This window comes from Paenibacillus polymyxa (assembly GCF_015710975.1).
Lineage (GTDB): Bacteria > Bacillota > Bacilli > Paenibacillales > Paenibacillaceae > Paenibacillus > Paenibacillus polymyxa.
Map to the genome: position 1 here is coordinate 4,824,630 of NZ_CP049783.1, position 115,343 is coordinate 4,939,972.

The following is a 115,343-nucleotide window of genomic DNA, read 5'->3' on the forward strand; positions in this document are numbered from 1 at the left end:
CTCCAGTTAAATCCCCAATTATTGTAATATATGGATTATAACTTACAGGAGAAGGAGATGAAGTTGAGCATGTTACATGGTATGTTAGCGGATTACCCACGGGAGAAAACGATTCATCAGTTGTTTGAGGAGCAGGTTGAGCGCACACCGGACCATGTGGCGATTGTACTTGGGGACAAGCACTTGACGTATGCTGATCTGAACAAACAGGCCAATCAGCTTGCACATGCTTTGCGGGTCAAAGGTGTAGATAAGGACGAGCCCGTCGGGATCATGGTCGAATGCTCATTGACTATATCGATACCGAACTTTATGTCGATAACTCAAAATCGTTTTTGAGCAGTCTACAGGAGCTTGAAACCGATGATCTTTGGTACAAGTAAAGTGAAGTGAAGTAAGGTGAAGTAAAAAAACTGTCGACAGGGTCGACAGTTTTAGTTTAAAGACCTTCTGATGATTCAATTGGATTCATCAGAAGGTTATTTTGCTATGTACTAGAAATCAATAATAGCTGCTGGAATTTAATGAGCTTATGATCGCAGGCAATAGAGCAACAGCCATAATGATATAGATAACAATTACAATAGCGGCCCATAGCAGGCCTGCCTTAGCGTAGTTCGCTTTGCTCGGATTTGTCGAGCCGCTAAAAGCCCACACAAACAGCATAACAATTCCAACTACTGGTATTGCCATCAGGAGTAAGCTGATCATCCACTCCTTGAATGAAACAGGTGGCGGGTAAACAGGGGCTGGTCTGGACGGTGCTCCTTGTTGATTGTATTGCGGATTAAACGGGTTAGACGGGTTAGACAATTGGATCTTCTCCTTACGTGTTTAGTATGTTGTGTTTCCTATATTGTCCAAAACATCATACATGATATGACAATAAGCAACAAGTAAAATTCAGTAAACAGTCTAATAGTACTATCACATGACCAAAAATAGGTCTATACACCCTATTGACGAAGCGCTAATTATATATTAATGTATTGATATTAACATTTTGTTTTTATCAAATGATTTAAATTAAAATTTACATAGAGCATTCGTTGCTTTTGAAGGAAAAGCGATGATGTCCCAAATATGAGCAGGTAGGTGACACAAGTGACAGATAGATCGAAATACAACGACAGTGGCTTGACGGAGGAGCAATTTTTGGCCCTTTATGATGCGAATCAATATGAGCGTCCATCCGTAACGGTAGATATGCTGCTATTTACTGTAATGGATCAGCTCCAGCAGAATTACCGTAAGCTACCGGAGAAAACACTTCAGCTCCTCTTGATCCAAAGAGGAGAGCATCCTTTTATAGGGCAATGGGCGTTGCCCGGCGGTTTTGTAGGCATGAATGAAAGCCTGGAAGAGGCTGCACGCCGTGAGCTTAAAACTGAAACCAATGTGGATCAGATTTATATGGAGCAGCTGTACACTTGGGGAGATGTAGCACGTGATCCGCGTATGCGGGTAATCAGCTGTGCTTACATGGCGTTAGTAGACCATGAATCCTTGGAGGTGCAGGCAGGGGATGATGCCGCAGATGCTCAATGGTTCGAACTGGATTACAGTGTGGCTCAGGAGACGCGGACGAATCAACCGGAAGGTTACACATGGGAGCAAAACATTGACATTACATTGAAGCATGCGGACATCCTTTTAACAGCCAAAGTGAAAGTAACTGAAATTCTTAAGGGGAAAACCATAGAAATCAAGCGAGAAGTGCTGGAGTCACAGGGAATTGCTTTTGATCATGCCAAAATTATTGCGTACGGTATTGAGCGTCTACGCAGCAAAATTGAATACACAGATATTGCGTTTCACCTGATGCCAGCTCTGTTTACACTGAGTGAACTCCAACAGGTGTATGAAATTATTTTAGGTAAAGAGCTGTTAGCCGCGGCTTTTCGTCGTAAAATAGCAGATCTCGTGGAAGAAACCAATGAATACAGGAAGGCGGCCGGACATCGTCCGTCCAAGCTATACCGATTTAAGCCACGGTCACGTTTTATATAGCATAAAAGGAAGAAGAAATGAGGATTAGTCATGGAGAAGTTTACATTTTTTTATCGCAGTCATTCACCATTTTCGCAATGGTACCCTTGTGAATTTGTCGTGGATGGATTGGAGTTTAACTGTGCTGAGCAATATATGATGCTAAAAAAAGCGCAGCTTTTCGGAGATGAAGAGGCAGCTCTGAAAATTATGCAAGCCCCTACCCCAAGGGAGCAAAAAGCCCGTGGTCGCAGTGTGCGCGGATTTGACCAATCCTTATGGGAAGCAAATTGCCAGCAATTCGTGTATGACGGAAATTATGCCAAGTTCACCCAAAATACGAATTTGCTCAAGCACCTGCTTAAAACGAAGGGAACTACTCTGGTTGAGGCTAGTCCCACGGATACCATTTGGGGTGTAGGTTTAGCTGAAAATGATGCTCGTATACGGCACCGGAAGCTATGGCGGGGTACGAACTGGCTGGGGGAAATATTGACGAATTTACGTGAAGATCTATTGCAAAAGGAGGATTGGTCACCATGAAAAACACAATGAATTCCCGAAGTAAGCGGGATGCCAGGTCACATATGGCGCATGAAACATTATCCATTTTAGAGAATGGGCATTATACAAATACCAAACAGGTACAAGTAAATATAGCAAAAGAGGTAGGGAATGCGGTCACAGGCTCGAAGCTATATAGACCTTCTCAACTGGTAGCGATAAAGCAAGATGCAGAGCAAAGAGTAAAAAGTATATTAGGAGCTTCTTCCGATGTAGTCGAACAGGCGATCATTAAAAAGATGGAAGTAACGGGAGAAAGTACGTTGCAGGCCGCACATAGACTCCAGGTCGAGGAGAAGCGGGAACACGTAGCTTGTTTGAATTTTGCATCAGCCAAAAACCCAGGGGGCGGATTCCTCGGAGGCAGCCAGGCTCAAGAGGAAAGCTTAGCTCGTTCGTCAGCGCTGTATCCTTGCATTTCACAAATGGAGGAAATGTACCAACATAATCGGAAGCTGCGAAGCTGTTTTTATTCAGATTATATGATTTATTCTCCTCAAGTCCCTGTATTTCGGGATGATCAGGGAACATTGCTGGAAGAGCCGTATCTAGTCGATTTCCTGACCGCACCTGCTGTGAATGCTGGAGTCGTGCGTGAACGGGAGCCAGAGCAAGTGTATCGGATTGGAGAGGTCATGTTGGAGCGCATCCGTTACATTTTGGGAATGGCCATGCAAAACGGGGTAGAACATCTTGTGCTTGGTGCTTATGGTTGCGGGGTATTCCGTAACAAGCCGGAAGGGGTTGCCGACTGGTTTAAGCAAGTGCTTGTAGCTGAAGGATATGGACTGCTGTTTGAGCGGATTGTCTTTGCAGTATTGGACCACAAAGCAGAGCAGCGTACTTTAAACAGTTTTAAAAATGCTCTATCCTGATGTTAGAGACAGATTAAACATTAATACTGATGAAATAGGAGAGTGCTGAATGAACCCATCTTCCAACATTACCTGGCATGTATCAGAAGTGGATAAGCAAGCTCGACAGCTTCTGAACGGACATAAGAGTCCGGTGCTTTGGTTTACGGGGCTGTCTGGCTCGGGAAAGTCAACGGTATCCTCCACACTCGAAAAAGCGTTATATGCAAGAGGTATACGTACATTTATTTTGGATGGGGATAATGTTCGGCATGGTTTGAATCGCAATTTGGGTTTCCTGCCCGCTGACCGCAAAGAAAATATTCGTCGTATAGCGGAAGTATCCAAGCTAATGGCACATGCGGGGGTTCTACCGATTTGCGCCACTATTTCACCATATCGTGAGGATCGTGAAATGGTAAAGGATATTTTACAACAGGAAGGCTGCTACGAGATTTATATACAATGCAGTCTAGAGGAATGTGAGCGTCGTGATCCAAAAGGAATGTACAAAAAAGCAAGAGCTGGAGAAATTCATCATTTTACGGGGATTGATGCTCCCTATGAAGTACCGCTGCAACCTGATTTAATCGTCTCCACGGAAGGCCGGGAGGTAAATCAGTCGGTACAGGATATTCTGGATTTTCTCGATAGAAAGCAGCTCTTCTTATGATTTTATGATGAATTCCATATGAATATTGTCTGAAAATCTCCATAGCAAAACCTAAAGAAGTGATCAATGCGATCATTTCAGAATATAGAAATTGAAGTCACTTTATTGTAAATAAATACAGCACTATATTACGGCAAGCCTTAAGGGGCTTGCTTTTTTATTTGTGATTTTAAACTAATTCTAAATCCTAAATTATAATTATTATAAAAAAGTATTGATTTTTGTTTGTGTACAATTTATAGTGAAAGGCACAAGGTCAACCAATTCAATCAAGAGGTGATTTCAATTATGAGTAACCAACCAACGAACCTGACTACAAGCTGGGGCGCTCCTGTTGGAGATAATCAGAATTCGATTACAGCAGGCTCACGGGGGCCTGTACTAATTCAGGATGTGCATCTGCTGGAAAAATTGGCGCATTTTAACCGGGAGCGTGTGCCGGAACGGGTTGTTCATGCCAAAGGTGCGGGGGCACACGGATATTTTGAAGTCACTAATGATTTGTCTTCATATACAAAAGCAAGCTTTTTGTCCGAAGTGGGTAAGCGTACACCGATGTTTATCCGTTTTTCTACTGTGGCAGGTGAGCTAGGCTCGTCCGATACTGTACGCGATCCACGTGGATTTGCGGTAAAGTTTTATACAGAAGAAGGAAACTATGATCTCGTGGGCAATAATACACCTGTCTTTTTTATTCGGGATGCCATTAAATTTCCTGACTTTATTCATACGCAAAAACGTCACCCCCAAACGCATTTGAAAAACCCGAATGCGGTCTGGGATTTCTGGTCCTTGTCTCCTGAATCGCTGCATCAGGTAAGTATTCTCATGTCTGATCGCGGTATTCCCGCTACACTTAGACATATGCATGGTTTTGGCAGCCACACGTTCAAGTGGGTGAACGCCGAGGGACAGGCCGTATGGGTGAAATATCATTTTAAAACAGAACAAGGCATACAAAATCTCGATGTGGATTTAGCTGCGAAAATTGCCGGTGAAAACCCGGATTATCATATACAAGATTTGTTTAATGCGATTAAAAAGGGCGATTTCCCAGCATGGAAACTTTATGTGCAGATTATGCCCATAGAAGATGCGGATACGTACCGTTTTGATCCATTCGATGTGACCAAAGTATGGTCTCAAAAGGATTACCCGCTGATCGAGGTAGGGCGCATGGTGCTGAATCGCAATCCTGAGAACTACTTTGCTGAGGTAGAGCAGGCGACATTCTCGCCAGGTTCATTTGTTCCTGGTATTGAGGCTTCCCCGGATAAGATGCTGCAAGGACGCCTGTTTGCCTATGGTGACGCACATCGCTACCGTGTAGGTGCAAACCATAATGCGTTGCCAATCAACCGGCCACATGCGGAAGTACACAACTATCAACGCGATGGTGCATTGCGCAGTGACGGTAATGGCGGGGGATCTGTCTATTACGAGCCGAATAGTCTCGGCGGACCGAAAGAATCATCTGCTCACAAAATTGCTCCTTTTGAAGTGTCTGGCGAGGCACAAAGTGTAGCCTATGATCATCACGATCACTACACACAACCAGGGGACCTGTACCGCTTGCTGAGTGAAGAGGAGCGCTCACGTCTGGTCCGAAACATTGTAAATGCCATGAAGCCTGTAGAAAGTGATGAAATCAAACTGCGTCAGATCGGTCATTTCTATAAAGCTGATCCTGAATACGGGCGTCGTGTAGCGGATGGTCTGGGCTTGACCGTACCACAAGGCGAGTAGAAGGATTGGCAAGCGCCTAACCTGAAAGCCGTATGAATAAATAATAAAAGGATGTCCCCACACCACATATATGGTGGAGGGGACATCCTTTGTTTTTGAGAGCGATGTAAAGCAGGGGCTACTAAATCCTCTTCAACCGAGGTAAGTAGACCACCAGAAACAGTGACCGTCCCAGGGCAAAGATGATAAAGGATAACCAAAGTCCATGATTCCCATAATGAGGAACGCACCAGAAGAGAGCAATCAAAAAGCAGACCAGTGAAATCAGCATCGAATTACGGATCGGATACGTTACCGTCATCCCTGTAAACACACCGTAGAATACCAGTCCCAGCCCGGCTGCTAGGGGAAAGACCACCAGCCACCCATTGTAAGGAGCTGTCAGGCTAATCACTGTAGCATTCCCCGTAAATAGCGAGATCAGCGGATCTTTCAGTGCAAGATACAATCCTCCCGTCACTACACTGGTAACCAGTGTCCAAAACCAGGACAAATGAATAACTCTCTGCAGCATTTTACGATCCCCGGCACCACGAGCCTGACCCGTCATGATGCTACTGGCGTTGGCGAACCCGTCAAAAAAGTAAGCCATAATGTAATGGATCTGCAACAAAATAGCATTTGCCGCCAACTGATCGGTTCCAAAGCTCGCACTGCGCGCCGTAAACAGATTAAACATCGTCAACAGGCAGGCAGTACGAATCATGAGATCAAGGTTCGTCGCCATGACACTTTTTAACTCTGAGGCACCGAACCATTCTCGCCAATTCCTCTGTCCGCTGCGCTTCCATTCTCTCCAAATCGGTGAACGGAACACCAGTACAAGACCCAATACACATGCAAGAGCTTCTGCAATCAGAGTAGCGCTTGCAACCCCAGCGACATTCCAATGCATGATCTGTGTAAATACAATAGCTAATAGCATATTAATCACATTCATGGATATTTGTAAAAATAGTGTAGCTTTCACGCGGGACAATCCCATCAGCCATCCGAGCAGCACATAGTTCACTAATGTAAGGGGTGCTCCCCAAATACGGATGTTAAAATAAATTGCTGCTTGCTCTGCCACATCCTGAGCTGGATGGATGAGCTGGAGAGAAGCTAGCAAAATGGGCTTTTGCAATACAATAAATACTGCACTAATGAGTAGAGCTATGGCAAGTGGGCGCATGAGAGCAGCTATGCCTTGATCGTTATTTTGTGCCCCTGCGGCTTGTGCTGTGAAAGCTGACGTACTGACTCGCAGAAAGCCAAACAGCCAATATAAAGTATTGAAAATAAGAGTACCGACTGCCACGCCGCCTAAATAGGCAGAGTGGCTTAAATGACCGATTACTGCTGTATCCACCGCACCGAGTAGCGGGGTTGTAATCGTCGAAATAATTAAAGGGATTGCTAAAGCAAGATAGGCTCGGTGGGAAGGCAGCATGTTGAAAAAACCTCCAGTAACGATTGTGTATAGGGATGCCGATCCGAATGAAATAATGATTCCTTGGAAAAATGCTCAAGCACACGGCCATCTTTCATAACCATAATTCGATCACTCATAAAGTGCGCAGCCGCCAGATCATGCGAGATAAACAGATAAGCCAGTCGCAACTCATCCTGCAAATCCTTAAGCAGATTCAAAACCGTGGCTTGTGTGGTCACATCCAAACTTGCAGTCGGTTCGTCCAATACGATAAAATCCGGTTCTGTGCTAATGGCACGTGCAATGGTTACACGCTGCTTTTCCCCACCACTGAGCTGATGTGGGAACTTATCCAGATAGCTGGCCGGAAGCTTTACCATACCTAACAGTTGTTCTGCTATATTCCGACGTCCGGAGGGCATACCCGCCATAAAGGAAGGAACATAGCACTTGAGCTGATCCAATGGCTCCAGCAGTGATTGCAGAATGGTTAGTCTGGGGTTCAAAGCTGCGGATGGATGTTGAAATACCGCCCCCAGTCTGCTGCGAATCCGTTTTAATTCACTTCGCTTTAATCCTCGAATGGACTGTCCATCCAGTCTAAGCTCACCTTGATCAAACGGGTCTAATGTTAAAATACAGCGAGCGAGTGTGCTTTTCCCACTGCCGCTTTCTCCGACAACACCCAGACATTCTCCGGGCAAGATCGATAGAGCAACATCGTGCAGCACAGTTTTGCCCCCAGTGTAAGCCTTCGTCAAACCGGAGACGGTAACAACAGGATTAGAGCTGTCTTGCCACTGAGCGCAGGCGGCTTGATTATTCATGTATTGTGCTCCTTTCCGGTGCAAGCTGTTCATCAGTGCTATTGCATGGCAAACGCGAAGGAGCGCCTGGAGACAGCGGCGGAATAGCCGCCAGCAAGCGACGCGTATAGGGATGGACTGGATGGTCTAGCACCGCTTGCGTTTGGCCAGCTTCAACCAAAACACCTGTACGCATTACTGCAATTCGATCCGCATACTTCCGTACATGCCGTAGATCGTGAGTAATCCACAAGACGGAAATTCCCGTTTCCATCCGGATTTGATCAATGAGCTGGAGTACTCGGTGTGCAGTGAGCGTATCCAGCGCAGTTGTGGGCTCGTCGGCAATAAGCAACTTTGGTTTTAGAAGCAGTGCAGCTGCAATAGCCGCTCGCTGCAATTGACCGCCGCTGAGCTCGAATGGATAGCTGCGGTACACACGTTCGGCGGGAAGCTGTACGTGCTCCAGCACCTCGATACAGCGCTGCTTACGCGCTTTACGGTCTTGCTTGCCGTGAGCACACATCAGCTCGTCGAGTTGGCTGCCCACACGTAAAAAAGGTGTAAAAGCCCCGTGATAATCTTGAAAAATGTAAGATATTTCACTGCCAAGCAAGGAACGTCTTTGTTTAACAGGTAGGGCAAGCAAATTCTCGTCATTCCACATGATGATTCCTTCAGCGCTAACAGAAGCGGGGAGGAGACCGCCAATAGCGAACGCAGTCATGCTTTTACCGCTGCCGCTTTCGCCTGCCAGAGCACACCATTCTCCCGGATGAATGGCAAGTTCCAGTTGTTCTACAATCGTTTTTGCTTTTGTCCGAATCGTTAAGCCTTCAATAGTCAGCATGTATAGTTCACTCCTCTGACCGGGTTCTAACATCATATCGGTCGCGTAGCTTGTCTCCAAACACGTTCGCCAGTAGCACGGTGAGTACGACAGCTATGCCGGGACCCAGCATTAAATGGGGTGCCATTTGAAAATATGCACGCCCTTCATTCAACATCGTTCCCCATTCGGGAATGGGCGGCTGAGGACCTAAGCCCAAAAAAGATAGAGAGGCTATCATTAAGATGATTTTGCCGATATCCAGCGTAGCCAGTACCAGTACATTCCCAATGGCATGGGGCAGAATATGCCGCATGACAATTCGCAGGGAGGAGGTACCCGCAAGTATCGATAGCGAAATGTAATCCTTTTGCTTTTCAGCCAGAACGGTACTGCGCACCAGGCGGGCATAACCAACCCATTTTACTGCAGAGACCGCGAATATGAGATTCCCTAAGCCTGGTCCGAGCAGGCCGCTTAGTACAATGGCAAAAATATAATCAGGCAAAGTCATGAAGGCATCGACCACACGTTGGAATACACGATCCATCCAGCCTCCAATAAATCCTGACAGCAGACCGAAGGGAACCCCGACAACCAGCGAAACGATCAAAATCAACAAACTGGTTCCGACTGTCGTCCGTAGTCCTGCTATGACTCTCGACAGCACATCTCTACCCAAATGATCGGTTCCCAGCCAGTGCATTGCGCTGATCGGTTGAAGTCGACTTCCCATTTGGATATGATACGGATCTTGCGGAGCTAAGAAGGGTATGACTGTAATGGCTGTAAGAATAAACAGGATGGAGAGTGATCCGATCCATGCTTTGGACAATCGTGCCCTGGTGAACTGCCTGTTTTCCGCATGTACGGATTTTATCATGATAAACGTTTCTCCTTCAAAGCAATTTCAGGATTGACCCAACGGTAGGACAGCTCTACCAAGATATTGAGACATATAATGAATACGGCCATAAAGATTGTATAGCCCTGTATAATGGGGTAGTCTCTCGCGGCAATTGCATCCACAATCCATTTGCCAAGCCCCGGATAGGCGAATAGCACTTCGATCACCACCGTACCTCCTAATAGGCTGCCAATGCTCTCGCTGAATACCGTAATAAGTGGAACTAAGCTGTGACGGAACATGTGTCTGAAAAAAATGCGAACCGGACTGATTCCACGGGCTTGAGCTGCTTTGATAAAATCCTGCCCCGAGCTTTCAATCAGACTTGCGCGAATCATTCGTACATAAACAGCCGCCATTGCCAATCCGAGGGTAAGGGAAGGGAGGACTAAGTGGAAAATAGTTCCGTCTCCCATAGACGGCAAAATACGCAATTTAACCGCAAACCATTCGATAAACAAAAGACCTAACCAAAAGCTGGGAATCGAGGAGCCAATTAAGGCAAACACACGACTGGCACTGTCAATCCAGTGGTTACGGTACAGCGCAGACAATGTGCCCAACGGGAGAGCTATCAGCAGCATAATGAACAAGGAGCCTCCAGTCAGGAGGAGTGTATAAGGCAGCTTTTCTATAAACTCTGTCAAGACTGGACGATGGGTTAAATAAGATTGTCCAAAATCCAACTGGAGCAACTGAACCAGCCACTTACCATATTGCACAGGCAATGGCTGATCCAGCCCCAATTGGCTACGCATATCTGCAATTTGCTGATTGGATACAGCTACATCATCTACTCGAAGAATACTCCGAACGGGATCGCCCGGAACAAGCTTAAGCAGACAGAAGCTCACAAAGGAAAGAATAAGAAAAAACAACATAAACGTCAGAAACTTTTTGGCAATGGATTGAAACATGCTAGTTCACATCCAAGTCCTGGGTCAGCAGATAGTATTCACTTTGGCTGGTTACCCAGTTATGTACGTAATTACGATAGGCCACTACGTTGTTTGGATGAACTAGAAAGGATTGCAGATTTTCTTGGTCAATCAGCGTGACAGCCTTCAGCGCCAGCTTGTTGCGCTGCTCCTCATTCACAGTTGTGTTCAGTTGTGTAATCATACGCTCGAGTTCTGGTATATGCACACGACCGTAATTCAATGCTCCCTCCGGCATATAGGCCGCATTCAGGAAGTAGCTTGCATCGCCGCGCGGGGCTGTAATGTTACTGTAAGTCGCCAAATCCCAATCCTGATGAGCGGCCAGATATTCATCAATATTATCAACCTGACGGATATCAATCGTAATGCCAAGCTCCTTAGCGTTAGCCTGAATTAGCTGTGAAATGAGTGGAAGCTCTGCTCTCGACTGGTAGGTTAACAATGTAAAATGAAGGGGGGAGCCATCAGGATTCGTAATTTTGCCGTTCTGCACTGTATATCCAGCCTCTTTGAAGCCTTCTCGCGCCGCATTCAAATCAAACTTTTTCGTAATATATTCCGGTGAAAAAGGAAAATCCGGCAAGAACGGACCTTGCGCAGGGGTTCCCTGACCAGACATGATACCGCTCGCAATCTCATCTCGGTTGATCAGATGATCAAATGCTTTGCGCACAGCTGTTTTTTTTAGATCATGATTGTTCATATTGTAAATAAGTTGGTGCGTCCGTAGGCTGGGAAGAGAGTCAATCTTAACGGTAGAATCAGCTTTCAAGAGCTCCAGACTTTCAATAGGCGGACGATACACAATATCGGCTGTTTTAGCTTGAAAAGCAAGCTGACGTGCATTGGCGTCTTCGTTAAACATGAACTTGGCATGTTTCAACTTTACTTCACCGTTCCAATAGTGCTCGTTGCGCTCCAGATTCAGTTCACTTCCGGCACGGAAACTGGCAACCTGGAACGGCCCCGTTCCCGATGGGAAGTCACCTGTGGCTGTGGTGTCCATAATTGCGGTATTCGGATGAACCAGCTCAGATACAAATTCCGGGAAGGGCTTGTCCGTCGTAATGCTCAAGGTCTTCCCTTCTGCATGAATATCACGGATATGTAGTGCATTTTTGACCGATGGATTGAGCTTTAGCGCTCTTTCCAGAGAGGCTTTGACAGCTGCGGCATCTACGGCTTTACCGCTATGGAATTTCACGCCTGGTCGGATGCTAAAGGTCCAGTGTCGCCCGTCCTTACTATCCCATTTCTCTGCAAGCCAAGCTTCCAGCTTGAGATCCTTATTCACTTTGATCAGTGTTTCATTTACTCCAGCACGAACGGCTGTGTAATTAATATCTGTATGAGGATCAATAGAAGGGCTTTGCACGTTGAACAATAAGGTGACACTCTTATCTTGTGGTGCCGTAGAGGATGTGGATGTAGTGGATGGAGATGAAGCACAGGCTGTCATCATCACCGCCATTACCGCAGGGATACATAGTTTGAAATATGAACGTTTAAACAACAGGGAGTCCTCCTTAATAGTAATCGTAATTTTTACGCTTTACTCCGTGAGTCATATCGTAACCAAATGAGGAGGATTTGTAAATATGTAATTATATGAATACCTATCTAGATTCGTAAAAAAAGGCTGCTTAACCATAAATGAGATGGTTAGCAGCCTTTAAATTTATTCAGGTATTATATTTGGAATAAAAATAATGGTTAATTAGTGCATGGGTGCTTTAGCAGTGCCATGTTCAACATGAACTCTGCGAATGAAAAACGCAAGGATCAGACCGATCACGCTGATGACCATTGCAAAGAAAAATGAATTCTGAGATCCGATTACCATGGCATTAGCCATTTCATTTACGGATTGAGGCATGCTGGATTGGCTCAAATAGCTGTCCATGCCTTTGGAGAGAATACTTACCGCTACGGCAGTACCGATTGCACCAGCGACTTGCTGGAGCGTACTCATAATAGCCGTTCCGTCTGGGTATAGATCCATAGGGAGCTGGTTTAGACCGTTAGTTTGGGCTGGCATCATAATCATAGAAATGCCGATCATCAAGCAGCTATGCAGCACAATAATGAGTACGAGCGTGGATGTCGTTGTAATGCCTGACAGGAAAAACAACACAGCAGCCACGATTACAAGTCCTGGAATCACAAGCCATTTGGGACCGAATTTATCGAATAAGGAGCCCATAATAGGCGACAAGAGACCGTTGATAATCCCACCGGGCAGAAGCACCAAACCTGCTGTTAAAGCGGACAAGGCCAGCCCTTTTTGCAAGAACAGTGGAAGAATCAGCATCGTAGAAAGGATCGTCATCATACATAAGAACACCATGATAACGCCGATCACAAACATTGGAAATTTAAATACACGCAAATTCAGCATAGGTGCCTTCATTTTCAACTGTCGTACAGAGAACAAAATCAACGATACCACACCGACAATCACAGGAAGCAAAACAACCAAGCTGGTCCAGCCTTCGCCACCTTCTCCGGATTTACTGAAACCAAACACGACACCGCCGAAACCAATGGAAGATAGGATAATAGATAAAAGATCAATCTTGGGCTTGGTCGGTTCTGAGACATTCTGCATAAACAAAATACCGCAGATCAGCGAGAGTACCAGGAACGGAAGAGAGATCCAGAAGATCCAGTGCCAAGATAAATTTTGTAGCACCAGCCCTGCAATAGTAGGCCCTACCGCAGGTGCAAACATAATAACCAATCCGATAATTCCCATAGCCGCGCCTCTTTTTTCAGCAGGGAAGATAATTAAGATGGTGTTAAACATTAACGGCAATAACAGTGCTGTACCAATGGCCTGCAAAATGCGTGCGATCAATAACACTGAAAAGGTAGGGGCAAGCGCCGCAACGAGACAACCAGCTATTGAGAACAGCAACGATGCCACAAACAGCTGTCTTGTAGTAAAGGTTTGAAGCAGCAATCCCGATACAGGCACCAAAATACCGAGTGTCAGCAGATAAGCGGTAGTCAGCCATTGGGCTGTTGCTGTTGTAATATGCAAAATCTGCATCAAATCATTCAACGCAATGTTAAGTGCCGTTTCACTGAACATTCCAATAAAGCCACTAAGGAGCAGGGCAATCATAATAGGTAGCACCTTGAACGTCTTGGGTTCAGAGGGTGAACTTGTTTGACTCATTGTACTCATGTTGTTTTTGTTCCTCCAATAAATTAATGGGTATTGAATTATAACGATCGGTCTATATATAATAAACATGCTATTATTTTTTGTCAAAGTAAAAGTTTCAAATATTATATAATGAAGGATGCTGTATATGACTGCTAAACCCGAATCATATGAGAATATCGTACAAACGGCGTCGAGACTCTTTTTTCACCAGGGGTATCATGCGACCGGACTGAATCAGATTCTTGCCGAGAGTGGATCGCCGAAGGGATCACTTTATTATTATTTTCCACATGGTAAAGAAGAGTTGGCTTTGGAGTGCATAAGAAGAGGGAATGAGTTTATTAAGCAAAAATTAAAACAGGCACTGAGCGGAAACGAAAATCCTGTAGTAGCCATTCAGGATTTTATTCGTCATACAGCTGAGGAGGCAGACCGTCTCGGCTTTGACAGCTTCATGCCGATTGGCTTCTGGGCTGCTGCGGAAACTTCCTGTATCAGCGAATCGCTACGTCATGCTTGTGTGAATACGTTTACAGATTGGCAGCGCATTTATATGGAGCGTCTTCAGGAATCGGGCTTGGATGAGGAAAAGGCACACAGCCTGGCGGTACTGATCATTTCAATGCTCGAAGGTGCATTAATTTTGGCCGTTACGCAACAGAGCAGTGCTCCAATTTATAACATCGTGGATTACATTCCACAATTGGTCAAATGACTTAGCTGGTCGGTTTTCAAGCGCCCCTAATGAGCTCCAACAAGCGACTTTAGAGAGTCGATGTTTTCATTTTTGAGAACTCGGCTTTTTGGTGCATCCTGGGATGTAATTTTACTCACATTACCAGCACCAAATGATGAAAAGTATGGTAAAATGGAATGAATTTGATTTTGCGCGAAAGGAAGAGTGATGCAAGTGGCAAAAGCGAAGGTACCCAAACGGCCTACTCGGGATGAATTTGTACTGGAGGAAATCGGGAATCAGCTTGTAGAAGCACAACAAGAGCAATCCGAAGTTGTATTGACTGTATGGGGACGCGAAGAAGCAACCCGCGGACAAATCGTTAAAATGGACCCGAGAACAGGCAAGGTTCATGTAGAGAGTAATGGAGAAACGGATAAAGTTCCTTTTATGGATATCATGAGTGTAAATTACCCGAGAGATTAGTTGTGATTACATAAATATAACAGAAAGGGATGAAAGAATGTCAAAGTTAGGCGTCTCCCTTACAATCGGTATTTTTATGATCATCTTTTCAATGATTTTCGGTTTTAAAGTATATATAGTTGTTTCTGCTGCTATGTTCGGACTTTTTGCTTATCTAGCTATAGCAGGATATCTCAAACGTAATAACCAGGATGATCCGTCAAATGATGGCTATTATGAATTTTTGGAAAATGCCAGGAACTAATAATTATTATTCATGAATAAAAAAACAACCGAGTGGTTTACAGCCATCGGTTGTTTTTTATATTCTGCTATATAAGTGGTAAAGAGAACACCGCATGGCTGCGTTGACCTAGGCCTGGTATAGGTTTATGTAGCTTTGATCGGGCTGGCATGATTAGTGCGGGCTGCGGCTTTCTTAAGCACCTTACGATCGAAAATGAAGGGGCCGAACGGCAACAGCGAGGCAATCAAGGCTGCAAGCCCTTGCAGCAGCGTAATTTTACGCAATATCAACATGACTAACGTGGCAACCACATAAGCCACAAACAGTACCCCATGGATCATTCCCACCCAGCTTACCATTTGCGGCATTCCAGCTGCGTATTTAAGTGGCATGGCAATACATACAAGCAGCAAATAAGAAATCGCTTCAATATTACCAATGGCACCAAACGTTTTAAAAGCATTTTTGAACATAATAGACCTCCTTTTTCTGTTACTTAAAATTTAATATATCCTATAATGCAATGTTATTAAACGGTAGAAAGTTACGATATATCGAAAATTTACAGCTAACTCTTAATATTTACTTTGATACTCGGGTCACAACGTCCGGGTTGTTTAGATTAACGTAAGAAAAAAATGAGGTCTAAACATTTGGTATGGAAATTCCGATAACAGTTAAATGAACGTCTGTACGTTATGGTATATATTTTAAAAGCTGGATTGCAGCAGAAGGGTTTGTGCGTTTACTTATTCGTTTTGACAAATAAAATTTCCATACTGGTATCAAGGAGAGCATAGCATATGAATAAAAAACGTCTGCGTCAATGGATGGCTCCGTTCGCAACGGCCACACTGATTTTGAATACGGGATATGGCATTTTGGGACCCGATGCAGTGGCTAGCGCGTTGCCGACTGAAAGGCATAACTCAAATCTGACAGGTTTGAATAGTGCACAATCACATACCAAATTAGCGACTCTTCAAGGACGCCATATACCGATCACTTCTGGCGCGAAATTGACTTCGTTAACTGGTCAGAAGACCACTCTTAACCAAATGATAAAAGTAATGTCGAGCCAGCTGGTTACTTCGAATATTGCGCCAGCAGATGTAAGCAGTCTTACTGCGGTTCCTACAGAAACAACAAAAGTAAATTTGTCTTGGATCAATCCGTCGGACATCAATTTTGACCATGTAAAAGTGGTTAATGTCACTAACGATGTATATGTAGATAACATTCGAAGTAACTCTTATATGATGAGCGGTTTACAGCCGAACACGACATATACCTTTCGCGTGAAAACGGTGAATAAGAGTGGAAATGAATCTCTCGGTACAACAATTCAGGCTAAAACAGCTTCCGTTGATGGTCCTGTAGATAAGACACCCCCAGGAGAAGTAAGCGGGCTGACAGCGACGAATGTAGGTTATAATGGATTTACCATCAATTACATATTGCCTAAGGATACTGACTTAAGCCAAGCGATTATCTATTTAAATGGTACAGAAATTCAGAGAACCACAGGCACGTCTTACACGTTTAATGTCTTGAATGCTGCTACAGCCTACAATGTAACGGTCAAAACGATAGACAAATCCGGAAACTTATCTCAGGGAGTTAGTATTCCCGTTACAACGTCTTCAGTCTCTACCGATATTGTGCCCGAAGTGACAGGTGCTTCAGTGACATCAGTTAATAACTATAGCGTTACTGTTTCCTGGACAAGACCTAGCGGAATTAGTACAGTCAGCCTGTATAAGGATGGCCAGCTGGTAACGGATTCAACAGGATCATCCTATACATTTAACAATCTTTCGGCAAGCCAGACATACACATTCACGATAAAATCCAAGCGAAGCACAGGTGCGTTGTCTTCCGGTGTGAAACTGACTGCCACAACGGACAGTACGTCCTCCAATTCGTCAGAAGTGTCCAATCTTGAAGTCGATAGCAAAAGCGACACCTGGATCAAAATCACCTATGACATGCCGAGCAGAGCAGAGAAGGTGAAAATATATGTTGATGGCGATTATAAGGGAACTACAAGCTCAGAATCCTATAAAATTACGGATTTACGAGAGGGACGCTGGTATGAGATTAAGGTCATAACCGTAAATAGTAGTGGTAGGGAATCTAGTGGTGTAAAGATATCCGAACGCACGAATTCGGATGGTTACTACTCTTCGTCCTCTAGTTCATCGAACTATGAGAAAGCGAGAGATTTAATGCGGATTGCGGAGAACAGTCTAAATGCGTCCGACTGGCGTTCTGCCAGAGATGCGATTAGTGATCTGCCAACCGGTACACGTAAAAGCGATCTGCTGGATCGATTGGAGGCTATTCGCAATAGAGCATTAGGCACCGGCAGTTCATCGTCCGGGACAAGCTCTACTACCACCACTTCCGGTACTACGACGAATTACACGAACAGTGCGGTTGCTTCCTATTCAACGTCGTTCACCCTAACACCAGGAGCTAAAACAGCTTATGTGGATGGTCGGGCTACAACGATAGCTCAGGCGCCGAAAATCATAAATGGCGTAACGATGGTCCCGTTACGATTTATCAGTGAACGGGTGGGTTACGATGTAAATTATGAAAAAGGCACCAAAAAGATCATTCTGAATCGTCCTACAGACGGCAAACAAATAGTACTTCAAGTCAAGAATTCCACACTTGCTGTATATGAGTTAAACAACTCCCGAAATTATTCGACGAGCATCACTGCTCCAGTTATTGTTAACGGCTACACGCTGGTTCCATTACGAGTCATCAGCGAGCTTTCGGGTTATCAGGTAAACTATAATACTGCATCCAAACAAATTACGATTACCAAATAAATACTTCTGAAAAAAGAGTTCTAAAGTAAAAACTTTAGAACTCTTTTTGTTAGGAAATGTATATGAACATGCGAAAAAGGGAGCTTTTAGACGCCCATAAGATCTACGCATTACTGAATATTCGAACAGGCATGAAAGCGAAATTCATGAGGGGTTAATCCACATCGTTCCTTGAAGATTCGATAGAAATATTTCATATCATGAATACCGACTTCAAGTGCGATCGTTTGAACGCTCCAATGAGTATCTAATAGTAAGCTACAACTCTCGTGAATACGAATATCCTGCAGCATTTTGGTGTAGGTCATTCCGCTGGCTTGTTTAAATTTGCGTTGAAATTGCCGTGAGCTAATTAAGAATTGTTTGCAAATTTGGTCAACGGACAACGGATTTTTATAATTTCTGGTTATATCATCAATCGCATATTGAATGGGATCGGTTATGATTGGCCTGGAAACATGAGCTATTTGTTGCATGGCATGGCTGATATGTTCTAATAAATCGATTAAGTATAAATAAAGTTTATATCTAAATCCGGTGGATTTACATTTTTGCTCCATTTCAATAGTGTACATAATTTTAGCAAATTCTTTTGCATTTTCTCGAACTTGAATATAGTCAGTACATTCCCGAAAAAGAAGGGCCAAACGATAGAAATCCTCTTGAATTTGGCTATCAGCAGGCTCTCCGGGCAATGTTAGTATTTGCTTGTCAAAAAGACAGTTCATAACCTCAAGCGGTGTATGATCTGTTGTATTACTCTGAACAAAGAGATGTTCTTTTCCATAAGGGATAAAAATAATATCTCCCTTGGAGACGGGCAACGTTTGTGTAGAAAATTTTAGTGTGCCGTTACCTTCCTTGATATAAGATATTTCGTAAAAATCATGAGCGTGTTTTTGAATATTTCCCTCTATTTGAATAGGACAAAGAGAAATTGGAGTCCCATTTGTGAAATTATGGTCTAGATAATATGCCTCTTCGCTAACCAATGCGATCCCCTCCTTTGTTGGTAGAAAGCACACCATTTTTTAGTCATAAATTTTATTATATCAATTTTTAAGATGTATTCAATTGATACAGGTCGTAATTGCCCATAAGCTGTCGCTCATGACCATTTAAGTGAAAAATCGAAACTATTAAAATTTTAAATATAAATACAAAGGAGGATAACATGATGAGTGTTAGTTTAACTACAGAGCTTCCAGAAGAAAAAAAGCCATATTTGCTGCGTAGCGGGGATGGAAGAAGGTATGTATTTGGTCAACAGGTAGCTACTGTTATTGCCGATTTTAAAAGCACTGGGGATGTACTCGAATTAACGACGATTTCAGGTGGGAAAGGAGAGACCTTTCCGCTACACAGACATAAAGATGCTTTTGAATCTATCTATGTAATGGAAGGTAAAATTGAATTTATGCTCGATGGAGTGAACTATTTGTTGACTGCCGGAGACTATGTTCATATCCCTCCTGGAATCGCACATGCGTATCGAATGGCTGGGCATCGAAATCGCTTTGCTTCCTATTCGATTAAAGGTAATCTCACGGCAATATATGAGCTTTTAGGAGAGCCGTATCCTTACTTTGAACATCCAACCACAGCGATGAATTCGTATTCTGAGAATCAATTGACGGAAGCTTCCAATAGAGCAGACATTGTATTCCTTCAAGATGCTGTTCGATGGGGGGAGTATAACTCGTCTGAAGAAAGCCATAATCCAAGAAGCGTAGCTCCTTATGTTCTGGAAAATGGAGAGGGAGACCGGTTGCTCACTGGAGACCAGCTTCACAGGATTCTAGCTACTCAAGAAAATACGAACGGGGAATACATTTTTGTAGCTTCTGATGGCCCGAAAGGAGACCCCATTGTTGAACATTTTCATAACCACCATACAGAAACTTTCTTCTGTGTGCAGGGACAAATGACGATGTGGGCAAACGGAGAAGAAGTAAAACTATTCCCTGGAGATTTTCTTCATGTACCTGCAGGAACACTTCATTCGTATAGACTGGACTCTCATTATACGAAAGTCGTAGGTATGTTGGTGTCTGGATTGTTCGAACCTTTCTTCCGGGCATTGGGTGAACCGCACGAAACATACACCTTTCCAACAGAACCAGGCCCGCTCCGTATGGATCGTGTAATGGCTATTATCGACGAACTTGATCTGAACGTGGTGGCTAAATCTCCGCTCGATCGGAAGTAGGGAGGACGCAGTGTCAGTTAACAATCGCACCAAACAATCTGAGTCCTATGCTATTATCTGGATACTTGCATTTGCAATGGTGATTTCAGTGATGAATTCTACCATGTTTAATGTCGCACTACCTTCACTACGCGAAGAATTTCAATTATCCTCTTCCCAAGTAAGCTGGGTTGTAACAGCATATATCATTATTTATGCTATTGGATCAGTGGCTTACGGAAAATTGGCGGACATGTTTAGGTTGAAGAACCTAATTACCTTTGGATTATGTTGCTTTGCGCTAGGATCTATATTCGGCTTCTTTTCTTCTAATTATTGGATGGTTATTGTAAGCAGAATTTTCCAATCCATTGGAGCATCTGTTGTTCCGGCCTCATCCATGTTGATCCCGATTCGCTATATATCTATTGCAAATCGTGGCAAGGCTTTGGGGATTACTTCTGCCGGAATGGCTTTAGGGACGGCAATAGGTCCAATTATTGCTGGTTTTGTTATTGGATTCGCAAGCTGGCGTTACCTATTTTTAATCTCATTTTTAATAATTGTTACCATTCCTTTTTTCAGAAGGTATTTAATCAATGAAGCACCTTCAAAAGGAAAAGCTGATCTCATAGGAGGTATTTTGCTTGCCGCTTCCATTACGCTGCTGCTGCTCTCCATTACTGGTCACAGCTGGAGCTATTTCGCGGCTACGATCCTCATATTCGTATTGTTCATTATTCGTATTAACAAAACAGATGAACCCTTTATTGAACCGACACTCTTTAAAAATACAAGATATACGATAGGATTGATTATCGCTTGTATGGTTCTTACCCTTAATTTATGTGTTCCGTATTTGATACCGCAGGTGCTAAGCTCAATACATCACTTATCTTCTGTAAATACAGGACTCGTAATGTTTCCCGGTGCTTTGATTGCTGCATTGCTTGGGCTGGTAGGTGGGAAAATCGCGGATGCAAAGGGCAACCGCTTTGTATTCTCGTTGGCTTTCCTATTCCAAGTGATAGCATATCTTATATTAGGTATTTTTACAGAGGCGGCCCCAGCAGTTATTGCGATCATTTTAATTCTAGCGAATACTGGGTTAACGTTCGCTCAGATTACAATGGCAAACACCATTTCTCGAACATTAAGCGGTAAGCAAACCGGAGTTGGTATGGGTATCTATATGATGGGAAGCTTTATGGCGGGGGCTATCGGAACGTCTATTCTAGGATCCGTACTTGATCAAGAAGCACAAAGTCAAAGTGTGTTCAGCTCTATTTTTTGGATTATGGGCATATGGATAATAGGATTTGCTATATTTTATTTTACAGTTTTCCGTAAAAAAGCAACATTCGTTTAGCAACACATACAGTAATCAAATAACCACGTTCCTTATAATAATCGCTATAGCCTGCGCCAGGAGTGTTTTCATTCCGATGGCAAAATGATAAAACGCTACTGACCTTCGAAGGTCAGTAGCGTTTTATATCGTTTCAATAACAAACGAGGAAGAGGGGGGACCTTATGAAATCAAACCAACCTAATAGCTAATACTTATTTTGGTGGTTTTAACATTAGGTCATCAATGCACCGATGGTATCTCAATGCTTACTTGTCCGCCGCCTGTCTGGGTAGAGTTGGCGATGATCAACTGTCCGCCATGTAGGTTCACAATGGATTTTGTTATATATAGGCCCATACCGTAATGTCCACTTAATCTTCTGGACGAATCACCCATATAAAATTGCTCCGCTGCTTGTTTGAGGCCCTCAGGAGAGAAGCCCGGGCCTTCGTCTACGATGCTGAACCGCATACATTCTTCCACAGACTCTACAGTCAGCCGGATTTCGCTATTTTCTGGTGCTTGATCTACCGCATTAGAGGCAACATTCATGATGGCTCGCTCAAGCAGAACGGGGTCTGCATACAACGTCTTAGGGAGGTTGTATGCAGCAAATGCGACGGATGTTTTTTTGACAGCAGCCAAGGCCTTTACCTGATCTTTCACCTTCGTTAAATAGTAGTCCGTATCTATCGTTTCCGCCTGCAGGGTGGCTACTGTTTCTGCTTTTGAAATTTCAATAAGAGTTTTGATATACTGCTCCATTTGCCTGGTGCTCTCCGCTATATAATCGGTATAGTTCTTTTGCTCTTCCGATTGATCGGTTTCGGACAGCAGCTCTACGTTTCCGCGAACGATAGTGAGCGGTGTTTTGACATCGTGTGCAAGGGCGGATATTTGCTCGCGACGAGATTTTTCGAGATTCCATTGTTTCTGAAGCGAAGTCTTTAACGTTTCTTTCATTTTATCCATAGAATGGAGCACTTGGTCGATTTCCATCACACCACTGAGCTGAATTGAGAAGTCCAGGTCCTGTGCCTGAATTTGCTTTGTAGCCTGCTGCAATCCACTCATTTTGCGCGTCAGCTTTCGTCCGAAGGAGGAAGCGAGTAGGGCTCCTCCCCCCAGGAAGGCGATACAAAACACGGCAAAAAAGGACAATTCCGCGTTCGGCAGATATTGACGTAGAATAGGATGTTCAAACTGTGCCGAGACAGAGTAGCGCATCACAGTAACTTTATTATTATGTGAAACTTTTACATAGTTATAGGGAAATTGATAGGCAGTATTGCTCTGCTGCGTAACACTCCAAGCGGCTTGAGCCTGCTTTTCAGGAAGATTTCCCTCAATGTGGCGGCCTTTCGAAGTGAATAACGCATATCTATATAGTTTCTGCCGAGAATCCGGCTGTAGGGTCTTGCCAGCTTCAATGATTGCCTTATCCTCCCATACTTGATTTTCAGCATAGTTCGCGGGAAGAATGGTTCCACAAGACATCAGGACATAGAAGATGAGGACCAGGAACAGCGCGAGCGCAATTGTCCCGATACAGAACATAACTAAATAGCCCAGGAAAATGGTTCGCAGTTTGGTTATCTTGCGTGCTTGCTGTACTTTGGCTACTTCCATCGGTACCCGATCCCCCAAACTGTCTCCACTGGCGAAACCTCTACTTTGCCAAGCTTGGCCCGGATATTTTTGATATGCTCCACAATGGTAGCGGAATCGCTGTCCCCATCAAACCCAAAGACGGCTTCATAAATCTGCTCTTTAGAGAACACCTGGCCCCAATTTAGAGCTAAAAACTTACATATTTCATATTCACTTTTGGTAAACGGGATTACAACATTCTGAACGGTGATTTCCTTACCAGACAGATTAAAATGAACTTCCCCGATGCAGAATACATTTCGTCGTTCACGATGCTCCCGTCTGAGATGGGCGTTGATTCGAGCGCGCAACTCTCCAGCCCCAAACGGCTTGACAATATAATCGTCAGCCCCTTCCCCAAGGCCCAACATCACATCGTTCTCCATGGATTTTGCCGTGAGGAACAGTATCGGACAGTCCACTTTACTGCGAATTTCCCGACAGAGGGTGAATCCGTCCATGCTTGGCATCATTACGTCAAGTAGGATGAGGTCAAAGGCTCCAAGCTGCATGGTGAGAACCTGTGGGGAGGCGGAGACCACCGTGACAACATGGCCATCTTTTTGCAAAATATTTTGAAGGAGTGCCAAAACGGCAGGTTCATCATCAACGGCCAACAAGTTTGCCATGCTTAATTCACTTCCCTTTGCTTTCTTTACTCTAATCTTTACTCCGATGAGTTTTGTCCTTCCCAACGACAAATCCATAACCCTAATAATACCATGATGACGAAGGTCCCTACTACGCAATATCTAATTCCCCAATCAAGCTGTATAGTTTCAGGGATAGAATCTGCTGGGCTTACACCGTATTGCACCCAGATGGTGATGAACCGGGCCGCCCAAGCAGGGGGGATGAATATCCAATTATGATCACCCAGCCCTGTAAGGAGCAAAGCAGACAATAGACTCTCCATGATGCCCAGACCGATAGAAGCTCCTTTGCCGAATCTCAAGCTAATGAAAAAATGCAGAAGATAAAGGAATACACTGGACATACACAGTATGCAGGCAGCCAACACATAAAACATCAAGCCATACGGGGACTCTTTCATCAGATATATATAACAAGCTCCAAAGCCGCCTGAGGCAAGCAGCACACTACCAAATCCCAAGCACAGAAGCAGGCTAAGCTTGCTCAAAAAAGGTAGCAGCTTCACCGGCGAGGTCAAGAGGTGTTGGAAATTTCCAGCGACTGACTCCTGCTCAACAGCAATGGAGCATACAATACCAATCATGGTAGGAAGAGCCACAGCCAGAACTTGCAAATAGCCGTCTACCTTCGAAATTGGTGAGTATGGAGTAAAGGAATAATAGGCTAGAAAGATTGCTATGCCTAGGAGTGGCACAAGCAGCTGCACCAGCAATAAGGGCTGCCTTCTAAGTTTAAGCACATCAGATTTCAGATTGCGGAAGAAGGATATCATCTTACTTAGCCTCCCGCTTGCGGAAAGACATGGCCGTCAGGACGGACAGAATCATGAATAGACCAACGGTGATCACTAGGCCGGGCACAATTACGTCTCTATCCAAAAGTGGATCTTCTGAAAGAATAGCAAGCCCATTAGGCAGCACTTGAATGACGGCGCACATCACTCGAGCTGGAATAGCATAGGGTACCGCCCACCATATAGAAGACGTTGCGAACAAGATGGTGCAGGCTACATTGCCCAGCATGTTGATGATTAGGGTGGAAAACATGCCTATTCGGTCCGTTAGGAACAGGCAAAGTGGAATTTGCCACAAAAAGGTAACAAAAAGTATTAGAGTTGCAGCGACGCTTCCTGCTAGTGTCACGGAAGATGAGAATACGAATCCGCCAAGAGTTATCCCTACAAATAGGATAATAGATGAAACCATTAAGAGCCTTACGCAAACCCCGATTTTCCCGTACCATACCTGGGCCAAATCCACAGACATGCCGAGGATAGCACGGTATTTCAGCTTCTTGCCATCCTTTTGGATGACTCCTGAGCACATTAAGGTGAGAGCACCTGGCAGCAGCATGATATACCACCAGTTGTAGCTGGCGCTTTGGAACATATGTCCTCCCATGAGCCCGGTACATAGAAGAAGAGTAACGATGGGAGCCAGCCAGACTAGCTTTTTCGTGAAGGTGCGCTTTAATTTTAAATGTTCGGCTGCTATGTTTTGCTGCATGCTACTCACCTCCCTTTCGGTATTCCTGTGCAATCTGCATGAACAACGATTCCAGGTTTTGTCCTGGAGTGACCGCCTCTTGATAAGCTAATACGCCGCCAGCAATGATCCCAACATGGTCAACGATTTGTTCGACTTCGGATAGGATATGACTGGAAAGAATTACGGTAATTCCTTGCTTCGGGAAGGAGCGAATCAACTCGCGTTGCTCCTGAATACCAATGGGGTCTAGTCCGTTGGTTGGTTCATCTAAGATCAATAGCTTGGGATGATTGAGGAGAGCAATCGCAATGCCTAGCCGCTGTTTCATGCCCATCGAGAACTGGCCCGAGCGCTTTTTCCCGGTATGGGTCAAATCAACAATGTTCAGCACTTCATCAATCCGCGAGTCAGGTAGTCCAAGCAACGTTGTGCGAACCTTCAGGTTCTCTCTAGCTGTCAAATTCTCATAGAGGGGAGGAGCTTCGATCAGTGCACCGATCTGAGCCAGATCTTTTCGGGACCAGGGTTTTCCTTGAAATAAAATCTCACCGGCCGTGGGGCGTAGCATACCGGTTAACATTTTTAAAGTAGTTGATTTTCCTGCCCCATTCGGGCCGAGCAGACCATACACGGAATTCTCCTGAATAGACAATGTGACGTTGTTCACCGCCTGTTGTCGTCTGAAGGTTTTGCAGAGATTTTTAGTCTGTAAAATAATGTTATCCATATCAGTTCATCCTTTTCATTCGTTCTGACAATTACTTTACAGATCAATTCTAAGAACTTTATAAGGATTGAAATATTAATGTTTCAAACTTTATGCATTCATGCAGTATTCGCTATAATGGATACAGTGATTTAGGAAAGGGATGTATTCATGAAGAAGGTTATCGTAATCGGAGCAGGAATTCTGGGGGCATCGACAGCATACCAGTTAGCAAAAATGGGCGCTGATGTCATTCTTGTAGACCGCAAAGATAAAGGACAGGCGACAGATGCAGCTGCTGGCATTATCTGTCCCTGGCTATCACAGCGACGCAATCAGGCTTGGTACCAGCTAGCCAAAGCAGGCGCACGTTTTTACCCCGGGTTGATTGAAGAACTCAAAAGCGAGGGAGAAACAGAAACTGGCTATGCTCAAGTCGGGGCTCTCAGTATTCATGATGATTCGGAGAAAATTAAAAAAATGCAGGAACGGGCACGCTTACGACATACAGATGCACCAGAAATCGGCGAAATTACGCAACTAAATCAAAAGGAAACCCATGAACGTTTTCCCTTGTTAGTAGATCACTATCATTCTGTTCATATTAGCGGTGCCGCTCGTATAGATGGTCGAGCGCTGCGTGATGCGTTGATCCGATCAGCCCAAAGAAATGGGGCAACCCTTATCCATGGGGATGCTGCGCTTCAGTATGATTCCGACCATGTAACCGGAGTAACGGTCGGCGCAAGCAGCTTCTCATCTGACGAAGTCATTGTTTGTGCAGGTGCATGGGCCAATCAACTGATGCTGCCGTTGGGCATTCGCTTTAAGGTTAGTTTTCAAAAGGCACAGATTATGCATTTGCAGGTTCCTGTCAAACAAGATACCGGCACCTGGCCTGTAATCATGCCGCCTACTGATCAATACTTGTTGGCGTTTGATCAACAGAAGATCGTAATTGGGGCAACTCACGAGAATGAAATCGAAGGCTACGATACAAGAGTAACAGCAGGCGGGATGCAGGAAATCCTAAATAAAGGTTTAGAATTAGCACCTGATTTAGTAAACAGCACTTTTCAGGAGGTAAGAGTCGGTTTTCGTCCGTTTACCCCCGGTTTTCTACCGGTGCTTGGAGCTGTCCCTGGCTGGAACGGCCTTATAGCTGCCAATGGGCTTGGAGCATCCGGGCTGACCATGGGTCCCTTTATTGGAAGCCAACTGGCAAAGTTAGCACTGGGAATGGATTTGGATATCAACATCGATGATTATGATATTCGAAATGCTATTGATGAAGGTTGATCCTAGAAGCTGGACAACAGTAGATATGCATAAGAAGCCGCCATACTGGCGGCTTTTCTAATAATATAAGTTCTTTTCCTGGCCCAAAGATAGAGCTTATGTCGATTTTTTAAGGTTACTCGTTTCTATTTTAGTCTTAGACCTAGTAAAACCCCGCTACGTAGGAACAAGATTAGTGACACACCGAAACAAATCACAGAAAACAGGCTAACGGAAATAAAACTACCGCTGTGCGCGTATAGCATTCCTGCTGTGAAAGAGCCAACCATCGTTCCAAAATACATAGAAGAATTGGCAAGTGATGAGACTGTTCCGCGTGCTGTGGCAGACAAGGTTTGAAGCATACTCATCATAAGCGGAAAAATCATTCCAAGGATAAGGAAGATCAGAAAATATGTAATTTCGACATAGGTCACACTAGGTAAATAGGGCAGAAGCAAATAAAGCAGACCGATGAAAATTACGCCATAGATCAAAGAGTGCTTAGGCCCCACTTTGTTAACTAAGCTGCTCCCAAATAAGCTGCTGATCGTATTTCCTAAACCAAGGAATAATATCACCGTACCAATATTTGCAACATTGAGGCTGAATTTGTCGGACAGCCATGTGCCAATAAAAGAGAAGGCAGCAAAATTTCCGAGTTGGAACAGGAAGTAGGCCAGAAAAGCGACCTTAGGTGTTGACCCCTGCAGCAATGAACGGTATCTGTTCCTAATCGAGGGAGCCTTTTGCTTCTGTATAGAAGGAGGCAAGGCGGGCAAGAGAACAGCAGTCCAAATAACGATCAGGAAGGTGCAGCAACCAATCATAATAAAGGGTGTTTGCCACCCGGCGGTAGCGAGATAGCTGCCAATGGGAACGCCTAGCATTTGGGAAAAAGCTAATCCTGCGGTGACAACTCCCATGGCTTTTAACACTTTATGTGGTTGAACTAACTGAGGAATGGCTGCCCAAACTTGAGGTGAGGCAAAAGCGGCACTAATGCCAGCCAATAAGCGAAAAGCAAACATGGTCCAAAAATCAACGGCAAAGCCGCAAAGTAGAGTGAAGATACCAAAACCAAGTAAGCCGAACAGTAGTACTTTTTTTCGATTCCATGCATCTGACAACGGTCCTGCAATTAAGGCAAACAGAGCATACCCTAAAGCATAGGCTGAAACAATCCAGCCTGATTGTTCGATAGAAATGCCGAAGCTTTCACGAAGAATAGGTAGAAGAGGCGACACAATGAACGTATCTGTACCAATGAAAAACATGATCAAGAAAAACAAGGTGATAATTTTATTCAAAACGAAACCCTCCATTTGTTCTATAGTTCGAATATTTTCGAATAATAGAAATATAGCATTCCAATATGCTATAATGCAACTATAATTCTTTGTTAGGCAGGTGAACGGATCTTGAGAACGCTGTATCATCCCAACGTAATTGAAATTACTCTACCTACAGTTTTATATGCTCTAAGTGACCCCATTCGGCTTAATATCATCCAGATTTTAGACGAAAAAGGGGAGCAATCCTGTAGCTCGATAGATATTTCAGCTCCAAAGTCAACCTTGTCTCATCATTTTAAGGTTCTTCGGGAATCAGGGGTCATTCATACGAGAATAGAGGGAACCCAACGCTTTATCTCTATCCGTTACGATGATTTGAATGAACGCTTTCCTAGCTTGCTGTCGGCCGTACTGATGGGCTTGAAGCAATAATAGAAAAAGGTCTAGTTAGCATAAAACTAACTAGACCTTATTTGTCGAAGAACAACCATATATAATTATAAATTTCCGCTTATTTTGCAGTTAGAGAGAAGCTGATCCCTCTACACGTCATTCATCATGTCATTGAGATGCGAATTCTCCAACGATTGTGTTAGGGTTTGCATATTTTTCAAGTAGTCAATTTTATAGATACAGGAGTAAATCACGTTTAATACATAGTCAAAGGCAATTTGCGACGAAAATGTACCAATCTTAGCATGCTTTACTTCGTCATTAGGCACCTGGATACATATACTACTTCGTTTGGCCAACTCACTTTGATTGGTAGCTGTAATGGTGATAAAAGGGATATTCTCACGCGTAAAATGTCGTGCCGCTTTTAAAAAAATCGGTGACTTACCGTGGTAAGTTAAGAAAATAGCGCAATCCTCTGTAGTTAGATTAGCCGTATGATAAGCCCATTCAGACAGCTCTGTGGCTATAACCACGTATTTGTTGATTTTTACTAATTTATTCTGAAAACTTTTCGCTCGGATTTGTGAATCGCCTAACGCATATATAAAGATCCTGTTCGCTTGATCCAGCAACTGAGCCGTTTGTGACAGCAAGTTATCATCCATGAATGTAAAGTTTTTTTCAATCGTTTCCTTCATTAATTCTGCAATTTCTTTCGCCACTTGAAGTGGGGTTTCATCAATCCCGAATGGATAGTTAGGGTCCACATTGGATATATTCTGGGTATCTTGCTGAAATTCCCGAGCGAGTTTTATGATAAACTCCTTGAAGCCGGATAGCCCAAGTTTGTGAATTAATCGATTAATGGCGGAATGCGAAGTATACGTAGCTTTGGCAAGCTCCTGAATATTTAAGTGCAGAATCGCTTCCTTGTGGACCAAAATATAGGAAGCAATGCTTTTTTCGTTTGGTGTAAAGTTTTGCATTTCAGATAATTGCATCAGTATTTTCAACATGTTCCCCCCGGTTCAATTGAACTAACGTTTTACAAAAGATACCAAATAAACATTTTGTTTAAAAACAAGCCGCCATGCTTACAAATATTCGGTTAAATGTACCATTTTGATGGCAAATTCTTTACGATCGACGTTCTTCTACTATAATAAATGAAAAAGAGCCTAGGGGGAATTAATATGCTTACTATCGGTTATATTGGGAATGGCAAAAGTACCAATCGGTATCATCTTCCTTTTTCATTGACCAGAGATCATTTGAACGTAAAGACGATCTACGCGCGTAATCCAGATAAAGGGGAGTGGGAGAAAACCCCAGGCGTTCAGTATACGGATCATCTTGATTCTCTAATGAACGATAAGGAAATTCAGTTGATTGTTGTCTGTACACCTGTAGAATCTCACTACACTTATGCGAAAATGGCACTCGACCACGGAAAAAATGTACTTGTCGAGAAACCCTTTATGTTAACGAAAGAAGAAGCTGTGTCCATCTTCCAATATGCCAAGGAGAAAAATCTGATTATACAGTGCTATCAGAATAGACGTTACGATTCGGATTTCCTCACTACAAAGAAGGTTATTGAATCAGGAAAACTCGGTGATTTGCTGGAGGTGGAAATGCATTTCGATTATTATCGCCCTGAAACCCCCAACTCCACCTCTCATTTTTCCAAATATAACAGTTACCTTTATGGACATGGCGCTCATACCATTGACCAGGTTCTTTCCTATTTTGGGAAGCCTGACACGATCCATTACGATGTGCGCCAATTGCTCGGTTCTGGAAGAATGAATGATTATTTTGATCTGGATTTTTATTATTCTTCACTCAAGGTATCCATCAAATCCAGCTTTTTTCGTTTAAAAGAGCGGCCGAGTTTTGTAGTATACGGCAAAAAAGGCGTTTTTATAAAGCAGACAAAGGATCGTCAGGAGGAGCATCTTAAATTATACTATCTGCCTAAGGGACACGCCGATTTCGGCATCGACCAGCCTGAGCATTATGGCATTTTAACGTACCTGGATGACGATGGAGAGTACCATGAAGAAAAAGTTGTTTCTGAAAAAGGAGATTATGCCCGAGTATATGACGATCTCTATCATTCGATCATACACGGCAAAGAAAAAGCGATTACAGATGAAGAAACAATAACTTCAATGGAAATACTTGAGAAGGGTATAGAGGAGTGTAACTAGAATGAAATTGGGAATTGTCGGAGCAGGAATGATTGTAGGGGATCTATTGAGCTTTATTCAGGAAATCCCGACTATTTTATTAAAGGCCATTTGTTCTAGACCTAGCCATGAGGAGAAATTACTAGATTGGCAACGTAGATATGGAATCTCTCAGATTTATTCGGATTACAGCAAAATGCTGATGAATAATGACGTTGATACTGTCTATATTGGGTTGCCTAATCATCTTCATTATTCATATGCCAAAGAAGCATTACTGAGTGGTAAACATGTCATTTGTGAGAAGCCGTTCACATCCAATTTGCATGAATTTCTAGAGCTAAAAGAAATTGCTCAGCAAAGAAAACTGGTATTGGTGGAAGCCATTACGAATCAATATTTGAAAAATTATTTTTCCATGAAGGAGTATCTGCCTAAGCTTGGTGAGATTAAAATAGTTGAATGTAACTATTCTCAATATTCATCTCGGTATGAGGCTTTTAAATCGGGAGTAATCCAGCCTGCGTTTAATCCAGAAATGTCTGGCGGAGCCTTGATGGATATCAATTTATACAATATTCATTTTGTTGTTGGCCTTTTCGGGAGCCCTAAGAAGGTAGAATATTTGGCGAACATGGAACGTGGAATTGATACTTCAGGCATACTGCTACTTGATTACGGCAATTTTAAGTGTGTTTGCATAGGTTCAAAAGACAGTACGGCACCCAATGCAGTGAACATTCAAGGCAATAAAGGCTATATACACATGGCGAGTTCAGCTAATATATGCGATTATTTTGAATACACTCCTAATAAGGAAACGCCCATCCGTGTGGATCTGAAGGATCATTCGCATCGTATGTATGACGAATTCGTTGAATTCGACCGTATCATCCGTGACAACGATTTGGAAAAGGTCTCGGATATGCTTGAACATAGCGAAAAGGTTATGAATGTCATTGAGGAGGCCAAACAGTCGGCGAATCTTGTGTTTGGTCCTGATAAACATAATCTTTAAAATACTTGTACCTAAAATTGAAGAAGCAACTCGCTTGAGCTGCTTCTGACTCATGGATGTGAGAGTAGCAGATAGATACGTCTGCTACTCTTTTTTCGCCCAGATTCACAATTTCCGGTCTAAAAGCATGCCAATTTGCTCGGCCATCTCGTCCGGTGGGAGAGGTTTTTCGTTCATAAACCACCACTCCATGATCCCCACTACAGCGGACGCTGCATAACGGACAACTACTTCTTTGTTTAATCCTCGATTTCTCTCTTCATTCATGTCGACCTCTTCCCGAAGTTCATCCATCATAAATTCAAGGAATTGAGTGCGGAAGTAAGGAGCGCCCTTACTCACCAGCATTGTGGAGAAAAATAAATAATTAGCCTCAAAATATTCAAACCAGATCATTTCGGCTTCTGTAAAGCTCAAATGGGCCGATTCATTGCACAATCTTCGGAGTTCATCAATATGTGTGGCGATCAGCTTATCCAGCAAATCATAGGACCTGGTCGTATTTTTCCCTCAATCGCTTGATGTCCGCTCTTGGGGGAGCACCGAACATGCGAGAGTATTCACGGCTAAATTGGGAAGAACTCTCGTAACCAATCCTGTAAGCGACATCCGCGGCATCCGCCGATTCAGCCATTAAGATACGACGGGCTTCCTGAAGTCTCAGCTGTTTCTGAAACTGGATCGGGCTCATGGAGGTTACTTCTTTAAAATGCCGATGGAATGAGGAAATGCTCATACTGGCGGTCTCTGCAAGATCTTCGATCCGAAAAGACTGATCCCAATGTTGAACAATATAGTCGATAGCTTCCCGGATTCGATAGGTGCTGCTTCCTTCGACCGCAATCTGAGCCAATTCGGCTCCATAGGGGCCCTGAAGGAGTCTGTACAGAATCTCTTTTGTGTAGAGTGGGGCGAGAAACGGGATTTCTTCTGGAGTATCCAGCAGGCGGGCAAGTCTAAGCACAGCATCCTGAATAGACGGTTCCATTCGGCCGACGAATAAGGCACGTTTGGCGTTTTCTTTTAATTTGACCTGGATTTTAGAATCGTTCAGTACCTCAAGGATCTGATTATGGGTAAATTCGAGCTTGAGACTTAGGTAAGGAGATCCTGGAGAAGCTTTTATAATTTGACCGATCACTGGCAGATTCATAGACGCGATCAGATAATCGGAAGGTCCATATTTGAAATTTTCCTGTGCCAGCAAAATTTCTTTCAAACCTTGAACAACAAAACAAAAGGAAGGTTTGTAAACCCGGTAAACAGGCTCGGTTTTGCTGGAATGCTGATAGAAAAAAAGGGAAGGAATTGCTGTTTCCCTCGAACTATTTTGAAGTGAGTGACGCTCGATCAAACTGGTGAGCTCTTTTTGTTGTTCAAGAATGTTCGCCGACATTCAAATCCTCCTTGCGAGTTTGTCTTGCTCCATTATAAAACGCAACTGCCTGTAACAAAAGTAGTGGTGATAGGATCAGGCAATCAATTAAGACAAATGAGATAACGCTTTGCTTCTTCTGTTTGGCATAATAAAACTAAACTCACAGAATCAAGCAAGGAGGTGGATAACGGAATAGGAAGTGGGTTCAAGATAACGGCATTTAACAAGAACAATTTTCAACAGAGGGAGAAGATGAATCATTTGAATCGTTGGTTTAGGAACTTATTGGTTCAAAGGCTTATCACATTAATAGAGTTTGAAGAGCATGAAGGTTTCAAACAATTATATAATAGTTCTCTTGACAGAATCGTAAGCCAATTAACTAAACAAAGATAATTAACATCTATAATTACCAACTCACTTGCTCGATAAAGATAAAATTGTATTAAAGGAAGGGGAATTCATGATGCAAAAGCGTAAATTGGGAAATAGCGGTCTGGAAGTTTCTGCGATGGGACTTGGATGCATGGGAATGAGCTACGGTTATGGCCCAGCTTCTGATCCAAAGAAAATGATCTCAGTCATTCGGGAAGCAGTCGAGCGCGGCGTAACTTTCTTTGATACCGCCGAAGTATACGGACCTTATACGAATGAGGAACTTTTAGGCGAAGCGCTTCTTCCTGTTCGCGACCAAGTCGTGATTGCCACGAAATTCGGCTTCCATATTCAGGATGGCAAGCAGTTCGGTATGAACAGTCGCCCTGAGCATATCAAGAAAGTTGCCGAAGCATCGCTTAAACGTCTCAAGATTGAAGCCATCGATCTGTATTATCAGCACCGGGTCGATCCAGATGTGCCAATTGAAGAGGTAGCGGGAGCCGTGCAAGATCTGATCCGAGAAGGAAAGGTGAAGCACTGGGGATTATCTGAAGCAGGAGTCCAGACGATCCGTCGAGCACACGCCGTTCAGTCGCTCACTGCAATTCAGAGTGAATATTCTCTGTGGTGGAGACGTCCAGAAGAGGAACTCCTTCCTGCGCTTGAAGAGCTCGGCATTGGCTTCGTTCCGTTCAGTCCTTTGGGCAAGGGTTACCTAACGGGGAGTTTTAACGCAGACACGACATTCAGTCATGGTGATTTGCGCAATATTCTTCCGCGTTTTACTTCAGAAGCGCTAGAGACCAATCAGGTGCTGGTGGACCTGCTTAAAGAGATGGCTGAGCAGTTAAAGGCAACACCAGCCCAAGTTGCACTCGCCTGGCTGCTTGCCCAAAAGCCGTGGATCGTTCCGATTCCGGGCACGCGGAAATTGAGTCGTTTGGAAGAAAATCTAGGTGCGTTGAGCCTTCAGCTTACGTCTGAAGATGTGCGGAACATTAGCAACGCAGCTTCACAAATCACATTGATGGGCGCGAGATATACAGAGGAGTTGGAGAGAAGAACAGGTCTGTGATTTAATTCTTCAAGTCTTTCGTAGCTATGAAGAATGAATTGAAAGAGTCCTTGTTTTCAGAGAGTTGTACCGGGTAAAATCATCGGATTTACACGAAAATGATTTCACCCGGTACGATATGTTTAAGAGGAAGTCTCTTTAGTTAAAGTGAATAATTGAGATGAAAAATCATATTTCTCTGCAATATTAAAATCCTGGTCAGCCTGATAAGGCGGAGTGAGTATAAGTCCGATGTTCATTAACTCGCTGCCTGTAAAACGTCGGTCCAGTTCTTCCACGAAATATACTGCCTTTTCGTCCAGTCCGATGAGCTTTAGCCTTGAATAAGCTGCATTGGGGCGCGAGAGTACCTGGTACCAGCCGACGAGAGCATGCTCACGTTCTGCATCAATAGTCATCCAAGCTGTCTCATTTTTTTCAAAAGGACTTAGCAGACGGTAAAACGTTCCCTGGGTAACTAATCGTTGGTGACGTTTATACAATTGTATTTGCTTTTTGATTATACTGCACTCTTCCTCGGTCAAAGCCAATGGATCAAGTTCATAACCGAATACACCGAAGTAGGCGACATTTGATCTGGTTTGTAGTGGTGCAGTTCTGCCTACCTGGTGGTTCGGAATGGTTGACACATGAGCACCCATGCTGCTAAGCGGATAGGCCATGGAAGTGCCATACTGAATCTTAAGACGTTCAATAGCTTCGCTATCGTCGCTCGTCCATGTTTGCGGAGCATAATAAAGCATCCCTGGATCAAACCGTCCTCCACCGGAAGCACAGGACTCAAACAAAATCTCAGGGTATTTGGTAATCAGCTTCTCATATAAAGCATACACGCCTAGGACGTAACGATGGAAAAACTCGCCCTGTCTTTCCTTGCCAAGTGATAATGAATAGGCTTCTGAAATGCAGCGATTCATATCCCATTTTACATATTCGATGTGAGCAGAAGAAAGTACGTCATCCATTAACTTAAACAGGTAATCCACAACAGGCGGTTGGGAATAATCAAGAACATACTGATGCCGTCCATGCTTGCGTTTACGCCCGGGTGTTCCCACAACCCAGTCTGGATGTTCCCTCATAATATGAGAGTCGGAGTTAACCATTTCCGGCTCGAACCAAAGACCGAATTTCATACCGAGCTCATTGATCTTCTTTGCCAAATTCGAGATTCCGTTCGGTAGCTTTTCACGATTTTCAAACCAGTCACCGAGTGAGGAAGTATCATTGTTTCTTTGACCGAACCAACCGTCATCCAAGACAAAGAGCTCAATCCCTAGTTCACTTGCTTTTTTAGCCATATCCACTATTTTCTTCTCGGTAAAATCAAAGTAGGTTCCCTCCCAGTTATTGATTAATACAGGTCGTTCCCGTTCGGCCCAGCTACTACGAATTAAGTGTTTATTGTATAGGCGATGGAACGCCTGGCTCATTCCGTTCAAACCGTTCTGTGAGTAGACCATAACTGCTTCAGGCGTATAAAAACATTCTCCAGGCTTCAGAGTCCAGCAGAATTTGTCAGGATGAATACCGAGGCTCAGTCGGGTAGTTGAGTAGCTGTCCACTTCCGCCTGGGCAAGAAAGTTTCCACTGTAGACGAGATTAACTGCATATACTTCTCCTTGGTGTTCCTGAGACCCCGGTTTGGCAAGCGCCATGAATGGATTGTGAATATGACTACTAATTCCTCGTGTGCTCCCAATGGACTGAACACCTGGTCTGAGTGGTGTACGCTCCACATGTCGTTCCCTACCCCATGCCCCCGACAAATGAATAAATTCATATTCGGAGTCAGGAAGATCAAGGCTCATGCTCATTAGACGGTTGACTCTCAGAGTACTATTTCCGGAGTTCGTTATGGATACGGATCTCGTGATTACAGGCAGTTCACTGAAGATGGTGTAAGCAAGTACGGCAACCGCCCCTGTAAGGGAATCGGTCAGCGTGATCAGGAGTGTCTCTGCTTCATCTGCTTCCTTACAAAACGTAGCAGGGAGATGGGGGATTTTAGGTTTCCCCGTGATGACCTCGTAACGGTCAAATATGAACTCCATTATATGAGAACCATCCTCCTGTATGATCTCAACTGCTGGTTCTCTAAAGTCTCCACTTCCCGAAGAAGGAAATTCCTGCTTAATGCTTTCCAATGATGTTACCAAGTCGCCATCAAACTCACCGACAGACACAGAGCGGTAGCTTCGTTCAATAAAACGGTCATATTGACCTAGGTACTCCATTTTTTTGCCATAATATAAATGCTCCAATTGCCCGTTCTCCATGACACGGAAAAGATAACTGCAGTATTTGTTCGTTAAGTGAAATGTACGTTCCTTTGGGTTAACTTGTATACTAGCCATGTACATAGCTCCTTTCAAAATATAACAGACCTGTTGAAAGCGTTATTATTGAACTCAGCATAACAAAGCCAGGGATAGAAAATACATTACTTTTTTTAAGCGTATTATGGGAAAAACAAAGAATCTTCCAAAGGGGATTTATAGTTAGGTTCAACCTTATTTCTTGTTATTTGTCATCCTTAACTTATGCTATAGTGATAAATTAACAAACATAGATTCTATGTTGGGAAAAGTACGAGGAAGGTGCGAATGGACCAGAATATGATTTTCAGGATTTGGATACACATCCCAGTTCAGAGCTTAAAAATATATTGGATCTGATTCTATATAATTGCGGGAGAAGCACATATAGGGAACAACTTCTTTGGTTTTACTATATAAATCTATAAAAATATTAGTATTTGAAAGCGGTTTTTTTTGCTATCGTAAAATTGTTGTTTTTTTCCTGCATGGTATTTTTAACGATTGTAGGAAAAATACTTTTTGCGGGAGGAGAACGGCACGTGGATTTTATAACTGCTTTTATTCCAGCTGTCGGCTGGGGAGTCATGCCGATATTGGCGTATATGACTAAAGCCAGTCCCCGAGAACAGCTGACAGGTACTGTTATTGGTGCTGTGTTGTTTGCTCTGTGCTTGTATATCATTCAGCCAGCCTCATTAGCACCGATTCCTTTTGGGATAAGTTTTATATCCGGTATTTTCTGGGCCGCTGGACAATTGCTCCAGTTTCGATCTTTCCAAAAAGTAAGCGCATCCATTGCCATTCCTGTAATTTGCGGTCTACAGTTGATAGGGACGACGCTATTTGCCGCACTTATCTTGGGTGAATGGATAACAGGTTACCAATATGGGATGGGTGTTGGTTCTCTTCTATGTATTTTGGCGGGAGTTCTATTCACCAGCTATCAGGGCAAGTCTGCTGGGCTGTCTAAGCCTTTGCCGTTACGAATTATTATGATGCTGGTTTGCTCCGGGTTAGCGTTAAGCAGTTATGTAGTTATCAATCAGTACTTTAATATATTGGAGCTGTCCATCATTCTGCCGCAATCGCTCGGGATGTTATGCTCGGCCATAGTCATAAATCTGAAAGGCAAACATCGGCTGCGATTCTCTCCAGTACTTCGCAATTTGTCTACAGGATTGGTTTGGAGCATTGCTAATCTAGCACTATTTATTTCCAACGGTTTGATCGGCATGGCGGCTAGTTTTCCGATCTCTCAAGCGAGCATTGCGATTGCTTGTGTCGGTAGCATTTTAATATTTAAGGAAAAGAAAAGCTCTCAGGAATGGATAGCTATACTTGTGGGAATTACGGTGCTGATGATAGGAGTGGGAATGATCAGCCTGATTAAGCCCTAGAGAGAATTTGTGGAGAAAAAAGCTTATATATCCATAGGGCACGCTTTTCGGGATTGACAGAGGTATAGCAGCATGAGAAAATGTACGCGCGTACATAAAATGATTGGAGGTGGGAAATATCGTTTCGCGCAAGGAAGTAGCAGAACTCGCTGGCGTGTCTGAAGCGACGGTGTCTCGAGTATTGAACGCGACCGGTCCTATTAAGGAAGATACGCGGAAAAGGGTCCTGGACGTTGCCAATCAACTTGGATATGTTCCCAGTGCATTGGCCCGCAACTTTGCCCGAAGCAAGAGTGGCCATCTTGGTGTGGTTATGCCCTATGTCCCGAAGGCGCATCTGTTCTCTGCTTATTTTTTCTCTGAGATGCTGAGCGGCATCGGCAATAAAGCCAGAGACAGCGGGCTCGATCTACTACTATTATTCCGAAAACCGGGGGAACGGATGGACTACAGCAGTCTTTTCCGTCAGCAGAAGGTGGACAGTTGTATCATCCTTGGAGCAAGAGATGACCACGATGAGGTGGAGGCTCTGAAGAGACTTCAGCAAGAGGGGCGACCGTTCTGTGTCATGAATCACCATTTCGAAGGGCAGTCGTTCTGTGAAGTGGATGCAAACCATGTAGAAGGAAGCCGGGTGGCCGTTAGTCATCTCATTGAGCAGGGGTGCAAGCGGATAGCCTTTCTCAACGGTCCGGATATCTATTCCAACAGTACGGAGCGCTTGAAGGGTTATCTCATCGCGCTTCAGGAGGCTGGTATTGAATATGACTATGAGCTGATTCTGCAAGGCAATTACAGTCGTCGAAGCGGGCTGGAAGCGTCGGCTACCATCGCAGACAAATTAGATGATATTGATGCCGTATTTGCGGCGAACGACCGGATGGCCCTCGGCGTAATGCAGGGTCTCCGTGAGCGCGGACTGGCAATTGACCAGTTCCCAGCATTTGTGGGCTATGACGATTCGGATGCGGCTGAGATGGCTGTTCCCCCACTAAGCAGTGTTCGTGTTCCTTTTTATGAGATGGGGGAGCTTGCAGCCTCGAAGCTTATACCCGATTCTCAGGACCACATTCCGGCTCTGGAACTGACTGCGACTGGGTGCGACTCAATAAGAGAACTTCTGTCCACAGAGCTGATTATCAGGGCGTCATCCATTCGTCAATAACACCATTCATCAATAATTCGTTGAAACTCATACCTATAAGGAGGATCACGACATGTCTAATCGTCTTCGTATTGGAATGGTTGGCTACAAATTTATGGGCAAGGCTCACAGCAACGCTTACCGTAGTCTACCTATGTTCTTCCCAGATGCCCCGCTGCAGCCAGAGATGTCCGTCATCTGTGGACGTAACGAGCAGGGGGTTCAGGCGGCTGCCCGCCAGTTCGGCTGGACCGAGAGTGTTACGGATTGGCGTGATCTAGTGAAACGTAACGATATTGATCTCATTGACATTAACGCCCCGAGTAATGCTCATAAGGAAATTGTTATCGAGGCTGCCCTCCATGGCAAGCATCTGTTTTGTGAGAAGCCGCTTGCGCTTTCACTGGCAGATTCCCGTGACATGTTGCAGGCAGCAGAGAAAGCAGGAGTCAACCATATGATTGGCTTCAACTACCGCTTTTCTCCGGCTGTCCAGCTGGCGAAGCAGCTCGTCGAAAGCGGTCGCCTAGGCAAAATCTATCATTTCCGTGCGTTTTTCCTTCAAGACTGGATCATGGACCCGTCCTTTCCGCTGGTATGGCGGTTGCAAAAAGAAGTGGCCGGTTCTGGCTCTCATGGAGACCTTGGCGCCCATCTGATTGATCTCGCTCGGTTTCTGGTCGGCGAGTTCGACGAAGTTATCGGCATGAGCGAGACGTTCATCAAACAGCGTCCGCTGGCTATGGAGATGAGCGGATTGAGCTCCAAAAGGAGTACCGAGGCCAATGCACCAATGGGAGAAGTGACGGTCGATGATGCCACGCTGTTCCTAGCACGCTTTGCTGGAGGTGCGCTGGGCAGCTTCGAGGCCACACGCTTTGCTGCCGGACATCGGAGCACAAATTCATTCGAAATCAACGGTAGTCTAGGCAGTGTACGGTTTGACTTTGAGCGGATGAATGAACTGGAAGTGTATTTCACACAGGATGAGGAAGACGTTCAGGGCTTCCGCCGCGTGCTCGCCACCGATCCAGCACACAAGTATTCCGAAGCCTGGTGGCCTGCAGGACATACAATCGGATTTGAGCATACCTTCACCCACGAGATGCTTGAGATGTTGAGTGCCATCTCCGAAGGACGGCAACCTTCGCCGAATTTCCACGACGGGGTCGCTTGTCAGGCTGTGCTTGAAGCAGTAGAACGATCTATAAAGGAACGTCGCTGGGTATCCATTGAAGAAATGTAGTATAACAACACATTCCGAAAGGTGAGTGGATTATAGATGCGCAAGGCACTGATTGTATGGGGTGGATGGAACGGACATGAGCCGGAGCAGGTGGCGGCTATTTTTGAACGCATTTTAAAGGAAGAACAGTTCGAGGTGGAGGTGTCTAATACCCTTGATGCCTACCAGGATGCGGAGAAACTGCTTGGCCTGGACCTGATCATTCCAATGTGGACTATGGGCCAGATCGAGCAGGAACTAGTCAATAATGTCTCAGCAGCGGTTCAAAGCGGTGTAGGTCTGGCAGGCTGTCACGGTGGCATGTGTGATGCCTTTCGGAACAACGTGGACTGGCAGTTCATGACAGGTGGGCAATGGGTTGCTCATCCCGGTAATGATGGAGTGGAGTATATGGTGAACATAAAGCGTGGCTCCAGCCCGCTGCTGGACCATATTGAGGATTTTCAGGTCAAAAGCGAGCAGTACTACCTCCATGTAGACCCTGCAGTTGAGGTGCTGGCAACCACACGCTTCCCGGTCGTACCGGGACCTCATTCGGCTAATGGGCCGGTGGATATGCCTGTTGTATGGACAAAGCGGTGGGGAAGCGGACGCGTATTCTACAATTCGCTAGGTCATCACGCAGATATCATAGATATACCTCAAGTGACCGAGATGATGCGCAGCGGGTTCCTGTGGACCGCGGCAGGCAAACAGGCAGCGACCAGCTACGGTAGCTCGCTGGCAGAGGCATACACGGGTATGGCAGACAACCAGCAGCAGTAGCGCGAACAGGATGGTATCCGATGTAATAAAAGAACGCCATTATCCATTTTTTCTAAAGGAGAAGGGAGTCCAGCATGAACAAAATGAAAGTAGGCATTATCGGATGTGGTAAAATTAGCGGAATTTACATGGAAAATTGCCATCGTTTCGACATTCTGGAGCTGTTCGCAGTAGCGGATCTGGACCAAGGTCGAGCAGAGGAGCAGGCGATAGCGTTCAACGTTCCGAACGTATATACAGTAGATGAGATTTTAGCTGACCCGCAGATCGAACTTATCATTAATTTGACCATACCGGCCGTTCACGCCGAGGTGTGTCTCAGAGCTCTTGCGGCTGGCAAGCATGTCTATGTGGAGAAGCCACTTGCCGTCACCCGTGAGCAGGGCCAGGCTGTCTTGGATCTTGCTCGTCAAAAAGGACTACTTGTTGGCTGCGCACCGGAAACTTTCTTCGGTTCCGGTATACAGACATCATTGAAGCTGATTGAGGACGGTGTCATTGGGAATCCAGTAGCTGCTACAGCTTTCATGATGAGCCGTGGGCATGAACATTGGCATCCCGATCCTGAATTTTATTATGCAGTCGGCGGCGGCCCGATGTTTGATATGGGCCCTTATTACTTGACGGCTCTGGTACAACTGCTGGGACCGATTGCCACCATTTCGGGCATGACCAGCAAGGCGATGGATCAGCGAACAATTACGAGCGAGAAAAAGAAAGGCCAGACCATCCCAGTCGATATTCCGACCCATGTAGCCGGATTGCTGCGCTTTAAGCAGGGGGCTGTCGGCACGCTGATTACCAGCTTTGACATCTTTGGTGGAAGCACTCTGCCACCGATCGAGGTATATGGAACGCATGGCACGCTACAGGTGCCTGACCCGAACACGTTCGGAGGACCAGTTCGCTATAGACTGTTAGGCGAGCAAGAATGGACAGAGGCACCGCTGCAGCCGGGATACAAGGAGAATACACGGGGTATCGGTGTTGCCGATATGGCCTATGCTCTCCGTAGCGGACGGCCTCACCGCGCTAGCGGGGAACTGGCCTACCATGTGCTGGAAGCGATGTGGGCGTTCCATGACTCTTCCGATCAAGAGACCTTATATACGATGCAGAGCACCTGTCAGCGCCCGTCGGCTTTACCGGAAAACCTGCCCTTGTATACATTAGATGTGTAAACGAGTATCAGTCTGAAGCTGACCTGCAGCATACAAGAATTATAAGACTGGAGGGCTGTCCCAAAAGTCGGTCTGGGATTTGCACATTCTGCTTTGACTATTTATTACTTAAAAAAGAAGGCTCCAGCCCCGATTTGACTGCGGCTTAGGAGTCTTCTTAGTTAACTTTCAAGACATCATGCTACAATCATTTCGAGCCTTGAACAAGATTTTTATGCTATAAAAAATAACATCACTACTACGAGGAATGCGCTAGAACGGACCTTTTAGCTTGATTAGTTCTGTAATTTCGCTCTAATATAAAAGAAACATCAGCTGGACATCAATGTATTCTTAATACGGTGGCGCTGTGAATGTATTCTGATAATACAAGAAAAATATCAGATCAATTTCAATTTTTGAAGAGGGTGAAAATATGTGTAGATATGCAATGTACGGTCCATACAAAGATATCTTTGCCTGCTTTACTTGTAGGAAGGTGTATAAGCAAACATCCCGCTTTGAGATGCCAAAGGATGAATATGAGCGGCTTGTACATGTCTGTCCGCAATGCCAGACGCCCATGCATGACATGGGTCATGATTTTCAGGCCCCGAAGCAAACGGATATCAAGCAGTGGAAAAAGGTAGAGCTTCTGTATCGAAACAGATACTCTTACCATTCCTGTGGGTGTGGCGGTCCTGGGTACAGACCTTCCCGGTTGCAAGATGTTCCTGAATTTCTGAAGGAACAGCGAAGGTTTAAGAATGAGGGAGAGGCATTACTGCATCGAATTTTGCAGAGTTAGTTGAATCGTGCCCGTAACAAACATCGGCTATTCGTAGTATTTTCATAAGGAGGTCATCATGAGAAATTGTGCGCTTTACAGCTCAACCTTCGATCTGGATCAGGTTGAGAGACTATTAAAGTCGATTTATCCCAACAACAAGATACACGTGAATGAAAGCAAAACTAAGTTTGAGGTCAAAAGCCGGGGCTGGTTTAGTAGAAAGATCAAAGGATTTAACATAATGACCAGCAAAACGAATCCGGAGGAGTTTGCCTCCATGCTTAACGGAATGATAAACTTTTTTAGTCAAATTCCTGCTGAAAACGAACAGTTGCAGCAAAAGCTGTTGATCAAAATGAGTACGCTGAATATGGTGATTGGTGTGGAAACTGAGGAGGATATATCTGAAGCCTTTTTTGCCGAATTACTTGATATCATAAATTCGCTGGATGGACTGATGTTCCGAGGTGGCGGTGATTTGCTTGCACCTGACGGAAGTCTGCTACTAGATGTGAATGGACGTTCGGAAGTGGAAGATTATACAGTGACTGCTCATGTTAGTTATTTGTACGGAGAGGATCAAATTAGCGAATCCGGAATGGAGCGAAAGCTGCAGTCAGAAAAGATATTGCTGGATCAAGGCTTTACGCAAATGCCGCCGATCCCAGGAAGGCTAGGAGATGAAGCCGCAGACAGCATCCGTTCCCTTAAGGAAGTGGCTGGCCGTGCCGTTGCTTTGTGTATTGTAGCCCTGAAAGGCGAGTGTATCGGTGCGGGCGAAAACATGGATGATACGAATCGAATGATAAATCAAGTGACTGATCAGTATGGCGCGGACCGTTTCTTTTCACCAGAAGAGAAGAGGTTCCTATCCAATGAGTATGACGATGAGTCAGAGGGTGTCCAGTTCTCCTGGCGTTATGAAGGCTTTTGGACTCTGTTATGGGCTTTGGGCCATCTTGAGAAGTTAGGTGACCCAACTGGTATTTGCGACGTGCCATTGTCTGTTTCAAAGTTGCAGCAATTTGACTCATTTGAGGCTTTTCTGTCAAGCTCAAGGCTGCGCAGTAGCAAGGAAATTTTAGATGAAGCCGATTTAATCTGTCGTTACGACTGGATGTGTGTGGATAGCCGCATTCATAAACAGCCAGCCCCTGGAAATCTGGATGATGGTGTAGTGTATGAACGTCATCGTGTGCTAAAATGGCTCACTGGTTACATGGGACAGGATTGGGATGATGTGCGCACAGATACATAATAGGAAGCGTAAGAAAGCAACAATCCTCTACCAAATAGGTAGAGGATTGTTGGTTTGGTGTGGGGCACTTTACTTAAAATTCATGACGTTGACCGTAAATTCGCAATTCACTGATCTCAAACATCGTACTTTGCGGCTCGATTATCGCCAGCTTGAAAAAGCGGAAAGGGGTGTTTTTATACTCATCCCTCACGTAAAGCCGTTGCTTTTCTTCGGTTCGTACAGTGAGCTGATCCGTCAAACGGGTCCAATTCTTCTCATCATTCGAGCCAAACACGGCAAGACCGGAGATCCGCTCGGGAAAGCTTCTTCTGCCTTGGACCTCGAAAACATGCCAAGATTACACCCCTAAAAATATCGAGTTTAATCGACAACTATATAAATATAACAAAACTAGACAAGACAACTGTTGAGAGAAAGTTGTCTTGTTTTGCACTTTTAGGACCCATACCATGGAGTTAGGAAAACAGATTTTAAAACTTTTTAATCATCAAGGCATAGTACTGGAAAACAAAAATATATATGCTTTAGGTCGCTTTGATAAAATTTCATCGCTGGGAATGATACAGAAAATCTATTAAAGCGAATAATTTTTTAGTTGTAAAAGAAAGCGGTTACTTAAGGGTTGTTCCACGTTTGTTTGTTTTTGTCCCAATTATGAACGGAAAGGAGAAGACTTTGCCATGCCTCAGGGATAGAGATTGGAATTGAAATCTATGAGACGCAGGGGTAATCAATTAGCTGTTTATTATGCTCAATAGGAGGTTTGGGAATGAAAAAAACCATAACATGCTTGATTTTGTTTGGACTGCTTATGAGTATGTTGCCGATCAAAAATGTGAGCGCTTCCGATAATACTAGGCTTACCCAATCGGCAACCGCAAGCTCCATCGAAGATGCGAGTAAAGCGGCTGATTTTGCGATTGACGGTGACCCGCTAACTAGATGGTCCTCACAATATTCAGATCCGCAGTGGATAAGTGTAGATCTCGGTAGCACCACCAAAATCAATGGCGTTACGCTTAACTGGGAAGCCGCTTACGCGAAGTCTTACCAAGTTCAGACATCGACGGATGATGATCATTGGACTACCGTCTATTCCACCACGACTGGAGATGGAGGAATCGATAAGATATCTTTCGAAGCAACAGACGCTAGATATGTAAAAATGAGTGGCATTGAAAGGGCTACCAGCTACGGATATTCCCTTTGGGAATTTGAAGTGCATTCAGCTGACCAGCCGGAGGATAACTCACCTCCAACAGCGCCCTCCAACCTGGCTAGTTCCTCTGTATCGGATACGACAGTAAGCTTGCAGTGGACGGAATCTACAGACAATGTAGATGTTTCAGGCTACGACATCTACAAAGGATCAGAACTCGTAGGTTCCAGTGCGTCGACATCCTTCATCGTTACCGGCTTAACAGCCAACATGGCGTACAGCTTTTACGTGAAAGCTAGAGATGCCGCAGGTAACGTGTCAGATACAAGCAATGTGATTGATGTTACCACCACCATAGCTAACACAAATATTGTTTCAGGTGAAACATATAAACTAACGGCACAGCATAGCGGCAAAAATCTGGAAGCAGGAGACTCAACTGCCGATGGAGCGAAGGTGCAGCAGTGGACGGACAGCGGCAGCGCTCGGCAGAGATGGAAAGTCATTGACGTTGGCAACGGATATTATAAATTGATTGTACAATCCAGCGGTAAAGCATTAACAGTAGCCGGAGGCTCCTCAGAAGATGGTGCTAGTGTACAGCAATGGACAGACAGCGATTTAACTAATCAAAAATGGAAAATGATTGACGTCGGCGATGGATATTATAAGCTGCTTGTACAATCTAGCGGTAAAGCGCTGGATGTAATCGGGGGTTATACTAATGACGGGGCAAATGTGCAGCAATGGACGGATAACGGAAATGATCAGCAGAAGTGGAAGTTTACGCTTGTTGACTCAACCCCTGATACGACGGCACCAACGGCACCAACAAATCTGAAAAGCTACTCCAAAACAAACACTTCGGTGAGTCTTGTATGGACCGCATCAACAGACGATGTAGATGTTACCAGCTACGATGTGTATAATGGAACAACTTTAGTCAATTCAACAACCACGACAAGTTATACGGTGACGGGACTAACCGCTAATACAGCATACAGCTTCACTGTAAAAGCCAGGGATGCAGCAGGAAATATTTCAGCAGCAAGTAATATCATAAAAGTTACGACGAATTCTACAACTGAGAATACAGGTTTTTATATTAACGGAACAACGCTCTACGATGCCAAGGGAAATCCGTTTGTGATGAGGGGAATCAATCACGCTTATACCTGGTACAAGGGACAAGAGTCTGTAGCGATCCCTGCCATTGCGAAAACGGGAGCGAATACTATTAGAATCGTACTGTCAGATGGTCAGCAATGGACGAAAGATGATCTGTCAGCGATACAAAATTTAATCACATTATCAGAGCAAAACAAATTGGTCGTTGTTCTTGAAGTCCATGATGGCACAGGGTCTGACAGCGCTGCTGTATTGGATAATATCGCTAATTACTGGATTGAAATGAAAAGCGCACTCATTGGGAAAGAAAGCACCGTCATCCTCAATATCGCGAACGAATGGTATGGAACCTGGGATGGAGGAGGCTGGGCGCAAGGTTATAAGTCTGTTATTCCTAAGCTCAGAAATGCTGGCATCAAAAATACAATTATTGTTGACGGTGCAGGATGGGGGCAGTACCCGCAATCTATTTTTGACTACGGAACAGAAGTCTTTAATGCAGATCCACTTAAAAATACGATGTTCTCCATTCATATGTACGAATATGCCGGCGGAAATGCCGCCACAGTAAAGAGCAATATGGATAATGTACTGAATAAAAACCTGGCTCTGCTGATTGGAGAATTTGGTATTAAGCATACAAGCGGTGATGTGGATGAGGCTACCATTATGAGTTACGCTGAGCAAAAGGGCGTAGGTTATCTTGCATGGTCTTGGAAAGGAAACAGCCCGGGTCTTGATTATCTGGATATGGCCACTGACTGGCAAGGATCCAGCCTTACGGAACAAGGTCGTATTATCATTGAAGGCCCTAATGGTATTAGGGCGACATCAAGATTAAGCACGGTTTATAGCGATTCAGCCAACAAATAGTCATCCAGTAAACCATGAGTATTTAACGTTATCCAACAGTGTCCAGCATGAAAACAAGTCTTTGCTGTATGCAAAGCCGCCAACTTGGCGGCTTTTTTTGTTGCAGAGTAAGAATATACATCGAATCAATTCAAATGTCGTCTTACAACCTACTAACTTAAAAGAATAATAAACAAGTTATGGAGACGGAGACGATTGAAAGTATATTAACTTGAGAAAGCAGCTACAATGTTCATTAGAGAAGCAGCACCCTGAAATTCAGAGAACATGTTAGAATCAGAAACGGATAATTTTACTGAAGAAAATGAACTAAGGAGCGGTTGAAATGGCGCGTGTTTTATTTATTAATGGTGGATCAGAGGGACATATCAATCCAACCATTGGAGTTGTACAGGAGCTTATTTCGCGCGGAGAAGAGGTAGTGTACTTTTCTATAGAAGCCTTTCGGGAGCGTATCGAGAGGACGGGAGCTTCAGTACGAACATTTGACGATCAAAAATTTATAAAAGCTTTTATCTCAGGTGGAAGAGATTATTTGCTGGAAAGAATTAACGGTCTTTTACTTACGGCAGATATCATCATTCCAAGCGTTCTCGAACAGATCAAAGGAGAGCATTTTGATTATATCATCCATGATTCCATGTTTGGGTGTGGACGTATACTTGCTCAAATTCTTAAGCTTCCTGCAATCAATTCTTGTACTTCTTTCGCCCAGACAAAAGAATCATTCAATCATATTATGGAACAATTCTCCATTAATGTCCCTAAAGATATAGTTAAACCTATAAATGATAAATTTCAAAACCTGACGGCAATGGTAAAGGAGAAATATGGAGTGGAGATCCATTCACCTTACGAAGTGTTTTGTAATCCTGCACCACTTACAATCGTATATACAACAAGAGAGTTTCAACCTTATGGAGAAGCATTCGACCAAACTTATAAATTTGTAGGTCCATCCATCTCTTCACGATTAACGCAAGAAAGCTTCGATTTTACTGCAATCAAGGGAAAAAAACAATTTACATCTCATTGGGTACAGTCTTTAACCGAGCAATTGACTTCTATAAGCTTTGTATTGAGGCGTTTGGGAACACGGATCATACAATTGTCATGTCGATTGGGAATAGAACCCAAGTTTCCGATTTAGGGGAAGTTCCTGAAAACTTCATCGTAAAAAATGATGTACCACAAACGGATATCTTGCAACACACTAAATTATTTATTACACATGGTGGAATGAACAGTACCCACGAAGGTCTATATTACGGGGTTCCGCTGATTATAGTCCCGCAAAGCGCGGATCAACCGATCATCGCAGGACAAGTCGCCAATATGGGAGCAGGTATTAAGTTACAAATGGAAAGCTTGACTGCAAATCAATTGCGTGAAGCCGCAGATCATGTGTTAAGCCTCCCATTCAAAAAAGCTGTTGCACATATTAGAGAATCTTTTCAAAAAACTGGTGGATATCACCAAGCTGTTAATGAGATTTTCGCATTTAAAGGTCAATATCATATTTAAATATATATTGGATGTAAGCTCGTCTATTGCAGCATATTAGGGAATTCGGTAGAATTTACTCATGCTACTTATGAGTAAGCTGGAAGGAGAGAGTAAAGGTTGAAGCAGGAGTATTGTACGCCGACTCAGCACCCAAAGTGGTTTGGACTGGCTGTTCAAGCGCTTGTTATATTGTCGCAGGAAGACAAAAGCATAGCTTGTCCAAGTATTGAACTCGCCAAATATCTTCAGTCGGAACCTTCTTTGCTGCGCCGCATACTTTCCGTTCTCGCAAAGGAAGGGTTTATCGGGACCCGGGAAGGCCGTGACGGCGGGTACCACCTTAGGAAACCGGCAGAATCTATACAACTGGTTGATGTATACGATGTATTTCGTTCAGGCAGCAGGCTTTCCTTCGGTATTACCGAGACAGCTGGCACGCATCCGCTCGGTAAATGTATGAAATCTACGCTTGAGGATATTACTCAAGAAATGGACGACAGCATACGCGGAGTATTAAGCAAGTACACGATTGCAGATCTCGCCAACCAACTGGAAGCCAAGCTTTAGATGGACCTGGAAAAAGACGGTTGACAGCGGCTTGCTTAGATTTTATACTGTGCAATATAAACCACAGTTAAATGCAAGCCGCGCGCAGCGTTAATTTTTAAGGTTATCTGTGTGATAATGAGCACAGTTATATCTGTGCGCAGAAGCGGAAATATTTTGGATTTTTCAAGGTACTTCGTTTTAGATGGAATTCAAGCTCTGACTAGCCGCAAAGTCTGAATTTAACTGTGCTGAATAAAAAACAGTATTTATTTAAAAGGAGGATTCATAATGTCAACTTCAACTCATACTGGCCAGAGCTCCGCCTTGTTCGCCGATGTCATCCGCGAGCGCCGCTCTGTGCGTCATTACGACAAATCGGTTCGTCTATCTCACGAGGAAATTAAGGATATTCTGAAAGAAGCGTCGCTTGCACCTTCTTCGAGTAATGTTCAGCCCTGGCGCTTCTTGGTTATTGAAACAGAGGAATTGAAAGCAAAACTGCAGCCAATCGCCTATAATCAATCCCAGGTTACTGAGGCTGCAGCGGTGATCGTTGTGCTTGGTGATACGGAAGGATATAAGAAGCTCGATGAAGTTTTCGGCGAAGCAGTAAAACATGGCTATATAGCGGAAGATACCGCTAAATCGTTCGTAGAAAGGTCGATTCATACGTATGCTTCGTTACCAGAGGAAAGCCTTCACAAAGTCATTCATATCGATGGTGGTATTGTATCCCAGCAGCTCATGCTGGTTGCACGTGCTCACGGCTACGATACGGTCGCGATGGGTGGCTATAATGCGGCCGAGCTTAAGCAAGCGTTCGGTATTAGAGACCGCTACATTCCAATCATGCTGATTGCACTCGGTAAAGCGGCACAACCGGGTCATCAGACAACTCGGCTGCCGATAGACGACATCACATTCTTTAACGAGATGCCCGCTAACTAAAAACAAAACCCAACGAATTTAATTTTATGAATGAATAGAGACGAGAAATGACAACTTAAGGAAGTAGTATACATTCACAATTTCCAAAGGAGGATATCTGTTATGGCTCACCAGAAGAGAAGGAAAGAAGCTGCATGGAAGTCACGAAAGCAAGAACAGCATCCCCATGGTAAAATCAAATCGCTAAAGGAATTGTCCAGCGAACAGGAGTGAGGAGTATACTACTTGGAAAAGAAGGGCTGTCGATGAAATTTATCGGCAGTCTTCTCATGGTGTGTGATCATAAAGGCCCTTCATACAGGCGGCATCCAATATGTTTTATTTCAGTGGTCAGTGTTATTGGAGGCATTGAGTTAGCTATTCACCCCTGAAAATATACATAATATTTTCAGGGGTGTTTTTATTAGGTTTTCTTTGTCAAAGCGAAAAATTACTGCAATTCACCAATGCGTGTGGGATACTGTCGGCCCTTTTACGGAAAGCTTGCCGACGTACGGTAGAGGACGTTCTTCGCTTGCAAGAAGCCGTAAATTGATGATAACGTTAATTTGACGAAAGCTAAATTAGGATGGGAGTTGAAAATTCTTGAAGAAACTCGGTAAATTTTTGCTTGTAGGTTTAAGCTTGGGGTTGGGCCTTGCAATCGGTAATCTACAGACTCCTGCCGCCTCTGCCGCTGGTACCGAATATTATGTGTCGACAATTGGTAGCGATTCCAACGCGGGAACAAGCGACGCGCCGTGGAAAACGCTCCAGCATGCGGCTGACACAGTCTCTCCAGGCAGCAAGGTCTATGTCCGAGGCGGTGTTTACAAGGAGAAACTGAAAATCACCCGCTCTGGCTCCGCCTCGCAAGGCCCCATCGTGTTCGCAAGCTATGGCAACGAAACCGCCATTGTTGACGGAACAGGTCTATCGGTCAGCGGGAACGAGGGGTTAATCGAATTGGTCAATGTCGATTACGTTACCATCCAGGGGTTTGAAATCCGCAATTTTACCACAGCTTCCAAGAACGCAGTGCCTACAGGCATTTACGTTTACGGTGCAGGGAACTTCATCAATCTGTCCGATAATAAAATCCACGACATCAAAAACACGGCCACCCCAACCGGAAAGGACCGGCTGGGACGGGACGCTCACGGCATCGCTGTTTATGGCACGAAAGCTCCTGCATCGATTCATAACCTTACAATCAGCGGCAATGAACTATACAATCTCGTGCTCGGCTCTAGCGAATCGCTTGTTTTAAACGGTAATGTGGACGGCTTTGCAGTGACCAGCAACCTCATTCACGATAACGACAACATAGGAATCGATCTGATCGGCTTTGAAGGAACCGCACCGAATACTGCTTACGATCAAGTGCGGAACGGGTTGGTAAAGGGCAACCGAGTGTACAATAATTCGGTTCGAAATAACCCATCCTACAAGAGCGATGACAACTCGGCCGGCGGCATTTATGTAGATGGGGGCAAGGACAACATTGTTGAGCAGAACTACAGCTATAACAATGACATCGGTGTCGAAATAGCCTCCGAGCATGCCGGCAAAGCCACCAGCAATATTACGGTCCGCAGTAACGTGATATATAACAACCGATTGACCGGCATCGCTATGGGCGGCTATGATGACGAGCGTGGCTCAACGGTAAACAGCAAGATCGTGAACAATACGCTGTACAAGAACGATACATTGGACGATGGAAGCGGCCAGCTTTTAGTTCAGTATGATACACGAAACAACGTGATTAAGAACAATATTTTTGTAGCGAGTTCGACTGATGTGTTGATCTACAATGGATATACCCAAAATTCCGGCAATGTTGTTGATTATAATTTATATTTTGCACCTGGTGGCAGTTCGGGAGCCAACTGGACCTGGAAAGATAAAGAATATACGGGATTCGCCACGTACAAATCGGGAACGGGTAACGATGCGCATTCTCTGTTTGTCGATCCTAAATTCGTGAATGCCACGAATGGCGACTTCCATTTGCAGCCCTCGTCACCAGCGATCGATTCAGGATCAACGGATAACACCATCATCGGAACCGAGGATATCGACGGGGAGCCCCGCATGAAAGGGAAGGCCGTGAATATTGGTGCAGATGAGTGAAACAAAACTAGACTCAAATGAATAGCTGATTTATCCCAAAAGCCCTCTAGGTTCGAGGGCTTTTGTCTTTATACATATAACATTCATAATTTGTGTATTTGTAATTTTGTAGTTCTTGATACACTATAATTGATAATGAGAATCATTATTGATTAATTGAAATGTCACTTTATGATCACCGAGCACTTGTTGCTATGGAGAGGCATTCGTCCTGGATGTTAACTCGGTTGGCTTTGCCTACTTGAGCATACACTATGTAATGGTGATTCCATGGCCATTGGTGGTGCTTCCCCAGAATATCCGCGGATACCAGGCCATGAAGTGATCGGAATCGTGACGGAGTTAGGATCTGGATCTACCAGATGGGAAATCGGACAACGAGTAGGTATTGGATGGCATGGAGGACATGATCATGTTACCGGCCTGACTATGGATGGAGGCTATGCTGAATACATGGTAGCATTTGAAGATAGTCTGACCCACATACCTAATGAAGTGTCTTCTGAAGAAGCAGCTCCTTTGATGTGCGCAGGAGAAACTACATTTAGTGCACTGCGAAATAGCTCAGCCCGACCAGGGGACCTCGTTGCGATTTCCGGAATTGGTGGACTTGGTCATTTGGCTGTACAATACGCAAAAAAAGCTGGGTATCAGACCATAGCAGTATCTCGTGGTAGTGATAAAGAGAAGCTTGCTCGGGAACTTGGGGCACATTGTTATATTGATTCCGAAAAAGAAGATCCTGCTAAAGCTTTACAAGCGCTAGGGGGAGCAAAAGTTATTCTTGCTACAGCACCAAATGCAAAAGTCATTTCCACATTAATTGATGGGTTAGGAAAAGATGGAGAGCTCATTATTGTAGCCGGTTCTGGTGAACGTTTAGAACTGTCTGCCATGGACTTTCTGAAGGGACCCCATACTGTTCGGGGTTCGTTTACAGGACAATCGAAGGAAATTGATGCGGCAGTTCGATTTAGTGTACTGACCGATGTACGACCTATGATCGAAGTTTTCCCGTTGGAACAAGCTAGTGAAGCATATGAAAAAATGATGTCGGCTAAGACACGATTCCGTGCCGTGTTGAGCATGACCAAATGATAAATCCTTCGCAAATCTCTTCATTCTTGACAGATATAGAACTTCAGTTTTATAATTCAATCAATCAATTGAATAATATATGATTGATGAAAATTATATTTATTGGAGGTATTTCTAATGGGAGCAACTACATTGACAAAAAATACGTTTTCAAATCAAATCCAATCCGGTGTGACCTTGGTAGACTTTTGGGCTCCATGGTGTGGACCTTGTAAAATTCAGCTTCCTATTGTGGAAGAATTAGCTGATGAACTGAAAGGACAGGCGACGTTGGCAAAAGTTAATGTCGACGAAGAAACCGAATTAGCTTCACAATTTGGCATTCGAAGTATTCCAACTTTGTTGCTGTTTAAAGATGGTAAGCTCGTTGATACCATGGTTGGTGTGAATCAAAAAAATGTTCTTAAGGACAAAATTCTTAAATTGGCTAATTGATATGAAAATCGACAACATTATAATGAAATAATGTTGTCGATTTTTTGCTCTTAGAGCGCCCCTTTCAACGTAGCGGATACAATTTGAGAGTGACTCAATATCATCATATAAAGAAGATAATCTTTTAACATATGTGACTCCCTGCTGAAACATGGAGAAGGAGAGAAACAATGAGAAACCAAGTTAAAAAAAATGCTCCGGTAATCATCGTTGGTGCAGGTTTGAGTGGACTTCGCGCAGCATCGTTACTCACCGCTCACGGTATAGAATGCATTGTTTTAGAATCGAGAGATCGTATTGGTGGTAGAGTTTTGACTTTAGAGGTTTTAGACAATCCTAAACTCGGAAAATTCGATCTTGGACCCACATGGTTCTGGCCACGCTCTGAGAAAATTATTACTCAGCTCACGAAAGAACTGGGTTTGGAGACTTTTAATCAATTTAACGAAGGACGAATGCTCCTAGAACGCTCCCAACATGAAACACCACAACAGCATCTTTTGCCAGAGGGGGCAATGGAGCCCTCGCTAAGATTTGTTGGTGGGGTGCAGTCTCTGATTGAGGCGCTTAGTGCTACTTTGCCGTCAGGAGCAATCCAGCTCAATACATGTGTAACTTCGATTCATCAAGAAGAAGACGGTACAATCTCCTTAGAAGCCAATGGAAAACAATTTTACACAACTGCAGTTATTATCGCTATTCCACCACGGCTGATTGAAAAAAATATTAAATTCGAGCCAGAACTTCCTTATGAACTGAAGTCTTTTTTAATTGATAAACCAACATGGATGGCTGGTCAAGCTAAAGTGATTGCCATTTACGACCGACCATTTTGGCGTGAAGCTGGGCTCTCCGGTTTTGCATCAAGTTGGGTGGGCCCTTTACAAGAAATTCATGATGCTTCACCAGGTACAGGAACAGGTGCGCTATTTGGCTTTTTTGGTTTACAGGCAAAAAAGCGGAAGATTTTGGGCGAAGATAAACTCATGCAGCTTGTGTTGGAACAATTGGCTAGACTTTATGGGCCTGCTGCCGAGAAAGTAAATACATTACTATTTAAAGATTGGTCAAGCGACACCGATACAGCTGTTGAGGAAGACGCTGAACCACTTCGTGACTATCCAAATTATGGCCCTGTTTACGGAGATCCTTGGGGAGAGGGCATATTTTTTACGGGCACTGAGACGGCTGATCAACAGGGAGGACATTTGGAAGGGGCGATTCAATCAGCTGATCGAATCGTAGCAAGATTTTTAGAACGATATGATGAAGCATAGTACAGATAGTTGTAAAAAAACGGTCATGCTTCGCTAACTTAACATGCTATTGAATATGAAGTGTTTCAGATAAAGTTTGGGGGCTTCAAAATGAAAGAAATAGATATCAAAGATCGATTATATCAACAATTTTCTCGAATCGGGAAATGTTTATCGAGTGACAAGCGCTTAGAGATCATGGACATTTTGTCCAATGGTCCAAAATCAGTTGAAGGTTTAGCAACACAAACGGGTATGAACGTTGCAAATGTTTCTCGTCATCTACAAATCTTACTGGATGCTAAATTGGTCAAGTGCTGCAAAAAAGGGACATACGTCATATACAGTATCGGTGACCCTTTAGTAATTGAATTTCTATCTTCTTTGCGGAGAATATGTGAAGATCGACTATCTGATATAAAGCAGATTAAAACTGAGTTGGAATTACAATATCCAGAGGTTCAAACCATCACCAAACATGATTTGTTAGAAAAAATGAAAAAAAAGACTGTTATTCTTCTAGATATTCGTCCCACAGATGAATATGATGCTTCTCATATTCCAGATGCCATTTCAATACCATTAGACCAACTTGAGAACTACCTGAAGACAGTTGATAAAAGTACTATAGAACTTGCCGCATATTGTAGAGGCCCATACTGTTCGCTGGCATCTCAAGCGGTTGATTATATGCTGAAGCAAGGGTATATGGCTTATCGAATTGAAGAAGGAGTTCATGATTGGAATGTGTGTGAGGAGTCATAAGTATCTTTAAGAGAGGAGCAGTTTTATTATGAGTGTAGTGGAACTGACATCAATAGAAGAAATAGATTCCTTTATCGAAATTAATCCTTTGAGTATGTTATACGTATCCCAAGAAGATTGTAACGTATGCCATGCCATTTACCCCAAGCTCAAAACAATGCTTAAACTATATCCTAAATTGGCTCTTGCTCGTGTTAATGCTAGTCAAGTGGAGGAAATCACAGGAAGATTTTTGATTTTTTCTGTACCGACAATCTTGATTTTTCTTGATGGGAGAGAATATCTACGCGAAGGGCGTTTTGTTCAATTTGAACAACTAAAAAAACAATTACAGTTATTGTCCGATGAAGTTTAATTTTTCGATGAAAAACAAACGATGCACCTTCAGTATTATGTCCTTTTTTAGGCGTTTTATTGAAGGTGCATTTCAAGTAATGACCAGTTTTTGTTGTGATTCCACTGAAAAACATGCGTTATGTGTTCTTTTATGTTGATTTTCGTTCCACCAAAGTAAACTCTAATGAATTTAGTGCGTTCTCCGTCTGGTTAAGCTTATTACGAATAATAATAAAGGCATTCTCAGCCTGTAAGCCAACAGGATAGTTGATCGTTGTTAGATCCAACAACTGAGCGGGTACGGAATTATTGAACCCCATAATACCTAGATCTCCAGGGATCGAAAAACCTGAGGTACGTAATGCTTTTGCCAGACCTGCAGCTACTTCATCATTCGCACAAAATATAGCATCTGGTCGATCTTTTTGCGAAATCCACCAATCTGCAAGTTCTTCTCCATCCGGAACAGATAATTTTTCTTCAATGTGAGGGAACTGATTCGCGTTAAGCTGATGCTTTTGCACAAAATCTCTATGAGCACGGATACGTTCTCTTGTATTCAAACCTTCCGTCATTGGATAAACACTAAGTATCTTACGATACCCTTTGGAGTAAAGATACTCCAGTCCATTGAAATAAATTTGATATTGTTCCATAAACACGGAGGGAAGCTTCTCATTAAGAACACGCTGCCAGGTCACAATAGGACCATACTGTGCATACGATTCGATGATATCCCAACTATTACTCCTAATTAGACATAAAATAGCATCCAATTGTTTCCGTTTAAGCATTTCTAGAGCAACAAGTTCTTTCTCTGGATCTTCATTCGTGATAAACAGCGAGATATTAAATCCATGCCTTTCAGCAAAAACTATAAACGCTTGAACAAAGGTTACGATAATAGAACTAAATGAAGTAGCAATGATCCCAATCAAACGGGTCTCGCCCTTTTTTAGAGAGATCGCATTGGCATTTGGGACATAATCAAGTTCCTCCATAATTCTCAACACTTTTTGCCTAGTGGATTCCCGTACGTAGGGATGTTTGTTAATGACGCGTGATACCGTTGCTGTGGAAACCCCCGCTAAATCAGCAATTTCCTGAATATTGGCCAACTCTACCCACCTCTTTGTGTCAGCATAGCATGTTTTAATTCTAGAAACAAAATTAATAAGACAAAATATAAATTTATATTACAAATATGTGAATGTGTTATTTGTAGCCTTGACGTTAGAAAAATTGTCCATTATAATTCAATTGATCGATTGATTAATTGATAATTTAATCGAGCGATACATAAATTTAATTGGAGGTTTGATTTCAATGGCAAAAGCATATCTTCAAATTACATTGAAAATTAATGCACCAGAACGTGAGGCAGCTGCAAAGGTTTATACAACTTATAAAGAGCCTTTCCTGTCTGGTATTCCCGGTGCGGTTTCTAAAGAATTGCTTGTGCGTGATGAGGATGTTCAAGTTTTGCATGGCTTTAACAGTGAAACCGATGCCAAGGCTTATCTCGAAAGTGATCTATTTAATAATGATGTCGTTGTTGGACTCAAAGACCTGCTTCAAGCTGAGCCAGAAATCCGGATTTATAGCACATTCTAGAAATTGATTTAGCACACTCTGACTATTTCAATTAGGCTTAAAATCAGGAAAGAAACCGACAGAGCACAGCTGTAATGTCGGTTTCTTTCGTTAAATAGAGCAAACCATAAGTTTTGGTAGAATTATGTGCATTGATTGAGGATCTTAATCTTAACGAAGTTTTGGACTTACAATACCAAAAAGGGGATGTTAATATGGCAGAAAAGATAATTAGCATGAATACGGTTTGGTACAAAGATGCTAAGGGCGATGGACGCATTAAAAGTGACAATCTCCAAACTCAAATTGCAATTCCAGTCCCCAAAGGGGGAAGTGGTGAAGGGGCTGAACCACAACAACTTCTTATCTCTTCTGCGGTGGCTTGTTACACGATGACCTTAGCATATATGTTAGATAAAAATAAACTTCCTGTGACTGGATTCTTTATGGATACAGAAGGTAACATAACTCAAGGTGATCAGTTAAGTATTACCCACCGCCCGCATGTTGTTCTGAATCCAGGAGCAACCCATGAAGACGTAAGCATGACGGAAGATTTTATACAAAAAGCAGAAGAAAATTGCCATATTGGTCAATTACTAATAAAGGCCGGCGTCTCCGTAGGAACTCAAGGAAAAGTAACCATTGATTCTGGAGAGGATCTTACTAGTAGCTATATTGCAGAACACGGATTGGAATGGTAAGTTTAAGCACCAATTTTTAAGTCGTATTTTTCAATCTAATGAAGTGCATAATGTGCAGGCTTGCATTATTCACAAAAAGACTTCAAAGTCACAAATATGTGGGCTTCGAAGTCTTTTTTATTTGATGCTTAGATTGGTTACTGTTAGTGAAAATGTTCCTGCCACTCATTCAATCCGTCTTCCATACGATACGCCTTAAATCCCTCAACTTGCAATTTTTGCGTAGCAAGTGCCGAATAAACGCAAAATGGCCCTCTACAATAAGCGACCACTTCAGCTTCCTCTGGTAACTCTCCCATTAATACGTCTAGGTCTTCCATAGGCATTGAAATGGCTCCTTGAATATGTCCTGTTTCAAACTCTTCTTTGGGACGCAAGTCAACTAAGATAATGGAGTTTTCATCTAGTTTTTTCTTTACTTCATCCATGGATAGGGTATGAATGTCATTCAAGTTGTTTAAGAAGTCATCTTTCATTTTCCCGATATCAGGAATTTGTTTCTCACTAATCTTCCACAGTGAAGAGAGAAAGTCAATGATCTCCGGGTCTGCTAGCGAGTATATGGCGTAAGTTCCTTTCTTTGTAAACTTAACAAGCTTAGCGTCCAGTAACACCTGCAGATGACGAGAAACATTAGCTATATTCATATCCGTACATGTCGCTAATTTCTCCACTGTTCTGGGACTTTGTGATAGTACATTCAAGATTTCAAGACGTTTGTCACTTGATAGACACTTACCAATTCTAGCCAGTTGCTTATATAGATCTTCTTTGAAAAGCTTTGCGCACTTTAGCATATCTTCCATTCATTTATAACCTCATTTCAACTTGGTGACATATGTTAAAGATTCTACACTTTATATTTTGACCAATATGGCAAATCAAAAATACTTTTTATACACTGAAAAACCCTTTGAATCCAGCATTCTCCTCATAATAGGGCACTATATCAATTGATGAATAGAATTTTAACATGTGGAGAGACGAAGTCAAGGGCCCCTGAACTAATGGATAATATGAGGATGGGACACAAATGTACAGTGACGCAGCGTTTCACCCATTCGAAGAGCTTGTGACGCAAAACGTGAACAGGTAGAGTGGTGAGGTTTGTGGATGTGCTGTTAAAAGTGGTTGGCATTTGGGCTGGCTGAAGACTTTGCTTGGTAGCGGAAACAGAAGAAAACACGTAAAGACAAGAAAAAACCTTGGTTAGGATTTTGAACGATGTCGCTTTTTTTGGTGGAATGACTACAATTAGCAATTAAAAAACGGCAAGTCGATGTATGTAAAGAGGAAGGGAAAATAAATTCCATGTAAGCGTTTGACATATTGGAATATCAATCTATAATTATGAACAGACTTGACCTCACCGAGAGGGAAGAATCCTGACTTTTCCCAGTCTGAATCGGATGAAGTTGTTGCCTATCAGGAATACGATAATCGATAGAGCTGTTGTTCAATAAACAGCAAGCTCCATAATCAGGGGCTTGCTCTTTTAGTTACCTAAGGAGAATGGGGCGGAATGACACTTAAAAAAAGGATCTTTTTATTGTTTTTTCTCAGCGCGTTTATTCCCTTTATCAGTATATTTGCAATTTCTTCTTATACCATTGATTCCATCTTTGTGAATAAAATCAATGATGGAATTAGGAGCAATCTTCAGCAGGTAACTTCATCACTGGAAAATTCAATTACTAACCTGAATCATGTGACTCAGCAATTATCATATCGCGGTACATTAGGCAAAAAACTGGATGAAGTCTTGAAGCCTTCCTCCAATATAATTGAATTGATTGAGGCTAGAGATGAATTAAAGAATGAGTTAAATGTTGTAACGTTTACTAATCCGAATATAGGTTTGACCTTATATTATTTCCAGAAAGAAGGTGCTACACAGTTCGCTAACTTTCCTATCAAAGATCGTTTTTCTCCCGAGTCTTTGCCTGTACTTTTCAAATCATATGGCATTACGTGCTATGGTCCCCATATCAGTATGAACCGATTTAATGACCAGCTCGTTTTATCTGCTATGCGGAAGGTACAACTGCCTCAAAGGGACGATGTGTATATTTACGTCGAATCCGGCTTTCGTCTCACACAGGATATACTGGGTTACAATCAATACCAAGGAGCTTTATCGCATTTGATCCTGAATGGTGAGGGCAAAATTGTGTATAGTGAAATTCCAGAAGTGATGAAAGTTGGGGAGAATTTCTCCAGCTTATCGAAAGGTGCTGCAAAAGATGGAATAGCCCGTGATTACCATTGGTTTAAGGAGGACTCCACTCAGAATTGGAGCGTCATATCGGTAATTTCGCAGGCGAAGTATCAACAGGAGAAAAACCAGTGGTTGCTTCAAATATTACTGGTCGCTTTATTTTTTCTCGGCTTTACCGTATTCCTTGCTTGGCTTCTATGGAAGATGGTCTACAAACCACTCAGTCTGTTCCATTCGGAAATTAATGGAATGTCTCAGAATCCACAAAAGACAGGCAGCCAGACCCGCACTCAAATTCCTGAGTTCGACTTTCTGTTGGGGGAATTCTCTAATATGCAGCATCAAATCGGTGACCTGTTCAAGGAAGTGCAGCAGAAAGAGAAGATCCGTGCAGATTTGGAAGTGGAAAAACTGTTATATCAGATCAATCCTCACTTTTTGATGAATACGCTAGATACTGTGCACTGGCTGTCCGTCATGAATGGACAAGGGGAAATTGACAAGTTGGTGCAATCCTTGAACAAGCTGTTGTATTACAACTTGGGTAAATTAGGGCAAGTATCCACGATGGAAGAGGAAATTGATGCGCTAAGACAGTATCTAATCCTGCAGCAAATTCGATATGACTTTGAATTTGACGTACGTATTTCAGCGGATGATCAAGTGCTTCAAATACCTGTGCCTCGTTTTATTTTGCAACCGTTGGTTGAAAATTCACTTTATCATGGACTGAGTGACGAAGGTTTTATTCAAATTGAGGTTACACTTGCCAAAACACTGAATATTTTAATACAGGATAATGGAGCAGGCATGACCGAGGAAGCGATTCAAAGACTTCTGAACAATCGTATAACTGAACATAAAAAAGTAGGGATGGGCATCGGACTCAATTATGTCCACCGCATGTTGAGGGCACAGTACGGAGATCAAGCACAACTGGTGATCGAAAGTGAATTGGGTACAGGGACAAGTATACTGCTCATACTTCCGATCAAAGGAGAAGATGTCTGAGGATGATTAAGGTATTGATAGTGGATGACGATAAATTAGTACGAAAAGGAATAAGCTCCGCGATGCCGTGGAACGAGTTCAATATGGAGGTTGTAGGAGAAGCAAGTAACGGGTTGAAAGCACTGGATTTTCTAAAATCCCAACCGGTCGATCTGATGTTGACGGATCTCGCGATGCCGGTGATGTCAGGTATTGAACTGATGCGAGCTGCAAGGCAGCTCTATCCAGAACTTCATATTGTCGTATTAACACTGCATCAAGATTTCGATTATATCCAGGAAGCGCTAAGGCTTGGGGCCATCGACTATATAGCCAAGGTTCAGCTTGAGAAGGAGCAATTCGAACATGTGCTGGACCGAATACATACACGGATTGACGAGCTGGCGAATACAAGACCAAAGCTGCCACTGCTAAGTGAGACCAATGTCCATTATCGCCATGTGTATGCACTTATTTCACTGGATCGCAAGTTAGGACAGAGTTGGCCGATTGAACCGACATCCGATGGAGATGAGATCCGGTGGGAGGTTGAACGGAACAGTTGGATGTGGACGGCACCCATGGACGTAGAGGAACAGCTTTTCCATAGGCTGAAGGAATACCTAGACCAAGTTCCTCAAAGCGCCTTGCTGGTTATGTCCGATGTACAAGAGCGAACGTGGTCGCAAATCCAAAACTGGATTATGAATTATACTGAAACGTCCTTATTCTATGCATACGACCCTTATAATCCTGTCATTGCTGTTTCGATGAATGTGGAGGACTCATTTCCAATAGAACCGCAGGATGAAGACATGGATCGAATTAAGCAAAGTTGGTTTCTAACACCATGGACCCATAACGACAGTTACTACAACCTACTGATTGAACAGTTTAAATCACTAAGACTGCATAAAAGCCAGCTGATGGGATTGCTATACTCGATAGTTATGGAATGGAATCACCTTTTTGCCCAGACTAAGCTGGGTAGAATCTCAATGATCCATTCTTTTCTATCCTGGTACGAGGTAGAAGCTTGGATCAAGCAGACGTCTGTGGGTATTCGTAAGGCAGATGAACAGACTTCATATTCACAGGAAATTGTAGACGCCGTCAAAAAATCGATCATGATCATGCAAAATGATTTGGATCAGGCTTTTACTGCTTCAAGTTTGTCCCAGCAACTGAACATCAGCCGAAGCTATTTCAGTCAATGCTTCAAGGATCTGATGGGGAAGACCTTTAATGAATACTCCCGTTTTATACGAGTAGAGAAGTCTAAAGAGTATTTATTGAATACAAACAACACGATTTTCTGGATTGCGGAGCGAGTGGGTTATACGGATGAAAAATATTTCAGCCGAATTTTTCGCGAATTGACAGGTCTGCTGCCAAGTGAATATCGACAGCTGGGCAGAGGGGATAAAAAGCGTACTCTTTTATAATTCCATTAATCAAGCCGACAGTTTTCTGTTTTAGGAGCTGCCGGTTTTTTGTTCTTTACTTTGATTAGTAAGTATGGATAGACAGATGTATGTCGTGAGGTAGGATAAATGATTACATGCTAAATATGGCTTTTTGGCTCACAATGAAACCGCATACATTTTTCTATCCAAACAGACGTTAAATCCCTATCTCGATTTGTCTTCATCGAGTTTTATAATGAAAGCGTAAACAACAATGATAGAGAAATATTCAGAACGAAGGGGAATCGAAATGTGATGAGAACTAAATGGTCCATAAAAAGCAAACTGTTAACGAGACGTCTGGCCGTACTGTCGATATCTGCCCTGATGATTTCAACCCTTGCAGCCTGTGGGGGGTCATCCAACCCTCCCACTGCGAAGGAAGCGGGGAAATATGAGGTAACACCGGGAGACCCATTCAGTGCCTATAAAGACGAAATAACCGTCACGATGGGGCGTGTGACTACAGCCAACCCAAAACTGCCGGCTGGAGATTCGTATGAGAACAATGCGTATACTCGACTGGTCAAAAAAGCGTTTAACGCTCAGATTAAAGACCAATTTGAAGCCAACGGAGAAGATTACAGCCGTCAGGTTTCTCTCGCCATCGCCTCTGGAGAACTGCCTGACATGATGCGTGTCGATTCCAAGGATGAACTCAAAGAACTGGTTGATAATGATCTGATTGAAGATATGACGGAAATTTACAAACAGTATGCCACGGATAATATCAAGAATATTTACGACTCTTATGAAGGCCGTGCATTAGACAATGCGACGATAGATGGACGTTTAATGGGGCTTCCGGCTACTTCCCTAGATTCCGCACCAACCATGGTCTGGGTTCGTCAGGATTGGCTGGATCTACTGGGAATCCAACTTGACGCAGACGGAGATGGTGCCATCAAGCTGGACGATGTGGAGAAAACGGCCGAGGAATTCTTGAAAAGAGATCCGGGTCAAACCGGGAAACCGGTAGGTATTCCCTTTGTGAACACCCTGAATACAACTGACTATAATGGTTCTGCCTATACCATGCTCGGAGTTGCCTCAACAAAGGGTTCATTCCCTCAGTACTGGATGAAGGGTGAAGACGGCAGCATTGTTTATGGCTCGACAACAAAGGAAACCAAGCAGATGCTAGGCGTCATGGCAGATTGGTTCAAGAGAGGCATCATCGATCCGCAATTTGGAACACGCACATTTGATGACATCACGGCACTGTACACCAACGGCCAATGCGGCATTGCTTTTGGACCATGGCATATTCCCGACTGGGGTCTGGGCAACGTGAAGCAGAAGGATAAGAATGCGAAATTCACGGCTTACACTTTGGAGGATGCAGATGGAAAGGTAAACGTGGCACACGCCAATCCAGCTAATCAGTTTATCGTTGTAAGAAAAGGATACGAACACCCGGAACTCGCTGTTAAAATAGTAAACCTTTTCTACGATAAACTAGCAAATGATAAAAATGTGGGAACATCTATGCCAGAAGCTGCCAAGTATCAAGAGAACGGCGTAGACGGTTCTACCAGACCGTTTAATATTGAAGTCAACTCGGCGACCTCGTTACTGGATGACTACTCTGACATCGTTCGCGGGATTAAAGGAGAGATTAGTCTGGATCAGGTCCGGACAACAGAATCAAAAAACAATATTAAGAGTATCCAAACTTACCTGAGTGATATGGATACGGATAACGTAACAGCCTGGTCGAAATATCACTCGCGTATCAACGGAGTGGGGCTTATTGACAAACTGACAAGGGAAAACAAATTCGTTTGGATGACACCTGCTTACTCTGGAACTACACCAAGCATGAAACAGACCTGGGCTAATCTGACCAAGATGGAGCAGGAATCTTTCATCAAAATTGTGACTGGTGCTGAACCTCTGAATTACTTCGATACATTCGTTAGCAATTGGAAGAAGCAAGGCGGTGATCAGGTAATTCAGGAAATTAAAGACGAGGTTGCATCCAAAAAATAAACAATCTTGAACTGTTTATAGGGCTGCGATACGCAGCCCTGCTTTTAGGAAAGGGGTCCATCCATGAAACAGGGAAATGATAAAGCAAAGAGCCCGTTCGGTACGGGTGCCATATATCATCTGATGATGCTTCCGGGTATTTTATTTTTGCTGGTATTCAGCTATGTTCCGATGGTCGGTGTCATTACGGCGTTTCAGGATTATATACCAGCCAAAGGAATGTTAGGCTCCAAATTTGTAGGGCTGAAGCACTTTATTTATATGTTTAAGCTGCCGGACATCGCACAGGTTTTTAGTAATACGTTGGTGATTGCCATTGCCAAGATTCTATTGGGAACAATCATGGCTATCATTTTTTCCATTTTGTTAAATGAGATCCGCATCAAATTCGTTAAAAAATCCGTACAGACCATTGTTTATCTGCCACACTTTCTATCCTGGGTAGTTCTAGCGTCCGTGGTTGTTAACATGTTCAGTTTGGATGGAATTATGAATCAAATTTTGGCTTTTTTCGGTCTGCAGAATATTAATTTTCTCGGCAGCAACACCTGGTTCCAGCCGCTGATTATTGGGACAGACGTGTGGAAGGAGTTCGGCTACAGTTCCATCGTCTATTTGGCTGCAATTACTTCGATTGATCCGGGCCTGTATGAAGCGGCAGGAATGGATGGAGCCAGCTGGTGGAGAAAAGTATGGCATATTACGTTGCCAGGCATGCTGCCTATTATCCTGCTCATGGGAGTGATGAGTCTGACCAATATTTTGAGTGCCGGCTTCGATCAAATTTATAATCTGTATAACCCCGTTGTCTATGAGTCGGGAGATATTCTGGATACTTATGTATATCGGATTGGACTTGTCGGGCGACAGTATAGCTTTGGTACGGCTGTTGGTCTGTTCAAGTCAGTGATCGGTATTGTTTTGCTATTGTCCGCCAACCAATTGGCCAAAAAATACACTGACCGAAAAATATTTTAAGGAGGTCAAGCCTGTGTCCTATTTTGTAAACCAAAAAGGTCGAATTGGCGGGTTAATCATCTATGCCATCGTCATTTTGCTGGCATTGATTTGCCTTCTTCCATTATGGAATATCGTTGCGATTTCATTTAGCAGCAGTGAGGCCGTGTCAGCTAATGCTGTAGGTCTCGTACCGGTCAATTTTACAACCGCAGCGTATACGAAAATTATCGATGATGCTCAGTTCTGGCGTTCCTTTGGCATATCTGTTCTACGTGTTGTGCTCACACTTCTTCTCAACATGATTCTTATTGTTCTAATGGCATACCCGCTCTCCAAGTCGAAAAGAGAATTCAGGGGCAGAAACATTTATATGAACGTCATGATTTTTGCCATGCTGTTCAGCGGTGGGATGATTCCAAGTTATCTATTGATCAAAAACCTCAATATGCTCAATACAATTTGGTCGCTTGTTCTACCAGGAGCTGTCCCTATATTCAGTGTCATCCTTGTCATGAACTTCTTCTCTGCTGTACCTAAGGCCCTAGAAGAAGCAGCATTCATCGATGGGGCGAGTCCGCTGCAGGTCCTGTTCAAAGTGTATGTTCCCGTGTCCATCCCTGCGCTGGCGACGGTAGCACTATTCAGTATCGTGGGAACGTGGAATGATTTCTTCAGCGGTTTGATCTATATGACTCAAGTCAGCAATTATCCACTAATGACTTATATTCAGTCCCTTAACGTGAATATTGCGGAACTTCTTCAATCCGGGACCAACTCAGCACAACTCAGCAACTTGACTGAAATTTCAAACAAAAATCTAAATGCGGCCAAAATCGTAGTCGCTGTCATCCCGCTGCTGCTGATTTATCCGCTGCTTCAAAAATATTTTGTGACTGGAATTGTTGTAGGATCGGTAAAAGAGTAATTGTATGATGTGACTTGATTAAGATAAAAACACTATTCGTCTATTGGAAAGGTTGTAATGAACAATGGAAAATAAAAATTGGTGGAAAGAAATTGTTGTATACCAGATATATCCACGGAGCTTTCAAGATAGTAATGGTGATGGAATCGGCGATTTGAAAGGAATTGTTTCCCGTCTGGACTATTTGCAGCAACTCGGTGTCGGTGCAATTTGGCTATCACCAGTTTGTAAATCCCCTCAGGATGATTATGGTTATGATATTTCGGACTATCGGGATATTGATCCGATGTTCGGGTCTTTGGATGATATGGAGATGTTAATTCATGAAGCTGGGAAACGTGACATTCGGATCATAATGGATTTGGTATTGAACCATACTTCCGATGAGCATCCCTGGTTTCAAGAAGCAAAAAAAAGTAAAGAAAATCCGTACCATGACTATTATGTCTGGAGAGATGGCGTTGAAGGAATGCCACCAAACGACTTGGGTTCCACCTTTGGTGGTTCAGCTTGGGAATGGGTACCCGAGATAGGACAATATTATTTACATCTTTTTTCTGTAAAACAGCCGGATCTCAACTGGGAAAACCCAAAAGTCCGACAAGAGATTTATGAAATGATCAATTGGTGGATAAGCAAGGGTGTAGGCGGTTTTCGGCTTGACGTAATTGACTTAATCGGAAAAGAACCAGATTTGAAAATTACCAGCAACGGGCCAAATCTGCATAAGTATATCAGGGAACTCAGCAAGGAGACGTTTCAAAAAGCTGGAGACCTGCTGACGGTTGGAGAAACATGGGGCGCTACGCCAGAGATCGCCAAAGTGTATAGCAACCCGGACGGCAGTGAGTTTTCAATGGTATTTCAATTTGAACATATTAGTTTGGATGAACAAGAGGGAAAAGGGAAGTGGGATCTTAAGCCTCTAGATTTTCTAGAATTAAAAAAAGTGTTGTCCAAATGGCAGACAGAGCTGAAGGGGGATGCCTGGAACAGTTTGTTTTGGAATAATCACGACTTACCCCGAATCGTTTCTCGTTGGGGAAATGACGGAGAATACAGGATAGAATCGGCTAAAATGTTGGCAACCCTTCTTCATGGCATGCGAGGCACACCATACATTTATCAGGGGGAAGAATTAGGAATGACGAATGTTCAATATCCAATTGAAGACTATCGGGATATTGAGTTACTAAATTTCTATAAAGATAGAATTGAGAAAGGATACCCCGAAGACAAAGTTATGGAGTCAATCTTTGCAAAGGGTCGTGATAACGCTCGAACACCAATGCAGTGGGACGCTTCAGACAACGCTGGTTTTACATTAGGGAATCCTTGGATTAAAGTAAACCCGAATTATAAGGATATCCATGCACAAGAAAGTTTAAATAACCCTGAGTCCATATTCCATTATTATCAGAAACTAATCCGATTAAGGAAAGATCATGAAGTGATTATATATGGGGATTATGAGCTGATGTATCCCGAGAATAAAGATTTGTTCGCGTACACTCGAACGCTGAAAGGGGCTAAACTACTTGTAGTATGTAATTTTCAAAAATACACAACCGATCTCCCACTTCAGAAAGAGCTGGCAGAGACTAAACAGCTGCTAATATCCAATTATCCAAATAACATGTCTGATGTAGAAATGCGCCCTTATGAAGCGAGAATGTACCTTATCGATACACTCAATAAATGAAAATGAATATCCCACAAAAGTATATTGTCGGACATTCCATCGGTGGGCAAGTGGTGACTGAGTTTGCGTTATCATATCCATTTATGTTTAAGTGGCTAGTGGTGATTGCCCTTTCATTAACGGGATTTGCATATTCGCAAGAATTCACCCATTATAACTAGCTAATAGCATCTGACGTTTTTGTCACAGGTAAGAACCATACGTGAATAGATTGGGTATCCCTTGAATCAAAAAAGAGCAACTCCGAAGAAACATCTTGGTGCTTGGAAGCGGCGGGTGAGTGGAAATCGGTTGTTTACAGATATGGAACAGCGACAGTCTAGGACTTTATTTTCTCGTCCTTGATTGTCGCTGTTTCAATTTCTAGGCTCAGTCTAATAAGGAATTTATTTAACAGATATAGAGAATGAGATGGTGCAACAGACAAGCGGATTGACACAAGAGATTGAGAACGAACTTATAACTTCCATGTCAATAAAGGAAATGAAACAGTTCCCAAGAAGGAAGCATCATCACTAACAAGCCAATAATAGATCTAAGAGGCAGCGGGACGATAAATCATCAAGAATGACTAACTAAACTAACATGATGGTTCAACTGAACACAAAAGAGATAACCCTAATAAATTCAAGGATCATCTCTTTTTATATAAAACAATTGAACACGAATAAACGCTATGATATAATCGATAACGCTACTGACAAATCATATAAATGCCAATAATTTTATTATCCATATTTTCATAATACATCTAGAACTTTGATTTGTCAATGCTTTTTTTGCCCCCAAAAAATAGAAAAGGATGGTGGAATGTGCGATCAGGCTGCGTACATCCTCAAGCGGTTTTGAGAAGAAGTACGCGGCGACTTACTTCAGTGGTGACTAGACATAATCATGATTGTTCGCTTTTTTCTCTATATTAATGGTTAGGAGAGATGTTGAATGAATTCACTGGTTCTCGATTTTCAAGAAATGGATAACACTCAGCTTTTGCTTGTTGGTGGAAAAGGGCTGCACTTAGGGGCATTAGCCAAAATGGAAGGAATACAAGTGCCAGAAGGGTTTTGTGTTACAACAGTGGGATATCAAAAAGCCATCGAACAAAACGAAATGGTTCATGCTTTGTTGGATCAGCTAACTACGCTTAAAGTAGAAGATCGAGAACAAATTGACGAAGTCAGCAAAAAGATTCGACAGGCCATTATGGAAGTAGCCATTCCTTCCGATGTTGTGAAAGCAGTTGCCCACTATCTCTCCCAGTTTGGTAATGAATATGCTTATGCCGTGCGTTCTAGTGCGACTGCTGAGGATTTGCCGCATGCTTCTTTTGCTGGTCAACAAGACACCTATTTAAATATTATCGGCAAAGAATCCATCTTGGAGCATATCCGCAAATGTTGGGCTTCTTTATTTACAGAACGCGCGGTAATTTACCGAATGCAGAATGGATTTGATCACAGCCAAGTTTATTTATCTGTTATCGTTCAAAGGATGATGTTTCCACAGGCTTCAGGGATTTTATTTACCGCTGATCCCATCAATGGCAACCGAAAGCTGCTCTCTATCGATGCTAGTTTCGGACTTGGAGAAGCGCTGGTCTCCGGCTTGGTATCTGCCGATTATTATCAAGTACAGGATGGGGTAATCGTCAACAAGAGGGTGGAAACCAAGAAAATGGCTATTTATGGACGAAAAGAAGGCGGAACAGAGACCAAGCAGCTCAGTCCTGATCAGCAAAAGACGCAAACCCTTACGGATCAACAAATTTTACAACTGGCACGCATTGGAAGACAGATCGAAGAACATTTCGGCTGCCCACAAGACATTGAATGGTGTTTGGCTGATGATACATTTTATATTGTTCAGAGTCGGCCGATCACCACTTTATATCCCATTCCTGAAGCAAATGACCAGGAGAATCACGTGTATGTATCTGTCGGCCATCAGCAAATGATGACTGATCCTATTAAACCACTGGGGATATCTGTTTGGATGTTAACAGGTGCTACACCCATGTTTAAAACTGGTGGTGGAAGGCTGTTTGTGGATATCACGATGGGCCTATCTTCACTGGATGGGAGGCAGAATTTATTGGATGTTTTAGGACACTCCGATCCGCTCATAAAAGACGCGCTTATTACCATCATAGAGCGGGGAGATTTTATAAAATTGGACCCATCTGACAAAAGCGAACCGGGGCCTGTTAAAAGCCATAAGGGTATGTCGTCTGCGGATATTCTGGAAGAGGCAGGAAATGACCCGGTAATTGTTGCTGATTTGATTAAGAGTAGTGAGACATCGTTATCAGCGTTAAAACGTAACATCCAAACGAAATCAGGATTGGATGTATTTGATTGTATCCTGGAAGATATGCAGCAACGGAGGCAGCGTGCATCAGATCTGAAAAATTTGAGTGTAATTATGTCCGCCATCCATGCTTCAGCATGGATCAATGAAAAAATGAATGAATGGTTAGGAGAAAAAAATGTAGCAGACACACTTTCCCTATCTGTACCTAATAACGTCACTTCTGAAATGGGCATGGAGCTACTGGATGTTGCAGATGTGATTCGTCCCTATCCGAAAATAGTTGAGTATTTACAACAGGTAAAGGATGATAATTTTTTAGATGAACTGGTTCAATTTGAAGGTGGGCAGCAGGTGCGTGATGCTGTCGCTACTTATCTCGACAAATATGGCATGCGATGTGCCGGGGAGATCGATATTACAAGAACACGCTGGAGTGAAAAACCAAGTATACTGGTGCCTATGATCCTCAGTAACATCAAAAACCTTGAGCCTGGCGCCAGTAAACGAAAATTTGAGCAAGGGCGACAGGAGGCTTTGAAAAAAGAACAGGACTTATTAGCCCGATTGAAACAATTACCAGGTGGTGAACAAAAAGCCGAAGAGACAAAACAAATTATCGACCAGATCCGGAATTTCATCGGTTATCGTGAATATCCGAAATACGACATTGTTAGTCGCTACTTCATTTATAAACAGGCTTTACTAAAGGAAGCGGAACGACTCGTACAAGCCAACATTCTTCATGAAAAAGAAGATATTTACTATCTCTCTTTTGAAGAATTGCAGGAAACTATACGCACCAATAAACTGGATTACCAGGTCATCGACAAACGAAAAAATGAGTACAGATTATATGAAAAATTAACTCCCCCACGTGTTATCACATCTGATGGCGAAATCATTACAGGTCAATACAAACGAGAAAATATCCCCGCTGAAGCTATTGTAGGCCTGGCTGTTTCTTCGGGCGTTGTAGAGGGGCGAGCTCGTGTGATCCTGAATATAGAAGGGGCTGATCTGGAAGATGGCGACATACTAGTCACCTCCTTTACTGACCCCAGCTGGACTCCATTGTTTTTATCCATAAAAGGCTTAGTTACGGAAGTGGGCGGACTGATGACGCATGGAGCCGTTATCGCACGTGAATATGGCTTGCCAGCCGTTGTCGGAGTGGAGAATGCAACCAAACTGATAAAAGATGGCCAACGAATTCGCGTGCATGGAACAGAAGGGTATATCGAATTTTTGTAATGGATAATTAAGGGGGGGTAATTATGGGCAGTGGCGGTCATTTAAGCTTGCCGCTGCATTTAATTCAAACACATACAGGCCTAGCATTCGTTTCACCTAACCCACAGGGCAATACCATGATTCCGCTAACTAGCGGTAGTATCATCCAAAAGTGATTTCCTGCATGAATTAGTGTTCAATTCTCCTGTATGATAAACTTGCAAGAAGTTATTAATAACTGCAAAGTGACCGACACTCAAGTCATGTGGAGTGCGGAGCTCGGATGGACTTTATCGGAAAAGGCTGAAAACCAAAACTTGTGATGGTTTTCTTGCTCCTTTTCACACTGTCTTTTGATTAGACACACTCCCGGACATTACGTCAAAAGCTATGTGCAGGCCTTCAAGCTGGAATATGTACATAGCTCGAACGCTATTGAAGAGCATACCAGTTTGTTAAAGCCAGCATTGCCCAGGTCGTTGCTCAAGCTCTTTTTCCAGCTTATCCGGGACTGGAGAGACGCTTTGAGCGCGACTTTTTTCAAAGCGAGAAGTCCATGCGGCTTTTGTTTTATAAATTCAGTCCATTTAAAGCGGCTGGGAGGTATAAATATGCTAAAAACGATATTAGTTGTAGACGACGATGAAGAAATCGTAAAACTCATCACAAAGAGTTTAAGATACGAGCAATTTGCAATAACTTCGGCATATTCTGGGAAAGAAGCCTTATCCGCATTGGAAGAAAATCATATTGATTTCATCGTTCTTGATATAGTGATGCCTGATATGGATGGACTTGATGTCTGCAGAAGTATCCGAAACTCTTATAATGTTCCAATTTTGTTTTTAAGTGCGCGTGATAAGGACATTGATAAAATCGTCGGGCTCGAAATAGGAGCAGACGATTACATGACCAAACCTTTCAGTATTCAGGAGCTTGTCTCCAGGATAAAGGCTCACTTCAGAAAAGTGGACAGGCTTTTTAAAGAGTGGGATGAACTTAGTCCCAGTAACGAAAAGGCGGATTCTCCGCTCATTCTGAACGATAAGACGTTTGAAGCATTCCTGAATAGCAGGAAGCTCGACTTGTCAACGAAGGAATTTCAGATTCTGTCTGTCCTCATGCGCCACCCCAATAATGTATTGACTCGTGAGCAGATATATGAAAACGTCTGGGGAGACGAATACGGAGAAATAAATACCGTAACGGTTCATATAAAAAATATCCGTAAGAAACTTGGTCCTGAATATGACTTTATTAAAACAATATGGGGCATAGGATATAAATACACGGAAAGAGAGCAATAGTATGAAACTGAAAATAAAGCTTCCTCTTTTGTTCCTGCTGATGTTTATAATATTCATGTTTTCGATTGGAATGTACCTGAAGCTTGTCTTTGCAGTATATTCTCCTATACGCAGTTCATTACTGGACTCGCGATATATAGCATTGCTCCTGCCCATATTTGCAATTGCCTGCATCATATTTATTATTCTAATTATCTATATTCATTTTTGCATAGAGAAACCCATTCAGCTTCTGAATACCAGGCTTGAAGAAGTAAATATTGTACATCCACTGCCTCCCCTAGTTCTAAGAAGTAATGACGAGATCGGAGAACTTTATAAACACTTCAATAAGATGGAGCATCGGCTTCAACTCGCGCACAAAGAGCAGACCGATATGATCGCGGCAATTGCCCACGACTTGAAAACTCCCTTGACATCTATTAATGGCTTTACTGAACTGCTGGCTATGCACAAGGATTTACCAGAAACTGAAAAGCAGGAATATTATGATTTGATTCAAAAGAAGTCAGGATATATGGTCGAACTCATCAATGATTTCTCCAGCTTCACCAAAGAAAAACTGGAGTTGGAATCTATGGTAGCTAAACCTGTAAAAGCATCAAAATTATTTGAAAACATTGCCCTTGAATATGAATATGAGTTGGCGGGACTTGACAATGAGCTTACTTGCCGCCATTCATTCACGGAAAATATATGGCTGATGATCAATGAACCGATGATACGTCGGGTTTTCGGCAACCTCTTTAGCAATGCTGTAAGATATGGAGGGAAAAATAAGCTGAAAGTGTATATGACCGGTTACCCGCTAGGACAGTATGCCTTTTTTCAAATCGAGGATAATGGAATTGGAGTGCCGGATAAGGATATATCTTCTCTGTTCCTCAAATTTTTCACTGTGAATAAATCGCGACAAATCCAAAAGGGCGGGCTGGGGCTGGGTCTTGCAAGCTGTAAATCCATTATTGAACATCATAGGGGCGAAATTGACGCCTACCCTTCCGAATATGGCGGTTTGGGGATAAGATTCAGCCTTCCCTTGGCCGCACAACACTGATTTTATTTTTTGCACATTTTCTTTTACTACAGGAGTTAAAGGCTGCTGCCAGCTATGAACACCCAGGCAGCAGCCATTTTTTATTTTTTTAGTGTTTTATAATTTTTTATATTCTCTTTACAAACATTTATTTTTCTTTTAAAGAAGCTTTATCTTTGTGTTGTAAAAATTACTTGTAGTAAAAAAACTACAAGAACTAGAACTGGAAAAGGGGGATGTTACAATGTCAATTGAGTTCAGCCGTTGGCCCAATCACTACATGATGTCATACCAAGTCACCAAAGCTTTAGGTATGGCAAGCCTCGGTGCTACGGACGTCACCGAGATCTACGAGGCCTGCAAAAAAATCGACCCCGAAGACAAGGACACGTGGCACAGGGAATGGCTCATAACGGCTCAGGCATTGGAAAGACACGGCAAGGAGGCCGAAACAGCTGGAAACTGGTATACAGCACGAAACTGCTACATTCGTGCCTGCAATTACTACAGAATTGCAGAATATACGGTGATGGATGATGACACCGAGAAAATCCGTGTATTTAAAAAAGTAAATGAACTCTTCGAAGCTGCCGGGAAGTACTTCGATGTCCAACCGGAGAAGATCCAAGTCGATTACGAAGATGTCAAGCTGGATGGTTACTTCTTCTCCCCTTCCTGGATAAAAGGTCCGAAGCCGACCCTTTTTGCTCTCAACGGTGGCGACGAGTGGTCAATTGAAAACTATTTCTGGCTAGGTCCCGCTTTTATTTCGTGTGGATATAACTTTCTGGTTTATGACCAGCCTGGCACCGGCCTCTCGCTGTACGAAAAGGGAAAAGGAAGACGAGCGGACAGTGAGGCTTTCCATTCCCGAGCAATCGACTTTCTTCTAACGCGGCCAGAAGTCGATCCCGATAAGATTATCGTGCACGGTGAGAGTTTTGCGGCTTACGACTCTTTGCGATTCGCTTCGTTCGATCACAGAATTGCTGCCGTCATCTCCGACGGCGGTACGCATGCCTTTGATTGGGATGCAATGCTTAAATGGATGCCACCGAGTCTGGCCGCACATGGCATGAGAATTCTGGGGGCAAAAAGCATGGAGGACTTTGCGGGTAATCCGCGTTTTGCCTATGATCTTGAGGGGGTGCTTCACCAGATAGAATGTCCGCTTCTTGTAATGCACGGAGCGGAAGAGATATTGGTTCAGCCAAATCCGCTGACACAAGCCTTGAAAAATTATGAGCAAGCGGGTTCGAAAAACAAGACATTCTTCCCGATAGAGGATAGAAGACTTGGGGGATTAGAACACTGTCAGGTAGACAACATCAACGTGCTACATGAGGTAGCGCTGAATTGGCTCTGCTCAATTGGGCTTGGACCAGCTGCACCTCGTCCTAAGTGATTGCCAGGACGTCATAAAGTAAACTGGGGAATACGTCTATCGGATTCCCCAGTTATCCTTTCCAGGGGAGGAGTATTCGCTGGAGATGCTTTCGCAAGAAGAAATCAAGGAATTTGAAGCCGTGCAACTGTTTATGGAACGTGCGTTTTTGGTTGCTCCTAAGCTTCAGCCCACGCTGGAAAACTTGCAGCTTGTAGGTGCCATATGCAAAAAAATAGAAGGGATTCCGTTAGCCATTGAGCTTGCGGCTTCCAGAATGAGCATATTGACATTGGAACAGATGGAAGAACGTCTGGCGAGTCTGCTGACATTATTGACTGCTGGATGAAAAGCTCGTTGAGAAATATGCGAAGGCATTTGGCAAACCCGCATTGACAGTGCATTTTTTGAGACATTCATTCGCAACTCGTTATCACCTGGAGAACAATAACGTACCTAGGTTGAAGAATCAGTTAGGGCATTCGTCTATACAAACAACCATGATCTATACACATTTGTCTGATGAAGAAATGAGAACTGCAGTTAATAATATGGATAAGTGAGCAATTTCCAACGTAAGGAAACATGAAATCAGTGACACAAAATCCCACTATAATAAGTGAGAACTATGCAATTTTACATCCAACATAAAATTACATAATGATTTTTCAATGATAGCACAAGGAATAAAGTTAAAGAGGGTGCTTTGGTATCGAAAACAAGGGGAGTTTTGTGTCAATCAACAGTTTATGTTAAGGCATTTTTATCTCCGAAGATCATGCTATACATATGTACAAAATACGGGTTTTGTGAATATGTCTGAAGAGAACCTTATAGATGTAGTTTTCTGCTGCAACTGTTGTTGTACATTGACACAAAATCCCCTACTAAAATGACACAAAGTTCCCTACTTTAGTAGAATACAAAGAGATTGTCTGTAGTTACTCCAACTGATGAGAGCAGCGAATCATCGCAAAGTGATTTTAGGTGAGTGTAGTTATGAAATAGCTCGACTATATCTAAGGTTATTGAAAATGCGAAACCATTATTAATACGACCCAACTGCGGTCCGCTTAAGCGAATTCCCTCTTTGCAGAAGCGCAAGTTGTCGCGGGTTCGATAGATCTGGTCGGCCAGCACCGCTTTGGGATAATAACCAAATCTGGCGCGGTAACGCTCTACGGCGTCCTGCAATGTCTGCCCTTCGTTGTAGCTATCCCACGACAGATGCTCGCGGAAAGCGTAGCCGTTCACCACGCTAATCGCCAGCTTCTCTCCGAACTCGACGTTTGCCCTGGCTTTGCCGCGCACGATCGGTCTGACATGTGGCTGTGCGATACTGACAATCCGATCCGATATGCTGTGTGTCCGCTTGTCATACATCGTTTGCTGCTGACGATAAAGCTCTTGAATGACCAGCAGTTCCTTGTACAAACGCCGCGGCAGGCCGCTCGTCATATCGGCGAGTTCGGCGATCATGCGCAGATCACGGGAAACGAACCTGAGCTGCTTGCCGATCGCTTTTCGTATCGCGCGCGGCTTCACGCGCCGCTGCTTGGCAACCGCCAGATAGGCTTTGCGGGCACACTCTCGGTATGTTCTGGGCTTGCGGGTCTTTCCACGTTCCGGTTCGTGCAGGATGTCGATGATCTTCTCCAGCTTTTCTCTGGCCTGATTCAGTAACGACAAATCCGTCGGGTAGGCGATATCCGCCGGCGCGCAGGTAGCGTCCAGCAGCAGTTCGCCCTCGTTCGTCAGTTCCATCTGCTGTGGCTGCGTTTCTGAAGGCTTACCGGACGCTGCGTCAGTTCCGCTGCCAGGTTCATCGTCGTCCGATGAATCATCCGACACTTGCGCGCTTCTTCCAGAGCGATCCATTCATTCACTTCATCCAGAATTTCGCCACCCAATCGCTTGCGGAAATGCGTCATGAGAGAATGATGAAACGGACGGCGGTACCGATATTCCGGCAGACCGAGGAAGTACTGCAGATACGGGTTCTCCAGAATCTGACGAAGTGTCTCCCGATCATCGGTGCCAAGCCGCTCCTGGATGATGAGTGCGCCGAGCGCGATACGGATCGAAACGGCTTTTTGGCCCTTGAGGCTTTTCTTGAAGTTTTTCGCATACTTCTCTTCGAGCATCCACCACGGAATCATCTGGGCCAGCAGCACCCAGCGGTTATCTTCTGCGAGCTTTCCGCCGAACGGCAGAAAAAAGTCGACGGGCAGGTTCATCTGGTTCTCGGTTCGCTGATACAATCCTGACGCCTCCAAGTGCACGGTTTTTCACGGGGCTGCCCCGTTTTCCTTCGACATAAGAGGCCCTAAACCCTTGTGCCTGTTGGAGTTTTGATTCGTTCAGCAAGCCCTAGGTAAACCGTGTCCTATGGGCATCGGCGCACGTGTTTAGACTCCGATGCCGCGAGGCTCATTGTCAAGGCGAATACGTTGTTTACATGTCTTCGATGTACACGCCCTTGATAATCAAGGATTTTCTAAAAGCGAGTTGAGATAATTAACGAAAATATACGCTAAGTATTAAACGGATTAATGACCCTTTGGCGGCTCAAACATCATATTGTTTAACTGGTTCACAAAAATACCTTCGTTCGGGCCCGGGTTGTTTCGAAATACTTTCGCTTCTTCCACTAGAACCTCGTCCGCATCCGTACCAAGTACCTTCATCGTTTCATCAATGAATGATGCTAGTAGCATAGAGCTCGGATCGTTATTGAAATACGTTTGAACCCCTGGCGGCGCAATTTCCAGGATTTTCACCGATGTGTCTTTAAGCATGTACCGTTGGGATAGCGTATAGGAATGGAGCGCTGCTTTCGTCGTAATACAGAAACATGAAAATAATTCCAATAGGACGTAGGTTCTACTTTCTTGAAATTCTTAATTAGACTGGAAAGAGGCTAAGTCTACAGGTCATTAAAGTCAACCTAAAAACTTAGCCTCTTGATTTCATATTAAATTTTAAATAAACTTCAGTCTTCACATAACATTGTCTGCAAAGTCGATGAGACTACTATTTATTACTGCTGCTACATCCCTTTTGTAATCGTGTATAAAAAAATGATCCCCGTCAAACATATGAATTTTACAACTTTTGGACGTATAATCATGCCATTTTGCAACGTCAAAAATAGTGGCTCCCTTTTCTCTTTTTCCCCACAATACACTTATATCGCAGTCAAGCTTAGCGTTTTTTTCAATGTGCCTGTATGTGTCAGTAATTCTAAAATCCGCTCTGAGTATCGGTAAAAACAACTCCATTAATTCATTGCTTTTCAGAACCTCTTTGGGCGTGCCTCCCAGCTTAAATACCTCATCCACAAACTCCTTATCCGGCAAATCATAGAGTACCTTCTTCTTACTTACAAAACCCGGAGGATATCTGCCGGAAATAAACATATGGACAGGATATGGATGTCCGAGCTCCTTTATTCTATAGGCAAGTTCATATACAAGTACACTGCCCATACTGTGGCCAAACAACGCATAAGGTTGTTCTTCAAGGTTGCTTATGATAATACGGTGTATATCTTCAAGCGCTTCCTCAACACTTCCGTAAAACGGTTCACCAATCCTGCTGCCTCTTCCCGCAAGCTCAATCGGGAAAAGCTCAATCCTATCATGCAAGTATTGTTCCCAATATTTATATACTGCTGCAGAACCTCCTGCATACGGCAGACAAAACAATTTAATCTTATCCATTATATCTACCCCTTATATCTGAACTATTGGTTGATCTCTTCCAATATTTCTTTAATAATAGCCGCATTTTTATCTATATATCCTGTACTTAACATATCAAAATGACTGCCAAATCCGTTATATACTTTGAACTCTCCCGTTGTTGCCTCTCTCCATCCTTCACATAAATCAGCTTCACCTTCATTGTCTTGCTGCTGTGATATAATAAGATGGATATTGGAGTTTATCTGTCCCGAGTTTATAACACTTCTAGTGTATTTATGATAATTTCTCATTCTTTCAATGGCCTTTTCAATAACTGCCTGGTTATCTCCAAACATGCCTTTTATAAGTTTCTCATTTTCTTCTATAAATTCTTTATCCTGTTGCTCAGCAAGTTTCTTAGCATCTTCGCTTTCTTCCTCAATAAGGACAAATGATTTAGCCGAATCCAGAAAGATTATATCGGATACATGATGTCCAGTTTCAATTAATACTTTAGCAACTTCAAATGCCAGATTACCTCCTGCCGAGTAACCAAATAGAATATATGGGCCCTCGGGTTTGACAGAAGTAATTGCCTTCACATACTCCTCCATCCTGCTCTCATTTTCTATAAAGTCAAAGGAATATATGGAATAAGCATTCATTTGTTTTGATAAACTACCATAAGCTATTCCATTTCCTCCTCCTGGAGGGAATGCAAACATAAGACTCTCCATTGCTGAATTAAAATGAATTGCCGGACTTGGTGTAATATAATCATTGGCGTACGTATTGTGTATAAAACGGGCAATTTCCTTTATGGTTGGGGCCATATAAAAGTCTTTTAGTGGTACCTCAACATTTAACTGTTCATAAATTCTGCTTATAAGGGATATTGCCTTCAGTGAGTATCCTCCCAGTTCAAAGAAGTTATCATTCACACCAATTTTTTGTACTCCAAGGGCATCATGCCACAGCAGTGCAAGCTTCTCCTCAACTTCACCGCAAGGCTCTACATACTCTACTGATGTAGCTAAAGTACCGTCATTTTGGGGTAAATTATTCCGATCTATTTTGCCATTGGCTGTCAAAGGCAGCTTTTCCAGCTGAACAAAGTATTGTGGTATCATGTAATCGGGAAGTTCTTTTAAGAGAAGCGCCCTTAAATCTGATATTGTAAATTCACTTTCCCCTGCTATATAAGCACACAAATACTTGTTGCCCTCCTGGTCTGTCTTTGCAATTACCGCAGCTTCTTTTATTGAAGGATGCTTTAATAGCTGCACTTCTATTTCCCCAAGCTCTATCCTAAAGCCCCTAATCTTTACCTGATGGTCTACTCTGCCTATAAATTCGATGTTTCCGTCAGGAAGCCACCTTCCAAGATCACCGGTACGATACATTCTTTCTCCAGAGCTGAAAGGATTAGCTACAAATTTTTCCGTAGTCAATTCAAGTTTGTTCAAATAGCCTTTTGCCAGCCCATCTCCAGATATATATATTTCACCAGTTGTATTAACCGGTAAGATATTCATGTCTTCATTAAGTATATATATCTTATAATTCTGCAATGGCATACCTATAGGTATACTTGTTAGATTTCTCACCTTCTCACGGCTTAAATGGTAATAAGTTGAATCTACGCAGCATTCTGTTGGACCATAAACGTTTGTTATAGTAGGGTTATTATCTTTAAACCGATCATAGAAACCTTGTATACCTTTACATGAAAGTTCTTCCCCTCCGATAATAAACTGCATAACTGAAAGACTTTCGCCAGGCCTGGCAGTATCTGTTAAAAGCTTTATATGTGCTGGTGTTCCGTCTGAAACAGCAATTGAATTCCTGTTATAGTACTTTAGAAGGCCCTCACCATCTAGCCTTGTATCCTCAGGAACTATAAACAGCGTATGGCCAAGGAGAGAAGCCGCAAATATTTGTTTTACAGATGCGTCAAAAAAGTAAGGGGACACAAGGGCAACATTTAAATAATTATCATAATTTTCATAGACAAGCTTTCTTAGTCCATAAACCAAGTTAACTACACTTCGATGCTCTATCATTGAACCCTTCGGAACTCCAGTAGATCCCGATGTATAAATGATATAAGCTAAGTCCTCTGGTTTATTTATTTTATCAAGGTTTTCAGCACTTCCAATGTATATTTCAGGGGAATCAAGCAGTAATATATTACCGTAAAACTCTGCTTTATCCGCTAAATGTGATTGCGTCAACAGCATAGTTGCATTACTATCTTCCAGTAATTTTTTTATTCTTAGTTCAGGAAGTTTGGTTGAAATTGGTAAATAGACACCTCCTGCTTTTAAAATTCCCAGTATTCCAACCTGCATATCTACGGATCTTTCTACCATTATTCCAACTATGCTGTTTTGCTTTACACCATTACTTCTTAGTGCTCTGGCAAGCTGATTTGCCTTTTCATTGAGCTGCCTGTAGGTTAATTGCTTGTCCTCAAACACTACAGCTACATTATCAGGTGTCCTTTCCACTTGGTCTTGGAACAGCTCATGTAGAGTCTTATCCCTAGGGTATTCTGCCTTTGTATCATTAAAACTATTTAGTATTTGCTGTTTTTCATCCTGAGATAGTATATTTATTTCGGACAGCATCTTTTCGGGGTAAGCTGTGATCTCTTCCAGTACATTGATGAAATGGACCCTAAGTTTTTCTATTGTCTCTTTCTTAAACAGACGAGTAGCATACTTTAACCCAAATACAATATTATTCTGGGTCTCTTGGGCGTTTAGGGTCAAATCAAATTTGGACGCCCTGAACTCATTATCATAGGGCATGAACCTTAGCCCATTCATCTTAAATTCTGATGCTTCTTTATTTTGCAAGACAAACATAGTATCAAACAGCGGATTTCTGCTCAAATCCCGCTTAATGCTAAGCTTCTCCACAAGTTCCTCAAATGGGTAATCCTGGTTTTCATAAGCCCTTAGAGCGTTTTCTTTTACTACCCTCAAAAACTCGCTGAAATTCTTTTTACCTTGAGGGTAATTCCTCATAGCTAGGGTATTGACAAACATGCCTATGATGTCCTGCAAATCTGTATGTGGCCTTCCTGCTATAGGGCTTCCAATTACGACATCTTCCTGTCCGGTGTATTTGAAAAGAAGCACATTGTATGAAGCTAGAAGCACCATATACAGTGTTGCTCCATGATCCACGGCAAGCTTGTTCAGTTTATGTGCAAGTTCCCGGCCTGTTTCAAAACTGACCATATCGCCTTCAAAACTCTGTATAGCCGGCCTTGGGTAGTCTACCGGCATATCAAGTACTGGTATTTCTCCCCTAAATGCCTGGAGCCAGTATTCTTCTTGTTTACTGATTGTGCCGTCAGCAAACAATTTATTCTGCCATACGGAATAGTCCTTGTACTGAATCTGAAGTGCTGGAAGATTCATTCCTTCATACAAGCTTATGAATTCTCTTACCAGTATTTCATCCGACACCCCGTCAGATATGATATGGTGTTTATCAAGCATCATGACATGCCTGTCTTCTCTAATTTTTACGAGCCCTGCTCTTAGTAAAGGAGCCTTGCCAAGGTCAAATGGCCTTATGAATTCATTTGCTGCTTCTGAGGCTTTTTCTTCGCCGGTTTCCATGTACATGATACTAAATTCCACCTCATCATGGACCTTCTGCACCGGTTCACCATCTACCATATGGAAGGAGGTCCGGAAAGCCTCATGCCTTTTTACCAGCTGATCTAAGGCTTTCTCAAAACGTTCTATATCAATACTGCCTTCTAACAACATAAACTCTGGCATATTGTATGCCACCCTTGCTCCTTCAAGCTGATTTAATATATACAGCCTTCTTTGGGAAGACGACATAGGATAGTATTCCATTTCTCCAGTGGGCTGGATAGATTGATAAATACTCTCTTGGGCTTCCTGGATGTACTTGGCAATTTCTGCAATTGTCGGCAGCTTGAATATCTCCTTAAGAGATATATTTACATTGAACTCTTTGTGAATTTTGGCTGCAAAGTTTATTGCTTTTAATGAGTGCCCCCCAAGCACAAAGAAATTATCATTTCTCCCTATTTTCTCAACCCCCAGGATATCCTGCCACAATTGTACAAGCTTCTCTTCCACTTCACCTGAAGGTGCTTCATACTCTACTCCAGTATTTAAATGAGCAGCAGGGTGGGGCAAGTTCTTCCGGTCTATCTTACCATTGGCTGTCAAAGGCATTTCATCCAGCTGCATGAAGTATGCCGGAATCATATACTCGGGCAATTCTTTTGAAAGGCATTCCCTTAGTTCAGTTATTGTCAGTTCATTTTCCCCAACGAAATATGCACACAGATCCTTGTTCTTCTGTTGGTCTTCCTTTACAATAACCACAGCTTCTTTTATTGAAGCATGTCTTAATAGCTGAGCCTCTATTTCTCCAAGTTCTATTCTAAATCCCCTTATCTTTACCTGGTGGTCCATCCTGCCTAAAAATTCTATATTCCCGTCAGGCAGCCATCTTGCCAAGTCCCCAGTACGATACATTCTTTCTCCCTTTATAAACGGGTTAGATACAAATCTTTCTGCAGTAAGCCCCGTCTTGTTTAAATAGCCTTTGGCAAGACCATCCCCAGATATATATAATTCCCCAGCGATACCTATAGGATTTACTTCTAATTTCTTACCAAGTATATATGCTCTGGTGTTTGGCAAAGGACGGCCTATGGGGATATTATCCAATCTACTAAGCCCCGCCGCAGTAATCAAATATTCCGTAGAATCCACACAGCATTCGGTAGGACCATAAACATTTGTGATGCAAGGTTGCACATCCTCAAATCTGCTTAGGAAGTCTTTTACTGCATCAAATGGAAGAACATCTCCGCCTATAATAAAATGTCTCACTTTTAGGTTATTATCTATAGGAGGAGAATTTAACATCATATTTACGTGTATGGGCGTTCCATCCGAAATATCAATCCTATTTTCACTATAGAAGTCCAGCAGCTTTTTACCGTCTTTCCTTGCTTCCTCCGGTACAATGTACAATGCATGCCCCATTAGCAGTGCTGCGAAAATCTGCTGCACCGAAGCATCAAAAACATAAGGGGCAATGAGGCAAACATTCAACGGTGATTCATATTTGCTATATATTCTCTGGAACAGACCCTCTACCAGGTTTAATACACTCTTATTATCAATGCAAACACCTTTAGGGTTTCCCGTTGAGCCAGAGGTATAGATGATGTACGCTGTATCACCAGGCTTATTTATACATTTTATATTCACATCGTTTATAAAATTATAATCATAATCAGATAAATCAATAATCTCACCATCGAAATCATCACGATCCATAAGATGATTTTGGGTGAGTAAAATTTTGGCCTTGCTGTCCTCCATCATATACCTTTTTCTTTCCAATGGATAATTAAGATCTACAGGAAGGTACGCCCCCCAGCCTTGATTACTGACATTATACCTATAACCATTTCAGGCGAGCGGTCCACCATTATGCCTACAATATCATCAGGCTTTACTCCCTTTTCTCTTAATGCCCTGGCCAATTGGTTTGCCTTTTGATTCAGTTCTCGGTAGGTTAATTGTTTACCTTCAAAAACCACTGCAATATGATCAGGAGTCTTTTTCACTTGCTCCTCAAACATTTGGTGTATGGTTTTATCCAGGGGATATTCGAGAGCAGTATCGTTAAAGCTGTATAATACTTGCTGTTTTTCTTCCTGTGATAACATTTCGATTTCATAAAGCCTTTTTTCGGGTATGCTGCAATTTCTTCCAGCAAATTGATGTAATGAGCCCCAAGTCTTTCAACTGTTTCTTTCTTAAACAGTCTTGTACAGTATTCGAGTTCAAAGGCTATACCATCCTCAGTCTCAAATGCATTTAAGGTGATGTTAAATTTTGATATTCTGCCTTCTATCCCTTTGTTGTACGGCTTGAAGCTTAGATCAGACGTTATGAGCTCTGCTTTTCCAACATTGTATATGGCAAACATGGTATCAAAGAGGGGATTCCTGCTCATATCCCTCCTTATGTCCAGCTTATCCACTAATTCTTCAAACTGATAGTCCTGATTGTCGTATGCTTTCAAAGCATTTTCTTTAACTTCTTTCAAGAATTCAATAAAAGTCTTTTCTCCTTGCGGGTGGTTTCTCATGGCCAGAGTGTTTACAAACATACCTATGATGTCTTGAAGGTCAGCATGAGGCCTTCCAGCTATAGGACTTCCCACAATAATATCTTCCTGTCCAGTGTATCTAGATAACAGCACATTGTATGCAGCAAGAAGCGTCATATATAATGTAGCTCCATTGTCTGATCCAAGCTTGTTAAGTCTAACCGCAAGCTCGCTATCAGCTTCAAAGCTGATGTAGTCTCCTTCAAAGCTTTGTACTGCGGGTCTTGGGTAGTCGGTGGATAAATCCAGCACAGGGATCTCTCCCTGAAAGGTCTGGAGCCAGAATTCCTCCTGCTTACTTATGGCAGCTCCTGCAAACAATTCCCTCTGCCAAACTGAGTAGTCCTTGTACTGTATACGCAGTGGAGGAAGTATTTTCCCTTCATATAAGCTTATAAACTCTCTTACCAGTATGTCGTTGGACACTCCATCCGATATGATATGATGCATGTCAAACACCATAATATGTCTGGCTTCTCCAATCTTTACAAGTCCAACTCTTAATAGTGGAGCCTTTCCAAGGTCAAAGGGCCTTATGAATTTCTCCACTATTTCGGGAACCTTCGCTTCACTGGTTTCCAGGTACATGATACTTAGGTCCGCCTTGTCATGGACTTTCTGAGACAGCTCTTCCTCGATCATATGGAAGGAGGTTCGAAAGCTCTCATGCCTTTCTATCAGACTATGAAAAGCCTGCTCAAAACGTGCTTTATCAACAGTACCTTCCAGCAATATTATGCCAGGTATATTGTAGGCGATTCCAGCTCCTTCAAGCTGGTTTAATATATATAGTCTTTTCTGGGCGGATGACATGGGATAATATTCCATATCCCCAGCACGTTGAATGGACTGATATAGGCTCTCCTTTGAGTCTTCAATGTAGCTGGCAATTTCTAAGATGGTTGGTGTCTTGAATATTTCCTTAAGAGGTATGTCTACATTGAACTCTTTGTGAATTCTTGCTACAAGGCTTGTTGCCTTTAACGAGTGTCCTCCGAGCATAAAGAAGTTATCATTTCTTCCTACCTTCTCTATTCCAAGGATGTCCTGCCACAGCAGCGCAAGCCTTTCCTCCACTTCACCTGAAGGCGCTGCATACTCTGTTCCTGTATTTATTCTTCCATCAGGCAGCGGCAGCGCCTTTCTGTCCAATTTTCCATTTATGGTTAACGGTACTTTTGCTATCTTCATAAAATAGGATGGAATCATATAATCGGGCAGCTCTTTAGATATAAGCTCCCTTATTTCGGTCACTGTCACTTCTCGGTCAGACACTATATAAGCGCAAAGATACCTGCCTACACTTGAATCCTCCCGGTCAATGACCACCGCCTCATTTATATCAGCATGCTTCAAAAGGGCTGCTTCTATTTCCTCAAGCTCGATTCTATACCCTCTTATTTTAACCTGGTGGTCTTTTCTGCCGGCAAATGCAATATTCCCGTCAGGAAGCCACTTTGCAAGATCTCCTGTTTTATACATCAGTTCTCCAGGCATAAATGGGTTCGGTACAAACTTTTCCCTGGTAAGTTCCGGTTTTTTCAAGTATCCTCTCGCCAATCCTGCCCCGGAAACACAGAGTTCACCCTCAACACCTATGGGCTTAAGATTATTGTTTTCATCAACTATAAACACCCGGGTATTGGTAATAGGTTTACCAATAGGTACCGACTTATCGGCCGTCTCACAATCATCTGCTTTCCATACCGTTGCACATACGGTTGTCTCAGTAGGTCCATAAGCATTTATATATGAAATCCTGTTGCTCCATTTCTTTAAAAGTTCGAGAGTGGAAGCCGAACCTGCTGCAATTACCTTCTTTAAGGAAGTTACTTTTTCCGGGTCCAGATTTGCCAGATACGGAGGTGGTAAAGTAGCAATAGTTATCTCATTTTCATTTAGGTATTCTTCAAATCTTCGGTAGTCATTGATAATATCGCCTGAAGATATATATAGTGTTGCTCCTGCCAATAGTCCCATAAATATTTCCCAAACTGCAGCGTCGAATGAAATTGATGCAAATTGAATAATCCTATCGCTTTCACTTACATTTAAGCGGGTCTTGAAAAACGCCTCCAGATTTGCTACCCCTTTATGTTCTACCATAACCCCTTTAGGTTTTCCTGTAGACCCAGATGTATAAATGATATATGCCAAATTTTGCGGTGAACATACCACTTCCAGGTTCATAGGGTTTCCGGCATAAAGGCTTTCATCTTCTATGTCTATATACTTCCCGTAAAACTCCACTTTCTCCAGGAATTGCTTTTGGGAAATCAGCACCCCTATCTCGCTGTCCTCGAGTAAATATTCGATTCTTGCCTTAGGGTAGTCAGGATCTATAGGCATATATGCCCCTCCGGCTTTAAGTATGCCAAATATACCTATGACCATCTCCAGTGAGCGTTCTACCATAATACCCACTATGCTGTCTGGTTTAACTCCCTTATCCCTCAACACTCTTGCAAGCTGATTTGACTTCTCATTGAGTTCCCTATAGGTTAGCTGCTTACCCTCAAACACCACTGCCGCATTGTCAGGTGTCTTCACCGCTTGTTCCTCAAATAGTTGGTGAATGGTCTTTTCCCTGTGGTATTCCTCCGTTGTATTATTGAAGCAGTGTACTATTTCTTTCTTTTCCACTTCGGTGAGTATATCAATATTCCTAATATGCATATCGGGATTATCGGTTACAATTTCTATTACCGACTGAAAATGTCCCTTGATTTTTTCTATGAAATTACCATCATATACCAGTGAGTTGTAACTGAATTTAATAGATAATTCCTTACCGCCATCAACGAGTATCCCAAAATCATAATTCGTCTGCTCGAATATTTCCATTCCAACTACATTTAAAATGCCATTACTGGATGAAGCATTAACCGCTTCATCCATAGGGTAATTTTCAAAAGCCATGACATGATGTATCAAGGCATCTTTCAAGCATGTTTTTGACTGCACATCCGCCAGAGGATAGAAACTGTACCGGTCAGATTCAAGCACCGATTGCTGCATCTCTTTGATCAGTTCGGTAAAAGTTTTATCCTCATCACAACTCACCCTTACTGCAACGGTATTTATAAATAAACCCACCATGCTCTCAATTCCCTGTATTTCATGAGGCCTTCCCGATACCACCTCACCAAACACCACATCATCGGTATTGTTATACCGCTGTAATAATATCCCCCATATGGTCTTTATAATGGTACTCATGGTTGTATTGTTTTTGGCTGCAAACTTCTCAAGATCGCTAGTTATTTGTTCAGATATTTTAAACTCCGTTTCTTCAATCCTGAAATCATCACTTGCAGACCTGCCGTTTTGGGGAAGGACTGTCTGATGCTCGTAACCTTTAAGATAGGTTTCCCAGTAATCTGCGGCCTCGTTCTGATTTCTGCCTTCCAACCATTTGATATAGCGGCTGTAAGGATATACCTTTCCTGACTCCGGCTCCCGGCTATTCATCAGGGCTTCATAGTTTTCCATAAATTCTCTAAATATATTTGCGAGACTCCACCCATCAATAATGATGTGATGAAAGCTCCATACCATGTTATAAGATTGGTAGCCTGTTTTAATTACACTTAATCTTGTTAAAATATCCCTTGATAAGTCAAAGCCCTTTTTTCTGTCTTTAACCCTGTATTCTTCTATATACCTATCCCTTAGTTCTTCGGCAAGGGAGGTAATATCCTCATAGCTGACAGACAGCTTTCTTTCCTTCATGACTACTTGTAAGGGCTTGGCTACATTTTCATACAAAAAAATTGTTCTCAAAGCGTCATACTTTTCAATAATGATATTAACGCTCTTTTCAACACAATCAATGTCCAGGATACCTTTTATAGAAAGTGATATCTGCTCAAAGTAGGCGTCTGAATTTTTATCCATCATATAGTGGTACAATATCCCTTGCTGCATAGGAGTGAGCCGGTACATATCTTTTATATTTTGTTTCTTCAAATCACTCATAAGTACTCCTCCTTAAATACAAACTCTTTTTATTCGAAGTTATTCAATACGTCTTCAAACTCATCCATATTCAGATCGTCTACTGTAAAATCACTGAGTGTAGCTTCTGAATAGTCCATTTCTGCACAATGGGTTATTATGTTTACTAAATGCTTTTTAAAACTCACCGCTACCCCTTCAATAGTACTCTTCTCATACTCTCCCTGGTTGTAGCTAAAGTTTAATTCCAGCTTCCCGCCTTCTACAGTTCCGCCGTTAATATCAATACAATACTCACTTTTATAGTTTGGTCCTGTAGACTCTCCGGCAGGAATATCAGACACTCCAAATAAATTGTCTACATTATCCTGGTTGAATTGACCGAGGTAATTGAAGCTTATTTCAGGGTTTAGATTAAAGTTTAAATCGGCTTTGTTTTCCGGCAAGGTAAGATATTTTAGTATGCCGTAACCTATCCCTTTGTTAGGTATCTGCCTGATGTTTTCTTTTACCGATTTGATCATGCGGGAAATATCGAGTTGTCCGCTGACATCTAACACCACGGGATACTGGGTGGTGAACCATCCCACGGTCCTGCTTATGTCAATGTCTTTAATGATTTCCTCCCTGCCGTGCCCCTCCAGACTGATCAGAACCTTATCATTTCCGGTCCATTCCCTCACTGCTAATCCCAAGGCGGTAAGCAATATGTCGTTTACTTCTGTGTTATAAGCATGGTTTACCCGCTTTAGCATCTTCTCAGTCTCTTCAATACTCAGCTCGATCTTGACGCTATTGTTATTCATATACCTTCTTTCTTCAATCTCTCGGTCTTTTGGAAGCGGTATTGTTTCAGTTTTTTCCAAATTGGTCCAGTAATTTATTTCTTTTAATAGTTCAGGGCTATTGGCATACTCATCAAGCCTCTGTGCCCAATCTTTGAAAGAGTCGGTCTTGTTGCTGAATTTTATTTCATCATTGTTTAGCGCCTGTCTGTATCCTATGTCCAAATCTTCCAGTATGATTCTCCACGATACCCCATCAACTACAAGGTGGTGAATAGCTATTAGCAGGTGGTCCCCTTCTTTAGTCTTAAACAGACCAACCTTAACTAAAGGACCGTTATACAAGTCCATGCTCCTCTGAATCCTCGACGCTTCCAGCTCTATTTTTTCCCGGTAATTATAGCTGTCCCTAAGGTCTACAATTTCCAATGAAAAATGTTCACCTTCAAGGTTTTTGTTGTATTGGAGTATATTTTGATCCTCTATTTTTACCACTGTTCTAAAAATATCGTGGTGCTCTACAAGCTTTGACAATACTTTTCGAATAATAGCTTCTTCAAATCCGTTACGCCCATATATCATTATTTCCTGATTAAAATGATGAATATCCTTGCTGTCTTGTTTATACAACCATCTTTGTATAGGTGTTATCGGTACTATGCCTTCTACCGGGCCTTGATGAATTCTTCGGCTTGTAGATTGTATATATTCGACGAGTTCCTCAATTACAGGATGTTTGAATAAGTCCCGCATTTCAAGCTTTAGCCCATGGACGTTAAGACGCGACATTACCTGTATGGCTTTTATTGAGTCTCCTCCAAGGCTGAAGAAATTATCTTTTACCCCGATGTTTTCAGTTTTTAGTACGTCTTCCCATACTTTGGCCAGTATTTCTTCTCTTTCGTTTCTAGGAACTACATGCTCTACTCCGGTATTAATATTCCCCTGTGGTTCAGGCAATGCTTTCCGATCAATTTTACCGTTGGCATTAAATGGCATCTGTTCCAGCTTCATGAAATACGCTGGTACCATGTAGTCAGGTAGTTCGTTTAAGAGATGCTCCCTTAGCTCGGAAATGGTCAATTCATTTTCCCCTACAATATATGCACACAGGTACTTCTTCCCTTGCTGCTCTTCCTTTGCAATAACCACTGCTTCCTTAATAGCAGTGTGCTTCACCAGATGTGCTTCAATTTCTCCAAGCTCTATTCTAAAGCCTCTTATCTTTACCTGGTGGTCGATCCTGCCCATGAATTCGATGTTCCCATCAGGAAGCCGCCTTACTAAGTCCCCTGTGCGGTACACTTTTTCGCCGGGAATAAACGGGTTAGGTACAAATTTTTCTGCTGTCAGTTCAGGTCTATTCAAATAGCCCCTTGCAAGACCGCTTCCACCTATCACAAGTTCACCGGCCACTCCTACAGGAGTTAATTGGTTGTGCTTGTCCAGTATATAAAGGTATACATTCTGTAAAGCTTTCCCTATAGGTACTGTTATAAGTTCTTCTGCTATTTTCTTTGTTATACTGTAACCCGCTGCATATATCGTGGACTCTGTAGGCCCATAGATATTTTCCAGAGATGTGTTCTCTGAGACATCGAAAAGCTCATGGACAAGCTTTTTGGGCAGCGCTTCTCCAGCAGCAAAAATATACCTGAGAGTTGATGGCAGTTTTATACCATTATCTTTTAAAGTCTGTACCATTATATTCAGCATTGATGGTACAAAGTTTACATGGGTTATCTTATGCTTGTTTATTACCTCTACTAACTCCATAGCTTCCTTTTCCACACCTTGGCGTGATATTACAAGCTTTCCTCCGTTGAGGAACCAGCCAAATATCTCAGCTACGGATACGTCAAAGGTATAAGTTGTTTTAAATAGAAAAGAGTCTTCCGCTTTAAGCGGATACATGGCCTGGAGGGCTGTAATTATGTTTACAACGCTAGTATGCTCAATCATTCCACCTTTGGGCTTCCCTGTCGAACCTGATGTATAAATGACGTACGCAAGGTCCGAGGGTTTGTTTACATTTTCAAGCTTTGAGTTCTCTTCATTTAAATATTCTTCCTCCAGATATATAATATCCGCATCAATCTGCTTATTTTCCATAAAGGTCCTGGAGGTCAAAAGGATCTGGGAACCACTATCGTCCAACAAATACTTTATCCTTGTATCAGGATAATTAGGATCTATCGGCAGATACGCCCCTCCAGCTTTCAATATGGCAAATATCCCCACAATCATCTCAAATGAACGTTCGGCCATAATTCCTACAATACGGTCAGGCTTTACCCCTTTGTTCCTCAATACTCTGGCCAAATGATTTGCCTTTCCGTTCAATTCCCTGTAAGTCAAGTGCTTGTCTTCATATACCACAGCTATGTTGTCAGGTGTCCTTTCCACCTGCTCAGCAAACAGCTCATGTATGGTTTTGTCCTGCGGATAGTCTTTCTTAGTATCATTAAAGTCTATCAGCAACTGCTTTCTTTCTTCATGACTTAATATAATAAGCTTGTCAACTGACCCTTTGGGGTTATGGATAAACATATTTAAAATATTAATAAAATAGTCTATACACTCTTCTGCCTGTTTTCTTTCCAATACTTTGTCCGAGTAGATCAAGCTTATATTAAGATCATCGAATGTATTACTTACTGTAAAGTCAAGACTTGTATTGGTTGCTTCATATTCATCAACTGAAATTCTATCTTTAACATCAGCGATTTCTTTGTTTATTATCTCGTTATATATATGAAAATCCACATAATTGAATATGGTATCAAATAAAGGATTTTCCTCTTTGTTTTCTTTTCCGCCCAGGATATTTATGATCTCAAATAAAGGCAGTCTTCCATAAAGCTTTAAGTTTATTAATTTCTTTTCTGCAACTTTTATCAATTCCTCCCATATATCGATTTTATCAAAACACATTTTGACGGGAACCGTATTTAAGAAGCACCCCAGCATCTTATCTCCATCTTCGCATACAGGTCTGTTATTTTCTACCAAACCTACGACAAAGTCATCCTCGTATGAAAGCATATTGAGCATATAAGTGTATGCAGCAAAGCAAAGTGTCTTTAAGCTTACATCATATCTTCTGGCAGTACTTCTTAAATCACCTAAAAATTCCTGACTTAAATGGCGTGTTACATGGTCTACTTTATAAGATTTTTTGTTTTTCCATGAATATTTGCAGGCATATTCAACCTTTTATATTCACTTAATTCCTCTCTCCAATAATTAATTACTTCCTGGTTGTCCTTAATTGTCATTTGGTCTGCTATATAATCTTTATAGCTGCATTTAAGCCGTGTTGGTATATAATCTTTTTCTTGCTTAAGCTTAGAGTATAGGTTTGAAACTTCCGTAATCAATGAAGCAACACTCCAGCCATCCAGGATAGCATGGTGGAATATCAGAACCAGACAAATATGGTTTGCGTCAAGTTTGAATATTCTTATCCTCCAAAGGGGCTTTGATATATCAAACGGATTCGCTCTGTCATTTTCCAAATATTTGTTTATATACTCAACCTGCCCTGTCCTGCTAAAATTCATGATATCTATCTGCTCAATATCAAGACTACTGCCCTTGTAAACAATTTGCACAGGAGTTTCAAAATCCTCTAAATTAAAAACCGTCCTTAAAATATCATGTTTTGACGTCATTAGAAGCATCGCTTCTTTAAATGCTGGGAAATCAAAGTCTTTGTCATTCAGATGAAATGCAAATTGGTCATGATAAACTGCATTTTCATAGTCTTTTTTGGAATGATAAATCATACCCAGCTCTATGTGACTCATCGGATATATATCTTCCATGTCCGAAGGTAACTTTTCTGAGAGAGTTTCATTCATCAATATTCGCTGTTTAAATAACTCCAGTTCTTCCCTTGCTTTACCCATCTTACTGTTAAAAGCTTCCGTATCTTTTACTTTTAAGAATGCAGACAATCTCTCAATATCAGGATTCATGTATATATCCCTGATTTGGATGTTTATATCCAACTTTTTGCATATTGTGCTGACTAATGATATTGCACGTATAGAATCTCCGCCTATTTTAAAGAAGTTGTCCCTTATTCCTACCTGTTTTGCTCCAAGCACTTCCTGCCATATTTCAACCAGTTTCTCTTCCACTTCATTCCGCGGCGCTACATATTCTGTTCCCGTACTCATACTTCCGTCAGGCTCGGGCAATGCTTTCCTGTCTATTTTTCCATTAGGGGTCAATGGCAGCTTTTCCATCTGCATAAAGTAAGAAGGGATCATGTAGTCCGGGAGCTCTTTTGACAAGTGTTCCCTCATCCCCTGTACGGTTATTTCTTGATCCGGTACGACGTACGCACAAAGATACTTATTTCCGTCAGCTCCTTCTTTGTCCAATACCACCGCTTCTTTTATTGCTTCATGCTTTAATAACCGGTTCTCTATTTCACCCAGTTCTATCCTGTAGCCTCTTATCTTTACCTGATGGTCGATCCTGCCCAGATATTCTAGGTTGCCGTCAGGCAGCCACCTTGCCAGGTCACCTGTCCTGTACATCCTTTCACCCGGTGCGAATGGGTTTGCTGCGAATTTTTCTTCTGTAAGTTCCGGTCTGTTCAAGTACCCTCTTGCCAGTCCATCCCCTGCTATACATAGTTCTCCCGCTACTCCTATCGGCTGCAGGCCCTTTTCCTTACTCACAACATACAACTTAATGTTATCTATGGGCTTTCCTATAGGTACAAGCTCCAATTCTTCTTCCGTAGAGCAGCCAAAGTAGGATACATCTACTGTTGCTTCTGTTGGTCCGTACAGGTTATGCAGGCTTGTTCCTTTTTCTTTGTACAGCAGCTTGTTGAACTTTTCTACTTGCTTCAGGTTCAGTGCTTCTCCACTGGCAAATACCTGCTTTAAACTTGCTATTTCCTCTATTATCCCCTTTTCCTCTACATACTCTAAAAATACACTCAACATGGATGGTACAAAGTGCATTGTGGTAACTTTATTTTTTTCGATTGCCTTCACGATTTCTTCCGGATTTTTTTCTCCTCCCGGTATCAGCAGGCAGACTTTGGCCCCCGTAAAGCTCCACCACAATAATTCCCATACCGATACGTCAAAGGTATAGGGAGTTTTCTGCAGGATCACATCACCTTCAGCTATCGGGTATTGCTTCTGCATCCAGTTGATCCGGTTGATTACGGAGTAGTTCTCTATCATTACCCCTTTGGGTTTGCCGGTAGAACCGGATGTATATATTACATAAGCCAAGTTTTCAGGTTTACTAATTAACTTTGGATTTGATACATCCCCAGTAAATAGTTCCTGATTTTCTATGCTAATAAATTCAGCATTTCTGTAACTACCTTTAGCATTTATAAATTTATCCTGTATCAGAATAATTTGGCTGCCACTGTCATCAAGCATAAACTGGATCCTGTCTTCAGGGTATTCAGGAGCTATGGGTAAATAAGCCCCCCCAGCTTTTAGGACAGCCATGATCCCTATGATCATTTCCGGGGAACGTTCTACCATAATTCCCACTACACTATCAGGTTTTATTCCCTTTTCTCTTAATTTTCTGGCCAGTTGGTTTGCCTTTTCGTTTAGCTCCCTATAAGTCAGCTGTTTATCTTCAAACACTACAGCAATATTATTGGGTGTCCGTTCCACCTGTTCCTCAAAAATCTGATGGATGGTCTTTTCCCGAGGGTATCCTGCTTTTGTATTATTAAATTCATATAATATTTGATCTTTTTCGTCTTGTGACAGCATATCAATTTCTAATAGCCTTTTTTCAGGAAAGGCTGCTGCCTCTTCCAATACATTAAGGTAATGGGCAATAAGCCTTATAACTGACTCTTTCTTAAACAACCTGGTAGCATACTCCAATTCAAATGCAATACCGTCCTCTGTTTCCTCAGCGTTTAAAGTCAAGTCAAACTTGGATATTCTTACTTCACTGTCATAGGGCATAAACCTTAGCCCATCCATCTTCACTTCTGATGCCTCGATATTTTGCAGTACAAACATAGTATCGAAAAGTGGATTTCTGCCCAGATCCCTTTCCAGGTTAAGCTTATCTACCAGTTCTTCAAATTGGTAATCTTGGTTTTCGTAAGCCCTTAAGGAGTTTTCTCTTACTTCATTAAGGAAGTCCACAAAAGTCTTTCCACCTTGAGGGTGATTCCTCATGGCTAGCGTGTTTACAAACATACCAATAACGTCCTGAAGATCAGTATGCGGCCTTCCTGCAACGGGACTTCCAACTATAATATCTTCCTGTCCGGTGTACTTGGATAAAAGGACATTGTATGAAGCTAAAAGTACCATGTAGAGCGTGGCACCATTATTCACTGCAAGTTTGTTCAGTTTAACAGCAAGCTCCTTGCCTGCTTTGAAACTGATCACATCTCCCTCAAAGCTCTGTATAGCTGGCCTAGGGTAGTCTAGCGGCATATTAAGCAAAGGAATTTCTCCTTTGAATACTTGGAGCCAGTATTCTTCCTGCTTACTAATTGTCCCATCAGCAAACAGCCTGTTCTGCCATACGGAAAAATCCTTGTACTGAATCTTAAGTTCCGGAAGTTCCTTACCTTCATACAGGCTCATAAATTCTCTTACCAGTATGTCGTCAGACACCCCGTCAGATATAATATGGTGCTTATCAAACATCATAATATATCTGTCTTCTCCAACTTTTATAAGCCCAACCCTAAGTAAAGGAGCCTCATCAAGGTCAAAGGTCCTAATAAATTCACTGGCTATTTTCGCAGCTCTCTCCTCATCGGTTTCCATATACATAACACTAAAATCCACATTGCTATGGACCTTTTGTACCGGTTTACCATCTATCATATGGAATGAGGTACGGAAAGACTCATGTCTGTCAACAAGCTCCCTAAAAGCCTGTTCAAAGCGCAGTTTATCGAGTTTGCCTTCAATTAGCATAATACCAGGCATGTTGTATGCCATCCCAACTGCGTCAAGCTGGTTTAGAATATACAGCCTTTTCTGGGCGGATGAAATTGGATAGTACTCCATCTCCCCAGCCGGCCCAATAGAATGAAATACACTCTCCTTTGCAATCTTGATGCACTCGGCAACTTCAGACATATTTGGGCTCTTAAATATTTCTTTAAGCGGTATGTTTACATTGAACTCTTTGTGAATCCTGGCAATAAGATTTGCTGCCCTTAAGGAATGTCCCCCCAGCTCAAAGAAATTGTCGTTTCTTCCCACTTTCTCTATACTAAGGATATCCTGCCACAACCCCGCAAGTTTCTCCTCCACTTCACCCAAGGGTGCGACATACTCTATTCCAGCATCGATATTGCCGTCAGGTTCGGGCATTGCCTTCCTATCTATTTTGCCATTGGGAGTCAGCGGCAGCTTTTTTAACTGCATAAAATAGGATGGTATCATATAGTCTGGAAGGTCCTTTAAGAGATGTCCCCTTAGTTCTGCTATTGTTAATTCATTTTCCCCTGCCACATAGGCACACAGATACTTGTTTCCCTTCTGATCTTCCCTTGCAATAACCACTGCTTCCTTTATTGAAACGTGCTTTAGCAGTTGTGCTTCTATTTCCCCCAGCTCTATTCTAAATCCCCTTATCTTTACCTGATGATCTACTCTTCCTAAAAATTCCATATTCCCATCAGACAGCCATCTGGCCAGATCCCCTGTACGATACATCCTTTCCCCTGGTATAAACGGGTTAGGTACAAATTTTTCAGCTGTCAGTTCGGGCCGGTTTAGATATCCCCTTGCAAGCCCTTCTCCCCCTATGCACAACTCACCCAAAACCCCTGTAGGCTGAGGTCTCAAGTGTTTGTCAACAACGTAGTATTTTATATTTTGCATTGGCTTTCCGATAGGTACACTCCCGGATTCCAAATAGCTTCCCAGTCTCTTTTCGTAATAACTGGAATCTATGGTGGACTCAGTAACCCCATAGCTATTAACAACCCGCAGTTTCTCTCCATACCAGGATTGTAATCTTTCATAATCTTCCACAGAGAGAGTATCTGATCCAAGTATAAGCAACTTGAGGCTATCAATAATCAAAGCATTATCATGGATATAATCCATAAGAGGAATAATCAGTGCCGGTGTGGATTCAAAGATGGTTATTTTATGGGTTTTAATAAGTGAATATAATCGTGCAGGATCGTATCTCTCCTCGGATGAACAAATAACCATTTGGCCTCCGTTGAGCAGCGTTCTCGAAACATCTCCCACAAATACATCAAAAGAAAAACTTGCGATTTGCAACAGCTTTACATCCATATCCGCAAGCCTATATTCCTTTTTCCATGCGTAAGATATGTTGACAAGACTTCTATGCTCTATCATGATCCCCTTTGGCTTTCCTGTGGTTCCTGATGTATAAATGACATATGCTAAATTACAAGATTTATTAATGACAGGAAGATTTTCTGTTCTCCCGTTGTAATTCACACAGTCATCAAAGCTTATAATATCAAGATCAAATTTAATTTTTTCTTTATGATGTTCTTGCGTAAGAATAATTCCAGCCAAGCTGTCATCGATCATATATCTGATTCGTTCTTCAGGATATTCGGTGTCTATGGGTAAATACGCGCCTCCTGCTTTAAATACAGCAATTACACCTATTATCATTTCTATGGACCGGTCTACCATTATAGCTACTACACTGTCAGGTTTTAATCCCTTGTCCCTTAAGATCCAAGCCAGTTGATTGGCCTTTTCATTAAGTTCTCCGTAAGTCAAGTATTTATCTTCAAATACTACTGCTATGTTATCAGGCGTCTTTTCCACTTGTTCTTCAAATAGCTCTTGTATGGTCTTATCCTTAGGATATTCTACTTTTGTATCATTGAAGCCATAGATTATTTGCTGTTTTTCCTCCTGGGACAACATATTTATTTCCGACAACCTTTTAAACGGATTTGCGGTTATCTCTTCCAACACGTTAAGGTAATGAGCCGCCAACCTTTTTATAGTCTCTTTTTTGAAAAGCCGAGTACAATATTCAAAGCTAAAAGCCATACCATCTTCACGCTCTATTGCATCAATGGATAGGTCAAATTTTGATATTCTATACTCTAGCCCGTTATTAAAAGGTCTGAAGCTTATACCAGGTACTGCAAATTCTACCTTAGAGGCATTTTGCATGGTAAACATAGTATCAAACAGTGGGTTTCTGCTCATGTCCCTCTTCAAGTTAAGCTTCTCAACCAGTTCTTCAAATTGGTAATCCTGATTGTCATAAGCCCTTAGAGCGTTTTCTCTTACTTCATTCAAGAATTCTACAAAGATACTATCTCCCTTGGGGTAATTTCTCATAGCCAAGGTATTTACAAACATACCAAGGATATCCTGCAGGTCTGAATGTGGCCTTCCGGCTATAGGGCTTCCAACGATTATGTCTTCCTGTCCGGTGTGCTTAGACAGCAATATGTTGTATGCCGCGAGCAGTGTCATGTAAAGCGTAGCCCCATTATCCCTTGCAAGCTTGTTTAATTTATTCGTAAGCTCACTGCCTGCTTCAAAGCTAAAAAAATCCCCTTCAAAGCTTTGTATTACAGGCCTTGGATAGTCTAGCGGCATACTCAGTACAGGTATTTCTCCCTGGAATGCTTGGAGCCAGTATTCCTCCTGGCTGCTAATTCCGCCCTCATCAAACAGTTTATTCTGCCATACAGCGTAGTCCTTGTACTGTATCCGAAGTGCTGGAGGGTTGTTTCCTTCATAAAGATCCATAAACTCACGAATCAGTATGTCCATGGAGACACCATCGGATATAATGTGATGCATATCAAACATCATAAGATGCCTGTCTTCTCCCGTTTTTACAAGCTCTACCCTTAGCAGAGGAGCCTTGCCAAGATCAAAAGGTCTGGCAAATTCCCCAGCATACTCTGCGGCTTTTTCTTCGTTAGTTTCAAAGTACATCACGCTGAATTCCACATGGTCATGAACCTTCTGGACCGGGTTACCATCGATCATGTGGAACGATGTTCTAAGAGTCTCATGCCTTTTTACCAACTGCCTGAAGACTTCCTGGAAACGCGCTGTATCAATGCTTCCTTCCAGCAGCATAATACCAGGCATGTTGTATGCTGTCCCTGCCCCTTCAAGCTGGTTTAGTATATACAGCCTTCTTTGTGCAGATGACATAGGGTAGTATTCCATTTCTCCTGCCGGTTGGATTGACTGATATAGGCTCTCCTTTGAGTCTTTAATATATCTGGCAATTTCTAAGATGGTTGGTGTCTTGAATATTTCCTTAAGAGGTATGTCTATATTGAACTCTTTGTGAATTCTTGCTACAAGGCTTGTTGCCTTTAACGAGTGTCCCCCAAGCATAAAAAAGTTATCATTTCTTCCTACCTTCTCTATTCCAAGGATATCCCGCCACAACAGCGCAAGTTTCTCCTCTATTTCTCCCGAAGGTACTACGTATTCTACGCCGGTATTAACATTGCTATCGAGCACAGGCAATGCTTTCCTGTCTATTTTTCCATTAGGGGTCAATGGCAGCTTTTCCATCCGCACAAAGTAGGAAGGGATCATGTAGTCCGGGAGCTCTTTTGACAAGTGTTCCCTCATCCCCTGTACGGTTATTTCTTGATCCGGTACGACGTATCCACAAAGATACTTATTTCCGTCAGCTCCTTCTTTGTCCAATACCACCGCTTCTTTTATTGCTTCATGCTTTAATAACCGGTTCTCTATTTCACCCAGTTCTATCCTGTAGCCTCTTATCTTTACCTGATGGTCGATCCTGCCCAGATATTCTAGGTTGCCGTCAGGCAGCCACCTTGCCAGGTCACCTGTCCTGTACATCCTTTCACCCGGTGCGAATGGGTTTGCTGCGAATTTTTCTTCTGTAAGTTCCGGTCTGTTCAAGTACCCTCTTGCCAGTCCATCCCCTGCTATGCATAGTTCTCCCGCTACTCCTATCGGCTGCAGGCCCTTTTCCTTACTGACAACATACAACTTAATGTTATCTATGGGCTTTCCTATAGGTACAAGCTCCAATTCTTCTTCCGTAGAGCAGCCAAAGTAGGATACATCTACTGTTGCTTCTGTTGGTCCGTACAGGTTATGCAGGCTTGTTCCTTTTTCTTTGTACAGCAGCTTGTTGAACTTTTCTACTTGCTTCAGGTTCAGTGCTTCTCCACTGGCAAATACCTGCTTTAAGCTTGCTATTTCCTCTATTATCCCCTTTTCCTCTACATACTCTAAAAATACACTCAACATGGATGGTACAAAGTGCATTGTGGTAACTTTATTTTTTTCGATTGCCTTCACGATTTCTTCCGGATTTTTTTCTCCTCCCGGTATCAGCAGGCAGACTTTGGCCCCAGTAAAGCTCCACCACAATAATTCCCATACCGATACGTCAAAGGTATAGGGAGTTTTCTGCAGGATCACATCACCTTCAGCTATCGGGTATTGCTTCTGCATCCAGTTGATCCGGTTGATTACGGAGTAGTTCTCTATCATTACCCCTTTGGGTTTGCCGGTAGAACCGGATGTATATATTACATAAGCCAAGTTTTCAGGTTTACTAATTAACTTTGGATTTGATACATCCCCAGTAAATAGTTCCTGATTTTCTATGCTAATAAATTCAGCATTTCTGTAACTACCTTTAGCATTTATAAATTTATCCTGTATCAGAATAATTTGGCTGCCACTGTCATCAAGCATAAACTGGATCCTGTCTTCAGAGTATTCAGGAGCTATGGGTAAATAAGCCCCCCCAGCTTTTAGGACAGCCATGATCCCTATGATCATTTCCGGGGAACGTTCTACCATAACTCCCACTACACTATCAGGTTTTATTCCCTTTTCTCTTAATTTTCTGGCCAGTTGGTTTGCCTTTTCGTTTACTTCCTTATAAGTCAGCTGTTTATCTTCAAACACTACAGCAATATTATTGGGTGTCTTTTCTACCTGCTCTTCAAACAGTTGATGTATAGTCTTATCCTTAGGATACCGGACCTTTGTATCGTTAAAGTCATATAGTATTTTCTGCTTTTCTTCCTGTGAAAGCATATCAATTTCTGACAACCTTTTTCCAGGATAAACCGTTATCTCTTCCAGAACATTAAGGTAATGGGCTGCAAACCTTTCTACAGTCTCTTTCTTGAACAGCCTTGTGGCATATTCCAAATCAAATGCAATACCTTCCTGGGTTTCCCGAGCATTTAATGTCAAGTCAAATTTGGATATTCTAAATTCATTTGTATAGGGTATAAACTTAAGCCTATCTATCTTCAATTCTGATGAGCCGGTATTTTGCAATACAAACATAGTATCAAAAAGAGGATTCCTGCTCATATCCCTCTTTACATTAAGCTTTTCCACCAGTTCTTCAAACTGGTAGTCCTGATTTTCATAAGCCCTTATAGAGTTTTCCCTTACTTCCTTTAGAAACTCAGCAAAGGTCTTTTCTCCCTGGGGATAGTTCCTCATGGCTAAAGTATTTACAAACATACCTATTATGTCTTGTAAATCTGTATGAGGTCTTCCAGCTATAGGGCTTCCCACTATAATATCTTCCTGCCCCGTATACTTAGACAGCAGTATGTTGTATGAAGCAAGCAATGTCATGTAAAGAGTAGCCCCATTATCCCTTGCAAGCTTAATAAGTTTTCCCGTAAGCTCACTGCCTGCTTCAAAACGGATAAAACCTCCGTCAAAGCTTTGAACCGCAGGCCTTTGGTAATCTACTGGCATATTCAGCACAGGAATTTCTCCATTAAATTCCTGGAGCCAGTATTCCTCCTGCTTCTTTATTTTGTCCCCAGCAAATAGTTCCTTCTGCCAAACAGAATAGTCCTTGTACTGTATACGGAGGGAAGAAGGGTTATTTCCTCCATACATATCCATGAACTCATGTACCAGTATATCCATGGACGTACCGTCAGATATGATATGGTGCATGTCAAACATCATGACATGCTTGTCTTTTCCCGTTTTCACAAGGCCTACTCTTAGCAGCGGAGCAATTCCAAGATCAAACGGCTTTATAAATTCTTTTACGATTTCCCTCACTTTTTCTTCGTCAGATTCTAGATACACTACACTAAAACCCACAGGATCATTGATCTTCTGGACGGGTTCACCCTCTATGAAATGGAAAGATGTTCGAAGGGTCTCATGCCTATTTATAAGCTGTTGGAAGGTCTTCTGAAAAAGCTCCAGATCAATACTGCCTTCAACCAGCAAGCTGCCTGGCATATTGTATGCTGTCCCTGCTCCTTCAAACTGATTTAATATATACAGCCTTCTTTGGGCTGATGACATAGGGTAGTATTCCATCTCTTTAGCAGTTTGGATGGATTGATATATACTCTCCTTTGCTTCCTTCATATACCTTGCTATTTCCGCTATAATTGGAGCCTTAAATATTTCCTTAAGAGGCATGTCTATATTGAACTCTTTGTGAATTCTCGCTACAAGGCTTGTAGCCTTTAAAGAGTGTCCACCTAACATAAAGAAGTTGTCATTTCTTCCTATCTTCTTAATTCCAAGGATGTCTTGCCAAATCAGTGCAAGCTTCTCTTCAAATTCGCCTATAGGCGCTTCATACTCTATTCCCGTATTTATATTACCTTCGGGTTCAGGCAATGCCTTCCTGTCTATCTTGCCATTAGCTGTCAATGGCATTTTTTCAAGCTGCACAAAGTATGATGGTACCATGTATTCGGGCAGTTCTTTTAAGAGATGCTCCCTTAGTTCTGATATTGTCAGCTCATTTTCTCCCGCTATATATGCACACAGGTATTTACTGCCCTGATGGTCTTCCTTTGCAATCACCAAAGATTCCTCAATTGAAGGATGCTTTAGCAGTTGTGCTTCTATTTCACCAAGCTCTATCCTAAAGCCTCTTATCTTTACCTGGTGGTCTATTCTACCCAGGTATTCCATTTCTCCATCAGATAATAACCGGACCAGGTCTCCAGATCTATATAACCTCTCTTCCGGCTTGTACGGATTTTGAACGAACTTTTCCTTTGTAAGCTCCGGTCTTCCAAGATATCCTCTGCAAACTCCGTCTCCTCCTACACAAAGCTCTCCGGCTACTCCAATGGGAACAACTTTCATGTTCTTATCCATTACATATGTTGTAAGGGTTGGTATAGGCCTTCCTATGCTGCTCACATTAGATCTAATTTCTTCCTCTTCTATCTCTTTATATGTGACATGCACTGTTGTCTCGGTTATTCCATACATATTGATGAGTCTAGTCTGCGGGTACTTCTTTCTCCATTCCTTCAACAATGCAGGCTTTAATGCTTCCCCTCCGAATATGACATATCTTATCTTAAGTTCTTTTTCTTCATATGATACTTCTTCATTGGCTATATTATAGAAGGCTGAAGGTGTCTGATTTAATACGGTCACCTTCTCATTCCTTAGAAGTCTCAGATACTCTACATTGCTGCGTGCTGTCATTTTAGGAACTACCACCAATCTGCCCCCATATAACAAGGCCCCGTACATCTCCCATACGGAAAAATCGAAACTCATAGAATGAAACATAGTCCATACATCATTTTCGTTAAAATCAAACTGCATTTTACTGTTAAATAACAGCCTTACTATGTTTCTATGCTCTATCATTGCCCCTTTGGGTTTACCTGTAGAGCCTGAGGTATATATTAAGTAAGCTAGATCGGAAGGTTTATTTACCTCCGATAAGTTATATTGTTCATCTGAATATTCCTGCTCATCTTCTAAATTTATTACTGTACCTATTGATGTATATTTGTCTATAAAATGTGATTGGGTCAACAGGATCACTGCCCGGCTGTCTTCCAGCATATGACTTATTCTTTCCTCAGGATAATCTGGATCTATGGGAAGATATGCCCCTCCTGCTTTTAATACCCCTAGGATTGCTACTATCATCTCAAGTGAGCGTTCTGCCAGAATACCTACGATACTGTCCGGTTTGACTCCTTTAGCCCTTAATACATGGGCCAACCCATTTGATTTTTTATTGAGTTCACTAAATGTAAGCTTTTTACCCTCAAATACCACAGCTACATGATCAGGGTTCTTCTCTGCCTGCTCTTCAAAAAGCTGATGGATAGTCTTGTTTTTAGGATACTGTGCCTCTGTAGCGTTAAAGGTATATAGGATTTGCTGTTTTTCTTCCTGTAACAGTACATCAATTTCCCACAACCTTTTTTCAGGGCATGCAGTTATCTCTTCAAGAACGGTAATGTAATGGGTTCCAAACCTTTTTATTGTCTCCTTCTTAAACAGCCTGGTACAATATTCAAGGTTAAATGTTATACCTTCTTGACCCTCTACCACTTCAAGCATAAGGTCAAATTTTGCCTTTCTGCCTTCCAGCCAGTTGTTGTATTGTTTGAAGTTTATACCCGATGCTGCAAATTCTGTCTTGTTTGAAGTGCGCAGTGCAAACATAGTGTCAAAAAGAGGATTCCTGCTCATGTCCCTCATGAGATTAAGTTTTTCTACAAGTTCTTCAAACTGGTAGTTCTGATTTTCAAAAGCCAAAAACGCATTTTCCCTTACTTCCTGCAAGAATTGGACGAAGGTCTTTTCTCCCTCAGGATAGTTCCTTATGGCCAAGGTATTTATAAACATACCAATGATACCCTGCAGGTCAGCATGGGGCCTTCCGGCTACAGGACTTCCAACTATGATGTCTTCCTGTCCAGTGTATCTGGACAGGAGTACGTTATATGCAGCCATCAGTACCATGTATAAGGTAGCTCCATTATCTGTTGCAAGCTTATTTAGTTTGACTGAAAGTTCAGGGTTTATTTCAAAGCTTACAGCATCTCCTTCAAAACTTTGTACCGCCGGTCTTGGATAGTCAGTAGGCATATCCAGTACCGGTATATCACCCTTAAATGTCTGGAGCCAGTATTCTTCCTGCTTCTTTATTGAGTCTCCGGCAAACATCTCCTTCTGCCATACAGAAAAATCCTTGTACTGTATCCGTAGTGGCAAAAGGGTCTTCCCTTGGTACAAATCCAAAAACTCACTCATAAGTATATTGACTGATATACCATCTGATACTATGTGGTGCATGTCAAACATCATAACACGCCTGTCTTCGTTCGTTTTTACAAGTCCTACTCTCAGTAATGGAACTTGGCTAAGATCAAAGGGCGTTATGAATTCTTTGACTATTTCTGCTGCTTTTTCTTCATCCAGTTCCAGGTACGTAATACTGAAATCCACGTAATCATGAACCTTTTGTACTGGTTCACCCTCAACCATATGAAATGATGTGCGCAGAGCCTCATGTCTTTTTACTAGCTCCTTGAATGCCTGTTCGAAGCGTACTGCATCAATGTTTCCTTCCAGCAGTACGACGCCTGGCATGTTATATGCAGTACCTGCTCCTTCAAGCTCGTTTAGTATATACAGCCTTTTCTGGGCAGATGACATAGGGTAAAATTCCTGCTCTCTGGCAGAAGGTATTCCAGAAAAGGCATTTGGCGTATATTTTGAAACATCTTTTCCTTTTTCTTTTAGCATCGTCTCAAATAGCTTTCTTTTTTCTGGAGAAAGAGATTCTATTCTTTTCATCAAATTATCCATAACTTCGTCCCTCTTCTCTATTTCATCTCTTTTAATTCCTATTTATAGATTTTCAATCATGCTTAAAATTTCTTCGATTTCCACTGTATCGTTAAGTCTATTTTTAATACTTTTTGCTATTGCCGAAATTGTAGGACCCATAAACACTTCTTTTAATGCAAATTCTATGTCAAATTCTTTATGAACCCTTGATACAAGATTGGTTGCCTTTAATGAGTCTCCTCCTAATTCAAAGAAGTTATCATTTACTCCAATCTTCTGGACTCCAAGGATTTGGCTCCATATCAGTACAAGCTTCTCCTCAATTTCACCGAATGGTGCAGCATAGTCTACCCCTGTATTAATATTTCCATCAGGGGCAGGCAGGGCATTTCTATCTACCTTGCCATTCGCTGATAAAGGCAGTTTTTCCAACTGTACAAAATATGAAGGGATCATGTAGTCTGGCAGATCTTTGGAGAGATACTCCCTTAATTCCGGTATTGTCAATTCACTTTCTCCAACTATATATGCACAGATGTACTTGTTCCCTTGGGGGTCTTCCCTTGTCACTGCCACAACTTCTTTTATTGAAGAATGTTTTAGAAGCTGAGCTTCTATTTCTCCAAGCTCTATTCGGTATCCGCGGATCTTAACCTGATGGTCTATTCTGCCCAGGAATTCGATATTCCCGTCAGGCAGCCATCTTCCCAGGTCTCCTGTTTTGTACAGCCTTATCCCCTTTTCTTCTCTGAAAGGATCTTCAAGGAATACATGGGCTGTTTTTTCAGGGTCATTTAAATAACCCCTTCCTACACCTGTTCCAGAGACGCAGATCTCTCCTTTTACTCCGATAGGGCACAGGTTCAGGTTTTTATCTGTTATATATAGATTCATATTTTGTATAGGCTTGCCTATAGGAATGTTCTCTCCTTCATGAGCAGCTTCCATAGTATATAGAGTAATATCGTCCGCTGCCTCTGCAGGTCCGTAGGCATTAACTACTTTAGTATTTGGACATAGGCCAAACCATTTCCTTACTATGCCGGATTTTACGGTTTCTCCCGTTATCAGCAAGTAATGAAGTTTTTCCGGTTTATTCCCTGTATTTTCCACATACTCAAGCATTAAAGCAAGGTATGAAGGTACCACCTCAAGGACCGTTATGCCATCTTCTATGATCCGATTCGTAAACCTTGCAACATCCTTTACTATTTCATCTGGATAGATGATAATTTGAGCTCCTATGGTTAGGGCTGCAAAGAACTGCCATACAGATACATCAAAGTATTGAGGCGAGTTCTGGGATATTATGCTGTTGTTAGTTATACAAAGTTCCTTTATTTCCGCATGGATGTGGTTTATCATGCCAAGATGCTCTATCATAGCTCCCTTTGGTACACCAGTTGAACCAGATGTATATATAACATAGGCCAAACTATTTATGTCTATATCTAGATCTAGGTTTTCGCCACTTTCAGCCTCAATCTCTTTTTCACACTGGTCAAGGTATATAATTCGGCCTTTATAGTTCTCACTAAGCTGCTGGGTCACATAATCTGATAAGGTCAACACATAGGCAGCTTTAGATTCCTTAAATATATCAAGCACCCTTTGTGTAGGGTATTTTGGATTTACAGGTATGTAAGCCCCCCCTGCTTTCCATATACCAAGTACCGATTCTACAAATAAGGGTCCCCTCTCCAGCATGACAACTACGGCTTCTTCTCTACCAGTGCCAGCCTTTAGCATGTACCTTGCTATCCTGTTTGCCCTTTGGTTGATCTGGCCATATGTAAATCTACGGCCTTCATACGCTACTGCTATATTGTCTGGACGTACTTTCGTCTGCTGCTCAAACAGGTGGTGTACCGTCAGGTGATGTTCAAATTCAACCTTCGTATCGTTAAAGCCGTATATTATTCGCTCCTTTTCTTCTTGGGATAACATATTGATTTCTGATAGTTTTTTTTCAGGGTTTGAGGTTATCTCTTCAAGGATATTAAAGTAATGCTGAACAAGCCTTTCTACCGTCTCCTTCTTAAACAGACGTGTAGCATATTCCATCCATAATATTATATTATGACCATCTGGTATCAACTGGAATGTTAGGTCAAATTTTGATGTTTTACTTTCAACCGGATATTTGGAATACTTTAATTCACCACGATGTTCCATAATATGCTCATCAGAAGGAACAATATTAAACATAACAGTAAATAAAGGATTTCTGCTTGAATCTCTCTTTACGTTAAGTTTTGTCACAAACTGATCAAACCTGTATTCCTGATTTTCATATGCTTCTAAGGAGCTTTCTTTTACTTCTTCCAAGAACTCAGTAAAGGCCTTATTTCCCTCTGGGAAATTCCTTAATGCCAGGGTATTTATAAACATCCCCAGTATTCTTTCAGTATCAAAATGAGTTCTTGCCGCTATAGGAGTACCAATAATTATGTCTTCCTGTCCTGAGTATTTATACATTAGTGTATTTAATGCCGCAAGAAGTATCATATACACGGTGGCTCCTGTTTGGGAGGAAAGTACATTTAATTTATCCATCAAATGACTGTCTAAATCAAATAGCAACCTATTTCCTTCAAAGCTTTGAAGGACAGGCCTAGGATAATCTGTAGGCATATCAAGGATAGGAATTTCACCCTTGAACCTATTAAGCCAGTATTCTTCCTGCTTTTTGTAAACCTCAGTGCTAAACAAGCCATTCTGCCACTGGGCAAAATCCTTATATTGCACCTCCATTGCCGGAAGGCTTTCACCACTTAATATAGAAACTATTTCATCAAAAGTCCTGATTATTGAAGTTCCATCCGAGACTATATGATGTACATCAAGCAAAAGTATTTGCCTGCTAGCATGGATTTCTATAAGACCTACTCTTATTAAGGGTGCTTTGCTTAAATCGAACGGTCTTACAAATTCATCGATTATTTTCTCTACTCCGTCTTCCTCAGACTCAAAATATTCTATAGTAAAATCAACTTCATCTTGTATCCTTTGCACAAGCTCCCCATCAATCATCTCAAAGGATGTCCTAAATGCTTCATGCCTTTGTATCAATGTTTTTAACGCTTCCCCAAGGGCAACCCTTTCAATCCCACCTTCAAATAAAATTCCCACAGGTATGTTATACCCAATGTTGTTACCCTCAAGATTATTAATGATATACATCATCTTTTGTGCAGATGAGGTTTCATAGTACTCTTTTTCAGAAACTTTAGGTATTCTTTCAAGCTCAGCCTTACCCATATTTAGGGAATCCTGTTCTGAAATCTTTCCCGATCCGTATAGCTTTGATATCATTTGCTCGGAAAGATCGTATATGCTGGAACCCTTAAGAAGTTCTACTATGGAAACAGGTGTTTTAAAGGCAACCTCCATCCTGTTTTTTATTTCGGTGGCCATTAATGAATCCATCCCAAAAACAGTTAGTGGTTGTTTGGTACTTAGATCCTCAGGATTATAACGCAAAACCTTCGCTACTATTGTTTTAATATGCATTTCAACGATATTCTGCCTGCTCTGTATTGGAGATGAAATAATATCCTCCAGGATATCAACATCCACCTTTGATTTATTTATATTCTCTTGTTGTCCTGACTCATCTTGCAAAAGAGTTTTAAGCACATGTGGAGAACTCATGGGTGAGAACCATTTTTCCCCAAACGTTTGCCACGAGAGTATAGGTAGAACCACAGACTGTGCAACAGCTTCTCCAACAAGGTGCTCCATAGCCCTAATTCCCTTTTCTACCGTTACAGATTCTATGGATTTTTGTATATAATACTCCGGATCACGTTCCATAAACCTTGCAGCCATTCCAACCTCTGACCATGGTCCCCAATTGATACTCAGTGCAGGAAGTCCTCTCGATAAACGGTAATGTGCAAGTGAGTCCAAAAAGGCATTCCCAGTTGCATATGCTCCCTGGCCTGGTGAACCAAATACAGAAGCAACTGAAGAAAATAAAATAAAGAAGTCAATAGGCCGTCCCTCTGTCATATGGTGAAGGTTCCATGCACCATTTACCTTAGGCGAAAGGACCCTATAAAAAGTCTCATCTTTACTAACCTCAAGAAATTGATCATCCGTAATACCAGCAGAATGTACAACACCTCGAATAGGAGGCCTTTCTTCCTTATCAAAATCTTTAAAAAATCCAGCAAGCTTTTCCTCATCAGTTACATCCACTGATCCAATATATACTGTTGCCCCCTGGGACTCCAGCTTACGAACAAACTCAATCCTCTCTGCAAGGCTGCTGCCTGGCTCTACATTGTTCCATTCAGAACGTTTTGGAAATTCTCCGCGTCCAAGCAGTACCAGATGTCTTGCTCCCTTGGCAACCATCCACTGGGCTGTAATCATACCTATGCCACCAAAAGCACCTGTAATAACATAACTTCCATCGGGGCGAAGATGTACGGGTACTTGATGCTGCATATCAATCCGCAGTTTATCGATTCTTGCTGCAAGTCTATTCCCATTACGGAAAGCAATTTGGTTCTCTCCATTACCTAAGACTTCTTTTAACAGCATTTCCATTTCACCCGCATTGGCCTCTATGTCAAGGTCTATAAGGCCTCCCCAATTTGAAGGCAACTCATGGTAACCTATGACGGTGCCAAGGCCCCATACCAACGACTGTAAGAATGCAGAATTTGGAGTAGCCCTGTTGATCATTTGGGCTCCTCTTGTAATAACCCACAGCTTAAAATTTAATCCCAGATTTGTGGTTGCTTGTACCAGGTGTTTTAATACAAACAGGTTTTCAAAACAAGCTTTTTCTATAGCTGTATTGCTAACTTCCTGGATCTCAAGGATATTGAGGCTCCACATATATACAATACCTGTTAGCTTCGTTTTAATTTTTGAGAATTCATCAAACAACGCTCTAAGATCCTCAATGCTTCGAGGGTTTATATATATCTCACGCTCTTCATACTGCCAACCAAAATTCTCACCAGGATATACCATAAAGCATTCTTCTCCCCTTTTTTCAAGGAGATTTGCCAGTTCTTTTCCTGCTGCTTTATGATCCACAAAAATAAGCCATGCTCCAGAGTTAGCAGCAGCTGTGCGGGTATCAACTTCTTCACTTTTTAGAAGCTCCCAGTTTATCTCATAAAGATAATCCTTAACTCTTCCAGCATCAGACCCTCCACTATTTCCAAGTTCCTTAGTTCTTATGCCCAGTATTTCGGCGATTAGATTTCCGTCCTCACTATATAGACGGATGTTGGCGTTCAAATTATTATCTTTCCTATCTACCATCTGCGTATGACAAAGCATGACAGGCTCCGGCCTTCCATAAAGCTGCACCCTGTCTATTCCTACAGGTAGGAATGATTGGCCTTCGTTATTTTCATCTTCATTAAGTGGTGCAACTGCCGCAATGGTAACCTGGAAACAGGCGTCCAATACCGCCGGGTGAAGACCGTAGATAGAGGTATCAATCTCCAGTATTTTAGGGATCTCGATCCTGCCAAGAGCTTCGTTATCACCTTTCCATATCTTGTCTATACCTTGGAAATAAGGACCATAATGGAAACCCATTTGATAGAAGGTTTTATAACATACTTCTTTTCCGTATTCTTTGGTACAATTGCCAAGTATTTGAATCAACTCATCTTTAGCAGTGATCTTTATGTTTTGCCGTTTTCTTATTGTGCCGGATGCATTGCATGTCCAAGTCTTATCTTGTCCCGGTATCCTGCTTGAAATCTCGAATTTTGCGGTTTTTGGATCCAAAACCACCTGCACCACAGGTGATACTCCTTGATTTAAAAATAAAGCATTTTCAAACTTTATATCTTCAACTGTATAAAAACCCTCTCCAAAATAGCTTCTGGCACAAGCCATTCCCAGCTCTACATACCCTGCTCCGGGGAAAACTTCTATACCTTGTATTTTATGATCAGAAAGATACGTCATATAGATAGTATTAAGTTCAATCTCCCATATAGGGCTGGAAGTTTTCAAACGGCGTCCTAAAAACTTGTGCTTATTTTTTCCCTGCCTAAATTCACTTGATTCCTGCGTTTCCATCCAGTATTTATCCCATTGCCATGGATAAAGAGGGAGACTTACAAACTCACCTTGGTACCGGTAAATCTTGTTCCAATCTATAGGGTATCCCAGTGCATATAGATTCCCTAAGTTCTCCAGTATTGAAACCTGTTCGTTTTCATTTCTTTTTATAGAGAACAACTTCTTACCTTCAACGTTTTTAGCTGACAGACAATCAGAAATAGAAGCTGCTAAAACAGGGTGAGGGCCCACCTCAATAAATAAGTTATAATTCAACGAAATCATTTCATACATTGCTGCTTCAAAACGTACCGGCTCTCTTACATTTTTATACCAGTAATGTCCATCACACTCTGTACCCGTCAGCATTTTCCCTGTAACCGTGGAATATATCGGTATCCCGGCAGGCTGGGACTTTATTCCTTTTAATGCCTCCAATAGCTCCTGCTCATATGGTTCCATTTGGTAACTGTGATACGCTACATTGACCTTTAAAAGCCGCGCAAAAACCCCCTTATCCTGCAACTGTTTTTGGATCTGCTCAAGGGCATCAGGATCACCTGACAAAGTTACCGAATTTGGGCTATTGACTGCTGCCATTGAAACACCTTTTATGTTCTCATCCAGCAGGGCCACAACTTCTTTTTCTGGTAAACCTACCGCCAGCATTGTGCCCTTGTTTACTGCTTTTTGCTGTGCACGGCTTCTGTGAATACTTACCAACATGGCATCTTCAAGGCTGTAAATTCCTGCAACATATGTAGAAGCCACTTCTCCAACACTGTGTCCTACCACCGCATGGGGTATAATACCCAAGGATTTCCATACTTCAGTCAAACCCACCTGAACAGCAAAATTGGCAGGTTGAGCAAACTGGG

General features: G+C 42.5%; 77 protein-coding genes and 5 pseudogenes (1 of these 82 only partly in view). 50 read left to right on the forward strand and 32 right to left on the reverse strand.

From position 1 onward, the window contains the following. Nucleotides 1-57 precede the first annotated feature (57 nt). Nucleotides 58-339 (forward strand): AMP-binding protein, encoded by a 282-nt coding sequence (locus G7035_RS22270; protein ID WP_019687361.1) that lies wholly within the window; start codon nt 58-60, stop codon nt 337-339. A gap of 162 nt (nt 340-501) precedes the next feature. Here G7035_RS22270 and G7035_RS22275 read toward each other — a convergent pair whose 3' ends face one another. Beyond that, nucleotides 502-813, reverse strand: coding sequence for a hypothetical protein (locus tag G7035_RS22275; RefSeq protein ID WP_017427018.1), 312 nt, complete (start codon nt 811-813; stop codon nt 502-504). A 291-nt stretch (nt 814-1,104) separates the two neighbouring features. Between G7035_RS22275 and G7035_RS22280 the strand changes: the two genes are divergently transcribed. From G7035_RS22280 to katA, 5 genes are all read left to right on the forward strand, one after another. After that, nucleotides 1,105-2,010 (forward strand): NUDIX hydrolase, encoded by a 906-nt coding sequence (locus G7035_RS22280; RefSeq protein WP_019687360.1) that lies wholly within the window; start codon nt 1,105-1,107, stop codon nt 2,008-2,010. Nucleotides 2,011-2,040: 30 nt separating this feature from the next. After that, nucleotides 2,041-2,532 carry a riboflavin biosynthesis intermediates N-glycosidase gene (locus G7035_RS22285; RefSeq protein WP_019687359.1) on the forward strand — a complete coding sequence of 164 codons (492 nt, stop codon included), beginning with the start codon at nt 2,041-2,043 and terminating at the stop codon, nt 2,530-2,532. Then, nucleotides 2,529-3,428: a TIGR02452 family protein gene (locus G7035_RS22290; RefSeq protein ID WP_019687358.1), complete on the forward strand. Its 900-nt coding sequence runs from the start codon at nt 2,529-2,531 to the stop codon at nt 3,426-3,428. Before G7035_RS22285 ends, G7035_RS22290 begins: the two co-directional genes overlap by 4 nt. Nucleotides 3,429-3,477: 49 nt before the next feature. Continuing rightward, nucleotides 3,478-4,080: an adenylyl-sulfate kinase gene (cysC, locus tag G7035_RS22295; RefSeq protein WP_019687357.1), complete on the forward strand. Its 603-nt coding sequence runs from the start codon at nt 3,478-3,480 to the stop codon at nt 4,078-4,080. 288 nt (nt 4,081-4,368) lie between these two features. Then, nucleotides 4,369-5,826, forward strand: coding sequence for a catalase KatA (gene katA, locus G7035_RS22300; RefSeq protein WP_017427013.1), 1,458 nt, complete (start codon nt 4,369-4,371; stop codon nt 5,824-5,826). A gap of 121 nt (nt 5,827-5,947) precedes the next feature. Here katA and G7035_RS22305 read toward each other — a convergent pair whose 3' ends face one another. From G7035_RS22305 to G7035_RS22335, 7 genes are all read right to left on the reverse strand, one after another. Beyond that, complete coding sequence (locus G7035_RS22305; protein WP_019687356.1) at nt 5,948-7,258, reverse strand: MATE family efflux transporter; 1,311 nt, start codon at nt 7,256-7,258, stop codon at nt 5,948-5,950. Then, complete coding sequence (locus G7035_RS22310; protein WP_019687355.1) at nt 7,225-8,067, reverse strand: ABC transporter ATP-binding protein; 843 nt, start codon at nt 8,065-8,067, stop codon at nt 7,225-7,227. Before G7035_RS22310 ends, G7035_RS22305 begins: the two co-directional genes overlap by 34 nt. Beyond that, nucleotides 8,060-8,896: an ATP-binding cassette domain-containing protein gene (locus tag G7035_RS22315; RefSeq protein ID WP_019687354.1), complete on the reverse strand. Its 837-nt coding sequence runs from the start codon at nt 8,894-8,896 to the stop codon at nt 8,060-8,062. Before G7035_RS22315 ends, G7035_RS22310 begins: the two co-directional genes overlap by 8 nt. A gap of 7 nt (nt 8,897-8,903) precedes the next feature. Next, nucleotides 8,904-9,758 carry a nickel transporter permease gene (gene nikC, locus G7035_RS22320; RefSeq protein WP_019687353.1) on the reverse strand — a complete coding sequence of 285 codons (855 nt, stop codon included), beginning with the start codon at nt 9,756-9,758 and terminating at the stop codon, nt 8,904-8,906. Then, entirely contained in the window at nt 9,755-10,699 is a 945-nt protein-coding gene (gene nikB, locus G7035_RS22325) for a nickel ABC transporter permease (RefSeq protein ID WP_019687352.1), read from the reverse strand. The genes nikC and nikB overlap by 4 nt, the downstream gene beginning before the upstream one ends. Before the next feature lies 1 nt (nt 10,700). After that, a complete protein-coding gene (gene nikA / locus G7035_RS22330; protein ID WP_019687351.1) occupies nt 10,701-12,236 on the reverse strand; it encodes a nickel ABC transporter substrate-binding protein in 1,536 nt (511 codons plus the stop codon). A 204-nt stretch (nt 12,237-12,440) separates the two neighbouring features. Next, nucleotides 12,441-13,904 carry a DHA2 family efflux MFS transporter permease subunit gene (locus tag G7035_RS22335; protein ID WP_172494063.1) on the reverse strand — a complete coding sequence of 488 codons (1,464 nt, stop codon included), beginning with the start codon at nt 13,902-13,904 and terminating at the stop codon, nt 12,441-12,443. Between the two features lie 136 nt (nt 13,905-14,040). Between G7035_RS22335 and G7035_RS22340 the strand changes: the two genes are divergently transcribed. The 3 genes from G7035_RS22340 to G7035_RS22350 all read left to right on the forward strand — a co-directional run bounded on the left by G7035_RS22340 (nt 14,041) and on the right by G7035_RS22350 (nt 15,301). Beyond that, nucleotides 14,041-14,610: a TetR/AcrR family transcriptional regulator gene (locus G7035_RS22340; protein ID WP_019687349.1), complete on the forward strand. Its 570-nt coding sequence runs from the start codon at nt 14,041-14,043 to the stop codon at nt 14,608-14,610. A 195-nt stretch (nt 14,611-14,805) separates the two neighbouring features. Further along, nucleotides 14,806-15,057, forward strand: coding sequence for a YolD-like family protein (locus tag G7035_RS22345; RefSeq protein WP_025364962.1), 252 nt, complete (start codon nt 14,806-14,808; stop codon nt 15,055-15,057). A gap of 37 nt (nt 15,058-15,094) precedes the next feature. Further along, complete coding sequence (locus tag G7035_RS22350) at nt 15,095-15,301, forward strand: hypothetical protein (RefSeq protein WP_016820808.1); 207 nt, start codon at nt 15,095-15,097, stop codon at nt 15,299-15,301. 125 nt (nt 15,302-15,426) lie between these two features. Here G7035_RS22350 and G7035_RS22355 read toward each other — a convergent pair whose 3' ends face one another. Continuing rightward, on the reverse strand, nt 15,427-15,756 hold the full coding sequence (locus tag G7035_RS22355) for a DUF3817 domain-containing protein (RefSeq protein ID WP_016820809.1): 330 nt from the start codon (nt 15,754-15,756) through the stop codon (nt 15,427-15,429). A 330-nt stretch (nt 15,757-16,086) separates the two neighbouring features. Between G7035_RS22355 and G7035_RS22360 the strand changes: the two genes are divergently transcribed. Beyond that, on the forward strand, nt 16,087-18,126 hold the full coding sequence (locus G7035_RS22360) for a fibronectin type III domain-containing protein (RefSeq protein WP_016820810.1): 2,040 nt from the start codon (nt 16,087-16,089) through the stop codon (nt 18,124-18,126). A 110-nt stretch (nt 18,127-18,236) separates the two neighbouring features. Here the strand turns inward: G7035_RS22360 and G7035_RS22365 are convergent, their stop codons facing one another. Continuing rightward, entirely contained in the window at nt 18,237-19,118 is an 882-nt protein-coding gene (locus G7035_RS22365) for a helix-turn-helix domain-containing protein (RefSeq protein WP_019687348.1), read from the reverse strand. 185 nt (nt 19,119-19,303) lie between these two features. On the opposite strand from G7035_RS22365, the gene G7035_RS22370 reads away from it, so the two are divergent. Both G7035_RS22370 and G7035_RS22375 read left to right on the forward strand, forming a co-directional pair. After that, nucleotides 19,304-20,335: a quercetin 2,3-dioxygenase gene (locus G7035_RS22370; RefSeq protein WP_016820812.1), complete on the forward strand. Its 1,032-nt coding sequence runs from the start codon at nt 19,304-19,306 to the stop codon at nt 20,333-20,335. A 10-nt stretch (nt 20,336-20,345) separates the two neighbouring features. Further along, nucleotides 20,346-21,683 carry an MFS transporter gene (locus G7035_RS22375; protein WP_019687347.1) on the forward strand — a complete coding sequence of 446 codons (1,338 nt, stop codon included), beginning with the start codon at nt 20,346-20,348 and terminating at the stop codon, nt 21,681-21,683. Between the two features lie 222 nt (nt 21,684-21,905). On the opposite strand, the gene G7035_RS22380 is transcribed toward G7035_RS22375, so the two are convergent. Genes G7035_RS22380 through G7035_RS22400 form a run of 5 tightly spaced genes read right to left on the reverse strand, consistent with a single transcriptional unit; the run spans nt 21,906 to nt 26,183 of the window. Then, complete coding sequence (locus tag G7035_RS22380; protein ID WP_019687346.1) at nt 21,906-23,294, reverse strand: HAMP domain-containing sensor histidine kinase; 1,389 nt, start codon at nt 23,292-23,294, stop codon at nt 21,906-21,908. After that, on the reverse strand, nt 23,285-23,944 hold the full coding sequence (locus G7035_RS22385) for a response regulator transcription factor (RefSeq protein WP_019687345.1): 660 nt from the start codon (nt 23,942-23,944) through the stop codon (nt 23,285-23,287). The genes G7035_RS22380 and G7035_RS22385 overlap by 10 nt, the downstream gene beginning before the upstream one ends. 38 nt (nt 23,945-23,982) lie before the next feature. Beyond that, complete coding sequence (locus G7035_RS22390) at nt 23,983-24,741, reverse strand: lantibiotic immunity ABC transporter MutG family permease subunit (RefSeq protein WP_019687344.1); 759 nt, start codon at nt 24,739-24,741, stop codon at nt 23,983-23,985. 1 nt (nt 24,742) lies between these two features. Then, on the reverse strand, nt 24,743-25,474 hold the full coding sequence (locus tag G7035_RS22395; protein ID WP_019687343.1) for a lantibiotic immunity ABC transporter MutE/EpiE family permease subunit: 732 nt from the start codon (nt 25,472-25,474) through the stop codon (nt 24,743-24,745). Nucleotide 25,475: 1 nt separating this feature from the next. After that, nucleotides 25,476-26,183 (reverse strand): lantibiotic protection ABC transporter ATP-binding protein, encoded by a 708-nt coding sequence (locus G7035_RS22400; protein WP_019687342.1) that lies wholly within the window; start codon nt 26,181-26,183, stop codon nt 25,476-25,478. Between the two features lie 150 nt (nt 26,184-26,333). Between G7035_RS22400 and G7035_RS22405 the strand changes: the two genes are divergently transcribed. Beyond that, nucleotides 26,334-27,461, forward strand: a complete 1,128-nt coding sequence (locus G7035_RS22405; RefSeq protein WP_019687341.1) for an NAD(P)/FAD-dependent oxidoreductase — start codon at nt 26,334-26,336, stop codon at nt 27,459-27,461. 125 nt (nt 27,462-27,586) lie between these two features. Here G7035_RS22405 and G7035_RS22410 read toward each other — a convergent pair whose 3' ends face one another. Further along, on the reverse strand, nt 27,587-28,750 hold the full coding sequence (locus G7035_RS22410) for an MFS transporter (protein ID WP_019687340.1): 1,164 nt from the start codon (nt 28,748-28,750) through the stop codon (nt 27,587-27,589). A 111-nt stretch (nt 28,751-28,861) separates the two neighbouring features. Here G7035_RS22410 and G7035_RS22415 point away from each other — a divergent pair, with 111 nt between their 5' ends. After that, nucleotides 28,862-29,167, forward strand: a complete 306-nt coding sequence (locus G7035_RS22415) for an ArsR/SmtB family transcription factor (RefSeq protein WP_014599797.1) — start codon at nt 28,862-28,864, stop codon at nt 29,165-29,167. A gap of 110 nt (nt 29,168-29,277) precedes the next feature. Here G7035_RS22415 and G7035_RS22420 read toward each other — a convergent pair whose 3' ends face one another. Then, nucleotides 29,278-30,144 carry a MurR/RpiR family transcriptional regulator gene (locus tag G7035_RS22420; RefSeq protein WP_016820820.1) on the reverse strand — a complete coding sequence of 289 codons (867 nt, stop codon included), beginning with the start codon at nt 30,142-30,144 and terminating at the stop codon, nt 29,278-29,280. Nucleotides 30,145-30,324: 180 nt separating this feature from the next. Between G7035_RS22420 and G7035_RS22425 the strand changes: the two genes are divergently transcribed. Together G7035_RS22425 and G7035_RS22430 are read left to right on the forward strand one after the other, a co-directional pair. Continuing rightward, nucleotides 30,325-31,344 carry a Gfo/Idh/MocA family oxidoreductase gene (locus G7035_RS22425; protein ID WP_019687338.1) on the forward strand — a complete coding sequence of 340 codons (1,020 nt, stop codon included), beginning with the start codon at nt 30,325-30,327 and terminating at the stop codon, nt 31,342-31,344. A 1-nt stretch (nt 31,345) separates the two neighbouring features. Beyond that, nucleotides 31,346-32,341: a Gfo/Idh/MocA family protein gene (locus G7035_RS22430; RefSeq protein WP_019687337.1), complete on the forward strand. Its 996-nt coding sequence runs from the start codon at nt 31,346-31,348 to the stop codon at nt 32,339-32,341. A gap of 105 nt (nt 32,342-32,446) precedes the next feature. On the opposite strand, the gene G7035_RS22435 is transcribed toward G7035_RS22430, so the two are convergent. Further along, on the reverse strand, nt 32,447-32,824 hold the full coding sequence (locus G7035_RS22435; RefSeq protein WP_019687336.1) for a TetR-like C-terminal domain-containing protein: 378 nt from the start codon (nt 32,822-32,824) through the stop codon (nt 32,447-32,449). 1 nt (nt 32,825) lies between these two features. Continuing rightward, nucleotides 32,826-33,737, reverse strand: a complete 912-nt coding sequence (locus G7035_RS22440) for an AraC family transcriptional regulator (protein ID WP_019687335.1) — start codon at nt 33,735-33,737, stop codon at nt 32,826-32,828. 448 nt (nt 33,738-34,185) lie between these two features. On the opposite strand from G7035_RS22440, the gene G7035_RS22445 reads away from it, so the two are divergent. Next, the gene (locus G7035_RS22445; RefSeq protein ID WP_029515038.1) at nt 34,186-35,172 is read left to right on the forward strand and encodes an aldo/keto reductase; all 987 of its coding nucleotides are present in this window, start codon (nt 34,186-34,188) and stop codon (nt 35,170-35,172) included. Between the two features lie 122 nt (nt 35,173-35,294). On the opposite strand, the gene G7035_RS22450 is transcribed toward G7035_RS22445, so the two are convergent. Continuing rightward, on the reverse strand, nt 35,295-37,529 hold the full coding sequence (locus G7035_RS22450; protein ID WP_019687333.1) for an alpha-galactosidase: 2,235 nt from the start codon (nt 37,527-37,529) through the stop codon (nt 35,295-35,297). A gap of 503 nt (nt 37,530-38,032) precedes the next feature. On the opposite strand from G7035_RS22450, the gene G7035_RS22455 reads away from it, so the two are divergent. From G7035_RS22455 to G7035_RS22485, 7 genes are all read left to right on the forward strand, one after another. After that, nucleotides 38,033-38,890, forward strand: a complete 858-nt coding sequence (locus tag G7035_RS22455; protein ID WP_019687332.1) for a GRP family sugar transporter — start codon at nt 38,033-38,035, stop codon at nt 38,888-38,890. 103 nt (nt 38,891-38,993) lie between these two features. Then, nucleotides 38,994-40,055: a LacI family DNA-binding transcriptional regulator gene (locus tag G7035_RS22460; protein ID WP_019687331.1), complete on the forward strand. Its 1,062-nt coding sequence runs from the start codon at nt 38,994-38,996 to the stop codon at nt 40,053-40,055. A 52-nt stretch (nt 40,056-40,107) separates the two neighbouring features. Then, nucleotides 40,108-41,280 carry a Gfo/Idh/MocA family protein gene (locus G7035_RS22465; RefSeq protein WP_016820828.1) on the forward strand — a complete coding sequence of 391 codons (1,173 nt, stop codon included), beginning with the start codon at nt 40,108-40,110 and terminating at the stop codon, nt 41,278-41,280. Nucleotides 41,281-41,316: 36 nt separating this feature from the next. Next, nucleotides 41,317-42,045: a ThuA domain-containing protein gene (locus tag G7035_RS22470; RefSeq protein WP_016820829.1), complete on the forward strand. Its 729-nt coding sequence runs from the start codon at nt 41,317-41,319 to the stop codon at nt 42,043-42,045. A gap of 74 nt (nt 42,046-42,119) precedes the next feature. Beyond that, the gene (locus G7035_RS22475; RefSeq protein WP_019687330.1) at nt 42,120-43,226 is read left to right on the forward strand and encodes a Gfo/Idh/MocA family protein; all 1,107 of its coding nucleotides are present in this window, start codon (nt 42,120-42,122) and stop codon (nt 43,224-43,226) included. Nucleotides 43,227-43,641: 415 nt separating this feature from the next. After that, nucleotides 43,642-44,013, forward strand: coding sequence for a hypothetical protein (locus G7035_RS22480; RefSeq protein ID WP_019687329.1), 372 nt, complete (start codon nt 43,642-43,644; stop codon nt 44,011-44,013). A 58-nt stretch (nt 44,014-44,071) separates the two neighbouring features. After that, nucleotides 44,072-45,253 (forward strand): DUF4272 domain-containing protein, encoded by a 1,182-nt coding sequence (locus G7035_RS22485; RefSeq protein ID WP_019687328.1) that lies wholly within the window; start codon nt 44,072-44,074, stop codon nt 45,251-45,253. Nucleotides 45,254-45,326: 73 nt separating this feature from the next. Here the strand turns inward: G7035_RS22485 and G7035_RS22490 are convergent, their stop codons facing one another. Then, on the reverse strand, nt 45,327-45,530 hold the full coding sequence (locus G7035_RS22490; protein ID WP_154654539.1) for a hypothetical protein: 204 nt from the start codon (nt 45,528-45,530) through the stop codon (nt 45,327-45,329). A gap of 495 nt (nt 45,531-46,025) precedes the next feature. Between G7035_RS22490 and G7035_RS22495 the strand changes: the two genes are divergently transcribed. The 11 genes and pseudogenes from G7035_RS22495 to G7035_RS22540 all read left to right on the forward strand — a co-directional run bounded on the left by G7035_RS22495 (nt 46,026) and on the right by G7035_RS22540 (nt 57,443). Beyond that, on the forward strand, nt 46,026-48,416 hold the full coding sequence (locus G7035_RS22495) for a cellulase family glycosylhydrolase (RefSeq protein WP_019687326.1): 2,391 nt from the start codon (nt 46,026-46,028) through the stop codon (nt 48,414-48,416). A gap of 325 nt (nt 48,417-48,741) precedes the next feature. Then, a pseudogene (locus tag G7035_RS22500) lies at nt 48,742-49,940 on the forward strand (macrolide family glycosyltransferase). Between the two features lie 99 nt (nt 49,941-50,039). After that, the gene (locus tag G7035_RS22505) at nt 50,040-50,489 is read left to right on the forward strand and encodes an RrF2 family transcriptional regulator (protein ID WP_016820848.1); all 450 of its coding nucleotides are present in this window, start codon (nt 50,040-50,042) and stop codon (nt 50,487-50,489) included. Between the two features lie 270 nt (nt 50,490-50,759). Then, nucleotides 50,760-51,419: a nitroreductase family protein gene (locus tag G7035_RS22510; protein ID WP_016820849.1), complete on the forward strand. Its 660-nt coding sequence runs from the start codon at nt 50,760-50,762 to the stop codon at nt 51,417-51,419. 102 nt (nt 51,420-51,521) lie between these two features. Further along, nucleotides 51,522-51,632: a DUF6254 family protein gene (locus G7035_RS27535; RefSeq protein WP_019687325.1), complete on the forward strand. Its 111-nt coding sequence runs from the start codon at nt 51,522-51,524 to the stop codon at nt 51,630-51,632. A 372-nt stretch (nt 51,633-52,004) separates the two neighbouring features. Then, on the forward strand, nt 52,005-53,534 hold the full coding sequence (locus G7035_RS22515; protein WP_019687324.1) for a right-handed parallel beta-helix repeat-containing protein: 1,530 nt from the start codon (nt 52,005-52,007) through the stop codon (nt 53,532-53,534). Nucleotides 53,535-53,804: 270 nt separating this feature from the next. Then, entirely contained in the window at nt 53,805-54,632 is an 828-nt protein-coding gene (locus G7035_RS22520; RefSeq protein ID WP_019687323.1) for a zinc-binding dehydrogenase, read from the forward strand. Nucleotides 54,633-54,749: 117 nt separating this feature from the next. Continuing rightward, nucleotides 54,750-55,067: a thioredoxin gene (gene trxA / locus G7035_RS22525; protein ID WP_019687322.1), complete on the forward strand. Its 318-nt coding sequence runs from the start codon at nt 54,750-54,752 to the stop codon at nt 55,065-55,067. A gap of 170 nt (nt 55,068-55,237) precedes the next feature. Continuing rightward, a complete protein-coding gene (locus tag G7035_RS22530) occupies nt 55,238-56,344 on the forward strand; it encodes a flavin monoamine oxidase family protein (protein ID WP_019687321.1) in 1,107 nt (368 codons plus the stop codon). Nucleotides 56,345-56,434: 90 nt separating this feature from the next. Continuing rightward, nucleotides 56,435-57,088: an ArsR/SmtB family transcription factor gene (locus tag G7035_RS22535; protein ID WP_019687320.1), complete on the forward strand. Its 654-nt coding sequence runs from the start codon at nt 56,435-56,437 to the stop codon at nt 57,086-57,088. Between the two features lie 28 nt (nt 57,089-57,116). Continuing rightward, complete coding sequence (locus G7035_RS22540; protein ID WP_019687319.1) at nt 57,117-57,443, forward strand: thioredoxin family protein; 327 nt, start codon at nt 57,117-57,119, stop codon at nt 57,441-57,443. Between the two features lie 130 nt (nt 57,444-57,573). Here the strand turns inward: G7035_RS22540 and G7035_RS22545 are convergent, their stop codons facing one another. After that, nucleotides 57,574-58,542: a LacI family DNA-binding transcriptional regulator gene (locus G7035_RS22545; RefSeq protein WP_019687318.1), complete on the reverse strand. Its 969-nt coding sequence runs from the start codon at nt 58,540-58,542 to the stop codon at nt 57,574-57,576. Nucleotides 58,543-58,750: 208 nt separating this feature from the next. Here G7035_RS22545 and G7035_RS22550 point away from each other — a divergent pair, with 208 nt between their 5' ends. Together G7035_RS22550 and G7035_RS22555 are read left to right on the forward strand one after the other, a co-directional pair. Then, complete coding sequence (locus G7035_RS22550; protein ID WP_019687317.1) at nt 58,751-59,038, forward strand: hypothetical protein; 288 nt, start codon at nt 58,751-58,753, stop codon at nt 59,036-59,038. 194 nt (nt 59,039-59,232) lie between these two features. Then, nucleotides 59,233-59,721 carry an OsmC family protein gene (locus G7035_RS22555; RefSeq protein ID WP_019687316.1) on the forward strand — a complete coding sequence of 163 codons (489 nt, stop codon included), beginning with the start codon at nt 59,233-59,235 and terminating at the stop codon, nt 59,719-59,721. Nucleotides 59,722-59,864: 143 nt separating this feature from the next. Here the strand turns inward: G7035_RS22555 and G7035_RS22560 are convergent, their stop codons facing one another. Then, nucleotides 59,865-60,527, reverse strand: a complete 663-nt coding sequence (locus tag G7035_RS22560) for an ArsR/SmtB family transcription factor (protein WP_019687315.1) — start codon at nt 60,525-60,527, stop codon at nt 59,865-59,867. Between the two features lie 716 nt (nt 60,528-61,243). Here G7035_RS22560 and G7035_RS22565 point away from each other — a divergent pair. The 13 genes and pseudogenes from G7035_RS22565 to G7035_RS22620 form a co-directional block, all read left to right on the forward strand. Then, nucleotides 61,244-62,950 carry a sensor histidine kinase gene (locus tag G7035_RS22565; RefSeq protein WP_019687314.1) on the forward strand — a complete coding sequence of 569 codons (1,707 nt, stop codon included), beginning with the start codon at nt 61,244-61,246 and terminating at the stop codon, nt 62,948-62,950. A 2-nt stretch (nt 62,951-62,952) separates the two neighbouring features. Next, nucleotides 62,953-64,374 (forward strand): response regulator transcription factor, encoded by a 1,422-nt coding sequence (locus G7035_RS22570; protein ID WP_019687313.1) that lies wholly within the window; start codon nt 62,953-62,955, stop codon nt 64,372-64,374. A gap of 276 nt (nt 64,375-64,650) precedes the next feature. Next, a complete protein-coding gene (locus G7035_RS22575) occupies nt 64,651-66,387 on the forward strand; it encodes a type 2 periplasmic-binding domain-containing protein (RefSeq protein WP_019687312.1) in 1,737 nt (578 codons plus the stop codon). Between the two features lie 63 nt (nt 66,388-66,450). Further along, the gene (locus G7035_RS22580; protein WP_019687311.1) at nt 66,451-67,365 is read left to right on the forward strand and encodes an ABC transporter permease; all 915 of its coding nucleotides are present in this window, start codon (nt 66,451-66,453) and stop codon (nt 67,363-67,365) included. A 13-nt stretch (nt 67,366-67,378) separates the two neighbouring features. Next, complete coding sequence (locus G7035_RS22585) at nt 67,379-68,272, forward strand: carbohydrate ABC transporter permease (protein ID WP_016820867.1); 894 nt, start codon at nt 67,379-67,381, stop codon at nt 68,270-68,272. 64 nt (nt 68,273-68,336) lie between these two features. After that, complete coding sequence (locus G7035_RS22590; protein ID WP_019687310.1) at nt 68,337-69,974, forward strand: glycoside hydrolase family 13 protein; 1,638 nt, start codon at nt 68,337-68,339, stop codon at nt 69,972-69,974. 942 nt (nt 69,975-70,916) lie between these two features. Next, a complete protein-coding gene (ppsA, locus tag G7035_RS22595) occupies nt 70,917-73,535 on the forward strand; it encodes a phosphoenolpyruvate synthase (RefSeq protein WP_019687309.1) in 2,619 nt (872 codons plus the stop codon). Nucleotides 73,536-73,558: 23 nt separating this feature from the next. Further along, nucleotides 73,559-73,690: a hypothetical protein gene (locus tag G7035_RS27735; protein WP_019687308.1), complete on the forward strand. Its 132-nt coding sequence runs from the start codon at nt 73,559-73,561 to the stop codon at nt 73,688-73,690. A 435-nt stretch (nt 73,691-74,125) separates the two neighbouring features. After that, on the forward strand, nt 74,126-74,821 hold the full coding sequence (locus tag G7035_RS22600) for a response regulator transcription factor (protein WP_019687307.1): 696 nt from the start codon (nt 74,126-74,128) through the stop codon (nt 74,819-74,821). Nucleotide 74,822: 1 nt separating this feature from the next. Beyond that, nucleotides 74,823-75,878, forward strand: coding sequence for a HAMP domain-containing sensor histidine kinase (locus tag G7035_RS27860; RefSeq protein ID WP_019687306.1), 1,056 nt, complete (start codon nt 74,823-74,825; stop codon nt 75,876-75,878). 223 nt (nt 75,879-76,101) lie between these two features. Further along, entirely contained in the window at nt 76,102-77,262 is a 1,161-nt protein-coding gene (locus tag G7035_RS22610) for an alpha/beta hydrolase family protein (protein WP_016820873.1), read from the forward strand. Nucleotides 77,263-77,347: 85 nt separating this feature from the next. Beyond that, nucleotides 77,348-77,590, forward strand: a complete 243-nt coding sequence (locus tag G7035_RS22615; protein WP_019687305.1) for a hypothetical protein — start codon at nt 77,348-77,350, stop codon at nt 77,588-77,590. Then, a pseudogene (locus G7035_RS22620) lies at nt 77,589-77,804 on the forward strand (tyrosine-type recombinase/integrase); the annotation flags it as partial. The gene G7035_RS22615 and the pseudogene G7035_RS22620, both read left to right, overlap by 2 nt. 490 nt (nt 77,805-78,294) lie before the next feature. Here the strand turns inward: G7035_RS22620 and G7035_RS27545 are convergent. From G7035_RS27545 to G7035_RS22670, 9 genes and pseudogenes are all read right to left on the reverse strand, one after another. Further along, nucleotides 78,295-79,502, reverse strand: a pseudogene (locus G7035_RS27545) (IS5 family transposase); the annotation flags it as partial. A gap of 288 nt (nt 79,503-79,790) precedes the next feature. Beyond that, entirely contained in the window at nt 79,791-80,039 is a 249-nt protein-coding gene (locus G7035_RS22635) for a hypothetical protein (RefSeq protein ID WP_019687304.1), read from the reverse strand. 201 nt (nt 80,040-80,240) lie between these two features. Beyond that, nucleotides 80,241-80,963: a thioesterase II family protein gene (locus G7035_RS22640; protein WP_019687303.1), complete on the reverse strand. Its 723-nt coding sequence runs from the start codon at nt 80,961-80,963 to the stop codon at nt 80,241-80,243. Between the two features lie 23 nt (nt 80,964-80,986). Then, on the reverse strand, nt 80,987-85,189 hold the full coding sequence (locus tag G7035_RS22645; RefSeq protein ID WP_413782957.1) for a non-ribosomal peptide synthetase: 4,203 nt from the start codon (nt 85,187-85,189) through the stop codon (nt 80,987-80,989). Next, nucleotides 85,175-86,670, reverse strand: a pseudogene (locus tag G7035_RS27955) (amino acid adenylation domain-containing protein); the annotation flags it as partial. The gene G7035_RS22645 and the pseudogene G7035_RS27955, both read right to left, overlap by 15 nt. Continuing rightward, entirely contained in the window at nt 86,565-91,094 is a 4,530-nt protein-coding gene (locus G7035_RS22655) for a non-ribosomal peptide synthetase (RefSeq protein WP_196478883.1), read from the reverse strand. The gene G7035_RS22655 and the pseudogene G7035_RS27955, both read right to left, overlap by 106 nt. 29 nt (nt 91,095-91,123) lie before the next feature. Continuing rightward, nucleotides 91,124-94,984 (reverse strand): annotated as a pseudogene (locus tag G7035_RS27740) (amino acid adenylation domain-containing protein); the annotation flags it as partial. A gap of 35 nt (nt 94,985-95,019) precedes the next feature. Further along, nucleotides 95,020-108,441 (reverse strand): non-ribosomal peptide synthase/polyketide synthase, encoded by a 13,422-nt coding sequence (locus G7035_RS22665; protein ID WP_196478885.1) that lies wholly within the window; start codon nt 108,439-108,441, stop codon nt 95,020-95,022. A 42-nt stretch (nt 108,442-108,483) separates the two neighbouring features. Further along, nucleotides 108,484-115,343, reverse strand: partial view of a hybrid non-ribosomal peptide synthetase/type I polyketide synthase gene (locus G7035_RS22670; protein WP_019687301.1) — the 3' portion only. Its footprint extends 1,780 nt past the window's final position; only the last 6,860 of its 8,640 coding nucleotides appear in the window; its start codon lies off the right edge, out of view; it ends in the stop codon at nt 108,484-108,486.

Coding starts and splice junctions, on each gene's coding strand:
- G7035_RS22540 (WP_019687319.1), top strand. CDS start 57,117: ATGAGTGTAGTGGAACTGACATCAATAGAAGAAATAGATTCCTTTATC.
- G7035_RS22645 (WP_413782957.1), bottom strand. CDS start 85,189: ATGATTCCGGCATACTTCATGCAGCTGGATGAAATGCCTTTGACAGCC.
- G7035_RS22600 (WP_019687307.1), top strand. CDS start 74,126: ATGCTAAAAACGATATTAGTTGTAGACGACGATGAAGAAATCGTAAAA.
- G7035_RS22310 (WP_019687355.1), bottom strand. CDS start 8,067: ATGAATAATCAAGCCGCCTGCGCTCAGTGGCAAGACAGCTCTAATCCT.
- G7035_RS22485 (WP_019687328.1), top strand. CDS start 44,072: ATGAGAAATTGTGCGCTTTACAGCTCAACCTTCGATCTGGATCAGGTT.
- G7035_RS22580 (WP_019687311.1), top strand. CDS start 66,451: ATGAAACAGGGAAATGATAAAGCAAAGAGCCCGTTCGGTACGGGTGCC.
- G7035_RS22285 (WP_019687359.1), top strand. CDS start 2,041: ATGGAGAAGTTTACATTTTTTTATCGCAGTCATTCACCATTTTCGCAA.
- G7035_RS22665 (WP_196478885.1), bottom strand. CDS start 108,441: ATGGATAATTTGATGAAAAGAATAGAATCTCTTTCTCCAGAAAAAAGA.
- G7035_RS27735 (WP_019687308.1), top strand. CDS start 73,559: ATGGGCAGTGGCGGTCATTTAAGCTTGCCGCTGCATTTAATTCAAACA.
- G7035_RS22520 (WP_019687323.1), top strand. CDS start 53,805: ATGGCCATTGGTGGTGCTTCCCCAGAATATCCGCGGATACCAGGCCAT.
- G7035_RS22555 (WP_019687316.1), top strand. CDS start 59,233: ATGGCAGAAAAGATAATTAGCATGAATACGGTTTGGTACAAAGATGCT.
- G7035_RS22635 (WP_019687304.1), bottom strand. CDS start 80,039: ATGCTTAAAGACACATCGGTGAAAATCCTGGAAATTGCGCCGCCAGGG.
- katA (WP_017427013.1), top strand. CDS start 4,369: ATGAGTAACCAACCAACGAACCTGACTACAAGCTGGGGCGCTCCTGTT.
- nikC (WP_019687353.1), bottom strand. CDS start 9,758: ATGATAAAATCCGTACATGCGGAAAACAGGCAGTTCACCAGGGCACGA.
- G7035_RS22610 (WP_016820873.1), top strand. CDS start 76,102: ATGTCAATTGAGTTCAGCCGTTGGCCCAATCACTACATGATGTCATAC.
- G7035_RS22590 (WP_019687310.1), top strand. CDS start 68,337: ATGGAAAATAAAAATTGGTGGAAAGAAATTGTTGTATACCAGATATAT.
- G7035_RS27535 (WP_019687325.1), top strand. CDS start 51,522: ATGGCTCACCAGAAGAGAAGGAAAGAAGCTGCATGGAAGTCACGAAAG.
- G7035_RS22405 (WP_019687341.1), top strand. CDS start 26,334: ATGAAGAAGGTTATCGTAATCGGAGCAGGAATTCTGGGGGCATCGACA.
- G7035_RS22640 (WP_019687303.1), bottom strand. CDS start 80,963: ATGGATAAGATTAAATTGTTTTGTCTGCCGTATGCAGGAGGTTCTGCA.
- G7035_RS22290 (WP_019687358.1), top strand. CDS start 2,529: ATGAAAAACACAATGAATTCCCGAAGTAAGCGGGATGCCAGGTCACAT.
- G7035_RS22430 (WP_019687337.1), top strand. CDS start 31,346: ATGAAATTGGGAATTGTCGGAGCAGGAATGATTGTAGGGGATCTATTG.
- G7035_RS22270 (WP_019687361.1), top strand. CDS start 58: ATGAAGTTGAGCATGTTACATGGTATGTTAGCGGATTACCCACGGGAG.
- G7035_RS22355 (WP_016820809.1), bottom strand. CDS start 15,756: ATGTTCAAAAATGCTTTTAAAACGTTTGGTGCCATTGGTAATATTGAA.
- G7035_RS22565 (WP_019687314.1), top strand. CDS start 61,244: ATGACACTTAAAAAAAGGATCTTTTTATTGTTTTTTCTCAGCGCGTTT.
- G7035_RS22380 (WP_019687346.1), bottom strand. CDS start 23,294: ATGGAAGTAGCCAAAGTACAGCAAGCACGCAAGATAACCAAACTGCGA.
- G7035_RS22335 (WP_172494063.1), bottom strand. CDS start 13,904: ATGAGTCAAACAAGTTCACCCTCTGAACCCAAGACGTTCAAGGTGCTA.
- G7035_RS22370 (WP_016820812.1), top strand. CDS start 19,304: ATGAGTGTTAGTTTAACTACAGAGCTTCCAGAAGAAAAAAAGCCATAT.
- G7035_RS22390 (WP_019687344.1), bottom strand. CDS start 24,741: ATGATATCCTTCTTCCGCAATCTGAAATCTGATGTGCTTAAACTTAGA.
- ppsA (WP_019687309.1), top strand. CDS start 70,917: ATGAATTCACTGGTTCTCGATTTTCAAGAAATGGATAACACTCAGCTT.
- G7035_RS22465 (WP_016820828.1), top strand. CDS start 40,108: ATGTCTAATCGTCTTCGTATTGGAATGGTTGGCTACAAATTTATGGGC.
- trxA (WP_019687322.1), top strand. CDS start 54,750: ATGGGAGCAACTACATTGACAAAAAATACGTTTTCAAATCAAATCCAA.
- G7035_RS22475 (WP_019687330.1), top strand. CDS start 42,120: ATGAACAAAATGAAAGTAGGCATTATCGGATGTGGTAAAATTAGCGGA.
- G7035_RS22385 (WP_019687345.1), bottom strand. CDS start 23,944: ATGGCAAACTTGTTGGCCGTTGATGATGAACCTGCCGTTTTGGCACTC.
- G7035_RS22305 (WP_019687356.1), bottom strand. CDS start 7,258: ATGCTGCCTTCCCACCGAGCCTATCTTGCTTTAGCAATCCCTTTAATT.
- G7035_RS22450 (WP_019687333.1), bottom strand. CDS start 37,529: ATGGCTAGTATACAAGTTAACCCAAAGGAACGTACATTTCACTTAACG.
- G7035_RS22530 (WP_019687321.1), top strand. CDS start 55,238: ATGAGAAACCAAGTTAAAAAAAATGCTCCGGTAATCATCGTTGGTGCA.
- G7035_RS22550 (WP_019687317.1), top strand. CDS start 58,751: ATGGCAAAAGCATATCTTCAAATTACATTGAAAATTAATGCACCAGAA.
- G7035_RS22425 (WP_019687338.1), top strand. CDS start 30,325: ATGCTTACTATCGGTTATATTGGGAATGGCAAAAGTACCAATCGGTAT.
- G7035_RS22360 (WP_016820810.1), top strand. CDS start 16,087: ATGAATAAAAAACGTCTGCGTCAATGGATGGCTCCGTTCGCAACGGCC.
- G7035_RS22655 (WP_196478883.1), bottom strand. CDS start 91,094: ATGAGTGATTTGAAGAAACAAAATATAAAAGATATGTACCGGCTCACT.
- G7035_RS22440 (WP_019687335.1), bottom strand. CDS start 33,737: ATGTCGGCGAACATTCTTGAACAACAAAAAGAGCTCACCAGTTTGATC.
- G7035_RS27860 (WP_019687306.1), top strand. CDS start 74,823: ATGAAACTGAAAATAAAGCTTCCTCTTTTGTTCCTGCTGATGTTTATA.
- G7035_RS22340 (WP_019687349.1), top strand. CDS start 14,041: ATGACTGCTAAACCCGAATCATATGAGAATATCGTACAAACGGCGTCG.
- G7035_RS22510 (WP_016820849.1), top strand. CDS start 50,760: ATGTCAACTTCAACTCATACTGGCCAGAGCTCCGCCTTGTTCGCCGAT.
- G7035_RS22350 (WP_016820808.1), top strand. CDS start 15,095: ATGTCAAAGTTAGGCGTCTCCCTTACAATCGGTATTTTTATGATCATC.
- G7035_RS22395 (WP_019687343.1), bottom strand. CDS start 25,474: ATGCAGCAAAACATAGCAGCCGAACATTTAAAATTAAAGCGCACCTTC.
- G7035_RS22480 (WP_019687329.1), top strand. CDS start 43,642: ATGTGTAGATATGCAATGTACGGTCCATACAAAGATATCTTTGCCTGC.
- nikB (WP_019687352.1), bottom strand. CDS start 10,699: ATGTTTCAATCCATTGCCAAAAAGTTTCTGACGTTTATGTTGTTTTTT.
- cysC (WP_019687357.1), top strand. CDS start 3,478: ATGAACCCATCTTCCAACATTACCTGGCATGTATCAGAAGTGGATAAG.
- G7035_RS22570 (WP_019687313.1), top strand. CDS start 62,953: ATGATTAAGGTATTGATAGTGGATGACGATAAATTAGTACGAAAAGGA.
- G7035_RS22445 (WP_029515038.1), top strand. CDS start 34,186: ATGCAAAAGCGTAAATTGGGAAATAGCGGTCTGGAAGTTTCTGCGATG.
- G7035_RS22495 (WP_019687326.1), top strand. CDS start 46,026: ATGAAAAAAACCATAACATGCTTGATTTTGTTTGGACTGCTTATGAGT.
- G7035_RS22615 (WP_019687305.1), top strand. CDS start 77,348: ATGCTTTCGCAAGAAGAAATCAAGGAATTTGAAGCCGTGCAACTGTTT.
- G7035_RS22560 (WP_019687315.1), bottom strand. CDS start 60,527: ATGGAAGATATGCTAAAGTGCGCAAAGCTTTTCAAAGAAGATCTATAT.
- G7035_RS22400 (WP_019687342.1), bottom strand. CDS start 26,183: ATGGATAACATTATTTTACAGACTAAAAATCTCTGCAAAACCTTCAGA.
- G7035_RS22535 (WP_019687320.1), top strand. CDS start 56,435: ATGAAAGAAATAGATATCAAAGATCGATTATATCAACAATTTTCTCGA.
- G7035_RS22575 (WP_019687312.1), top strand. CDS start 64,651: ATGAGAACTAAATGGTCCATAAAAAGCAAACTGTTAACGAGACGTCTG.
- G7035_RS22470 (WP_016820829.1), top strand. CDS start 41,317: ATGCGCAAGGCACTGATTGTATGGGGTGGATGGAACGGACATGAGCCG.
- G7035_RS22315 (WP_019687354.1), bottom strand. CDS start 8,896: ATGCTGACTATTGAAGGCTTAACGATTCGGACAAAAGCAAAAACGATT.